Source organism: Deltaproteobacteria bacterium (assembly GCA_016709225.1).
In the GTDB taxonomy this organism is placed as follows: domain Bacteria; phylum Myxococcota_A; class Polyangia; order Nannocystales; family Nannocystaceae; genus Xiheibacterium; species Xiheibacterium phototrophicum.
This window is the reverse complement of the sequence record JADJEE010000001.1, coordinates 2,133,845-2,249,187: the sequence shown is the minus strand read 5'-3', so window position 1 is coordinate 2,249,187 and position 115,343 is coordinate 2,133,845. Positions and strand designations below refer to the sequence as shown.

The 115,343-nt window shown below is 71.8% G+C and carries 82 protein-coding genes and 1 tRNA gene (2 of these 83 running past the window's edge); 45 read left to right on the top strand and 38 right to left on the bottom strand.

All coding sequences use genetic code 11. The features are described from left to right. Positions 1-2,871: the 3' portion of a type IV pilin biogenesis protein gene (locus IPH07_09120; GenBank protein MBK6917547.1), read on the top strand. Its footprint begins 1,134 nt before the window's first position; 2,871 of the gene's 4,005 nt are visible here — the last part of the coding sequence; its start codon lies off the left edge, out of view; the stop codon is at positions 2,869-2,871. Positions 2,872-2,976: 105 nt separating this feature from the next. After that, entirely contained in the window at positions 2,977-3,627 is a 651-nt protein-coding gene (locus tag IPH07_09115; GenBank protein ID MBK6917546.1) for a DedA family protein, read from the top strand. A 184-nt stretch (positions 3,628-3,811) separates the two neighbouring features. Here the strand turns inward: IPH07_09115 and IPH07_09110 are convergent, their stop codons facing one another. Then, positions 3,812-4,591: a PASTA domain-containing protein gene (locus IPH07_09110; GenBank protein ID MBK6917545.1), complete on the bottom strand. Its 780-nt coding sequence runs from the start codon at positions 4,589-4,591 to the stop codon at positions 3,812-3,814. 133 nt (positions 4,592-4,724) lie between these two features. Further along, positions 4,725-7,382 carry an ATP-dependent chaperone ClpB gene (gene clpB, locus IPH07_09105; protein MBK6917544.1) on the bottom strand — a complete coding sequence of 886 codons (2,658 nt, stop codon included), beginning with the start codon at positions 7,380-7,382 and terminating at the stop codon, positions 4,725-4,727. Between the two features lie 334 nt (positions 7,383-7,716). Between clpB and IPH07_09100 the strand changes: the two genes are divergently transcribed. Further along, positions 7,717-8,478, top strand: a complete 762-nt coding sequence (locus IPH07_09100; GenBank protein MBK6917543.1) for a hypothetical protein — start codon at positions 7,717-7,719, stop codon at positions 8,476-8,478. Here the strand turns inward: IPH07_09100 and nhaC are convergent. Further along, positions 8,475-9,929: a Na+/H+ antiporter NhaC gene (gene nhaC, locus IPH07_09095; GenBank protein ID MBK6917542.1), complete on the bottom strand. Its 1,455-nt coding sequence runs from the start codon at positions 9,927-9,929 to the stop codon at positions 8,475-8,477. The genes IPH07_09100 and nhaC overlap by 4 nt on opposite strands. A 56-nt stretch (positions 9,930-9,985) precedes the next feature. Between nhaC and add the strand changes: the two genes are divergently transcribed. The 3 genes from add (at position 9,986) to IPH07_09080 (ending at position 14,079) form a co-directional block, all read left to right on the top strand. Then, positions 9,986-11,023, top strand: a complete 1,038-nt coding sequence (add, locus tag IPH07_09090) for an adenosine deaminase (protein ID MBK6917541.1) — start codon at positions 9,986-9,988, stop codon at positions 11,021-11,023. Positions 11,024-11,209: 186 nt separating this feature from the next. Next, positions 11,210-13,468 carry a nitrite/sulfite reductase gene (locus IPH07_09085; GenBank protein ID MBK6917540.1) on the top strand — a complete coding sequence of 753 codons (2,259 nt, stop codon included), beginning with the start codon at positions 11,210-11,212 and terminating at the stop codon, positions 13,466-13,468. 38 nt (positions 13,469-13,506) lie between these two features. Continuing rightward, complete coding sequence (locus IPH07_09080; GenBank protein ID MBK6917539.1) at positions 13,507-14,079, top strand: hypothetical protein; 573 nt, start codon at positions 13,507-13,509, stop codon at positions 14,077-14,079. Here IPH07_09080 and IPH07_09075 read toward each other — a convergent pair. From IPH07_09075 to IPH07_09055, 5 genes are all read right to left on the bottom strand, one after another. Beyond that, positions 14,066-14,533 (bottom strand): EVE domain-containing protein, encoded by a 468-nt coding sequence (locus tag IPH07_09075; GenBank protein ID MBK6917538.1) that lies wholly within the window; start codon positions 14,531-14,533, stop codon positions 14,066-14,068. The two genes, IPH07_09080 and IPH07_09075, sit on opposite strands and share 14 nt — an antisense overlap. A gap of 252 nt (positions 14,534-14,785) precedes the next feature. Beyond that, complete coding sequence (locus IPH07_09070) at positions 14,786-15,409, bottom strand: 4Fe-4S cluster-binding domain-containing protein (GenBank protein ID MBK6917537.1); 624 nt, start codon at positions 15,407-15,409, stop codon at positions 14,786-14,788. Then, positions 15,406-17,358, bottom strand: a complete 1,953-nt coding sequence (locus tag IPH07_09065) for a S9 family peptidase (protein ID MBK6917536.1) — start codon at positions 17,356-17,358, stop codon at positions 15,406-15,408. The genes IPH07_09070 and IPH07_09065 overlap by 4 nt, the downstream gene beginning before the upstream one ends. A 324-nt stretch (positions 17,359-17,682) precedes the next feature. Continuing rightward, positions 17,683-18,237, bottom strand: coding sequence for a hypothetical protein (locus tag IPH07_09060; protein ID MBK6917535.1), 555 nt, complete (start codon positions 18,235-18,237; stop codon positions 17,683-17,685). A 153-nt stretch (positions 18,238-18,390) separates the two neighbouring features. Further along, positions 18,391-19,149 (bottom strand): rRNA pseudouridine synthase, encoded by a 759-nt coding sequence (locus IPH07_09055; protein ID MBK6917534.1) that lies wholly within the window; start codon positions 19,147-19,149, stop codon positions 18,391-18,393. Positions 19,150-19,227: 78 nt separating this feature from the next. On the opposite strand from IPH07_09055, the gene IPH07_09050 reads away from it, so the two are divergent. The 5 genes from IPH07_09050 (at position 19,228) to IPH07_09030 (ending at position 22,137) form a co-directional block, all read left to right on the top strand. Continuing rightward, complete coding sequence (locus IPH07_09050) at positions 19,228-19,827, top strand: RNA polymerase sigma factor (protein ID MBK6917533.1); 600 nt, start codon at positions 19,228-19,230, stop codon at positions 19,825-19,827. A gap of 79 nt (positions 19,828-19,906) precedes the next feature. Then, positions 19,907-20,464, top strand: coding sequence for a hypothetical protein (locus IPH07_09045; protein MBK6917532.1), 558 nt, complete (start codon positions 19,907-19,909; stop codon positions 20,462-20,464). Next, entirely contained in the window at positions 20,461-20,991 is a 531-nt protein-coding gene (locus IPH07_09040; GenBank protein MBK6917531.1) for a hypothetical protein, read from the top strand. Before IPH07_09045 ends, IPH07_09040 begins: the two co-directional genes overlap by 4 nt. Beyond that, positions 20,988-21,539: a hypothetical protein gene (locus IPH07_09035; protein ID MBK6917530.1), complete on the top strand. Its 552-nt coding sequence runs from the start codon at positions 20,988-20,990 to the stop codon at positions 21,537-21,539. The genes IPH07_09040 and IPH07_09035 overlap by 4 nt, the downstream gene beginning before the upstream one ends. Then, positions 21,472-22,137 (top strand): hypothetical protein, encoded by a 666-nt coding sequence (locus tag IPH07_09030; GenBank protein MBK6917529.1) that lies wholly within the window; start codon positions 21,472-21,474, stop codon positions 22,135-22,137. The genes IPH07_09035 and IPH07_09030 overlap by 68 nt, the downstream gene beginning before the upstream one ends. Before the next feature lie 20 nt (positions 22,138-22,157). Here IPH07_09030 and IPH07_09025 read toward each other — a convergent pair whose 3' ends face one another. The 6 genes from IPH07_09025 to dacB form a co-directional block, all read right to left on the bottom strand. After that, positions 22,158-22,883 carry a hypothetical protein gene (locus IPH07_09025; protein MBK6917528.1) on the bottom strand — a complete coding sequence of 242 codons (726 nt, stop codon included), beginning with the start codon at positions 22,881-22,883 and terminating at the stop codon, positions 22,158-22,160. Positions 22,884-23,008: 125 nt separating this feature from the next. Then, the gene (locus tag IPH07_09020; GenBank protein ID MBK6917527.1) at positions 23,009-23,866 is read right to left on the bottom strand and encodes a hypothetical protein; all 858 of its coding nucleotides are present in this window, start codon (positions 23,864-23,866) and stop codon (positions 23,009-23,011) included. Positions 23,867-23,990: 124 nt separating this feature from the next. Continuing rightward, on the bottom strand, positions 23,991-24,890 hold the full coding sequence (locus tag IPH07_09015) for a GNAT family N-acetyltransferase (GenBank protein ID MBK6917526.1): 900 nt from the start codon (positions 24,888-24,890) through the stop codon (positions 23,991-23,993). Continuing rightward, entirely contained in the window at positions 24,887-25,885 is a 999-nt protein-coding gene (gene trpS / locus IPH07_09010) for a tryptophan--tRNA ligase (protein ID MBK6917525.1), read from the bottom strand. Before trpS ends, IPH07_09015 begins: the two co-directional genes overlap by 4 nt. 86 nt (positions 25,886-25,971) lie before the next feature. Then, the gene (locus IPH07_09005; GenBank protein MBK6917524.1) at positions 25,972-27,033 is read right to left on the bottom strand and encodes a D-alanine--D-alanine ligase; all 1,062 of its coding nucleotides are present in this window, start codon (positions 27,031-27,033) and stop codon (positions 25,972-25,974) included. Positions 27,034-27,047: 14 nt separating this feature from the next. Further along, positions 27,048-28,589, bottom strand: a complete 1,542-nt coding sequence (dacB, locus tag IPH07_09000) for a D-alanyl-D-alanine carboxypeptidase/D-alanyl-D-alanine-endopeptidase (GenBank protein ID MBK6917523.1) — start codon at positions 28,587-28,589, stop codon at positions 27,048-27,050. A 123-nt stretch (positions 28,590-28,712) separates the two neighbouring features. Between dacB and serS the strand changes: the two genes are divergently transcribed. Beyond that, complete coding sequence (gene serS / locus IPH07_08995; GenBank protein ID MBK6917522.1) at positions 28,713-30,101, top strand: serine--tRNA ligase; 1,389 nt, start codon at positions 28,713-28,715, stop codon at positions 30,099-30,101. Positions 30,102-30,111: 10 nt separating this feature from the next. Here the strand turns inward: serS and IPH07_08990 are convergent, their stop codons facing one another. Continuing rightward, on the bottom strand, positions 30,112-30,654 hold the full coding sequence (locus tag IPH07_08990; GenBank protein MBK6917521.1) for a hypothetical protein: 543 nt from the start codon (positions 30,652-30,654) through the stop codon (positions 30,112-30,114). Between the two features lie 321 nt (positions 30,655-30,975). On the opposite strand from IPH07_08990, the gene IPH07_08985 reads away from it, so the two are divergent. Further along, positions 30,976-32,358 carry a sigma-70 family RNA polymerase sigma factor gene (locus IPH07_08985; protein ID MBK6917520.1) on the top strand — a complete coding sequence of 461 codons (1,383 nt, stop codon included), beginning with the start codon at positions 30,976-30,978 and terminating at the stop codon, positions 32,356-32,358. A gap of 16 nt (positions 32,359-32,374) precedes the next feature. Then, positions 32,375-33,325: a hypothetical protein gene (locus IPH07_08980; protein MBK6917519.1), complete on the top strand. Its 951-nt coding sequence runs from the start codon at positions 32,375-32,377 to the stop codon at positions 33,323-33,325. 50 nt (positions 33,326-33,375) lie between these two features. On the opposite strand, the gene IPH07_08975 is transcribed toward IPH07_08980, so the two are convergent. Continuing rightward, positions 33,376-34,071: a hypothetical protein gene (locus tag IPH07_08975; protein ID MBK6917518.1), complete on the bottom strand. Its 696-nt coding sequence runs from the start codon at positions 34,069-34,071 to the stop codon at positions 33,376-33,378. A 128-nt stretch (positions 34,072-34,199) separates the two neighbouring features. Continuing rightward, the gene (gene cysC, locus IPH07_08970; protein ID MBK6917517.1) at positions 34,200-34,733 is read right to left on the bottom strand and encodes an adenylyl-sulfate kinase; all 534 of its coding nucleotides are present in this window, start codon (positions 34,731-34,733) and stop codon (positions 34,200-34,202) included. Between the two features lie 167 nt (positions 34,734-34,900). On the opposite strand from cysC, the gene IPH07_08965 reads away from it, so the two are divergent. Then, the gene (locus IPH07_08965) at positions 34,901-37,354 is read left to right on the top strand and encodes a DNA topoisomerase IV subunit A (GenBank protein ID MBK6917516.1); all 2,454 of its coding nucleotides are present in this window, start codon (positions 34,901-34,903) and stop codon (positions 37,352-37,354) included. A 12-nt stretch (positions 37,355-37,366) separates the two neighbouring features. Further along, positions 37,367-39,307, top strand: coding sequence for a type IIA DNA topoisomerase subunit B (locus IPH07_08960; GenBank protein ID MBK6917515.1), 1,941 nt, complete (start codon positions 37,367-37,369; stop codon positions 39,305-39,307). Positions 39,308-39,331: 24 nt separating this feature from the next. Here the strand turns inward: IPH07_08960 and IPH07_08955 are convergent, their stop codons facing one another. Then, positions 39,332-39,973, bottom strand: coding sequence for an RNA polymerase sigma factor (locus IPH07_08955; protein ID MBK6917514.1), 642 nt, complete (start codon positions 39,971-39,973; stop codon positions 39,332-39,334). A 131-nt stretch (positions 39,974-40,104) separates the two neighbouring features. On the opposite strand from IPH07_08955, the gene IPH07_08950 reads away from it, so the two are divergent. Continuing rightward, complete coding sequence (locus IPH07_08950; protein MBK6917513.1) at positions 40,105-41,313, top strand: class I SAM-dependent rRNA methyltransferase; 1,209 nt, start codon at positions 40,105-40,107, stop codon at positions 41,311-41,313. A 16-nt stretch (positions 41,314-41,329) separates the two neighbouring features. On the opposite strand, the gene IPH07_08945 is transcribed toward IPH07_08950, so the two are convergent. Beyond that, entirely contained in the window at positions 41,330-42,607 is a 1,278-nt protein-coding gene (locus tag IPH07_08945; GenBank protein MBK6917512.1) for a hypothetical protein, read from the bottom strand. Between the two features lie 68 nt (positions 42,608-42,675). Beyond that, entirely contained in the window at positions 42,676-45,510 is a 2,835-nt protein-coding gene (locus IPH07_08940) for a serine/threonine protein kinase (protein ID MBK6917511.1), read from the bottom strand. A gap of 91 nt (positions 45,511-45,601) precedes the next feature. Here IPH07_08940 and IPH07_08935 point away from each other — a divergent pair, with 91 nt between their 5' ends. Next, positions 45,602-46,219 carry a sigma-70 family RNA polymerase sigma factor gene (locus IPH07_08935; GenBank protein ID MBK6917510.1) on the top strand — a complete coding sequence of 206 codons (618 nt, stop codon included), beginning with the start codon at positions 45,602-45,604 and terminating at the stop codon, positions 46,217-46,219. Positions 46,220-46,238: 19 nt separating this feature from the next. Here the strand turns inward: IPH07_08935 and IPH07_08930 are convergent, their stop codons facing one another. Next, positions 46,239-47,774 carry a PilZ domain-containing protein gene (locus tag IPH07_08930; GenBank protein ID MBK6917509.1) on the bottom strand — a complete coding sequence of 512 codons (1,536 nt, stop codon included), beginning with the start codon at positions 47,772-47,774 and terminating at the stop codon, positions 46,239-46,241. A gap of 184 nt (positions 47,775-47,958) precedes the next feature. Next, positions 47,959-49,638, bottom strand: coding sequence for an IgGFc-binding protein (locus tag IPH07_08925; protein MBK6917508.1), 1,680 nt, complete (start codon positions 49,636-49,638; stop codon positions 47,959-47,961). A gap of 250 nt (positions 49,639-49,888) precedes the next feature. Here IPH07_08925 and IPH07_08920 point away from each other — a divergent pair, with 250 nt between their 5' ends. Beyond that, positions 49,889-50,602, top strand: a complete 714-nt coding sequence (locus IPH07_08920) for a hypothetical protein (protein MBK6917507.1) — start codon at positions 49,889-49,891, stop codon at positions 50,600-50,602. A 10-nt stretch (positions 50,603-50,612) separates the two neighbouring features. Here the strand turns inward: IPH07_08920 and IPH07_08915 are convergent, their stop codons facing one another. Beyond that, positions 50,613-52,406, bottom strand: coding sequence for a hypothetical protein (locus IPH07_08915; protein ID MBK6917506.1), 1,794 nt, complete (start codon positions 52,404-52,406; stop codon positions 50,613-50,615). A 216-nt stretch (positions 52,407-52,622) separates the two neighbouring features. Between IPH07_08915 and IPH07_08910 the strand changes: the two genes are divergently transcribed. Further along, the gene (locus tag IPH07_08910) at positions 52,623-53,267 is read left to right on the top strand and encodes a hypothetical protein (GenBank protein MBK6917505.1); all 645 of its coding nucleotides are present in this window, start codon (positions 52,623-52,625) and stop codon (positions 53,265-53,267) included. A 25-nt stretch (positions 53,268-53,292) separates the two neighbouring features. Here IPH07_08910 and IPH07_08905 read toward each other — a convergent pair whose 3' ends face one another. The 4 genes from IPH07_08905 to IPH07_08890 form a co-directional block, all read right to left on the bottom strand. Beyond that, positions 53,293-54,408, bottom strand: a complete 1,116-nt coding sequence (locus IPH07_08905; protein MBK6917504.1) for a hypothetical protein — start codon at positions 54,406-54,408, stop codon at positions 53,293-53,295. Between the two features lie 218 nt (positions 54,409-54,626). Next, a complete protein-coding gene (locus tag IPH07_08900; protein MBK6917503.1) occupies positions 54,627-60,683 on the bottom strand; it encodes a hypothetical protein in 6,057 nt (2,018 codons plus the stop codon). 67 nt (positions 60,684-60,750) lie between these two features. After that, entirely contained in the window at positions 60,751-62,493 is a 1,743-nt protein-coding gene (locus IPH07_08895) for an acyl-CoA dehydrogenase family protein (GenBank protein MBK6917502.1), read from the bottom strand. 120 nt (positions 62,494-62,613) lie between these two features. Then, positions 62,614-65,538, bottom strand: a complete 2,925-nt coding sequence (locus IPH07_08890) for a protein kinase (GenBank protein MBK6917501.1) — start codon at positions 65,536-65,538, stop codon at positions 62,614-62,616. Positions 65,539-65,589: 51 nt separating this feature from the next. On the opposite strand from IPH07_08890, the gene IPH07_08885 reads away from it, so the two are divergent. Together IPH07_08885 and IPH07_08880 are read left to right on the top strand one after the other, a co-directional pair. Next, complete coding sequence (locus IPH07_08885; protein ID MBK6917500.1) at positions 65,590-66,255, top strand: sigma-70 family RNA polymerase sigma factor; 666 nt, start codon at positions 65,590-65,592, stop codon at positions 66,253-66,255. A 211-nt stretch (positions 66,256-66,466) separates the two neighbouring features. After that, positions 66,467-66,543 (top strand) — tRNA-Pro (locus IPH07_08880). Here IPH07_08880 and IPH07_08875 read toward each other — a convergent pair. Next, a complete protein-coding gene (locus IPH07_08875; protein ID MBK6917499.1) occupies positions 66,522-68,240 on the bottom strand; it encodes an amidohydrolase family protein in 1,719 nt (572 codons plus the stop codon). The two genes, IPH07_08880 and IPH07_08875, sit on opposite strands and share 22 nt — an antisense overlap. Before the next feature lie 78 nt (positions 68,241-68,318). Between IPH07_08875 and IPH07_08870 the strand changes: the two genes are divergently transcribed. After that, complete coding sequence (locus IPH07_08870) at positions 68,319-68,711, top strand: hypothetical protein (protein ID MBK6917498.1); 393 nt, start codon at positions 68,319-68,321, stop codon at positions 68,709-68,711. A gap of 23 nt (positions 68,712-68,734) precedes the next feature. On the opposite strand, the gene IPH07_08865 is transcribed toward IPH07_08870, so the two are convergent. Continuing rightward, positions 68,735-69,394, bottom strand: a complete 660-nt coding sequence (locus IPH07_08865; protein ID MBK6917497.1) for a glutathione S-transferase family protein — start codon at positions 69,392-69,394, stop codon at positions 68,735-68,737. 52 nt (positions 69,395-69,446) lie between these two features. Here IPH07_08865 and IPH07_08860 point away from each other — a divergent pair, with 52 nt between their 5' ends. Beyond that, positions 69,447-70,067: a helix-turn-helix transcriptional regulator gene (locus IPH07_08860; GenBank protein MBK6917496.1), complete on the top strand. Its 621-nt coding sequence runs from the start codon at positions 69,447-69,449 to the stop codon at positions 70,065-70,067. Here IPH07_08860 and IPH07_08855 read toward each other — a convergent pair. Then, positions 70,048-71,412 (bottom strand): sigma-54-dependent Fis family transcriptional regulator, encoded by a 1,365-nt coding sequence (locus tag IPH07_08855; protein MBK6917495.1) that lies wholly within the window; start codon positions 71,410-71,412, stop codon positions 70,048-70,050. The two genes, IPH07_08860 and IPH07_08855, sit on opposite strands and share 20 nt — an antisense overlap. Positions 71,413-71,636: 224 nt before the next feature. Here IPH07_08855 and IPH07_08850 point away from each other — a divergent pair, with 224 nt between their 5' ends. From IPH07_08850 to IPH07_08835, 4 genes are all read left to right on the top strand, one after another. Continuing rightward, the gene (locus IPH07_08850) at positions 71,637-72,119 is read left to right on the top strand and encodes a hypothetical protein (GenBank protein MBK6917494.1); all 483 of its coding nucleotides are present in this window, start codon (positions 71,637-71,639) and stop codon (positions 72,117-72,119) included. Then, entirely contained in the window at positions 72,116-73,174 is a 1,059-nt protein-coding gene (locus IPH07_08845; protein ID MBK6917493.1) for a serine/threonine protein kinase, read from the top strand. Before IPH07_08850 ends, IPH07_08845 begins: the two co-directional genes overlap by 4 nt. Before the next feature lie 131 nt (positions 73,175-73,305). Further along, positions 73,306-74,769 carry an amidophosphoribosyltransferase gene (gene purF, locus IPH07_08840; GenBank protein ID MBK6917492.1) on the top strand — a complete coding sequence of 488 codons (1,464 nt, stop codon included), beginning with the start codon at positions 73,306-73,308 and terminating at the stop codon, positions 74,767-74,769. A gap of 176 nt (positions 74,770-74,945) precedes the next feature. Then, positions 74,946-77,744 carry a protein kinase gene (locus IPH07_08835; GenBank protein ID MBK6917491.1) on the top strand — a complete coding sequence of 933 codons (2,799 nt, stop codon included), beginning with the start codon at positions 74,946-74,948 and terminating at the stop codon, positions 77,742-77,744. Here the strand turns inward: IPH07_08835 and IPH07_08830 are convergent. Next, a complete protein-coding gene (locus IPH07_08830; protein MBK6917490.1) occupies positions 77,716-78,615 on the bottom strand; it encodes a hypothetical protein in 900 nt (299 codons plus the stop codon). The genes IPH07_08835 and IPH07_08830 overlap by 29 nt on opposite strands. Before the next feature lie 239 nt (positions 78,616-78,854). Here IPH07_08830 and IPH07_08825 point away from each other — a divergent pair, with 239 nt between their 5' ends. Genes IPH07_08825 through IPH07_08815 form a run of 3 tightly spaced genes read left to right on the top strand, consistent with a single transcriptional unit; the run spans position 78,855 to position 82,359 of the window. Then, on the top strand, positions 78,855-80,819 hold the full coding sequence (locus tag IPH07_08825) for a PD40 domain-containing protein (protein MBK6917489.1): 1,965 nt from the start codon (positions 78,855-78,857) through the stop codon (positions 80,817-80,819). 56 nt (positions 80,820-80,875) lie between these two features. Next, positions 80,876-81,508 carry a hypothetical protein gene (locus tag IPH07_08820; GenBank protein MBK6917488.1) on the top strand — a complete coding sequence of 211 codons (633 nt, stop codon included), beginning with the start codon at positions 80,876-80,878 and terminating at the stop codon, positions 81,506-81,508. Positions 81,509-81,519: 11 nt separating this feature from the next. Beyond that, positions 81,520-82,359, top strand: coding sequence for a hypothetical protein (locus tag IPH07_08815; GenBank protein MBK6917487.1), 840 nt, complete (start codon positions 81,520-81,522; stop codon positions 82,357-82,359). Between the two features lies 1 nt (position 82,360). Here IPH07_08815 and valS read toward each other — a convergent pair whose 3' ends face one another. The 3 genes from valS to IPH07_08800 form a co-directional block, all read right to left on the bottom strand. Then, the gene (gene valS, locus IPH07_08810; protein MBK6917486.1) at positions 82,361-84,916 is read right to left on the bottom strand and encodes a valine--tRNA ligase; all 2,556 of its coding nucleotides are present in this window, start codon (positions 84,914-84,916) and stop codon (positions 82,361-82,363) included. A gap of 79 nt (positions 84,917-84,995) precedes the next feature. Next, positions 84,996-88,853, bottom strand: coding sequence for a serine/threonine-protein kinase PknK (locus IPH07_08805; GenBank protein MBK6917485.1), 3,858 nt, complete (start codon positions 88,851-88,853; stop codon positions 84,996-84,998). A gap of 219 nt (positions 88,854-89,072) precedes the next feature. Continuing rightward, the gene (locus IPH07_08800; protein ID MBK6917484.1) at positions 89,073-90,644 is read right to left on the bottom strand and encodes a DUF4397 domain-containing protein; all 1,572 of its coding nucleotides are present in this window, start codon (positions 90,642-90,644) and stop codon (positions 89,073-89,075) included. Positions 90,645-90,837: 193 nt separating this feature from the next. Between IPH07_08800 and IPH07_08795 the strand changes: the two genes are divergently transcribed. Continuing rightward, positions 90,838-91,752: a MerR family transcriptional regulator gene (locus tag IPH07_08795; GenBank protein MBK6917483.1), complete on the top strand. Its 915-nt coding sequence runs from the start codon at positions 90,838-90,840 to the stop codon at positions 91,750-91,752. A 108-nt stretch (positions 91,753-91,860) separates the two neighbouring features. On the opposite strand, the gene IPH07_08790 is transcribed toward IPH07_08795, so the two are convergent. After that, entirely contained in the window at positions 91,861-93,060 is a 1,200-nt protein-coding gene (locus IPH07_08790) for a protein kinase (GenBank protein MBK6917482.1), read from the bottom strand. Positions 93,061-93,159: 99 nt separating this feature from the next. Here IPH07_08790 and IPH07_08785 point away from each other — a divergent pair, with 99 nt between their 5' ends. From IPH07_08785 to IPH07_08745, 9 genes are all read left to right on the top strand, one after another. Further along, entirely contained in the window at positions 93,160-93,924 is a 765-nt protein-coding gene (locus tag IPH07_08785; GenBank protein ID MBK6917481.1) for an HAD family phosphatase, read from the top strand. 212 nt (positions 93,925-94,136) lie between these two features. Beyond that, a complete protein-coding gene (gene ald, locus IPH07_08780; GenBank protein MBK6917480.1) occupies positions 94,137-95,249 on the top strand; it encodes an alanine dehydrogenase in 1,113 nt (370 codons plus the stop codon). A gap of 92 nt (positions 95,250-95,341) precedes the next feature. After that, positions 95,342-96,790, top strand: coding sequence for an AAA family ATPase (locus tag IPH07_08775; protein MBK6917479.1), 1,449 nt, complete (start codon positions 95,342-95,344; stop codon positions 96,788-96,790). Positions 96,791-96,801: 11 nt separating this feature from the next. Continuing rightward, a complete protein-coding gene (locus IPH07_08770) occupies positions 96,802-97,377 on the top strand; it encodes a hypothetical protein (protein ID MBK6917478.1) in 576 nt (191 codons plus the stop codon). A 235-nt stretch (positions 97,378-97,612) separates the two neighbouring features. Continuing rightward, a complete protein-coding gene (locus IPH07_08765) occupies positions 97,613-98,731 on the top strand; it encodes an efflux RND transporter periplasmic adaptor subunit (protein ID MBK6917477.1) in 1,119 nt (372 codons plus the stop codon). After that, entirely contained in the window at positions 98,728-102,303 is a 3,576-nt protein-coding gene (locus IPH07_08760) for an efflux RND transporter permease subunit (GenBank protein ID MBK6917476.1), read from the top strand. Before IPH07_08765 ends, IPH07_08760 begins: the two co-directional genes overlap by 4 nt. 23 nt (positions 102,304-102,326) lie before the next feature. Next, a complete protein-coding gene (locus tag IPH07_08755; protein MBK6917475.1) occupies positions 102,327-105,473 on the top strand; it encodes an efflux RND transporter permease subunit in 3,147 nt (1,048 codons plus the stop codon). Between the two features lie 241 nt (positions 105,474-105,714). After that, positions 105,715-106,098, top strand: coding sequence for a DUF2750 domain-containing protein (locus IPH07_08750; protein ID MBK6917474.1), 384 nt, complete (start codon positions 105,715-105,717; stop codon positions 106,096-106,098). 99 nt (positions 106,099-106,197) lie between these two features. Next, entirely contained in the window at positions 106,198-107,307 is a 1,110-nt protein-coding gene (locus tag IPH07_08745; GenBank protein MBK6917473.1) for a hypothetical protein, read from the top strand. A 21-nt stretch (positions 107,308-107,328) separates the two neighbouring features. Here the strand turns inward: IPH07_08745 and IPH07_08740 are convergent, their stop codons facing one another. Then, on the bottom strand, positions 107,329-107,475 hold the full coding sequence (locus IPH07_08740) for a hypothetical protein (GenBank protein MBK6917472.1): 147 nt from the start codon (positions 107,473-107,475) through the stop codon (positions 107,329-107,331). 73 nt (positions 107,476-107,548) lie between these two features. Here IPH07_08740 and IPH07_08735 point away from each other — a divergent pair, with 73 nt between their 5' ends. After that, positions 107,549-108,157, top strand: a complete 609-nt coding sequence (locus IPH07_08735) for an AbiEi antitoxin N-terminal domain-containing protein (protein ID MBK6917471.1) — start codon at positions 107,549-107,551, stop codon at positions 108,155-108,157. Next, on the top strand, positions 108,154-109,068 hold the full coding sequence (locus IPH07_08730; protein MBK6917470.1) for a nucleotidyl transferase AbiEii/AbiGii toxin family protein: 915 nt from the start codon (positions 108,154-108,156) through the stop codon (positions 109,066-109,068). Before IPH07_08735 ends, IPH07_08730 begins: the two co-directional genes overlap by 4 nt. A 559-nt stretch (positions 109,069-109,627) precedes the next feature. Here IPH07_08730 and IPH07_08725 read toward each other — a convergent pair. Further along, positions 109,628-112,315 (bottom strand): hypothetical protein, encoded by a 2,688-nt coding sequence (locus IPH07_08725; GenBank protein MBK6917469.1) that lies wholly within the window; start codon positions 112,313-112,315, stop codon positions 109,628-109,630. Positions 112,316-112,446: 131 nt separating this feature from the next. On the opposite strand from IPH07_08725, the gene IPH07_08720 reads away from it, so the two are divergent. Continuing rightward, entirely contained in the window at positions 112,447-113,262 is an 816-nt protein-coding gene (locus tag IPH07_08720; GenBank protein ID MBK6917468.1) for a hypothetical protein, read from the top strand. A 34-nt stretch (positions 113,263-113,296) separates the two neighbouring features. On the opposite strand, the gene IPH07_08715 is transcribed toward IPH07_08720, so the two are convergent. Continuing rightward, positions 113,297-114,658 (bottom strand): hypothetical protein, encoded by a 1,362-nt coding sequence (locus IPH07_08715; GenBank protein ID MBK6917467.1) that lies wholly within the window; start codon positions 114,656-114,658, stop codon positions 113,297-113,299. Positions 114,659-114,886: 228 nt separating this feature from the next. Here IPH07_08715 and IPH07_08710 point away from each other — a divergent pair, with 228 nt between their 5' ends. Then, positions 114,887-115,343 carry the 5' portion of a hypothetical protein gene (locus IPH07_08710; GenBank protein MBK6917466.1) on the top strand. 893 nt of this gene lie beyond the right edge of the window, so 457 of the gene's 1,350 nt are visible here — the first part of the coding sequence; the start codon lies at positions 114,887-114,889; its stop codon lies off the right edge, out of view.

The following is a 115,343-nucleotide window of genomic DNA, read 5'->3' as shown; positions in this document are numbered from 1 at the left end:
AACGCAGCCTTCAGCCACACCACCGTGGCCTCGTACCTCGAGTTCGTCACCGGCGTGGGCTCGGGTGACGTCTGCGCGCCGACCTCGGCGGTGCTGCTCACCGATGGTGATCCTTCGAGCGGCGAGGGTGGGGCGACGCTCTACCAGCGGCTCGCCGCGCTGCGCGACACGCTGTCGGTGAAGACCTACGTGGTCGGCTTCTTCCTCTCGAGCACGACGCTCAACAACATGGCGTGTGCGGCCGCCGGCGCCTGTGATGGCGGGACCTGCTCGTCGCCCTGCGACGACTCGCCGGCGGCGGAGTGGGACACCTGCGCCGACCCCAGCAACCCTTCGAGTGCCTGCGCGTTCCTGGCCGGCGACAGCGCGGAGCTCACCGCGATCCTCACGGGCATCGTCGCCGACGCGGTCGACATCGATCTGCAGACCGGCACGGGCTCGACCCTCAACGCGTTCGGCCTCGGCGCCGATGGTGAGCCGGGGCAGGGACAGATCCTGCAGACCAAGCTCAACGCGTTCACCGAGTTCCCCGGCTGGCGCGGGCACGTCGCGCGCGAGCTGTGCACCGACGTCGACGGCCTCGGCGATCCCCAGCCGTGGTGCGTGCTGCCGGCCCCCGAGTTCGCCACCGAAGAGCTCGAGGAGACCTTCGGCCCCTGTCCGCAGAGCCACGTGTGGGACGCCGGCGTGTGCCTGCAGAGCACCGACTGGACCGACCGTCGGCTGTACACGCTCGCCGACGATCACCGCACGCTGGTGCCGCTGGCGGATGCCAGCGGCGCGGCGACGGGGGCGTTCAAGGCCGTGCTCGAGGACCAGGGGCTGTTGACCTCGGGCGATCACGATGCCGAGGCCGACGCGTTCGTCGCGTTCGTCGCGGGCCAGAACGCCCCCGACGGCTGGAAGCTGCCGGGGGTCGCCAACTCGGCGCCGGTCGTGGTGCGGCGGGTGCCCACCTATCGCAGCACGCGGATTCCCGAGGTCGCGATCAACGACCCGCACTGTGCAGGCCGGCTCTACGGCGACATCGATGCCGGCGTGCTGCCGGACTCGCTCGAGGACTTCGCGCGCGACGCCAACGACGAAGCCAACGTGCTGCCCAACCCGTCGCCGCACAACCAGTACCAGGAGGCGGTGCTGATCGGCGACGACATGGGCGTCCTGCATGCGTTCCAGCTCGACAGTGGCAACGAGCTGTGGGGCTTCGTGCCGCCCGAGTTGCTGCCGACGCTCAACCAAGAGGTCGCGAATGGGGCTGCGGCGATGGGCCAGCCCGACGAGATCAGCGAGCACCTCTACGGCGTCGCCGGCACCGTCAACCACGGCTTCGCGTACGACGAGGCCAATACCCGCTGGGTCCACCTCGGCCTGTTCGGCTTCGGCGTCGGTGGGCAGGAGTACTACGCGCTCGATCTCTCGCACATGAGCCCGGAGTCCGCGGCAGGGCCGTTCGAGGTGCTGTGGAGCACCGCCGACGCGGCCGTCGCGGCCAGCTGGGACAACCTGCTCGGGCAGACCTGGGCGCGGCCGGCGTTGACGTACCAGCTGACCAACAACGAGCTGACCGAGATCCCGCAGGCCCGCGTGGTGCTCGGCTCGGGCTACGTCGCCAGCGAGACCCCTGCGACCGGCGAGGGCCGGACGTTGGTGTTCGCCGACGCGGTCACCGGCGAGATCCTCGACACCGCAGAGCTGCCCGACATCGCCGACCCGGTGTTCGAGTCGAACTTCGGCGCGCTGGTCGACCCCGCGGTGGGTACCCACTGCATCTCGCGGTTCTGGGGCGAGGCGCAGGAGACGTACATCGCCGATCCGGCCGGTCGTCTGTTCCGCTGGGACCTCGGCATGGTCGCGGGCACCATGCCCCACGAGGCCGACAGCAGCGCTGCGAGCAGCACCTGGGGTGGCAACGCCCAGGAGGTGTTCCGCTTCCCGGCGTGCGAGGGCACCGGCACCGAGTGCACCGTCGACGACGGCAACCGCGGCGATCCCTTCATCTACCCGCCCGCGGTCTCGGCCTCGGATCGTCTCGACGACTTCACCGCGATCGCGGCGGGTTCCGACGACGTGCAGCAGAACCTGTTCATGGTGGCGATGATCAGCGGCTCGCCCTACGACGACACCCTCGATGGTGGCGACGAGGACAATCCGTTCCACAGCAGCATCTACCTGCTCATCGACGACCACCGCAGCGGCGATCAACACCTCGGCTTCTCGATCCCCGCCGGTGCGCCCAAGTACGCCGGCAGCAACGCCACCGCCGGTACCACGTTCCCGGACAACGCCGGCTACCTGCGACTGGCGCTGTCGGACATCGAGCGCACGCGCATCTACACGCCCTACGACGGTGCCGGCCTGGTCACCGAGACGCGCGCGTTCTCCAAGCTCGCGCGTCCGATCCGAGCGCCGCGCATCTTCGTGACCGGCGTCGCCGACAGCACCAGCGGCTCACCGGTGGTGATCGAGGGTATCGAGGTCTACAACATCACGTTCACGATCTACGAGCCCAGCACCGGCGTGTGCGACTCGAACTTCTACGAGGCCGCGACCGGCACCTGGCACCCCGACCTGGGTGCGACGTACGAGCTGACGTTCCGGCTCACCGCCGACACCGCGGCCGGCTTCAACTTCACGACCGGCACCACCTCGACCGATGCCACGTTCGCGGGCGGCTTCACGCCGGGCCTGACCCTGGTCTCGGTGGCGCAGGTGAACACCGACGAGTGCGCCGACGGCAACTGCGCCCCCTCGCCCGGCAGCGGCGGCTCGATGCCGTGCGACAACAACTCCGCGACGCCGCAGGCACAGACCGGGGGCTTCGCGGTGCCCGTCAGCAGCGCCCAGATCAACGGCTTCACCGCGGTCGAGTAGGCCGGCCCGCGTCGGCGGGCGGTCGCCTCGGGTCCCAAGGCCCGCTTGGGGTGGTGCCCATGCGACGCGCGACCTGATAGAGATCCGGTCCGCGAGACCAAGCCGTTGCGCCAGCTGTTCGACATCGTCCTGCACCTCGATCGCTACCTCAACGGCTGGGCCGCCGACTTCGGCGGTTGGCTGTACGTGCTGCTGTTCGCGGTGGTGTTCGCCGAGACCGGGCTGGTCGTGACGCCGTTCTTGCCTGGCGACTCGCTGCTGTTCGCCGTCGGCGCGCTGTCGGCCACCGAGGGCTCGCCCATCAACGTGTGGCTCGTGGGTCTGGCGCTCACGGTGGCCGCGATCGCGGGCGACGCGGTGAACTACGCGGTCGGTCGCAAGCTCGGGCCCAGGGTGTTCTCGAGCCAGACCTCGCGGCTGCTCAACCGCCAGCACCTCATGCGCGCGCAGGCCTTCTACGCCCGCCACGGCGGCAAGACCATCATCCTCGCGCGCTTCATCCCGATCATCCGCACCTTCGCGCCGTTCGTGGCCGGCATCGGCGAGATGAGCTACGCACGCTTCGCGCTCTACAACGTCAGCGGCGCCATCGCGTGGGTGTGGTCGTTCCTGCTGCTCGGCAACCAGTTCGGCGAGTTGCCGTTCGTGAAGAAGAACTTCACGTACGTCATCTTCGCGATCATCATCGTCTCGGTGATCCCCGCCGTCGTCGAGTTCATCCGCGCCCGACGATCGCCCGAGCCCCCGCCGACGTGAGCGCTCGCCGTGTCGAGGTACTAGTACCTCGACACAGCGATAGTGACGGGCCATAACACCGCCCTGACCGCGCCTCGCTGCGTTGCCGCACCTTGAAATACGCCCGGTATTCCGGCGGCACGGCGCCTTGCGGAGTCGCGGCCATGACGGCGTTCTGACCCATCACTATCGCTGTGTCGAGGTACTAGTTCGGCGCGACGACCACGAGCTCGACCTCGGTGCCCGGTGGGACCTTCTCGCCCGCGACCGGGGTCTGCTTGAGCACGTAGTCCTGGCCCAGCTCGGCGTGCTCGACCCGGCGGATCGGCCCGATCACGAGGCCGGCGTCGGTGATCGCCTTCTTGGCCTTGCCCAGATAGAGGCCGGTGAACTTCGGCACCTCGATGCCGGCCGGCTCGGCGATCACCAGTCGCACGACCGAGCCCTTCTTCGCGCCCTCGCCCGCCGCCGGGGTCTGACGCAGCACGGTGTTGGCGGGCTTTTCGGAGGCCTCGGGCGACGGTGCGGGGACCTCGAAACCGGCCTCCTCGAGCTGCTTGCGCGCGTCGTCGACGGCCTTGCCGGTGACGTCCGGGACCTTGCTCGCCTCGCTCTTGCGCGCCACCACCACGCGGATCTCGCGGGTCGAGAGCTCGGCGCCGGGGGCGGGTCGCTGCTGCAGGATCGTGCCGGGCTCGGCGCCCGAGCCGTCTCGCTCGTCCTCCTCGATGATCTCGATGCCCTTGGCGCGCCAGCGATCGCGCGCCTCGTCGACGAGGATGCCCTCGAGGTTCGGTGCGGCCAGCTTGGCGCCCTCGACCCCGCCGCCGCTCGGCGCGGGCACGCTCTGCTCCACCATCGGCGCCACCGTGGTGGGCGTGATGGGCATGACCCCCTGCAGCTTGAGGATGTACGGGCCCAGCAGGAGCTGAGACGCGATCGTCGTCACCAGCGCGATGAGGAACATCTTCAGCGCGTCGTTCATCGCTCGAGCAGCCGAGATCGAATCTCGGCCCCGCAGTCTAGCAGCAATGACGCCCCCCGCGGTGCTCTGTACGGGCGCGCAGTGCGGGTGATGCGTGCCGAGGCGCCCGCATCACCCGCCCGTGGCGGTCGACTCAGGCCCCGCTGGCGAGCTCGCCGTGGCGGGGTGTCACCACGATGCCCGCGCGGCCCTCGTCGTAGCGGGCGTCGTGCTCGTCGACCGCCTCGACCACCACGGTGTCGTGGGGCTGCACCTTGCCCTCGAGCAGCGCGAGCGACAGCGGGTCGACGATCGCCTGCTGGATGAGCCGCTTGAGCGGGCGTGCGCCGAACTCGGCGTCGTAGCCCCGCTCGGCCAGGCGGTCGCTGGCGGCCGTCGTGACCTCGAGCGCCAGGTCGCGCTGGGCCAGCCGCGGGCGCAGGCGATCGAGCTGGATGTCGACGATGCCGCGCAGCTGATCGCGACCCAGCGGCGCAAAGGCGATGATGCCGTCGAGGCGGTTCAAGAACTCGGGCCGGAAGTGGGCCCGCAGTGCGGCCTCGCGCAGCCTCGCGGCCTCGCGGGGATCGTCGCCACCTTCGGCCCGCACGCGGTCGCTGCCGACGTTGCTGGTCATCAGCACGATGGTGTTGCGGAAGTCGACCGTGCGACCCTGGCTGTCGGTGAGGCGCCCGTCGTCGAGCACCTGCAGCAGCAGGTTGAACACATCGGCGTGGGCCTTCTCGATCTCGTCGAGCAGCACCACGGAGTACGGGCGGCGGCGCACGGCCTCGGTGAGCTGGCCACCCTCGTCGTAGCCGACGTAGCCGGGCGGGGCCCCGATGAGCCGCGAGACCGAGAACTTCTCCATGTACTCGCTCATGTCGATGCGCACCACGTGGCGCTCGTCGTCGAACAGGAACTCCGCGAGTGCCTTGGCCAGCTCGGTCTTGCCGACGCCGGTGGGCCCGAGAAAGAGGAATGACCCGACCGGGCGGTTGGGATCGCCCAGGCCCGCCCGCGACTGGCGCACGGCCGCCGCGACGCGCTTGACCGCCTCGTCCTGGCCGACCACGCGCTGGTGCAGCTTGGCCTCGATGCCGAGCAGCCGCGATTGCTCGCTCTCCAACATCCGCGACACCGGGATGCCGGTCCACTTGGCAACGATCGCCGCGATGTCCTCGTCGGTGACCTCCTCGCGCAGGAACGAGCCCTCGGCGAGTGCTTGCTTGAGCACCTCGCGGGCGTGCTCGCGGTTGCGCTCGAGCTCTCGCAGCGTGCCGTAGGTGAGCTCGGCGGCGCGGTTGAGATCGCCCGAGCGCTCGGCGCGGGTGGCCTCGGCGCGCACGTTCTCGATCTGCTCCGACATCTGCTTGATCTCGGCGATCTTCTCGCGCTCGGTCTGCCAGCGCGAGCGCATCGCGGCGACCTCCTCGCCCAGCGTCGCGAGCTCGGCCTCGACCGCGCCGAGTCGATCGGACACGGCCGGGGTCTGCTTCTCGCGCCGCAGCGCCGACTTCTCGATCTGCAGGCGGGTGATCCTGCGCTCACGCTCGTCGATCGGCGTCGGCGTGCTCTCGACCTCCATCTTCAGCTTGGCCGAGGCCTCGTCGACCAGGTCGATGGCCTTGTCGGGCAGGAAGCGGTTCTGGATGTAGCGGTGCGACAGCCGTGCGGCGGCCACCAGCGCGGCGTCCTGGATGCGCACGCCGTGGTGGGTCTCGAAGCGCGCCGAGAGCCCGCGCAGGATCGCGATGGTGTCCTCGACCGACGGCTCCTCGACGAGCACTGGCTGGAAGCGTCGCTCGAGCGCCTTGTCCTTCTCGATGTGCTTGCGGTACTCGTCGAGCGTCGTGGCCCCGATGCAGCGCAGCTCGCCGCGGGCCAGCGCCGGCTTGAGGATGTGGGCGGCGTCCTGCGCGCCCTCGCCCTTGCCGGCACCGACGAGCGTGTGGAGCTCGTCGATGAAGAGGATGATCTTGCCCTGGGCCTCGGCGACCTCGGTGAGCACGGCCTTGAGCCGCTCCTCGAACTCGCCGCGGTACTTCGCGCCGGCGACCAGCGCGGCCAGGTCGAGCTGCAGCAGTCGCTTGTCGCGGAGGCTCTCGGGCACGTCGCCGGCGGCGATGCGCTGGGCGATGCCCTCGGCGATCGCGGTCTTGCCGACGCCGGGGTCGCCGATCAGCACCGGGTTGTTCTTGGTGCGACGCGACAACACCTGCAGCGTGCGGCGGATCTCCGCGTCGCGGCCGATCACCGGATCGAGCTTCTCGCGGCGCGCCAGCGCGGTGAGATCGCGGGCGTACTTCTCGAGCGCCTCGTACTTGCCCTCGGGCTCCTCGGTGTCGACGCGCTGATTGCCCCGCACGTCGCGCAGCGCCGAGAGCACCAGCTCACGGCTGGCGCCGAGCTCCTCGAGCACCGCGGCCGCGCGGACCTTGCTGCGGGCGGCCTTCTCGGTGAGCGCGCCGAGCACGATGTGCTCGGTGCTCACGAACTTGTCGTGCAGCGCATCGGCCTCGGCGGCCGCGAGGTCGAGCAGTTCGCCGAGCTCCTTGCTCAGGCGGAGATCGGCGCCCTGGGTCTTGGGCAGCTTGCCGAGCTCGCGTGCCAGCACGCGCTGCAACGCCGAGGCGTGCACGCCGGCGCGCTCGAGCAGCGGCGCGACCAGGCCACCGTCTTGCTGCGCGCACGCGGTCAACAGATGGAGGCTGGTGAGCTCGGGGTGACCGAGCTCCTTCGCCATCGCCTGTGCGTGAGCGAGCGCATGACGGGTCTTGACGGTCGCGGTCTCGGGGCTGAACGCGGGCATGACGGCTCCCTTCGATTCGAGTCGACGCCGTCCACCAGCGGACATCGGCGCTTCGGCTCTGGCGCATCATGGGTCGTGCCAAACCCGGCGCAACCCGAGCGGAGCCGGCCGCGCGTGGGCCCGCGCTCGATCACCGGCGCGAAGGCGGCGATGGTCGCGATCCGGTACGCTTGCCGCGATGCGACCGCAGCATGCGGCCTTTGGGCACGACGACGTCGCACGCCACGACGACGTCGCATGCCTGCACGCGCGTGCGCGAGGCAGGTGCGCAGTCGTTGCGGGCGCCCGATCGTGGTCGGCTCGCGCGGGGCTGTGCGTGCTGCTCGGCACCACCGTGGCGAGCACGGCCGTGCCACAGCCGGCGTGGGCACGCACGCTGGTGGCTGCGCCCACGCGCACGGCTGCGGCGAAGCCCTCGCCGAGCGCCGACGCCGAGGCGATCGATGCGCCCGTCGACGACGCACCCCGCGAAGGCGCACCGCAGGACGACGCGTCGGACCCAGACGTCGTGCGCGACGATGCGTCGAGCGACGACGCCGCGCCGGACGACGTCGAGCCCGAGCCGGAGCCGCCGGCGCCCAGTCGCGGCCGCTTCCGCGAGTCGCCGCCGCCACCGTCGCTCGACGCCGCCACGCAGGGTGGGCCAGCGCCCTCGGTGGAGCCGCCCGGCGGAGTCGTCGGCGGCTACTGGGACCTGCGCAAGACCGCCGGCCGCGAGCCCCCCGACGGCGACGACGAGATCATCGCCGGCTCGATCCTCGTGCCGCTCGGTACGCTCTCGGTCGCCTCGGCCGCCAGCATGGTGTGGTTGAGCGCGCCGGGGCACTGCAGCGAGCGCTGGCAATCGATCGGCGCCACGCCGACCCGTGATCAGTGCAAGGGCCTGCTCGCGCTCTCGATCGTGCGGGTCAGCTACGGATCGCTCATGCTCATCACCGGCGCGGTGTTGCTCGCGGTCGGTGTCACCCGACGCAACAAGCACCGCATCTGGGAACGCGGCGGCTCGGTCGGGGCCTGGCTCGACGGCGATCGCCGTGGGCGACCCACCGCCGGTGGGCTCACCTGGACCTGGCGCTTCGGTGCCGCGCGCGGCTAGCCGGAGCCCGCGGCACCTGGCGCGCGGGCGATCGAGATGCCCAGCGTCGCGAGCACGATCGCGACCACCGGGTTGATGTAGTTCAGCACCGCGTAGGGCAGGTAGTCGACGGTCGGGACCAGCAGGGTCGCGGCCATGAATGCGCCGCAGGTGTTCCACGGCACGATCGCGGAGGTCAGCGTGCCGCCGTCCTCGAGCGCGCGCGAGAGGTTCTTGGGATCGAGCCCGCGCTCGCGGAACGCCGGTGCGAACATCCGGCCGGGCACCACGATCGAGATGTACTGGTCGGCTGCGACGACGTTCATGCCGCAGGCGGTCAGCACCGTGACGGCGATGAGCGAGCCGGCCGAGTGGGCCAGCCGCAGCAGCCAGCTGGCGAGCACCGCGAGCATGCCCGACGACTCCATCACGCCGCCGAAGCTCATCGCGCACAGGATCAGCAGCACGGTGTTGGCCATCGAGAACAGCCCGCCGCGGCTGAGCAGCTCGTCGACCGCGGCGTCGCCGGTGGCGGACTTGTAGCCGCGCAGCGCCGCGTCGAGCACCTCGGGCAGGGTGCTCGACTCGAACGCGACCGCGATCAGGCCGCCGATGACCACGCCGAGCAGGAGGGTCGGCAGCGCGGGCATGCGCCGCGCCACCAGCACGATCACGACCACCGGTGGCATCAGGTGCAGCAACCCCGGTGAGAAGCGGCCCTCGATCGCGGACTGGATCGCCGCCACCGAGCCGGCGTTCGGATCGACGTCGACCGTCAGGCTGAGCACCACGTAGGCGAGCATCGCGATGCTCCACGACGGCACCGTGGTCCACAGCATGTGCCGCACGTGGGAGAACAGGTCGGTGCCGGCCATCGCCGGCGCCAGGTTGGTGGTGTCCGACATCGGCGAGAGCTTGTCGCCGAAGTACGCGCCGCTCACGACCGCGCCTGCGGTCATGGCCGGATCGATGCCGAGCGCGGTGCCGACCCCGACCAACGCCAGCCCGACCGTGCCCGCGGTCGACCATGACGATCCGCTCACCAGGCTGACGACCGAGCAGACCGCACAGGCGGTCGGTAGGAAGTAGCTCGGCGCCAGCAGATCGAGCCCCCAGTGGATGAGCGCCGGCACCACACCGGCGGCGATCCACGTGCCCATCAGCATGCCGATCACGCACAGGATCAGCATGGCGCCCATCGACAGCTTGATCGCCTCGACGATGCCAGACTCGATCGCGTCCCAGCGGTGGCCGTGGGCCCGTGCGACGATCGCCGCCACCGCCGCGGCTGCGACCAGCGGCAGGTGCCCGGTGCCCTCGAACCCCGGCTGGAGCTTCGGCAACACCAGGATCACCAGCGACAAGAGGCCGATGAGGGCGAGGATCGGCAGCGCCGCGGCCCACAGCGGGATCGGTCGCGGCAGCGGCGTGGCGGCGGAGTCCGACACGGGGGGCGGCAGCGACCATAGCATCAACGCGCGGGCGCTTGGGCGCATCGATCTGTTCTACGCTCTCGCCCTAGCCGGGCATGGACGACGACGACCTCCGTTCCTTCGTCACAGCGCTGCCCAAGGCGGAGCTACACGTGCACCTCGAGGGCTCGATCGACGCCGCGCTGGCGCTGCGGCTCGCGGCGCGCCACGGCGTGCGCCTGCCCGGCGACGAGGGTGGTATCGAAGGCGTGCGGGCGGCCTATCGCTTTGCCGACTTCGCGGCGTTCATCCGCGTGTACCTGGCGCTGTCGCGGTGTCTGCAGACGCCCGAGGATCTGTGCGAGGCGGTCGCGTCGCTGGCGCTGCGGCTGCGCGACGGTGGGGTCGTGCACGCGGAGGTGACGTTCACGCCGATGACCCACGCGGCGCGGGGCGTGCCGCTCGAGGTGATGCGCGAGGGGCTGCTGGCCGGTCGCGCGGCCGCGGCGGCGATCGGGGTCTCGATCGCCTACGTGTTCGACATCGTGCGCGGCTTCGACGACCAGGCCGCGCCGACCCTGGCGTTCGCGCTCGCGCTCGCCGAGCGTGAGCGGGCCGCGGTCGCCGGGCTGGGACTCGCGGGGCCCGAGGCGCCGGATCATCCGCTGGATGCGGTGGTGCCGGTGTTCGAGCGCGCACGCGCGGCCGGACTCGCCGCATTGCCGCACGCCGGCGAGTTCCTCGGTCCCGCCAGTGTGCGTGCGGCGATCGATCGCCTCGGGGCCACGCGCATCGGCCACGGCGTGCGTGCGATCGAAGACGCAGCCCTCGTCCGCGAGCTCGCCGATCGCGGCGTGGTGCTCGAGGTGTGCCCGAGCAGCAACGTCGCGCTGGGTGTGCATGCCGACCTCGCGTCGCATCCACTGCCCGCGCTGCTCGATGCTGGCGTCGCGGCCGTGCTCGCGACCGACGATCCGGCGCTGTTCGGCGTGGAGCTGGTCGACGAGTACCTGCGCTGCGCGGCCGCGTTCGGCTGGGACCGCGCGACGATCGAGCGGCTCACCCGTCGCTCGCTCGACGCCGCGGTGATGGACGCGGACACCCGCGCCGCCTGGCTGGGACCCCGCGACGGCGCCGGCGGCGACCCAAATTAGCGGCCGGATACCGTATAAAACAATCTACCAAAGGCCCATGAATTGCGGGGCGTTCGGCGCCCTTCGAGGGGGGTGAGATTGACTTTACGGTCAGGTTTGGGACAACTCCCCCACGGGTGACCGGCCAACCTTCGGCCGGACGGGCGCGCTTCGTCGCCCGGTGGCGTGACGACGAGAAGACGACCCATGGACGACGTGCGTTGGAAAGAACGGCTGGCCGGTGCTGCGACGCCGCAGCTCGAGCAGGAGATCGATGTCTTCGAGCGGCAGCTCGAGCTGCGCAAGGAAGGCAAGATCGAGGACAAGCTGTTCGCGGAGACGCGACTGCGTCGCGGTGCCTACGGACAGCGCTACGACAACGGCAAGCGCTGGGACGGCGAGAAGGATCAGACGCTGTCGTTCCCCTGCGGTGATCTGACCAAGGGCCCCGAGACGGTGTGGGACGCACCCGGCATGGTGCGGCTCAAGATCCCGTTCGGCGCCCTCACGGCCGCGCAGCTCGACGTGCTGGCCGACGTCGCCGAGGAGTACTCGGACGACATCCTGCACGTGACGACGCGCCAGGACATCCAGCTGCACTTCGTGAACATCGACGACACCCCGGACCTGTTCCGTCGCCTGGCCGCGGTCGGGATCACCACCCGTGAGGCCTGCGGCAACTCGGTGCGCAACGTGACCGGCTGCCCGATCGCCGGCGTGTGCAAGACCGAGGCGTTCGACATCACGCCCTACGCCAAGGCGTTGGCCGACTACCTGCTCGGCCACCCCGACACCCAGGACTTCGGCCGCAAGTTCAAGATTGCATTCTCGGGCTGTGCGACCGAGGCGTGCGGGCTGGCGCTCATGCACGACATCGGCCTGGTCGCGCTCACGCGCGAGGTCGACGGCAAGGAGCAGCGCGGCTTCGCATTCTACGTCGGCGGTGGTCTGGGCGCGGTGCCGCACCAGGCGCTGGCACTCGACGAGTTCGTACCCGAGGCCGAGATGTTGCCGCTGGCGCAGGCGGTGTGCCGCGTGTTCGCGCGCCACGGCGAGAAGCAGAACCGCGCCCGTGCGCGGCTCAAGTTCGTCGTGAAGAAGATGGGCCTCGAGGAGTTCCGGCGCGTGGTGCTCGAGGAGCGCGACCGCATTCCCGTCGATGCCCGCTGGACCGCGTGGATCGGTGACGTCGCGGCCCACGATCAGCCCAAGAAGCCGCCGGCGCCGGCGCTGCGCGTGCGCAAGCCTGGCGACCCGATGGACGCGTGGTGGGCGACCAACGTGCGACCGCAGCGGCAGAGCGGCTACGCCGTGGTGTCGGTGACGATGCCGCTCGGCGACTTCACCCCGGATCAGGCCCGCGGGCTCGCCGATCTCGCGCGCGAGTTCACCGGCGATGCGGTGCGGCTCACGGTCGAGCAGAACTTGGTGTTGCGCTGGGTGCCCGAGGCCGACGTGCCGGCGGTCTACCAGCGCCTGGCGGCGCTCGGTCTGGCCGCGCCCGGTGCCGAGACCATCGTCGACGTCACCGCGTGCCCCGGCACCGACACCTGCAAGCTCGGCATCTCGGCCAGCCGCGGCCTGGCCGGTGAGCTGCGGCAGCGGCTGGCGGCCCGCAGCGCCGGACACGACGAGGCCATCGGCGGCCTGCGCATCAAGGTCAGCGGTTGCTTCAACTCGTGCGGGCAGCACCACGTCGCCGACCTCGGCTTCCTCGGCGTGCAGCGCAACGTCGACGGCCGTCGCGTGCCGCACTTCCAGGTCGTGCTCGGCGGGCAGTGGACCCACAACGCCGGGCAGTTCGGCCTGGCGATCGGCGCGGTGCCGAGCAAGCGCATCCCCGAGGTCGTCGATCGCATCACCGCCCGCTTCGTCGAGGAGCGCACGGTCGGCGAGGGCTTCCAGGCCTTCGTGAAGCGCATCGGCAAGTCCAAGGTCCGCGAGATGTTGTCGGACCTGATGGACGTGCCGAGCTACGAGCAGGCCCGCGACCTCTACCACGACTGGGCCGACCCTCGGGAGTACGGCATCGGCGACATCGGCGTCGGCGAGTGTGCCGGCGAGATCGTGTCGGTCGCGAAGTTCGGCCTCTCCGATGGCGAGCGCGTGGCCTTCGAGGCCTCCGAGAAGCTCGAGCGCGGCGATGCGGTCGGCGCCGCCAAGGATGCCCTGTCGGCGATGTTGCTGGCCGCCAAGGCCCTGGTGCGCGCGCAGACCTTCGACATCGACGACGACCCGGCGCGCATCGTCGAGCAGTTCCGCGCCCGCTACTACGACACCAAGCTGTTCTTCGATCCGTACGCGGGCGGCAAGTTCGCGCACTACTTCTTCGCGCTGGCGGGCCGCGATCTCGATCAGTCCTCGCACGACGACGCCCACCACTACGTCGAGGAGGCCCAGCTCTTCATCGAGGCCGCGTACGCCTGCGAGGCCAAGCTGTCGGCCCAGTCCGCGCCGCTCCCCTAGCGGAGACACGACCCCCGCGAGAAACGCCCCACTACGCCATGCACGTGCTCAACTACGGCTTCAAGCTCGCGATCGTCGGCCCGCAGACCCCCGCGCTCGACGACTACATCCCGGTCTTCCACGACTGGATCCGCACCGGTGCGCTCACCGACGACGTCATGATCGACGTCGCCGACTACGCCCACGTCGGCGAGGGACCCGGCGTGCTGCTGGTGTGCCACGAGGGGCACTACGTGATCGATCGCAGCCGCGGCGGTGTCGGCCTGGCCTACCACCGCAAGCGCGGTCAGCCGGCCGCCGACGCGGCCGCCACCGCCGGCGTCGCGCTCGCGCGGGTCATCCGCGCGGCGCGGCTGCTGCAGGCGCACGCGAGCCTCGCGGGGCGGCTGTCGTTCGACACCGGCGGCCTCGAGGTACGCGTGCTCGATCGCCTGCGCGCGCCCAACGACGACGCCGGCTGGGAGCGGGTGCGTGGCCCGCTGCACGACGCGATCGCGGCGGCGTGGGGCGAGCCCCCCGTGCTCGAGCGCGCGGCGGTCGATCCCCGCGCCACGCTGACCGTGCGCGCGCGCATGGCCGCGCGCCCGCTCGCGCAGCTCACGATCGCGTGAGTTCGCGGGCGTCGCTCGAGCCGCCGCCCATCGCGACGATGCGCTCGAAGTGCGCCCGCGTGATGGGCTGCACCGAAAGCCGACCGGCGCGCACCAAGACCATGTCCGACAGCTCCGGCGTGTCACGGATGGTCTCGAGCGTGACCATCTGCGGCAGCTTGGCGACGAACGCGACCTCGACCATGCGCCAACGCGGCTGGTCGCGGCTCGAGCCCGGGTCGTAGTACTTGCTGGCGGGGTCGAACGCGGTCGGGTCGGGGTGGCTCTCGCGGCTCACCGCGGCGATGCCGACCACGCCGGGCGGGTTGCAGCTCGAGTGATAGAACAGCACCCGGTCGCCGAGCTTCATGGTGTCCATGTGATTGCGGGCCATGAAGTTGCGCACGCCGTCCCACGGCGAGCGACCCATCGCGGCCAGCTGATCGATCGAGAACGCATCGGGTTCCGACTTCATCAGCCAGTGCCGAGGCGACTCGCCCTCACCGGTCGCAGGCGGCGGCAGCGTGGGCTTCGCGGCGGGCTTCGCCTTGGACGCGGCCGTGGGCTTCGCGGCGGGCTTCGCCTTGGACGCGGCCTTGGGCTTCGCGGCGGGCTTCGCCTTGGACACGGGCGTGGGCTTCGCCTTGGGCTTCGCCTTCGCGGTCGCCTTGGTCTTTGCGGTGGGCCTCGCCTTCGCCATGGGTGCCGCGGAGCATCGCGCAGTCGCTCACGCGTCCGCAAGCCGCAGGGCGCGCGGGCCTGCGAGCGCACGCGCGAGCGCGAGACCGGTCGACGGCGCACCGACGAGGCGAACCCGGCCGTCGGGCTCGACCACCAGCTCGGCCATCGGCGGGCCCTGCCACAGCGCGTCGGCGGCGTAGCGCGTGGTGCGATGCAGCAGCGTCTGATTGCGCGAGCCCACGAACGCCGGCGCGCCGTCGCGGCGACGCGCGTCGAAGCGCCCGGCGACCAGCGTGTCGCAGCACTGCCACAGCGCGTCGAAGCCGGGTAGCGCACGGGCCTCGTCGGGCTCGTAGCCGGTGAACACCAGCACGCCGAGCCCGCTCGCCGCCACGCCGGCCAGCAGTCGCGTGAGCGCGGGCAGCTGCTGCAGCGGCTCGCCACCGACCACGGTCACGCCTTCGACACCGCCGGGCGCCGCGGTGATCTCGGTGAGCAGCTCCGACACGTTGCGCCGTCGCCCCGCGTCGGCGTCGAACAACTCCGGGTTGCAGCAGCCCGGACACGCCAGCGTGCAGCCCTGCAGCCACAGCGCGAAGCGTCGGTGTGGCCCCTCGGCGCAGGTGCCCGGATCGACGCCCGCGACGACGAGGCTGTCGTCGCGCGTCACTTCGTGCCCGCGGCGGTGTGATCGGCCAGCCACGCCAGCACGGTGTCGTGCCACTGGATGCTGTTGGCCGGTCGCAGCACCCAGTGGTTCTCCTCGGGGAACCGCAGGTAGCGGCTCTCGATGCCGCGGCGCTGCAGCGCCGTGAAGGTCGAGAGTCCCTGGGCCTCGGGCACGCGGAAGTCGAGCGCGCCGTGGATGACCAGCATCGGCGTCTTCCACCGCGCGACCAGGTTGACCGGGTTCCACAGCTCGTAGCGCTTGGGCACGAGGTACTGCGGGCCGCGGTGCTCCCACTCGGGGAACCACAGTTCCTCGGTCGCGTAGTACATCGAGCGCATGTCGAACAGCCCGTCATGGTTGACCAGGCAGCGGAAGCGATCGGGCAGCTTGCCGGCGATCCAGTTGATCATGTAGCCGCCGTACGAGGCCCCGAGCGCGCACACGCGGGTGCCGTCGAGCCAGGGGTACTTGGCGAGCGCGGCCTCGAGGCCCTTGTCGAGGTCGGTGAGCGGCTTGCCGCCCCAGTCGTCGTTGATCGCGTCGGTGAAGGCCTGGCCGTAGCCGGTCGAGCCGTGGAAGTCGATCATCACCGCACCGAAGCCCGCGCCCGCGTAGGCCTGCGGGTTCCAGCGGTAGTGGAAGTGATCGCCGAAGCTGCCCTGGGGACCGCCGTGGATCAGCAGCGCGACCGGGTAGGTCTTGGCGGCGTCGAGTCCGACCGGCTCGACCACCCAGCCGTGTACGGTGTCACCGCCGGCACCGACGAACTCGAACGGCTCGGCCTTGCCCATCTGCGCGGCGGCGACCTTGGTGGTGTTGATGGTCGTGATCGCGGTCGGCTCGCCGCCGCCCTTGGCCAGGCGGAACAGCTCGGCGGGTGCGCGCAGGTCGTCGCGCAGGAACACCAGCTGGGTCGCGTCGGCCAGCACCGACGCCACCGAGCCGTTCTCGCTGCGCGGTGTCACCGTGCCGGTCGCGAGGTCGACCGCGAAGACCTTCTTGCGGCCGAGCTCGTCGGCGGTGACCCACGCGGTGTTGCCGTCGGGGTCGATGCTCAGCTCGTCGATCGATCGATCCCACGCGTCGGTGACGGCGCGGGGCGTGCCGTCGGGCCACGACATCGCGACCAGGTGGAAGCGGTCGGCCTCGTAGCCGGGCCGCTTCATCGCCTTGTAGTAGAGCGTCTGCCCATCCGGCGAGAAGCGCGGGTGGCTGTCCCACGCGGGGTTCCCGGCGGTGAGCTTCTTGCGCTCACCGTTGCCGTCGCTCGCGACCGCGAAGAGATCGAAGTTGGTCGACCACGGCTCGTCCGCCACGCGGTCGCGGGCGCCGAACACGATCGTGCGGCCGTCGGGGGAGAACGTGAACTCCTCGGCACCGCCGAAGGGCTTGCTGGGCACGTCGGCGTCGAGGCCCTTGGTCACGTCGATCGGTGTGCCGCCGGCGACGGGCATCACGAAGAGGTGGTTGCGGCGACCGTCGGCCCAGCTGTCCCAGTGCCGCACGAACATGTGGTCGTACAGCACGCCGCTGGCCTTCTGCGCGGCCGCAGCGTCGAGCCGCGCCTTGGTGCACGCGAGGTCCTCGCAATCGACGAACACCTCCATCGAGAACGCCAGCTGATCGCCGGCCGGCGACAGCGCGAGCGCGGCGATCGGCAGCGGCAGGTCGGTGACCTTCACCGCATCGGTGGTGCCGGGCGGCAGCTTCCACACCCCCGGCTGACCGCCGCGTCCGGACGAGAAGTAGATGGTGCCGTCGGGCGCGACGCGGGGGCTGTCGTCGGACTCGGGGTGCGTCGTCAGCCGCGTGGGTGCGCCGCCGGCGATGGCGACCTTCCACAGGTCGGTGCGCCCGCGGTTGCCCGCGAGATCGGTCTGTCGCAGCACGAAGATGACGTTGCCCTTGCCGTCGAGCACCGGGTCGCCGAGGCGATCCATCGCCAGCATGTCGCGCACGCCGAAGGGGTGCGGCGCGGTGACGGCGATGGCGGCCAGCTCGATCGGCGCGTCGGGATCCTTCGCGCCCGCTGCGGGCTCGGCGACGGCGGGCTTGCCCGGGTCCGGTTTGACGGCGCCCGCCTTGCCGCCGTCAGGCTCGGCGGCGCCTGCCTTGCCCGCATCGGGGGCCTTGCGCACGCCCGCATCGGGCGTGGGCTCGCGGTCGCACGAGGTCGCGAGGGTCAGCAGCACGAGGAGGGGGAGCAGCGGAGTGACGCGCATGGCGGGCGCGTAGCCTACCGCGGGCGTCCCGCGCCGGGCGAGCGCCAAAGGCTACGGCAGCTGGGCGTGGCCCGCGTGCGCCCACGCCCGCGGCTCGAAGCGCCATCCGCTGGCGTTGCCGCTCAGCGATTCGGCGACGTCGAAGCGCAGCTCGAGCCGCGTGTCCGCGTCGAGATCGAGGTCCAGCTCGAGCTCGAGCTCGTCGGCGACGAGCTCGGCGCGCTTCCACTTGCCGTGGCTCGCGACCCGTGGCGTATCGAGCACGATGCGCACGCGATCGTAGTGATCGGCGAGCAAGGGCACGACCGCCTGGGCGTCGGTGCCACCGAGGGACAGCTCGACGTTCTCGGCGTCGCCGGCGATCCATACCCACGCGTCGTCGCTCTCGCGGTGCAGCGACACCTCGACCAGCTCGAGGTCGACGGCGGCGACGTCCTGGGCCGGCATCGCGTCGGCCTGCACCACGACCTCGAGTCGCGGCGTGACGACGCCGTCGTAGCTCGCGGCCTCCGGCATCAGCTGCACGTCACAGCCGATCGCCGCGAGGGTCGCCGCCACCAGTGCCGCCGCGCCCCACTTCGTCCCGAGGTTTGCCGTCGTCGTCATGCGTAAGCGTCATCGCTGCGACGGCGTCCGAGCTTGAGCCGCGACCGCACGAATGTGTCCGATCGTCCCGATTCTGGGCCGGTGCCGGGCCTCGAGCGGCTCGCCGGGGGCCACCCGAGAGCGCGGGTGCGCGCGCAGCTCGAAGCCAACGAACTAAGACGCCGGGTCGTCGTCGGCGACGTCGAGGTCCCGCGGTGTGAGCCCGCGGAAGTGCGCGCGAAGATCGATCGGCTGCCACTGCGCGGGCGCGAGCGTCGGCGGCAGCGTCACGCCACCGAAGCGCACGCGGCACAGCGACAGCACGTGCGAGCCCAGCGCGGCGAAGATGCGTCGCACCTCGTGGAAGCGCCCGCCGGTGATCGTGATCGAGGCGTGCGCGACCGCGTCGGGCTCGGGTCGCAGCGCGGGATGGCACTGCTCGGGGCCGATCGCAGTGAGCTCGACGATGTCGGGTCGGTGGCCGTCGTCGAGGGCGAGCTCGTCGGGCAGCGGCTGCCACGGCGCCGACAGGGCCGCGTGGTAGCAGCGCTCGACGCCCCAGCGCGGGTGGGTCAGCCGATGCAGCAGGGTGCCGTCGGTGGTCCACAGCAACAGGCCGCTGGTGTCGAGGTCGAGCCGCCCCACCGATCGCAGCTCGCGGAACAACGGCGCGTCGGCCAGCAGTGCGTAGGCGGTCGGGTGGCGATCGTCGCGCTGGGCGGTGACGACACCGAGCGGCTTGTGCTGCAAGACCTCGAAGCGCGCGTGCAGCTGTCGCGTCACGCCGTCGACCTCGATGGGCCAGGGCAGGGTGCTGGGCTCGACCTGCAGGCGGCCGTCGTCGAGCCGCCCGCCGTCCGGGGCCCGCACCGCGCCGGCGCGCAGCAGCCGGGTCACGGCGCTGCGCGAGATCCCGAAGTTGCGCGCGATCAAGATGTCGAGGCGAGGCAAGGGGACGTCGCCGCGGATGGTAGCAACCGCCGCCGGTCGCGGGGTACCCTTGCGCCCGCGGTGACTCGGCGCCCCGACGCCCTCGACGACGAGCGTGCGTTGGTCCAACGCGCGGCCAAGGGCGATCGTCGCGCCTTCGAGCAGATCTATCGCGCGTACGCGCGCGCGATCTATGCCCACGTCTTGGTGCCGATGCTCGGCGACAAGGACGACGCCGAGGACTGCCTGCGCGAGACCTTCCTCGCCGCGTTCGGGGCGCTGCCCAACTACGCGTGGAAGGAGCCCGGCCTCTACCCGTGGCTCAAGGTGCTGGCCAAGAACAAGGCCCGCGACCTGCTGCGATCCTCGGGGCGGCGCCAGCGACTGCGGGGGGCCTTCGCCGAGCACGTCGACACCATGGTGGCGCCGGGCCGCGATCCCACCGAGGACGAGCTCGAGCGCGAGCACCTGCGGGTGAAGATCGAGGCGGTGCTGGCGGGCATGAACGAGCGCTACGCCGCAGTCCTGCGCCTGCGACTGCTGCAGGGCCGCTCGCGCGAGGACTGCGCCGCCACCATGGACGTGAAGCTGGGCACGCTCGACGTGCTCTTGTTCCGGGCCTGTCGGGCCTTCAAGCAGGCCTGCGAGAAGCAAGGCGTCAGCCTTCGAGGTGAACCATGAACACACGCGCGAGCGCAGCATCGACCCGGGCGCGGGGCGCGAACGGCGGCCCCGCGAACTCCGGCGTAAGGACCCCGCGGTGGCGGGCGTTCCGGGGGGCGACACCGTCATGACCCGCGACCACGAACCCCGCTCCGCCCTCGATCCCGCCGCGCTCGGCTGGGAAGACGAGCTGCGCGCGGGCGCGGCCCAGGACGCCGGCGACACCGAGGCGCAGGGTGGCTCGGCCCATGTCGGCAGCGTCGAGCCCGAGCTCGCGGTGGTGCGGCTGCTGCTGCACGCGCGGGCGCCCTCGGAGCTGAGCGCCGCCCGCGAGGATGCGCTGTGGTCCGAGATCTCGCGGGCGATCACGCCGGTGCCGTGGTGGCGACGTCGCGCGCTGCTGTGGGCGGCGCCGGCGATCGCGGCCGCGGCGATCGTGGTGTTCGTGATGCCCCGGGGTCCGCAGGCGCCGACGCGGACGGCGGGCTCGGCCGAGCTGCTCGAGCAGCAGTTCTCGCTGCTGGCCCCTGCGGCGCGCGCGGAGCAGGCCCACGCGGTCGACGACGCGCGCGGCAGCGTGCGCGCGCGACTGCTCACCGAGGCCTTGGCGACGCCCACGGCCGTGGGCGCGTCGTCGGTCGGAGGTGCGCCGTGAAGCGCCTGCCCACGTTGCTGCTCGGGGTGTTGCTCGGCGCCGGGACCATGCTGGTGGGGTTGGCCCAGGCCGGGCGCCTCGCGCCCGCGCGCCCCGATGCCCTGGTCGCGCTCGCGCAGGAGGTCTCGGTCGCGCATCGCCGCGTCGATCTGTTGCTCGAGCAGGGCGATCCGGCCGCCGCGATTGCGACCCTCGAGTCGCTGCGCAAGCAGTCGTGGCCGTCGCACGCCGACGGTGGCGACCTCGCGATCGAGCTACGCCACGACGTGTACGGTCGACTCGTGCGGCTGCGGCTCGACTTCCCCGACGTCGATCCGATCGCCGACGAGGCCCTGCTCGCCGTGATCGACGAGGGCCTCGTCGAAGGTGCCGACGCCGTGGTGCCCAACCCGTTCACCGCCCGCGTGGTCGCGCTGCGCGGCGAGGTGTTCGAGTCGCTCGGTCGCGACGACGACGCGCTGGGGGCCTACCAGCAGGCGCTCGACATGAACCAGTCGCTGCTCGAACGCGAGCTCGAGGGGCTGTGAGCGCGCGCCCTCGCTGCCGCGCGCTGGTCTGGCTGCTGGTGCTCGGGGCGTGCGCGGCCAAGCGGGGCGCCGCCCTGCGAGACGCCGCACCGCAGGCCGATGCGGCCACTGCCGCCGTGGCGTCGCCCGCCGAGCCGCAGCGCCCCGCCGCCGAAGCCGAGGCCACCACCGTCGCACCGGTCGATCGAGCGCCGGTCGAGGCCACGCTGGCCGAGTTGCTCGTGCAGCTCGACAGCCACGAGGCGGCGCTGCGTGACGCCGGTGTGCGGCTCGGGAGCTATCGCAAGGTCGGTGTCAGCGACCATCCACGGCGTACGCCGTCACGCGCCCCCGCGGGCAAGCCCAGCAAACCGGCGGCCGACACCGATGCGCGGGAGCAGGCGTGCAGCAACGTCTGCGATCTCGCGGAGACGATGTGCGGGCTCTCGGAGCGCATCTGTGCACTCGCACGTGACCACGTCGACGAAAAGGAGTATGGCGATGCCTGTGAGCGAGCCCAACGCGACTGCGAACGCGCCGAAGAAGCGTGCGAAGGTTGCGAGGGTTGACCACCATCGCCGGAGCGGCCAGCTGGTCCTCGTCGCGCTGACGTTGCTGGTGAGCTGCGCGAAGAAGGCCTCGCGGGAGCCCGGTGCGGGCGACCCGCTGGCGGCGTCGCGCGCCGAGCTCGACGAGACGGTGGCCGCGTTGCGGGCGCTCGGCGTCGGCGGTGAGGTCGCGGGTGCCGTGGGCAGCAGCACGTCGGCGCCCGAGGTGCGCGAGGCCAACCGCCCTGCGAAGTCCAAGCGGATCAAGCAGGAGCCGCGGCGTGATGACGCCGCGGCGTCGAAGCCGGTCACGCCGGAGTCGCCGCCCGTGCCCACCGGCGACGCGGTGACCACGGACGATCCGAGCGCGAAGAAGGCCGCCGACGAGGAGGCCCCGAACCTCGCCACCGACTTCGACGACGCCGGCGCACGATGCCGCCGCATCTGCGAGCTCGCGGGGGTCGCGTGTCGGCTCGAGCAACGCATCTGTCGCCTGGCGGAGCAGCACGCCGGCGAGCGCGAGTACGATGACGCCTGCTTCTACGCCCGCGATCAGTGCGAGCTCGCCAGCGATGCGTGCGATGACTGCGGGGGTAGCTGCCGCGCCGCCTCGCCGTGAGCGGCGCGGGCGCGTGCGGCTCAGCTCGCCGCGCGCAGGCCGTCCTCGAACGGCTTGGCCCACAGCTCGACGGTCTTGCCCGGCCCGAGCAGCTTGAAGAAGAACGGGTCGCCGGAGCCTTCCACGATCGCGGCCATCATCCGATAGTCCGACTCGTCGACCATCGTGGTGCTGCCGGGGCGCTCGGGCGCGTTGTAGCGGCCGGTGATGTCGACCATCGTCACCGCGAGCTTGCCGACCTCGAACTTCGAGGTCTTCGTGATGTCGTCGATGGTCTTGCCTTCGGGGGCCTTGAACTGGCCCTTCCAGCGCTCGACGTTGGCATCGATGCCGCCGGCACCACCGGCGAATCGGAACACCACCATCTCCGCGTCACCGCCGGGGCCCGGCACCACGAACTGCGTCACGCGCATCGAACTCGTCGGCGGCTGGGTCTCCCACTCGCTCGGCACCTTGAAGCTCAGCTCGGCGGCCTTCTCGTCGCGCGACTCGCCGCTCGGGGTGATGTCGCGCGGCGGACCCTTGGGCTGACTCGGCGCCGGCATCATGCCGGCCGCGCCTCCGTGGGGTGAGGGCGCCTTGGCCTCGGGGCCGCCGTGGGGCGAGGCCTTCGCGTCGGCCTTGTCGCCGACGGGTGTCTTCGCGTCGGCCTTGCCGGCCTTGGCGTCGGTGGGGGCGGGCGCGGCTTGGTTGCCGCACGCGAGCGCGAGCAGCAGCGACGGGAGGAGCGCGGTGGTCGGTCGCATCGCGGCGGATGCTAGCAGGCCGCGCGCGGGGACGACGAGGCGATTCTCGTCGCCGGCGCCATCGCTGGGCGGCGAAACACCCGCGGCGGTGGTGTGCCGCCGCGGGAGCGTTCGCCACCGCCGGGCTAGCCGCAGGTCGGGCCCTGCAGCCCGCCCATGCCGGCCTGTGCGGGCATGCAGGTCAGGCCGTCGGCGCAGTCGCTGTCGAGGCTGCACTCGCCACACACGCCGAGCTGCACGAAGCCCATGAACACGTCGGCGATGCCGCAGTGGCCCGAGCTGCACACCGCGCCGTCGCCCATGCCCTCGACGATCGGGCAGCCGCCGCCGTCGGGCACCGACGCCGGGTCGGCGCAGCCCATGTAGCCCGCGAGCGCCTGCGCGTCGTAGTTCGGGGTGCAGATCTGCTCGCCGGGGCAGGGCGCCTGCGGGCCGCACTCGGAGCAGAAGCTGGCGTTGAAGAAGCCACCGGTGTCGATGAGCTGCGTGCACACGAGCTCGCCCATGCAGCCCTCGTCGGAGTCGCACTGCTTGCCGAGCGAGCCGTCGGTGCACACCGCGTAGCCCGCGGCGGCATCGAGGCCGCAGGTGCCGGTCGGGCAGTCGGCGTCCATCAGGCACTCGGAGCACACGCCACCGAGCATCGGCACCGTGTAGCAGAAGCCCGACTCGCAGCCTTCGGCGTTGGCACACTGCGCGCCGTTGGGCTGCGGTGTGCCGCCATCGGAGCCGGTGTCGACCGGGTTCACGAAGCCGGCGCTGTCGGCCGCGGTGTCGGCCGCGGTGTCGGTCGCGGTGGTCGTGGTCGAGGTGCCGGTGCTCGCCGCCGAGGTCGAGCTCATGCCCGCCGTCGCGCTCGCGGCACCCGAGGTCTCGGCGCCGCTGCTCGAGCCGCTGTCGCCCTGGCCCGCACCGCCGTCGTCGCTGCACGCCAGTGGCGTGACCACCGCGGCGGCCCACCACGCGAGTCGCAGCGTCCGCACGCACCGAACCAAGGAATGCTCGAGGATCATGATCGACTCCGTCGCGCGCGGGCGTTGGCCATCGACCGCAGCGTCGATGGGATGCTCGCGACCGTCGCATCATCGACGTCGGCGCGCGCCCTTGTCAAAGCCTGCGCTGCAGGATCGCGCCGCGCTGGGCATCGAGCCATCCGAGCCGGCGCAGGCGCGCCACGGTCGGGGCAGTGATCGAACTCACCGCTGCCGCATCCTCCTGCTCGTCCTCCTGCTCCGACGACGACGCAGTGGCGTGCGCGGGTGATGCGTCGGGTTCCGCGAGTGCGACGGCGACCACCGGCGCATCGGTCGGCAGACGCGTGAGCACGGCATCGAGGACCCGCGCGGCGTCACGCAGATCGGCGAGCCAGACCCCGTGCACCGCGAACGCCCGCGCCTCGCGGGCCACGTGCACGCGGGCGAGCGGCGATGTCAGTGACCACGTGGCGCGCTCGTGGGCGGGCGTGCGCTCCCACGCCTCGGGTAGGAATCCGTGCGGCAACAACTGCAGCGCCGGCTCGTCCGGCGGTCGCCACGGCAGCGGCCCCGGCCATGGCGCCGCGGGCCCGCGCGCGAACGCCAGCATGGTCGAGAACCGCATCTGCAGCTCGAAGCCACGGGCGCAGTAGAACGACTCGCGTGCCTGCTCGGCCCACAGCTGCAGCGACCGCAGCCCGGCATCGGCGCACGTGCGCGCGGCCGCCTCGAGCAGCGCCGTGGCGACGCCACGCCCACGTGCCGGCGCGATCACGGCGGTGCCGGCGGTGCGCGCCGCGGGGGCGCACGACGGCGGCCGACCGACGAGCACGTAGCCGAGCCACGCGCGGGGATCGTCGAGGTCGTCGCCGTCGACCGCGACCATGCTGAGCGTGTCATCGACGAGCTCGCGGTGGAGCTTGCGCGCGAACCACTGCGCGTCGCGGTGTTGCGCGCCGAAGACCTGCTCGGCCAGGCTCTGCAGGCGCAGCGCGCCGCCGATCGCGTGGGCCGCGACGATGCGCAAGGTCATCGCAGGCCGCAGGCATGACGCGCCCGCGCGAGCGTGTCGGCCGCCAGCTGGCGGGCTCGACCGGCGCAGCGGGCCAGCACGTCTTCGATCTGCTGGGGATCGGCGAGCAAGGCCTCGCGTCGCGCTCGCGCGTCCGCGAAGTGGTTCTCGATGTGCTCGACCAGCAGCTGCTTGGCGTGGCCGTACCCGAACGGCGCGCCATCGCGGGCGCCCGCGCGGTAGTAGCCGCGCACGCGCTCGCGGCCCTCCTCGTCGAGGAAGAGATCGAGCAGCGGCAGCACGCGGTCGCCCTCGATCGTCAGTGGCGCCCCGAGCGGCGTCGAGTCGGTGACGATGTTGCCGACCACCTTCTTGAGCGCCTTGCCGCTGCAGAAGAGCGGGATGGTATTGCCGTAGCTCTTGCTCATCTTGGCGCCGTCGGTGCCCGGCACGTAGGGCGCCTTCGACAGCCGCCACTCGGGGCGCCGCAGCACCGGCTGCCCGAAGGCCTCGTTGAAGTGCGTGGCCATGTCCTGCGCCATCTCGACGTGCTGCACCTGGTCCTTGCCGACCGGCACCATCGAGCTGTCGTAGACGAGGATGTCGGCCGCCATCAGCACCGGGTAGCAGAACAGCCCCATCGAGGGCTTGATGCCGTGGGCGACCTTGTCCTTGTAGGTGTGGGCACGCTCGAGCAGGCCCATGCCGGTCACGCTCGACAGCAGCCACGTGAGCTCGCAGACCTCAGGCACGTCGCTCTGGCGAAAGAGCGTGGCGCGCTCGAGGTCCAGCCCCAGCGCCAGGTACGTCGCCGCGATCTCGCGCACGCCGGCCCGCAGCGCCGCGGCGTCGTGCACGGTCGTGAGCGCGTGGTAGTCGGCGATGAAGAAGAAACACTCGCCGGGGTACTCGTTGGGCAGCGCCAGGTGCTGCGTGATCGCACCGAAGTAGTTGCCGATGTGCATCTCGCCGGTCGGCTGGATGCCCGAGAGCACCCACGAGGACAGCGTGGTCATGGTGCTCGCGAGCGTGGCACGGACGCGGCCGCGACCACACCCGTCCTCGCGCGGCTGCGGGCCGCGCGGCGGCCGTCGACGCGGGGCTACGCGCGCTCGACCGAGAGCTGCCCGCGCGCCGCGAAGCGACGCTGCGCGAGCAGACACAGCCGATCGATGAGCTCGGCGTAGCCGACCCCGGCGTGGGCCATCAGCTTGGGATACATGCTGATCGACGTGAAGCCCGGCATCGTGTTGAGCTCGTTGAGGTAGGCGGTGCCGCTGGCGCGATCGAGCAAGAAGTCGACGCGGGCCAGCCCGTGGCAGCCGGCCGCGCGGAACGCCTCGATCGCGTGGGCCGAGATGGCGCGCGCGCTCGCCTCGGACAGCACCGCGGGGATCGACAGGGTCGCGACGTCCTTGAGGTACTTGGTCTCGTAGTCGTACCAGACCCCCTCGGGCAGCACGATCTCGCCGGGCGCCGAGGCCACGGTGTCGGGGCCGCCGTCGCCGAGCACCGCGACCTCAATCTCGCGGGCATCGACGCCGCGCTCGATCACGACCACGTGATCGAAGCGCGCAGCGCGGTGGAGCGCGGGCAAGAGCTCGTCGGCGCGGCTGACCTTCTCGACGCCGACCGACGAGCCGAGGTTCGCCGGCTTCACGAAGCACGGCAGCGCGATGCTCTCGATCACCTCGTCCTGCAGCCGCGCGACGAAGGCGGCATCTCGCAGACGTGCGGCCGCGACCGCGCGCCACGGCACCAGCGGGATGCCCGGGGCCGCGCTCGCGACGAGGTGCTTCTGCGCGACCTTGTCCATGCACAGCGCCGAGGCCAGCACGCCGGAGCCGACGTAGGCGAGCCCGAGGATCTCGAGCAGACCCTGCATGGTGCCGTCCTCGCCGTGGGGGCCGTGCAGCACCGGGAACACCACGTCGGGTCGCAGTGCCCGCACGTCGGCGACCTCGTCGCCGTGGGCGACCAGATCGGCGAGCTCGCGATCGACGTCGCCGGTGTGCCAGCGACCCGCACGATCGATGCCGCACGCGACCGGCTCCCAGCGCCCGCGGTCGATCGCCGCCAGCACGCTCGCGGCGCTGCGCAGCGAAATCTCGTGCTCCGAGGAGACCCCACCAAAGAGAACGACGACGCGCGGACGAACGGTCATGGGCGGCGCGCAGTCTAGCGCGACGCGACCGCGTGGGGCAGCAGCGCGCGCACCAGTCGGTCCTGCAGTGCGTGCGCGGTGTGCCCGGTGACGGGGCCGTTCAAGAGCACCGAGAACGCCAGCCGCGGCGTACCGGCCTCGTCGGCGACCAGGCCCGACAACGCGTTGGCGCCGCTCAGCGTGCCGGTCTTCGCAAACACGCGGCCCGGCGCCTCGCGCAGGCGATCGCGCAGTGTGCCGTCGACCCCGGCCACGGCCATCGCAGCCGCGACCGCGCCGCTGCGGCTGCCCGGTCGCTGGGACCACGCCAGCAGGTCGGCCAGCGCGCGCGCACTGACGCGGCCGACACTGCTGTATCCCGACGCGTTCTCGAAGACGATCTCGGCGGGATCCCGCCCCAGCGCGGCCCAGAAGGTGCGCAGCACCGCGGTGCCGTTGTGCCAGTCGCCCGGCCGGCCGCTCGCGAGGTGGCCCAACGTGCGCAGCAGCTGCTCGGTGGTGACGTTGTTCGAGAACTTCAGCGCCGAGTGCAGCACTTCGGCGAGCGGCGGCGAGTGGTGCTCGCCCAGCGGCAGCGCGTCGGCCTCGAGGCGGCCACGCGCGATCGGTAGCTCGGGGCGGCCGAGTGCAGCGGCGAACACCGCGGCCGCGAAGCGACCGGGGTCGGCGACCCGTCGACGGATCGTGCGCACCGATCCGCGTCGCAGCTGGCCGTCGACGCGCACGCGCGTGTGACCACCGTCGGCCTGCGTGGTCACGTCGGGCTCGCCGCGTCCGATGCGGGCGTGGTTCTCCACCACCACATGGGCGCACGGCGGATCGACGAAGACCTCGACGGCGCCGTGGTGGGCAGCGAGCGTCACCTCGACGGTGTTCCACTGCAGCGACAGCGCGCCCGAGGGTGCGAGGTAGCTGAAGCCGGGGCCGCCGGGGTCGTAGCCGGGGCCGAAGCGCTCGTCGCTGAACATGCCGTCGTCGACGACGATGCGACGCACGACCGCGAGATCGATCTGCGCGGCGACGGCCTCGGCGAGTCGCTGCAGATCCTCGGTCTGCAGCGACGGGTCGCCGCTGCCCTGCAGCACCAGTGCGTCACCGTCGAGCGCAACGCGGGTCTCGAAGCGATACGCGGGGCCGAGCAGCTCGAGCGCCGCGATGGCCGTCAGCAGCTTGTGGTTGCTCGCGGGGTTGAGCGCGAGCTCGCCGCCGTCGTCGAGCAGCGTGGTGTTCGAGCCCAGCTCGCGCACGTGCACGCCGAGCTGGGCGGCCGGGCCGAGGCCCGCACGCGCCTCGGCGACCGCGGCCGCCAGCGCTGCGCTCGGCCCGGCGACCGCCGACGGCGGCATCGCCTCGAGCTCACCGAGTCGCTGCGAGATCCGCTCGGCCGCCGACGGGAGGGGACGGGCGGACTGGGCGATTTCGCGCCCCGCCGCGGCCGCGAGGGTGCTCCGGGTGCCCGGGCGGGAGGCGCCCTGGGCGGCCTCTACGGGGGCGCCACGCCCGATCAGCGCGACGCCGAGGAGTCCGAGGGTGGCTGCTGCGAGTCGGGTGCCCATGTAGGATAACCTCGCCTATCTTCCCACTAACAGCCCGCCGTCCTGTGCCCAAGAAAGCGGCGCAGGCGGTGGGTGCGGCCAGGCGGCGTTGCGCGCGGCCGCGCTTTGGTAGCGTTCGCCGCCATGCTCGACATCAAGCTGCTGCGCGAGACCCCGGAGACGTTGGTGCAGAACCTCGTCGATCGAAGGGTCGTGGTGTTCGACGACCTCACGCCCGACGTCGACGGGTGGGCCCAACGCACGATCGAGCGACTGCGTGAGCTCGATGGTGCGTGGCGCAGCTCGCAGGCGGCGGTCGAGGACGTGCGACGGCGGCAGAACGCGAACGCCGAGGCGATGAAGGCGGTCGCCAAGCAGCCCAAGGACGCGCAGGCGAGCCTGCGCGCGCCGCTGCTCGAGGAGGGTCGTTCGCTGCGCGACGCGGAGCGCGAGCACACTGCGGCGGCCGAGCAGGCCGCGGCCGCGCGCGACGAGGCGTGGGTCCGCCTGCCGAACCTCACCCACGCCGAGGTCCCGCGTGGCTACACCGACGACGATCACCGCGAGATCAAGCAGGTCGGCACACGCCGCGACTTCGCGGCCGAGGGCTTCGAGCCACGCGACCACGTCGAGCTGTGCGAGCAGCTCGAGCTGTGCGACTTCGCGGCCGGAGGCAAGGTCGCGGGCCAGAAGTTCTACTACTTGAAGAACGACGCGGTGCTGCTCGACCTCGCGCTGCAACACTACGCGCTGTCGGTCGCGAGCCGGCACGGCTTCGTGCTGCACACCACGCCCGATCTGGCACGCCACGAGATCCTCGCCGGGCTCGGCTTCAATCCCCGCGGCGCGGGCACGCAGGTCTACAGCGTCGCCGACACCGATCTGTGCCTGGTGGGCACCGCCGAGATCACGCTCGGCGGGATGTTGGCCGACGAGATCCTCGACGAGTCACGGCTGCCGCTGCTGCTCGCGGGGCTCTCGCACTGCTTTCGCACCGAGGCGGGTGCGGCCGGCCGCGACACCCGCGGGCTCTACCGCGTGCACCAGTTCACCAAGGTCGAGCTGTTCGCGTTCTGCGTCGGTGAGCTCGACGTGAGCGAGGCGATGCACGCACGCTTTCTCGCGATCGAAGAGGAGATCTTCACCGGCCTGGGCTTGCCGTACCGCGTGCTCGACATCGCCTCGGGCGATCTCGGCGGGCCAGCGCTGCGCAAGTTCGACATCGAGGCGTGGATGCCCGGGCGCGCCGCCGCCGATGGCGGTCGCGGCAACTGGGGCGAGGTCACCAGCACCAGCAACTGCACCGACTACCAGGCGCGGCGACTGCGGATCCGCTACCGCCCCGACGACGAAGAGGGTGGCAAGAACCGCAAGCCCCGCTTCGTGCACATGCTGAACGGCACCGCCATCGCCAACTCGCGGGCGATCGTCGCGGTGCTCGAGAACTACCAGCAGGCCGACGGCAGCGTGGTGGTGCCCGAGGTGCTGCGTCCATGGGTCGGCAAGGACCGCATCACCGCGCGCGCACGCTGACGACGCGCGCTCACCGGCGCGCCGCCACGCGGCCCCACACGATCCACGCCACGCCGACCAGCACCAGCAGGTCGCCGAAGGCGACGCGCGTGTCGCCGACCACGAACTCGGTGAACGCGACGCCGGGTCCGAACAGGATCGGTGCCGCGCCGCACAGCAGCCCCGCGAAGGTCACGGCGATCGCGAGCAGGTCGGCCCGCTGCGCGGTGCGTGCCCGCAGCGTGACGATGGTGAGCACGGTGATCGCCGCGAGTCCGCCGAGCGCGAGCAGCTGCCGCAGCAGCGGATCCGCGATGCCGATGCCGAGCAGACCCTCGCGCACGGCCGGCAGCGCGCCAGGACCGTCGTCGCCGTCGCCGAGCAGGGCGACCCGGACGCAGCGCACCGGCTCGCTCCAGGGACTGTCGTCGTCGCCGTCGCAGGCGCCGCGACGCGCGGCGAACTTGACCCACGCGTCGAGCGCCAAGAGCCACGCCGCGAGCGCGAGCGCCGACACCGGTCCCGCGCGTCCGGGCGGCACGCCGCCGCCGGCGTTGTCGTCGCGACGCTCCATGCTCGCGTCCACGTTACCCCAAAGACGCGACCACCCGGGCCCTCGCGGTGGGCCAGTTGCCGAGCCGCCACCACGCCGTCGTCCACCCGTGAAGCGAGAGGGGCTCGCGCCGGATCGCGCGCGGCTGCCCCGCGGGCGCCCCCCTCGTTGCGCGCTCTTGGAAGCGCAGCACCACCGCACGCCGCGGATCGAACCACCGTGCGAGCTCGGCCCGCCTGGCGTGGCAGGTGGCATGGCTGCCGTCGGTGACGCCCACCGCATGGGGGCGGGCCTGGGGGCTTGTCGAGTGTGCCTCGGATCGGACACACTCTCGGGCCTATCGTGGGCGTCCGTACGCACGAGCGACCCGACGACGAGGATGGAGGTCCCCGTTCGGAGCGCGCGCGCGAGCACGAGGACGAGTTCGCCGGGCAGCACGTCCGCGAGCAGGCGCTGCGCGGCTCGCCGCGCGAGCTCGACGAGCCACCGCCATTCCCCGAGCCCGAGAAGCTCGAGGCCGGATCCGACGGGCTCGATCACTCGCCGCTGGGCATCTACTTCCGCGAGATGGCGGCCGCCCAGCTCATGTCGCCGGCCGAAGAGCTGAGCGCGGCGCAGGGCATCCTCTCGCGGCGACAGAACTACTGGCGCGCGATCGTCAGCTATCCGCCGTTCGTGCCCGCGATCGTCGAGGTCGTCGAGCGCACGTTCCACGCGCCCGACTGCCCGCGCGAGGCCATCGACGCGCTGCAGAGCTCGTCGCGCAATCTCCGGGATCGCCAGACCCGCGCCCACGAGGAGAAGTTCAACCTCGACGCCGACCAGATGGCGAAGATCATGGCGCGGCTCGACACCGACGGAGAAGCGACCGAGCCGATCGTCGCCGACCTCAAGGCCATCGCCGCCGGGCGCGGGGCCGACGTGCGCATGGCCGTGACGCTGCCGCGCACCGACTCGGCGCCGTTTCGCCGCTACGTGCAGATGGTCGAGGAGGCCGCGGCCTCGCTGTGGGCGGCCAAGCACGCGTTCGTGCGCGCGAACCTCCGACTGGTCGTGACGATGGCGCGCCGCTATGCCCACGGCCGCATGGCGCTGCCCGACCTGATCCAGGAGGGCAACATCGGGCTGCTCAAGGCGGTCGATCGCTTCGACCCCGATCGCGGCTATCGCTTCTCGACCTACGCGAGCTGGTGGATTCGCCACGCCATCAGCCGTGCGGTCGCCGACAAGGCCCGCGAGGTCCGCGTGCCGGTGCACATGCTGGACGTGCATCACAAGCTGCGCCGCACCAAGCAGCGCTTCGAGATCACGCAGGGCCGCGAGCCCGGCGACGAGGAACTCGCCGCCAGCGCCGAGGTGCCGGTGGAGCGCGTGCGACGGCTGCGGATGTGCCTGCTCGATCAGGCGCCCAGCCTCGACAGCCCGATCTCCGGCAACGACGCCCGCACCGCCGGCGAGCTGCTCGAGGACGAGACCATCCCGCAGCCCGTCGAGGGCATCGCCTCGCGCGTCATGGACGCGAAGATCCGCGAGCTGGTCGAGCGCCTCCCCACCATCGAAGCCGACGTCCTGCGCAAGCGCTTCGGCCTCGACGAGGCCGAGCCCATGACGCTGCGCGAGATCGGCGAGCAGTACTCGCTCTCGCGCGAGCGCATCCGTCAGCTGCAGGAACAGGCGCTCAGCAAGATCCGTCGCGAGCTGCGGCGGCAGAGCTTGATCCCGTAGGCGGACGGCTCACGGGATGCAGCGTCAGCCCATTCGCCGCGTTGCCTTCGCGGCCTTGCTCGCGCTGCTCGCATGCAGCGACCGCATCGTCGATGGCGCGGGCGTGGGATCCAGCGGCGCCGCGACTGGCACCACCACTGGATCGCCGACCACGACTGGAACACAGACCTCGCTCGGTGGGGTCGCGACGACCGCTCCGCCGGATCCCACCACCGACGGTTCGGCGGGCGACAGCTTCGGCTCGAGCACGTCGCACGATGACGATCCTCCGGCCGATCCGCAGCTCGAGTGCGATCTCTGGGCCCAAGACTGCAAGCCGGGTTTCAAGTGCGCGGGGTGGGCGAACGACGGCGGGGACCAGTGGAACGCCATGCGCTGCGTACCGATCGCGCGGCCATCCGTCGCCGTCGGCGAGCCGTGCACGGTGAGCGAGTGGATCGCCAGTGGTGCAGACGACTGCGAGATCGGTGCGATGTGTTGGCACATCGATCCCGTGACCCTGCACGGCACGTGCGTGCCGTTGTGCCAAGGCAGTGAGATGAACTGGTCGTGCCCGGGTCTGTGCACGCCGTGCGACATCGCGAACGAAGGCGCGCTGCTCTTGTGCGTCCCGCCGTGCAACCCGCTCGCGCCGAACTGTGGCCTCGGGGAGCGTTGCCTGGGCGAATCCAGCGGTTGGTTCGCGAGCATCGCGTGCCACCCCGCGCCGCCGGGTACGTCGGGGATCGGCGAGCTGTGCCACGACAGCTGGGACTGCGTCGACGGCCTGCTGTGCGTGGACGACGACGCGTACCCGGGGTGCGCGGTGTCGCCCGGCTGCTGCACGCCCTACTGCGATCGCGCCGCGGCGGATCCCTGCGACGCACTGGCCCCGGGCACCCGCTGCGAACCGTTCTTTCCCGGCGACTCGGCGCCAGCCGGCTGTGGCGTCGACGACCTCGGGCTGTGTCGCTCGTCGCGACCGTAGCCGCCCGTCGCGAGCTGCGGCGGCAGAGCTTGATCCCGTAGGCGGACGGCTCACTTCGCGTGGGCCATGCACGCGGTGGTGCCACCGCCGCCGCCGTTGGGGTGCTCGTGGGCGCCGATGTAGAGCGTCTGCCCGACGTAGGGCGAGAGGTCGATCGCCAGCGTCTTCTGCTCGGCGTCGCAGGTGAGCGGGCCGCCGACGTAGTCGAGGTAGTCCCACGCGTTCTGGCCGTTGAGTTCCCAGCCGCTGCAGCGCGCGGCGCCGTCGGTGGGATCGATGGCGGTGTTGGTCGAGATGTAGATCTGACCGCCGGTGGCCTCGAGGCAGACCAGCACGTTGGCGGCGTCGGCCTCGACGGTGAAGCCGGTGTCGTCGCAGACCTCGCTGCCGTTGCGCGGCGTGTCGACCAGGCAGTCGTCGATCACGTAGGGCGTCGCGACGCCGCCGTCGCTCGAGCTGTCGGCGAGGGTCGGATCGGTCGAGCTGCCGGCGCCGGACGACTCGCCCGTGCCGCCACCGCTCGAGCCCTCGCTGGTACCCGAGCTGCCTTCGCTGCCGCCGGCGCAGCCCATGCAGGCCCCGAACGCGTCACCCGTGGGGGCGCAGACCTGCACGCCGTCGGGGGCCCCGCCCGCGCACGGGCACGACTGCTGCACACCGGGCGTGCAGCTGGTGCCGGCCGACTCGGCGAAGCCAGTCGTGCCACCGTCTCCGTTGCTGCAGGCCACGCCGAGCAGGGCAAGCATCACAGTGCATGTACGCATGGTGCGATGGTAGCGAACCACGCCGCGGTTTCGACGTGGTCGCCGGCGTGAGCACGCGAGCCCCGACGCGACCTCAGAATCGGCAGTTCTGCCGATGGTGCGCCGCTGCGTCAGCCGCTGGTGCGCGCCATGATCTCGTCGACCAGCGTGGCCGCGAGCGCGTTCGCGTCGGCCTCGGTCGTGCGCAGCGCGATGTCGGGCTTGAGCGGTGACTCGTAGGGGGAGTCGATGCCGGTGAAGTCCTGCAGCAGACCCTTGCGCGCCATCTTGTAGAGGCCCTTGGGATCGCGGGCCTCGCAGACGTCGAGCGGCGTGTCGACGAAGGCCTCGAGGAAGCGACCGCGCGGCGCCCGGGCGCGCACGCGATCGCGATCGACCCGGAACGGCGCGATCACGGCGGCGAGCACGACCACGCCGGCGTCGGCCATGAGTAGCCCGGCCTCGGCGATGCGACGCACGTTCTCGGCGCGGTCCTCCCGCGAGAACCCGAGGTCGGAGCAGAGGCCCTTGCGCACGCGGTCGCCGTCGAGGACGTAGGCCAGCCGCCCCCGCGCCTGCAGCAGTGCGAGCGCGGTCTCGGCGATCGTCGACTTGCCCGCACCCGAGTACCCCGTGAGCCAGACGAGCACGCCCTGTGGCTGCATGCCGCGATTGTCGCAGAAGCGGAGGCACAACCGGCCGCGTCTGCGCAAGATTTTGACGGGGATCGCCCAGGCGGTATGGTGGCGGCCGCTCGCCCGTTGGAGCCCAGGGCTCGAACGTTCCCGCCCCAGCGTCTGCAGGGGCCCCGGGCGACCGGAGCACCGCCTTCATGTCCCAGCTCGAGCTCTTGCCGCCCGCGTTCCACGCCGGCTCGCCGACCGATGCGGTCGGCACCGCGATCCCCTCCGCCCGCGCCAGCAAGGCAGCCGCCGGCGCCGGCGGGGGTGACGACGACGACGGCCTCCACGAGGGCGACCTCGCCGACGAGACCCGCCGCAAGTACCTCAACTACGCCATCAGCGTGATCACGGCCCGCGCGATCCCCGACGTCCGCGACGGCCTCAAGCCGGTCGCGCGCCGGATCCTCTACACGATGGATCACGAGCTGCACCTGCGGCACGACGGCCGCCACCGCAAGAGCGCGACGGTGGTCGGTGCGGTCATCGGCAAGTACCACCCCCACGGTGACAGCGCGGTCTACGACGCGATGGTCCGGCTCGCGCAGGACTTCGTCATGCGTGCGCCGCTGGTCGACGGCCAGGGCAACTTCGGCTCGATCGACGGCGACGCCCCGGCCGCGTATCGCTACACCGAGGCCAAGCTCACCGCGACCGCCGACCAACTGCTCACCGAGCTGGGCTCGGAGACGGTCGACTACCGCGAGAACTTCGACGGCACCGCCAAGGAGCCGATCGTGCTGCCGGCCCGGTTCCCGCAGCTGCTGGTCAACGGCGGCACCGGCATCGCGGTCGGCATGGCGACCAGCATCCCACCGCACAACCTGGTCGAGGTCATCAAGGCCACCGTCGCGTTGATCGACGAGCCCGACCTCACCGTCCGCAAGCTGCTCAAGCACATCAAGGGCCCCGACTTCCCCACCGGCGGCGACCTGGTGGCGACCAAGGGCGAGCTCGCCGAGATCTACGAGAGCGGCCGCGGCTCGGTGAAGCTGCGCGCGCGCTGGAAGCTCGAGGATGGCAAGCGTGGCCAGCGGTTGGTCATCACCGCGGTGCCCCACGGCGTCGAGAAGGGCGCCATCGTCGAGGAGATCGGGCAGATCATCCTCAACCGCAAGCTGCCGCCGCTCATCGGCATCCAGGATCTCAGCACCACCGACATCCGCGTCGAGCTCGAGCTCGACAAGAAGGCCACCGTCGACCCCGAGCTGGTCATGGCCTACCTGTTCAAGCACACGCGGCTGCAGGTGTCGGTGAAGGTCGATCTGACCGTGCTGGTGCCGACCAGCAACGTCGAGGTCGGTGCGCCCGCACGGCTCGATCTCAAGCAGATCCTCCAGCACTTCATCGACTTCCGCTTCGCGACCGTGCGGCGGCGGCTCGAGTACGACCTGCGGCAGCTGCGGGCGCGCATCCACATCCTCGAGGGCTTCGAGAAGATCTTCGACGACCTCGATCGCGCCATCAAGATCATCCGCGCCAGCGACGGCAAGGCCGACGCCAGCGCCAAGCTGTGCAAGGCCTTCGGGCTCGACGACGTGCAGGCCGACGCGATCCTCGAGACCAAGCTGTATCGCCTGGCCAAGCTCGAGATCCAGAAGATCCGCGAGGAGCTGGCGCAGAAGCGGGCCGAGGCCGCGCGCATCGAGGGCATCCTCAAGAGCAAGGCCAAGTTCCAGGCGCTGGTGAAGGCCGAGCTCGAGGCGGTCGCGGAGCAGTTCGGTGACCCCCGGCGCACCCGCATCAGCGACGACGACGTCACCGAGGAGTTCAGCGCCGAGAGCTTCATCGTCGAGGAGGACGCGGTCGTGCTCGTGACGCGTGACGGCTGGCTGAAGCGCCAGCGCACCATCAACCTCGAGACCACGCGCATGCGCGAGGGCGACGAGCCGCTGGCGCTGGTCGGCGGCTCGACGCGAGAGTGCATCATCTTGCTGACCAACCTCGGCTCGGCCTACGTCACGCGCATCAACGACGTCCCGGCCAGCTCGGGCCACGGCGTGCCGGTGCAGAAGCTGTTCAAGTTCAAGGACGGCGAGCGGGTGATCGCGGCGATGGGCACCGACGCCCGCGTGATGCCGGAGTTCGCCCATCCCAAGCCCGATCTCGGCGACGAGTACGAGGAGCCGTATCCGCACGTGTTGGCGGTCACCAAGCGCGGCATGAGCCTGCGCTTCGCGCTGTGGGGCCACAAGGATCCCAGCACCAGCCGCGGCCGCATGTTCGGCAAGCTCGGCAGCGGCGAGGACGGCAGCGACGAGTTCGTGTCGGCGTTCAAGGTCTACGCCGAGGACGACGTGTGCGCGCTGACCCACGAGGGCCGCGTGCTGTGCTGCAACGCGCAGGACGTCAACCTGCTCTCGGGCGCCGGCAAGGGCGTCATCTTCATGAAGGTCGACAAGGACGACCACGTGGTCGCCGCGTTCCCGTCCAGCACACAGGTCGTGATCGAGAAGTCGTCGGGCGGCAGCCAGAAGCTGAGCGCCGACGACCGCGAGCGGGTCGCACGCGGCGGCAAGGGCCGCCCCGCGTTCAAGCGCGGCACCGTCAAGAAGCTCAAGTTCGATCCACCGAGCGTGCCCAACCTCGGCGGCGAGGGGCAGTAGGGGAGCATCGCCATGGCCAGCAGCGACAAGCACGGCAAGAACGGCACCGGCAAGAAGGGTGGCTACGACGCCTCTTCGATCCAGGTGCTCGAGGGCGTCGATCACGTCCGCAAGCGCCCCGGCATGTACATCGGCGGCGTCAACAAGGAAGGCCTGCACCACCTGGTGTGGGAGATCCTCGACAACGCGGTCGACGAGGTCATCAACGGCCACGCCACCGAGATCACGGTGACGCTCGATGCCGATCACAAGGGCATCACCGTGACCGACAACGGTCGCGGTATCCCGGTGGATCTGCACCCGACGCTCAAGATCCCCGCGATCATCGCGGTCTACACCAAGCTGGGCGCGGGCGGGAAGTTCGACGGTGAGAGCTACAAGCACTCCGGCGGCCTGCACGGCGTCGGTGCGGCGGTCGCCAACGCGCTGTCGGAGAAGCTCACCGCCACGGTGTGGCGCGACGGTGGGCGCTGGCAGGCGGTGTTCGAGCGCGGCGTGCCGCAGGGCAAGCTCGCGAAGCTCGGCGCGTCGCGGGGCTCGGGCACGACCGTGCACCTGCGACCCGATGCGACGATGTTCGACAAGGTGCAGTTCGATCCCGCGATGCTGCGCGATCGACTCGAGGCCAAGAGCTACCTGCACAAGGGCCTCAAGATCATCTTCGTCGATCCCAAGGCCCAAGGCCCCGAGACCTTCCACCACGCCCAGGGCATCGTCGAGTACCTCGGCAAGCTGGTGCAGGTGCGCGGCAAGCCGGCGGTGCACCCCGGGCTGTTCTCGCTCGAGCGCGCCGACGACCCCAAGATCGAGCTCGCGCTGGCGTGGACGGAGTCGACCGAGGACGCGATCTACTCGTTCGTCAACGGCGTGCCGACCCCCGACGGCGGCACCCACGAGCAGGGCCTGCGCAACGCGCTGAACAAGGCCCTGCGCAACTACATGACGACCCACAACCTCGAGCCCAAGGGGCTGACGATCGCGCTCGAGGACATCCGCGAGGGCATGGTCGCGATCCTCTCGACCTACGTGCTCGAGCCACAGTTCCAGAGCCAGACCAAGAACCGCCTCAACAACCCCGAGGTCACCGCGCAGATCGAGACCGCGATCCGTCCGGCGCTCGAGCTGTGGCTGAACGAGAACCGCAGCCGCGCCGAGGGCATCGTCGCGCGCGTGATCGCGTCGGCGCGCGCGCGCGCGGCCTCGCGTGCGGCCAGCCAGAAGGTCTCGCGCAAGACCGCCGGCGGTGTGCGCCTCAACCTGCCGGGCAAACTCGCCGACTGCGGCAGCGACGACCCCCGCAGGAGCGAGCTGTTCATCGTCGAGGGCGACTCCGCCGGTGGCTCGGCCAAGATGGGCCGCGACCGCGAGCACCAGGCGATCCTGCCGCTGCGCGGCAAGGTCCTGAACGCCGAGCAGGCCAGCCTGTCCAAGGTGCTCGAGAACGAAGAGCTCGGCAACGTGGTCAAGGCGCTCGGCTGCGGCATCGGCAAGGAGTTCGAGCTGGAGCGGCTGCGCTACCACAAGATCATCTTGCTGATGGACGCCGACAGCGACGGCCACCACATCGCCACGCTGCTGCTGACCTTCTTCTATCGCTACATGCCGGAGCTCATCCGGCGCGGCCACGTGTTCCTGGCCCAGCCGCCGCTCTACCGCGTCGACATCGGCAAGGACAGCCACTGGGTCTCCGACGATGCTGCGCTGGCGGCGTTGCTGGCCCAGCCCAAGCGCGGCAAGCCCGAGATCCAGCGCTTCAAGGGCCTCGGCGAGATGATGCCGCAGCAGCTCAAGGACACCACGCTCGATCCGCGCAAGCGGCAGCTGGTGCGGGTCGGCATCCGCGACGAGCTCGCCACCGATCGCACCATCAGCGAGCTGATGGGCAAGGACACCCAGGCGCGCTACCAGTTCATCATGGAGCGCGCCGCCGAGGCCGAGGCGCTCGACGTGTGAGGGCGGCCCGTCGGCCGCGCGTCGTCAGACCACGTCGTCGCGCAGCCGCTGGGCCCAGGCGTCGAAGCCGGTGAGGGTGTTCTGCGCCAGGGTGGCGTTCTCGGCCAGCTGCTCGATGTGCTCGCGCAGCATCGCGCGTGCGCGGCCGAGGCGGCTCTTCACGGTGCCGACGGCGATCTCGAGCACGACCGCGATGTCGGCGATCGGCAGCTCCTCCCAGTAGAACAGCTCGACGGTGATCTGGAAGTCGATCGGTAGCCGTCGCAGCGCCAGCAGCAGCAGGCGCTCCGACTCGCGCTGCGCGAGCACGCCGGTCGGCGAGGGCATCGCGGCATCGTCGACGTCGTGCAGCGACAGCTGATCGGGGTCGAAGACCTTGGCCGCGCGGTGCTTCTTGCGCAGGGCCAGCATCAGCTGCTTGCGCGCAATCGCGAGCAGGAAGCCGCGAAACGAGCTCTCACCGCGGAAGCGGTCGGCCGCCTCGACGCAGGCCAGGAACGTGCGCTGGGTGACCTCGTCCACCTCGTCCGGCAGCTTGTTGCGGAAGAAGCGGTAGATCGGCGCGAAGTGTCGCGTCATCAGCGTCTCGGCGGCATCATCGTCGCCGGCCCGCCACGCGCGCAGCAGCTCTTCGTCGCTGGGATCGCCGATGGGCGCGCTACTCACGGCCACGGCAGCTTTTCACGGGCGCGCCGGAACTGCAAACGCCTGCTACCTTTGCCGCGGCTGCAACGCCGCGCGCACCCGCGGGCGTGCTCTCCACGACCACGAACGCTGCGGAACGAGTGCGCGAAACCATGCCCCGACGACCCCACGCGCCCCACCGCGGCGAGCCCACGCTGGTGCTGCGCAAGCCGCTGCGGCGCGCGGTGGCAGCCGGGCATCCGTGGCTGTTCCGCGACGCGCTGCAGGCGTTCGAGGCCGCGCCGGGCGAGCTGGTCACGGTCGTCGACGCTCGCGGTGAGTTCGTCGCACGGGGCTGGGCCGAAGAAGGTCCGATCGCAGTCCGTGTGCTGACGCCCAGCGACGAGCCGGTCGACGACGCGCTGCTGCGGCGCCGCATCGACGACGCCTTGGCGCTGCGGCAGCAGGTGGTCCCGCCCGACACCGATGCGTATCGCCTGCTGCACGGCGAGGGCGATCGCTTGCCGGGCTTCGTGTGTGATCGCTACGGTGCGGTCGCCAGCGTGCAGCTCGACGGCGCCGCGGCGCGCCGTCAGGGCGAGCGGGTGCTGGCGCTGCTGCGGCCCGCGCTCGAGCGGGTGGGCGTGCACGCCTGCATCGTGCGCGAGGGTCGACGCGGCGAGCGAACCACGACGCTGGCGTGGGGCGAGGCACCGCCGTCGCCGATGCGCGTACGCGAGTGCGGCATGGCGCTCGCGGTCGATCTGTTTGCAGGTCAGAAGACCGGCCTGTTCCTCGATCACCGACAGGCGCGCGCCCGCGTGCGCAGCCTTGCGCAGGGCCTACGGGTGCTCGATCTCTACGCCTACGTCGGTGGCTTCTCGGCCGCGGCGGGGCTGGGCGGTGCGGCGGCGGTCGACACCGTCGACGTCGCGCCGGCCGCGATCGCACTGTCGGCGCAGACCTGGTCGGCCAATGATCTGCCGCCCGAGCGCCGCAGCGGGCACGCCCGCGACGTGCCCGAGTTCCTCGCCGAGGCCCGTGCCGCGCGGCGCCGCTGGCAGCTGGTGGTCGCCGACCCGCCGAGCTTCGCGCCACGCGAGTCGAGCAAGGAGGTCGCGCTCACGGCCTACGCCCAGCTGTTCGCCGCGTCGATGGGCGTGCTCGAGCCGGGGGGACTCTTGCTCGCGGCGTCGTGCTCGAGCCACGTGCGCATGTCCGACTTCGAGGCGACCCTCGTCGCGGCGGCGTCGAAGGCTCGGCGCGTGGTGCAGGTGCTCGAGCGCTGGGGCGCGCCGGCCGATCATCCGCGGCTGCTGGCGTTCCCCGAGGGCGACTACCTCAAGGTCGTGCTCGCGCGCGTGTTCGTCGACGCGCGTTAGCAGGCTTCGTCGGTCGTCACGGGCACTGCCCGGGGCCGTAGACGTGGCACACGCCGCCGCCGCAGGTGTTGCACTCACCGCCGCAGTCGGTGCCCGCGGGATCCGAGGCATTGCAGCTGTCGCTGGCCTCGTTGCAGCTCTCGCTGCAGTCGGGGTCGCCATCGGGGCCGGGGCACGGTGAGCCGGTGCCGACGCAGATCCCCGCGGCGTTGCAGCGATCGGTCGCGGTGCAGAACGCGGCGTCGTTGCAGGGCGAGTTCACCGGGTCGTGGGCGTTGCAGCTGTCGGTAGCCTCGTTGCACGACTCGTTGCAGTTGTTGTCGCCGTCGGCCCCCGGGCACGGGGAGCCGGTGCCCCCGCAGCTGCCAGCGCCGTTGCAGGCATCGACCAGCGTGCAGTAGAGGCCGTCGTTGCAGGTGGTGCCGGCATCGGCGGGGCTGAATCCACAGACGTGATCGACGCATGTCGCGACCATGCATGCCGCTGCGGCCGGGCACTGCGTCGCAACGTTGCACGCCACGCAGGCCCCGTCGCCGTCGCACACGCCACCGTCGCACGGTGTGTCGGCGGCACGCGGCACCACGCCGCAGACGCCCGCCACACAGGTGAGCTCGAGGCAGGGGGCGTCACTCGTCCCGCAGTCCGCGGCGACCGAGCAGCCCACGCATGCGCCGGCGCCATCGCAGCTGCCGGCGGCGCAGGGCTCGTCGGCGGCGACCGGAGGATTCGCGCCGACGCCGGCCTCGCAGCGGTCGTCGGTGCACTCGAGGCCGTCGATGGGCACGTCGGCATCATCGAACTCGGCGACGCTCTGCCCGAGTCCATCGCACACGACGCGCTGGCAGTCGCCGGCGGTCTGCTGCGAAGGGGGCACCGGCTCACCGGCGTCGGCGAGCTCGAACAGGCACGTCCCGTCGGCGCAGCGCCGCGTCCCGCAGTCGCCCGACGGCGGCAGGGCTTCGCAGTCGGTGACATCGTCGCAGGCGCAGCCCGGCGCGTCGGCGGGGGCGTGGGTGCAGCTGCCGGCCTCGCAGCGGTCCTCGGAGCACGGGCTCTGATCGTCGCAGTCGGTGTCGACGGTGCAACCCCGCGGATCCGGGCCGCCGCCGCCGCTACTCGACGTGCTCGGGTCGACGCCGCCGCTCGACGTGCCCCCGTCGCCGCTGCTCGACGTGCTGGCTTCGCCGCCGCCCGACGATGCCGCGTCGAGCGAGGTCGTGCTGCCCGTCGACGTGCCGCCGGTGCCACTCGCGTTGATCTTTGCGAGGTCCGGACGCTGGTAGCAGGCGAGCACCGTCGCGACGAATAGCGATGACGACAGGTGGCGAAGGGGACGCAGCGACGACGATGTCACGCCTCGAACTACGGCGCCCGGCCGCGAAGGATCACTCCTGGCCCGTCGATTTCCCCGTCGGTCAGGACGTCGCAGGTGGCCGCGACCTGTTGCGACGCCGGCAGCTCGCGGCAACGCGCGCGACCGAGCTCGAGCGTCATGGCCGCGTCGTCGTCGCGTCCGCGTCGGCGCAGCGCGTCGGCGAGTTCGCGGTGCGCACGGACGCCGCTGCGTCCGATCGGCGCGCGGCTGCCCGCCTCGAGGCCTGCGCGCAACGTGTCGATGCCGTCGTCGATGCGGTCGACGCCCACGAACGCGCTGCCGAGCACCTGCAGGTAGGCGACATCCTGCCGGCTGGCGGTGGGGGAGGCGCGCTTCCAGGTGGCCCATCCGCGCTGCGCGGCCAGCAAGGCCGCGTCGTGGCGTCCGACGCGGCCCAGGTGCACCGCGAGGTTCTTCTGCAGCATCGCGACATCGGGGTGGTCGCTGCCGTAGCCCGCCTCGGCGACCTCGAGGGCGATCTGGGCCATGCGGGCGGCGCCCTGCAGATCGCCGACGGCGGCGGCGACCGACGCCCGCTCACCCAGCGCGAGTACTTCGTACGACCACAGGTCGATGTGCCGCGCGTCGTCGATGACGCGGTCGAGGGCCGCCGCCGCGCGGGCGGGATCGCCGGCGGCGCGCCACGCCTGCGCGAGGGCGAAGCGCGTCGCGACGATCGTCGGACTGGTCGACGCCGCGGTCATCGAGCGCACGTGCAGCAGATCCTCGAGCACGGCGACGCCGCGCTCGACGTCGCCGTGCTCGAGCAGGAGGCGGCCCATGAGGTAGGCCACGTCGCCGCTGGCGGGGTGCCAGCGTCCGAGCCCGGCGCGCGCGATACCGTCGGCGCGCCGCGTGAGCGCCAGCGCGGCGTCGATCTCGTCGCGCTGCCAGTCGATGCGGGCGAGGTCGAGCAGCGCGGCGACGGTGTCGGCGCAGCCGTCCGGACAGCGCCGCTCGGCGTCGGCGAGCGCTGCGGCGGCGAAACCCTGCGCGCGCGAGAGATCGTTGCGTCCGAACGCGATCGCGAAGCCGATTCCGAATCGCGGGTCGGCGTGGTCGCGGTGGTCGTCGTGATCGCGGCTGTCGGCCTCGCGCAGCCATCGCTCGGCCTGCTCGAGCTCGAGGGTCTGCGTGGCGTGGAACAGCGCGAGATCCAGCGCGGTGCGGGTTGCCAGCGCGTCGAGTCCGTGGGTGATCGCCAGCGCGTGGGCGTGCTCGAGCAGCGCGGCACCGCTGCCGTCGTCGACGACCGTGGCGGCCCGGCCGAGCTCGGCCTCGACGGTGGCCAGCAGGGGGCCATCGCCGATGGCCGCCGCGCGGTCGCGCAGTCGCATCAGCGGCTCGACGCCGGTGCGCCCGAGCTCGAGCTCGACGCGCGCGATGTCGAGTTCGGCTTCGATGGCGTCGACCGCGGTGGCGTCGTCGGGTGATCGTGTCACCGTCTCGTCGAGGTCGTCGCAGTTCCCGATGTCAGGCCACTGCAGCACCCACGCGCGCGCGGCCGCGGCCTCGCGGGCACCGGCGTCCCGCAGCGCCGCGACAGTGGCGGCGAAGCGCCGCCGCTGGGATCGCGCGCAGCGCTCCTGGCCGAGGTCGGCGTCGATCGGGGTGGCCTCGCACCGTTGCCGCGCGCCGTCGACCCACGCGGTGGCGTGCCGGTCGAGCCGTTCGAGCACGGCGTCGGCATCGGCCGCGAGCTCGGATGACACCGCAGTCATCGCAGTGCGGATCGCAGCGGCATCCTCGGGACCCCATGGAAGATCGTCGACGCCGATGCGAGCACAGGGATCGTCGCCACGGGTGGCCACGAGCAGCGCCGTCGCGAGCACGCCGACGCCGGCGATTCGCCAGGGGTGTCGACCCTGTGGGCGGGTGAGCGCGCGCGCGAGCGCGTCGAGATCGTCGTGGCGTCGGCGCGGGTCGGTGTCGAGCCCCCGCGCGAGCGCGGCGGCGACCGAACGCGGCAGCGTGTCGGGTGAGTGGGGCGGCTGGCCCCACGCCGACGGCGCGTGAAACGGCAGCTGCCCCACCAGCGCCTCGTACAGCGACGCGCACAACGCCCACTGATCGCTGCGGGCATCCGGCGGCGCGCCGAAGAACAGCTCGGGGGCCATGTAGGCCGGCGTCCCGGCGATGCCCCGCGGCGTGGTCTCGGCCGGGGTCGTGTCGCCCTCGACATCGAGCATCGGCAGCGTGTCGCGTCCCATCACGCGCGCAAGCCCGAAGTCGAGCACGCGCACGTGACCACGCCCGTCGATCATCGCGTTGTCGGCCTTGAAGTCGCCGTGCACGATCCCTGCGCGGTGGGCCGCCGCGAGCCCACGGGCCGCCTGCGCGTAGGCAGCCACGACCTCGGCGGTGCGTGGGGCTCGGGTCGCGACCCACGTGCGAAGGTTGCAGCCGTCCAGCAGCTCCATCGCGATGAAGGCCCGGCGTGCGCCGGCGCTGCCGATCGCGTGGCCGACCTCGAAGATCCGCACGATGTGATCGTGCGCGACGGCGGCCGCGGCCCGAGCCTCGTCGAGGATGCGCTGTCGACGGTGGGGGTCCTCGGCGCCGTCGAAGGTCAGCAGCTTGAGCGCCACGCGACGTCGGAGTCGGACGTCGCGCGCGACGAACACGGTGGCCATGCCACCGCGTCCGAGCGGCCGCTCGACCACGTAGTGGCCGAATGTTGGTGGCTGCACCGGATCGCCGAACAGCGTCCCGCGGATGCGCGAGCGCATCAGCGCCCCCTCGAGCGCGTCGCACACCACCGCCGGCGTCGCGCCGGCGGTGGTCTCGCGGGTGGCCGCCTCGGCGAGCACGCGCTCGAGCATGGGAACGGGGCCGGGCATGCGCAGGCTCTGTGCGCATGCTACGGCGCCGGGCGGGATTCGATCACTGCAGGAGCCTGATAAGCTGTCGCCGGTGGCGAGTGACGGCGAGCTGCTCGAGGCCTGGCGCGCCGGCGATCGCGGCGCCGGCAGCGAACTCTTCGATCGCCACTTCGAGGCCGTGCGCCGCTTCTTCGCCAGCAAGATCGACGACGATCACGAGGAGCTGGTCCAGCAGACCTTCGTCGCCTGCGTCGGCGCCAAGGACCGAGTGGACCCGTCGCAGGGATTCCGCGGCTATCTCTTCGCGGTCGCGCGCAGCAAGCTGATCGATCGGCTGCGCGTGCGCCAGCGCCGGGGCGCAGCCCTCGATCCGGAGGTCGATTCGGTGGCCGCCGCCGGGCTCAGCCCCAGCGCGGCCCTGGGCCGCACGCGCGAGCACGAGCTCCTCCTGCAGGCGCTACGGCGGATCCCCCTCGATCTGCAGATCGCCCTCGAGCTGTACTACTTCGAGGGGTTGCACGCGCCCGAACTCGCCGCCGCCCTCGCGATCCCCCTCGGCACCGTGCGCAGCCGCTTGCGTCGGGGGCTGGAGCAGGTGCGCCTGCAGCTGGACCACCTCGCGAGCACGCCCGAGCTGCGCCGCTCGACCTCGATGCAGCTCGACGAGTGGGCCGAGCAGGTCCAGGCGATGTTCGCCGACGAGCGCTGACGTCCGCGCGCGTCGGGCACTACTCGTCGCGGTTGACGTCGCGCAGCGCGTCGTCGTAGAGCCGCTTGAGGCCGGTGTCGGCGTCGGCGACCGGCAACGTCCGCAGCACACGGCGCTTGCCAGTGTCGCGCTTGCTCGCGTTGGCGTCGGCGTCGGCGTCGGACGCCGTGTTGACCGGGCGCCGCTTCACCGACTTGAGCAGCTCTTCGACGCGTCGACGCTTCATGTCGAGCAACGACTCGCCCGGCGGTGGCGGTGGCTCGATCGGCAGCGACGCGGCGATGGTTCCCGGTCCGGCGGCGGGGGCCACGGGCGCGGCGATCTCGTCGGGCCCGCGCGGCGCGGCCACGGGGACACCGACGCTCGCAGGGCCCAGCAGCGCGGTCGGATCGAAGGCGCCGGCGTCGAGCTCGAGCGCGTCGTCGTCGGGCGGCATCGGCAGATTGGGCACCGCATCGACCGTCGCCACCGCCGCGACGAACGGCGCGTCGGAGACGCCCTCGTCGGGATCGATGCCCGCTGCGGGTCCGCCGAACACCGGCGCCGACATCAGGTGGGCGGGCGCCGGCGTCGGTCGACGCGGTGGCACGACCGCCTGCGGCGCCATGACCTCGACCGCAGGCTTGGACACCGCGCGGGCGAGGAACGGGTCCTCGGCGATCGCGTCGACGGGCAGCGCGGCGGCGCCCGCCAACGTGAACGCGCCGATCGTCAGTGGGGCACCACAGGGCTCGCGCGCGATCGACTCCACCTCGAGCGGCTCGAGGTGCACCGGGAAGCGCGGCCACGCATCGGCCTCGACCCGATTGGCGCGATCGTCCTGCACGTAGTGTTGGTAGGGGTCCTCGAGCTCGCCGCCCTGCGCCGGGTCGAAGGGCGCGTGGGCGTGGGTGGGGAACTCGACGGCCGCGTTCGCGAGCGCGTCGCTGGTGACCCCGGCGGCCCGTGCCGCCGCGAAGATCTCGTCCATGTGCACGCGCACGGTGTCGCCGTGGGGCTCCTTGGCGTCGACCAGCGTGGCGCCCATGTCCATCTCGGCGGTCGCGTCGCTGCGATCGGGCGGCTGCGGCTCGAGCGGGAACGTGGCCGCGGCCTGGGCCGCGAGCTCGGGGCCGAAGATCTGCGTCGGCACGTCGTCGAGCTCGCCGAACTGTGCGACGGCGCCGAGTCGCGACAGGTCGGGCACGGGACGATCGCGCTGCTGCGCCGCCTCGTAGAGCGCGTCGAGCATGTCGACCGCGAGGCAGCGATCGACGAAGGATGCCAGGCGCTGCTGCGACTGGGGCTCGAGCTCGACGAAGCGCAGGCCCCAGGTCCAGCGCTCGTCGTTGCCCGCCGTCCACGCGACCTCGGCCCAGGTTCCGAGCGGCTCGCCATCGAGGTGGAGCACCAGGCCCAGCCGCTCGCCGAGCTGCGCCTGCCAGTTCGTCTCGACCGCGACGCCGCCGATGCTGAGGTCGAGCGCGCGCAGCCGCAGCTCGTGACCCGACCATGCTGCGACCGCGTCACCGGCCCAGTCGATCCGCGGCTGTTGTCGACGGTCGAAGCTCGTCATCCAAGTCCGAAAGCGCCCCCGCGCTCCACCCCTGCTCCGAAAGGGTAACCACTTCGTCCAGCGACCGACACGCCCCCCAACGTACCCGCCGTTCCCACGCTCGCGCGCCGCATTCTCGCGGATCGCTCCAACCTGGGGGATCGGCACCACGGGTCCCCGACCGACGACCCGCGGGGGCTCGACGTCAGCCAGCCGCCGGCGGCACCGAGAGGATCCGAACCCCCGAGCCGCCCGCGAACGCGTAGCCCACCGCCTCGTCGATGCCGTACACCGTCACGTCGGCGGGGGCCTCGGCCTCGAGGGTGTGGGCGCCCGCGGACAACGGCAGCTGCGCGTAGCGATGCTGCACGCCATCGACGATGCCGAGCGCGGCGAACGACGCGGCCTCGATGGGCTCGCCGTCGAGGCGCACCGCGCCCTCGCCCGGCACCACGACGGTGATGAAGTTGGCCGCGTAGCCCTCGGGCACCACGAACAGCGAGCGCGGCTCGTGTTGCCCGAGCGGCGTCACGATCACCATCGCAGGGTCGCCGGCACCGCCGTCCCCGAGCGCGCTGTTGCTGAGGGTGAAGCGCGTGATCTCGAAGGCGTCGTCGCGATCGTCGGCGAACACCGTGAAGGGCACGGCGGTGGTGAACGCGAAGGTCTCACCGGGCGCGAGCTCGTCGGGCGCACCGTCGGGGCGCGCGGGGCAGTACGACAGCGTGCTGCCGCGCTCGCCCGCCGCGAAGCGGTAGACCGCCGGCGCGTCGCCAGAACCCTCGGGGTGCGGCGGTGGTGCGACCGCGTAGCGGCTGCCCCACGCGGTCGCGGGGAGCAGCTGGTGCTCGAGGTGGTCGGCGCAGCAGCCGTCGATCTCGGCCGGGATCGCGGTCGCGACGTTGCCGGCGAACACCGCCACCGGTGCGCTGGCGTGCACGGTCGTGCCGGAGAGGTTGCCGCCACCGCCGGTGCCCACGTCGGACACGATGGTCGCGACCTGGCCGCGGTCGAGCACCAGCGGTGAGACCAGGTTGCCGACCAAAGCCGCACTGGCGTCGATCTCGATCTCGGTGTCGTCGACGATCGCGACCACCGTGACGAACGCGCCTGCATTGACCGGCGCGGGATCGGTGGCACTCATCCCCAGCAGCACGCCGTCGGCCGTGGTCGCGACGTAGTCGGTGCCGAGCGCCTGCTCCGGCAGCAGCAGCGACGCGTCGTTCGAGTACACCTCGAGCACGTTGCCGGCGGGGTTGAACTGATAGGCGGCGATCGGCACGTCGCTCTCGATGCGCAGCGCCGCGAGCCCCGCGCTCGAGCTACCCGCGGGGATGTTGTGGCTGCCGAGCGCGAGCGTGGTGGTCTCGGTCGGTGCGACGGTGGCGCTCGCGAGCACCTCGGTGTCGTCGCCGAGGAAGATCTCGACGTGGGCGTCCTCGAGCGCAGAGACGTTGGCGATCACGACCGCGAAGGGCTGATCGGCCGCTGGCGGCGACATCGGGGTGCCGCGCTCGTCGTTGGGGAGATCCACCGCCCAGAAGCGACAGCCCAGGTTCGACGGCGCGTGCTCGACGTCGTCGCACGACAGTCCGAAGCCGATGTTGCCGTCGGGGCCGCCGACGTCGAACTTGAAGCCGCCATCGCCGTCGGACGCGCCCGCGGTCGTGTCCGCGCCATCGCCGGGCACGGCGACCGCGCATGGATCGGGCGCGGGGTCGATGCTCGCGCCCGTGCTCGAGCCGCTGCCGCCGGTCGCTGCACCGAGGCTGTCGATCGGCGGCGGTCCGAAGCCGGGCTCCGGCGTGCATGCGCAGCAGCATGCACAGGCGACCACCGCGTGCACGCGCGCCGCCCGACGGCCGAGCCGAGTCGAACCACGCACCACATCCGATCGGTAACACGCGCGCGCGTCGGCGGCCACCGCCCGACGCGGCCCGCATCGGAGCGCAGCCGCATGGGGGTGCAGCGGGGGCGGGGCAGCGCAGGGCAGGGCAGCGCGGCGCGACGCGGCGACTTCTGGCTCCGCGCGGGCGTGCGAGCCAAAGTCCCCTCGCCGTTACCCTCGCCCGCACCGCGAGGGGCCTGGCGACGGCCCCCGCGAGCGGGCTCCGCTTGGCGTATGCTGGACTGCGATGGCCGCCCGCCAAGCCCTGCTCGAAGCTGCGACATCCTATCTCCGCTCGCACCCCGAAGAGGTCGTCCGCGTGATGCGAAACGCGATCGGCCTGCGCTTCGGCATGCCCATCGCGGGGCTGCGCTTCCTGGCCGGCCGCGGCGGTGACGGCGGCCCCAAGGACGTCGAGATCGATCCCGATCCGCCGGGCATCCGCGTGGCGGCGACGCTCGACCTCATGGGCACGACCGTGCGCGCATCGACCTCGATCTTCATCGAGCGCATCCGGCTCTCCGCCGAGGAGCTGCGACTCGAGGTCCGCCTCGAGGGCACCACGCTGCGCGTGCTCGGCGACGCGCAGTCGCCGGTCGCGGCGCTCATCAAGTCGGGCGCGCTCGATCTGACCAAGAGCGGCAACCTGGCAGCGCACCTGCCCAAGCTCAACCGCCTGCTCGGCGAGTCGACCGGCAACCGCCTGGTGATCGACCTGATGAAGCACCCGAAGATCGGCAAGAACAAGGCGATCCGCCGCGCGCTCGGGTTGGTGTCCTCGTTCGTGACCGTGCACGGCGTGGAGTCCGACGACGGTCACCTCGACGTGCTGCTGCGAGCGTTCCCCAACGGCTTCGGTGGTGCGGTGCGGGCGGTCCGCGACCACCTCTTCACCGATGGCCCGCCGTGGATCCGCGGCATGCTGCCGGGGCGCCGCAGCGAGGCCCGCGCGGGCTACTGACGCACCGCGCCTACTTCGGCAGCTTGGCGACGCTGGGCCCGTAGACGCCGGTCTTGGGCAGGCACAGCACCGGCAGCCGCATCGACGAGCTGAGGAAGCCGCCGGGGTTGGCGTAGCAACCGGTGCGGAAGCTGCCGTCGGCGAGGCGCTCGAGGTACGAGCCCTGCGACGCGGGGCAGTCGCGGCCCTGGTCGTCGTACCACGCGGCCCGATCGCTGCCGAGCACGCCCTCGGCGCTGACCGGCGCCGCGACCTCGGGGTTGCGCTCGATCGCAAACCACAACCGATTGGCCTCGGTCGCGTTCGGCACCCGCCAGCCTGCGGGGCACGCCGCCGCGGCGTCGCCGAACTTCACCGCGTCGCTCGACTGCGCGTAGAAGACCGGCCGCACGCGGGCCTGCGCGTACTCGGCGATGCGTGCGAGCACCTGGGCGCCGCCGTCGGTCTGCGCCGGCGTGACCGCGCAGTCCGAGAAGTCGGTGAACTCGGCGCGGGTCCAGCACGGCTGCACCGCGGCCGCGAGCGCGCGCGTGACCTCGCCGCCGCTGGGCTCGAAGACGTCGGCCCAGTCGCTGGCATGCACCACGAACTCGTCGTAGGTGAAATCGTCACGCAGGCTGGCGCTCACGTCGTAGATGCCGAAGTCGAACGGCCGCTCCGACTCGACCAGCGCGCCGACCTCGTCGGCATGGATCGCGACGGCGGCATCGTAGAGCGCGGCGTACTGCTCGAGCGTCGCGTTGGCCCCGTCGGCCGCGCGCGACACCGCCACCATCTGGTCGACGATGGCGGGCTCGCTGGGGAAGTTGCCGGTGCGCTGGAACTGCTGGCGAAGGATGCCCATCGGCACCGCCGCGCGGGCACCGTTGGCGAGGTAGCCGCGGGCCTTCTCGCCGCCGCAGGTGCCGGGGCCGAAGCTGCCCTGGTCGTGGCACTCGTCCTGCGCGACCGAGGCGCGCAGCTGCTTGCCGGCCTCGGCCGCGACCGCGAAGGCGTCGCCATCGAGCTTCGACAGCGCCGACAGATCGACCTGCGGCACGAAGCCGCGGGTGTCGACCGAGACCCGCACCTGCGCCGACTCGTCGGCCAGCGCGCTGGCAAACTTGCCCCCGAGGTTGGCGTCGATCGCCGCAGGCCCGGCCTTGATGCCGGTGGCTTCGAGCTTGGTCTGCAGCTCGAGCTTCTTCTCCAGCGAGTCGGCCTCGATCTGGATCAGCATCACCAGCTCGGCGCCGTGGGCGACGCCGGCGATGTAGTCGGTGCCGCACTCGCGGTGGAAGCGGGCCGGATCGCTGCGCAGGGTCGCGAGCGCGGCGTCGGTCAGGACGTGGTTCTGCTGGTTGATGACGGTGTACACGTGTCGCGAGCGCAGCAGGATCGACACCGTGCGATCCGACGCGCGGTAGCTGCGATGCACGCCGAGCTCGCCACCGCCGCTCAAGGGCCCCAGCTTGAGCTTGGCCTGCGCGTCGATGTCGAGGGTCTGCTCGAGCTGCTTGCGGCTGGTGATGTACTGCAGCTCGGTGGTGATGAGGTCCCCGCCGGCGCGGAAGTCCGCGAACGCCAGACCGCCGTCCTCGGGCACCACGCAGTTGCGGCGGATCGCGGCGTCGACCACATGGTTGTAGCCGTCGAAGACCTGCGCGCTGGGATCCCGCGTGGCCGTGAGGCTCACACCGATCTCGTCGCGCTTGCTGCCCCAGTCGGGGAATTCGATGTCGCCCATCTCGCGGCCGCCGTCGTCGTCGACGCAGGCGGGCAGGAGCAGGGTGGTGGCGAGCGCGGTGACGAGGTGGCGTTGCATGGTTCGGGTCGCGGGGGCCGGGCGACGCAGTTGCACGAAGGCGCCGAGACCATCGCGTCTGCGCGATCCCTCGACGACGTCGTCACCGCCCGGCCACGAGGTTGTGACGCGGGCTCGCGAGGTTCCGCGCGGTCGGCGACCGCTACAGCGTTCGATGCATCGGCGCGGGCTGCCGCGGGAACCTGCGCGCCGCGACGTGGCTGGTACACTGCCGGCGTGCTGCTGTTCAAACGGCCGTTCTGGCAGGGGCTGCAGGACGGCAGCGTGACCTTGACGTTCCGTCGCTGGGCCAGTGCGCGGGTGCGCGTGGGCGGCCGCTACCGCTGTCACCCGATCGGCGTGCTCGAGGTCGACGACGTGCGACGGGTCACGGTGGCGTCGATCTCCGAGGAGGACGCGCGCAAGGCCGGCTTCGACGACCGCGCGGGCCTGGTCGCGTACCTGGGCGAGCTCGGGCCGCTCGAGGCGCAGACCGAGGTGTGGCGCGTCGCGTTGCACCACGGCGGCGATGGGGATCGGGTCGAGCTCGCGCTCGAGGATCAGCTCGGGCCCGACGACGTCGCGGCGATCACCGCCAAGCTCGCCCGCATGGATCGCGACGGCGCGTGGACGGCCGCGACGCTGGCGATCATCGGCGCGCATCCGCAGGTGGCGGCCAGTCGGTTGGCCGCGAAGCTCGGCCGCGAGACGGCGCCGTTCAAGGTCGACGTCCGCAAGCTGAAGAAGCTCGGCCTCACCCAGAGCTTCGAGGTGGGCTACGAGATCTCACCGCGCGGTCGGGCCTACCTCGCCGCGACCGCGACCGCGGCGACGACGACCGCGCCCGCCGCGAAGCGACGCGGCGCGGGGCGGCGATCGTAGTCGCCGGTCGTCGACGTCGCGCCGATCAGCTCGGGATGCCGCAGACCCCGACGTCCTCGTAGCCGGGCGGGGCCTGGCCCTCCTCGAAGAACGCCAGACACTCGGCCTCGATGCCGATGGCGTTGGCGCAGTCCATGCTCGCGCCCGCGTCGGTGACGTCGCAGAACGGCGTGCAACACCCGATCGAGCCGTTGCAGTTGGGCACCAGCGCCGCGTCCGCGCACATCAGGCCGGGGTCGCAGACGTTGATGTACTCGCACGCATCGCCCGCGCCGCCGAAGTCGTCGCTCGAGTCGACCACGCACACGAAGGTGTCGTTGCTCGGGATGCACTCGTCGCCCTCCGCGCAGTCCTGCAGCAGCGGATCGCACGAGGGCAGGCACAGGATCAGCACGCCGCCGTTCTCGATCGTGCACTGCGTGGTCGGGTCGGCGCACACCGGCATGTCGGGGCTGCCGGTGCAGAAGGCGACGCAGGTGCCCTGGTTCGTCTCGGGATCGACGGCCCAGCACATCGCGCCCACATCGCAGTCGTCGATGCCCGACACGCCCGAGCCCTCGACGGTGCACGCATCACCGACCGCGGCGGGGGTCGGATCCAGCGGTGTGCAGGTCAGCGCGTTCCAGCTGTTGCCGCCATCGTTGGCCCACGGCATGCACTTCTCGCCGTCCGGGCAGTCTTGCTCCCACGGGCTGCACTCGAACTGCAACGGCACGTCCGGATCTTCGATGAAGCCGATGCTGGGGTCGGTGCCGCTACTCGACTCGGCGGCCACGCCCGACGACGAGCCGCCACTCGAGCCCGAGCCGCTGCTCGATGCCTCGGCGCCGCCCGAGCTCGAGCCCGAGCCGCTCTCCGAGCCGCTGCCGGTGCCCGTGCTCGACTCGGAGCTGTCGCCCGAGCTGCTCGAGCTGCCGCCGGTCGAACCACTCGACGAGCTCGAGCCACTGTCGGTCACCGTGGTGCTCGGGTCGGGATCGGTCGAGCTGCCCGAGCTGCTCGCCGTCTCGGTGGGGTCGGTCTCGCTGGCGGTGGCCTGCACCCCGCCGTCGTCACCGCCACAGCCACCCATCATCGCGCCGCTCGCCATCACCGCGAGCCATGCCCGTGTCACACCGCGTTTCACGTCTGCACTTCCCATGTCCATCCACCTTCCATCGGTTGCGGCCGTCGATCGCCATCCGTCGCGAGCCTCGCGACACCATCGTTCGACGAACTGTCATGAGCATGTCGCGGCGATCCGCCCGCGGTCAACCCACGAGGGACGAACTCGCGCGATCGATCGAAGGGCCAGCCGTCGCGCGCACGACGGCGGACCACGTGGCCGCTCGACGGCAGTGCCGCCGAACGCAGGCCGCTTCACTCGATGATCACGCGGTCACCTGCGCCACGGCCGAAGACCTCGGGGTGATACATCTCCTCGGCCTTGGCCGGCGGCACCACGAAGCGACCCGGTGTGGTCGCCCGCGCGACGTAGTCGTAGTCGTGCACGCCCTCCCACAGCAGCGAGCTGAAGGCCTCGGCCCGCTCGTCGCGGAGGTTCTGGTGCTCGTACCAGGTCCGTGCCCACCACCACCAGCCGCCGCCGCCCTCGTCCTTCGGATCGGTCGGCAGCGCGCCGGATGCCGCGAACGCCGGGTTGACGATCTCGAAGCCGGCCGGCATCGGATCGACCAGCGCGACGTGATAGCGGCGGGCCTCGTTGACCATCGTCACGCGCACGCGGACCCGGGCGCCGGCCTTGATGTGCCAGCTGCCGTCGGCGTCGCGGCGCACGTCGCCGGGATCGTCGACCGCCTCGTAGACCCGCTGCACCGCGAAGCCGGCGTCGAACGGCGGCAACGTCAGGTCGCGCGGGGCGTAGCGCATGCCGACGCGGTAGTAGAGCCGACCGGGGCCGGACTTCTGTAGCGTGAGGTCGGCGCTGGCGTGCTTGGGATCCTGCAGCCACGCCATCGGCACGTCGATCTGGCTGGTCTCGGTGCTGCGGCCGTGGAACGCGTGCTGGCCCGCGAAGCGGGGGCCCAGCCACGCCTTCGCCACGAAGTCCGGGGTCGCGGACTCGAAGGTGTCGAAGTAGCGATCGAGGGCGACCAGCACGAAGCCGTTCTCCTGCGTGCTCGACCAGCGGCCGGCCACGCGATGATCGAGCAGGCCACGCACCAGCTTGGGGATGAGGTCGTGCTTCGGCGCGGTGCGGATCAGTGCCTCGAGCACGAGCGCGTCGACCCGGCGATCGGAGTGCAGCAGCAGGTGATCGCCGTCGGTGTAGTGGGTCGTGAAGTGGGCGTCGGCGGCGGTCTCGCTGACCGCGTTCTCGAGCGCGCGCATCATCGCCGCCACGGTCTTGCTGCGCCCGGGATCGCCCGCGACGGTCGGCAGCAGCCACGCGATCGCCTCGAGCGGCAACTTGTCGGCGCCGACCTCGTCGACCAGCTTCATGGCCTTGCCGACGTCGGGCTTGCCGCCGAGTTCGAGCACGTAGAGCGCATAGGCGCGGATCGTGCGACGCACCTCCACCGGGTAGTCGCTGGGTAGGTGGCGCTCGATGTCGGCGACGTACTCGCGGGCGGCGGTGAGCATCTTCGACGGCACGGTGAAGCCGCCCAGGCGCGCGCGCTCGAGGGTGTGCGTGACGTGCACGCTGAGGAACGGCCACGACGGCCAGCCGCGGCCCCAGAACGAGAAACCGCCGTCGTCGGTCTGCAGCTGCGCGAGCCGGGTGAGGTCCTGCTTCACCGCGGCGACCAGGGTCGTGGCGTCGGGCAGGCCCTCGGCGTGGAACGCCGACAGCACGTCCTTCAGCGATGCGATCGCGAGCACGCGGGTGGCGATCTGCTCCGAACACTCGAAGGGATACGTCACCAGGTAGAGCACCGCGTCGGTCAACGCCGCGACCGCGGTCGACGTGGTGCTGATCTCGAGCCCGCCGAATTGCGGGAACACGCCGGGCGGCGCCGCCACCGGCTGCAGCACCGCACCCGCGTCGAGCTCGCCGTAGGTGGCGAAGGCCTCGGTGGTCGCGGGCGTCCACACCGGCAGCGCCAGCTCGGCGGCGTCGGCGAAGCCCTCGCCCTTGCCCCGCGGGGTCGCGGCGGCGAACTGGAACCGCGCGGTGCCGGCGAACGCGGCCTTGGTCGGGAATCGCACCTCGACGCGGTCGTTGGCGGGCACCTCGATGCGTCGGCCCTGGCCCTTGGTGAGCTCGGCGTTGCGGGCTCGCACCGCGACGTCGACCTGCAGCGGTGCATCGGTCTGGTTCTGTACCACCACCGGCAGCTCGAGTTCGTCGCCGAAGTTGAGGAAGCGCGGCGCCGACGGTCGCACCATCAAGGGCAGGCGCGCCGTGATGCTCGACTCGCCGGCGCCGAAGTGACGATCACCGGCGACCGCGACCGCCATGATGCGGTAGCGCGTGAGGTTGTCGGGCAGCGTCAGCGGCACGTTCGCGCGGCCCTGGGTGTCGGTCGCGACCGACGCCGAGAACAGCGCGAGCGCGTCGAAGTTGCTGCGCATCGCGATCGCCGGACCTGGGGCGGGCGACTGCTTCGACACCACCGCCGTGGTCGTCGGCGAGGGCTCGGCCGGTGGCGCCGCAGGCATCGCAGCATCGGCGCCCTCGGCCATGCGAGAGGCGCCGCGACTGGCACCGCCCACGGCACCGCCGCCACCGGGGGCGCCGTTGCCCTGGACCCTCACGTCGGCGGTCGACGCCAGTAGCACCTGCGCGCGCAGGTAGTGATCGCGCACGCCCGGATCGCGGGCGGGATAGAAGCTCGCGAGCGGATCGTCGAGGCGGTAGCCGCCGAGCGCGAGCACCGACTCGTCGACCACGACCAGCGCGACCTCGGCATCTGCCACCGGCTTGCCGGCGCTGTCTTGCACCTCGACGCGGACCTCGGTCTTGCCGCCGGGGGCCAGCTTCGGGGTCGCAGGGGCGACGGCCACCGCCAGCGTGCGCTGCCGCGGCGGGATCGACAGCGACACGTTGCCGCTGGCAAAGGCCACGCGCTTGGCCAGCTTCGGACTGGGCTTGCCGTCGTCGCCGCGGCGCACCGCAGCGCCCACGAGGTCGACCTGCACGGTCACACCCGGTGCCCATGCAGCGTCGATCGGAACCTCGATCACCGTCGCGGTGCCGTCGAGCGTGACCCGGCGGGCCTCGAGCAGGCCCGCGCGCCGCAGCGTCACCAGGCCCTGCGCGCCGGGCCACGGTGCCGACACGGCGATCTTCGCGGTGTCGCCGGCGGCGTACTGCTCGCGATCGGGGATGAGCAGCACCTGCTCCTGGCTGACATCGCGTGGCGCCGGCAGATCACCGCCGGCGACCCACAGCTCGATCTGCGTGCGATTGCTGCGGCCCTTGGCGTCCTTGGTGGTGGCGACCAATCGCCAGCTGCCGCCCTTGGCGACTGGGATGCTGCAGCGCACCGCGGTGGCCTCGGCCTTGCGGCTGCAGGTCTGCGGATCGACCTCGACCTCGACCGACTCGCCGCGCCGCTGCTGCCAGTCGAGCCGCGCCGCGTGCACGTCGATCGGCACACCGACCACCGGCTTGCCGTCGATGTCGACCGCGATCAGATCGAGCTCGATCGACTCGCCCTGCTGCACGAAGGCGCGATCGGTGCGCACGCCGACGTAGACCTGCGACGGGTGCACGACCGTGCTGGTGCTGCCGCTCCAGGCCTGGCGGTTGACGTCGGTGACGGTCGCCTCGGCGGTGAGCTGCATCGGTCGCGCCGGTGTGATCGCATCGAAGTCCATGCGCAGGCGGTGCTCGCCGCCGCCGTTGGTCTGCGCCGCAAACGCGACGGTCTTGGGCTGCTCGGCGGGATCGGGCCGCCACCCGCCCCAGCCGCGCCAGAAGCACCACCACGGGATCACGGTGCCGAACGTGAAGCCGTCGTGGCCCGGCGGTTGGTAGTGGCCGGGGCTGCTGGTGACGTTCCACTGCACCTGCGCGCCGGGCAGCGGCCCGCCGGCGTAGTACTTCGCGGCCACCGTCGCGACCGTGTGGGTGCCGACCACGTGCGGCCCCTCGTCGAGCCGCGCCGTGACCTCGTACTCGGGGCGACGGAACTCCTGCACGTCGAAGCCGTGCCAGTACTCGCGCGACTCGAGCTTGCCGCTGGCGACCAGGCGCAGGCTCGCGCCGCCGGTGTTCATGGTCTTGGGCAGCTCGAACGCGGTGTCGAAGGCGCCGTGGGCGTTGAGCTTCAGCGTGCCCTTGCGGACCTCGTTGCCGACCGCGTCGGTGAGTGTGAACGACACCTCGCGCACGCTGCCGTCGACGCCGCGCAGATCGCCCTGCTTGCCGGGGTCGAGCACGCGCAGCCAGCCCTTGACGTGCACCGTCTCGCCCGGGCGGTACAGGTGGCGGTCGTCGAACACGTACCAGTGCAGCTGCGGCTCGCGACGCTGCTGCTTCCAGCTGCCGTCGGTCTGCCACCACCAGATGTTCTCCGGCAGCAGCGCGACATCGTCACCCCGGCGCGCGACGATCATCGGGGTCGCGGTGGTCGGTAGCGGTAGCGTGGCGAGGCCGTCCTTGCCGGTGGCCGCGGTGAGCTTGGTCGACTGCAGCTCGATGGCGACATCGGCCAGCGGCGCGCCGTCTTGCAGCGCGCTGGCCCACACCAGCATCGACGCGTCGTCGACGTGGGCCGACAACCCGATGCGCGTCGACTGCACCCACGCGACCACGCGCTGCTGCATCCACGGCTCCTTGGGCGCCTTGGTCGGCTCGATCACCACCACCACGTGGCCGAGGCCACCGCGCAGCGCGGGCGACAGGTCGACCGCGGTCTCGACGATCGCGTCGGGGTCGCGCGTGGGCCTGAGCTCGGTGTCGATGACCTTCTTGCCAGGTGCCTTCAGGTCGCGGCTGTCGCGGCCGAGGGACTCGATCATCTTCCAGTAGGCCGGCAGATCCGCGGGCGTCACCGCGAACGCACGCACCCGCAGCTCGCGCTGGTTGACCGAGAACACCGAGAAGCGCGGGCCCGCGGCGGGGTCGAGCACGACCATGCCGTTGCCCTGCGCCCACAACGACTCGGGCGCGTCGGTGACGCGGAAGTCGAGCGTCGCGGGCTTGGCCAGGCGCTGGCCGAAGCGATCGGCGACGCGATCGCCCACCGTCAGCGTGTACTTGGTGCGGCCCTTGGTGGCGCCCGACACCTGCATGCTGTCGCCCCACACCTCGATGTGCAGGTTGTCGATCGCGGGCTCGACGGTGACCATCGCGGGGTCGAAGTGCTCGACGTCGATGGGGTTGCTGAAGCGCACCGACCACGGCGTGCCCGGCGGACACTGGCCGTTCCACCCGCACTCGTGGGCCACGACCTTCATCGCCCCGAAGGTGCGGAACTCCTGGGTGTGCACCGCCTTGGTGGTGCGCGGGCCCTCGGCCGAGGGCGTGCCGGGGCCGATGCTCAGGCGCACGCGGCTATCGCCGGGCAGCGCGACGTTCGGCACCACCGCGACCCAGCGGCCTTCGTGGGCCTGCTGCGACAGCGCGCGCACGGTCTCGTCGGCGGCGATCTCGTCGGCACGGGCGACGCGCACGCCGATGTCGCGGGCGCGGCCCGACGTCAACGAAATGTGCTTCGCGACCGCGGCGGGTGAGACCGCCTGATCGAACTCGACGAAGATCACCGGCTGGCGCGGCACCGCGTCGTGCTGCGGCCACACGTTCTTCACCACCGGGGCCGGCGTCGCGAAGGCGAACCGGCTGCCCTTGGCGAGCGTGCCGCCGGTGGCCGAGCGAATGCCCTTGGGGATCGCGACCTCGTAGGTGGTCGCCATCGGCAGGCGCTCGGCGTCGGGCTCGAACACCAAGGTCTTGGCGCCGACCCAGCGCCACTTGCCGGGGGGCTGCGGTGTGAGCGTGACCGGCACGTCGCGGGCGGCGAGCGCATCGATCGAGGTGATCGGCACCATCGGCTGATCGAAGCTCACCGACACCTGCGGCACGATCGGCACCTCGCCGTCGGGGGCGTGGCGCAGCACGGTCGGGGCCGCAGCGACCTTGGGCTTGGGCGCCGCCGTGGTGGGCTTGGGCGGGAAGCTGGCGAGCACGGTGGCGCCGGTCTTCGGCGGCGGCTTGCTGCCCTCGCGCAGCGCGAAATCCTGCTCGTCGCCCGGGCTCGCCGGCAGCTTGGGCAGCCGCGCGAGCACGGCGTCGGTGGTGGCGGTGTCGAGCACGGTCGCGGCCGCCAGCGGTGGCCGCGTCGCGCCGCCGCGATCGGCGTCGGCGTTCGAGAGCCGCAGCTCGAGTCCGACCGACGGCGGTGGCGTCACGGTTGGCGTCGATGGATCGCTCATGCCCAGCGGACCCTGCTTGGGGTTGCGGCACGCGACCGCGGTGAAGACGGTGAAGACGACCAGGACCAGGGCACGGGAACGCAGCACGGACATGGACAGGCCTCTCGCCGATGGCGGCGGCCGAAGCTACCACCTTTCGCGGGCCGGCCCGCCCACGACGCTAGAGGTTGTCCCAGGGGAACTTCTCCTGCTCGACCACGAAGTCGGCGAGCGACTTGATGGTCTCGTCGTCGTTGTCGTCGACCCGTGCCAGTGCGTCGTCGATGCGGCGGCGGGCCTGGTGCATGAAGGCGTGCAGGATCTCCAGCTCGCGCGCGGACCCGGCGGCGCCCTTGGCCAGCACCGAGGCGTTGACGCGGCTCATCACCGATGCCAGCACGAAGAGATCGATCATGATGTTGGCCAGCCGGCTCGAGGCGAACTGCTTGCCGATGATGTGCTTGCCGTGCTTGCGCAGGATCCGATCGGTCGCGGTCGCGAGCGCGCGGGTGCACTGCTCGAAGATGGCCGCGGCGTCGCCGAGCGGCGCCTCGAGCTTGGTGAAGCTGCGCTTGCCGCCGCCCAGGCCGGTCGCGAGCGCGGCGCGACGCAGTGCGTAGGCCGACATCACGCCGAAGCCCTTGATGGGATCGTCGAACACGCCGCGCAGGCTGCTCGAGAGCTCGCGCAGCTGGGTGCCGACGTCGTTCATCGCCGACAGCGCGATGAACAGTCGCAGCACCTCGTTGGTGCCCTCGAAGATGCGGTTGATGCGGGCGTCGCGGACCACCCGCTCGTAGGGGTACTCGCGCATGAAGCCGTTGCCGCCGGCGACCTGCAGCGCCTCGTCGGCGGTGCGCCACAGCGCCTCGCTGGCGAACACCTTGGAGATCGCAGCCTCGATTGCATACTCCTCGTAGCCCTGATCGATGATGCCGGCGACCAGGTTCACCACCGACTCGGCGGCGTAGGTATCGATCGCCATCTGGCCCAGCTTCTGCTTGACCAGGCCGAACTCGGCGATCGGTCGCCCGAACTGCTGGCGGGTCTTGGCCTGCTTGGCCGCGAGCTCGATGAGTCGCTTGCTGGCCCCGACCGCGCCGCCGCCCAGGCCGGTGCGACCGTTGTTGAGGATGTGCATCGCGACCTTGAAGCCGCCGTGCTCGGGGCCGAGCAGGTGATCGGGGGTGACGCGCACGTTGTCGAAGTACACGCTGGTCGTCGAGCTCGCGCGCAGGCCCATCTTGTCCTCGTGCGGGCCGACGCTGACGCCCGGCATGTCGCGCGTGACGATGAAGCCCGACAGCTTGCCGCGCTCGTCGACGCCGCCGGTCTTGGCGAACACCGTGAAGAAGCTGGCGATGCCGCCGTTGGTGATCCAGAGCTTGCTGCCGTTCAGGATCCAGTCGTCGCCGTCCTTGACCGCGGTGGTCTTGATCGAGGCGGCATCCGAGCCGGCGCCGGGCTCGGTCAGGCAGAACGCGGCGATCATCTCGCCCGAGGCCAGCGCGGGCATCCAGCGGGCCTTCTGCGCGTCGGTGCCGTAGAGCAGCAGGCCGCGCATGCCGATCGAGCTGTGCGCGCCGATCGTCACCGCCACCGATGCGTCGTGGCGTGCGACCTGCTGCAGCGTGCGCGAGTAGGCGGCGGCGTGCATGCCCATGCCACCGTGCTGCTCGGGGATCACGAGCCCGAACAGCCCGAAGCTGCGCAGCTCGTCGACGAATGAGGGCGGCAGCTCGCCGGCGTGGTCCCAGCTGCGGAAGTCGGCCTCGTGGGGCGCGAGCAGCTGGTCGACCGAGTCGACCACCGCGCGCAGCGTCTCGCGCTCCTCGTCGGCGAGCGCGGGGTAGGGGAGGATCACGTCCTGCTCGATCTCACCCAGACACAATGCGCGTACGAAGCTGATGCTGCGGTCGACCATGCGTCGACAAGCCTAGCAGCCCGCGGTGAGGCGCCGCGACGCCGACACCGCGGGCGACCGAGGGCCGCGGTGGTCGGGTGCGGGCGGGGTTTGCGACGCCGCTTCGCCGGTGACGGCCCGCTACGGGCCACCGTGGGCGGCGAGCCAGCGCTCGACCGCACGTGCGTCGTCGCGGTTGGTGTCGTCGTCGCGGAAGGCCTCGCGGGCCCGCACCGCGGCGGCGACGGCTGCGTCGGCGTGCCCGTGCAGCGCGTGCAGCTGCGCCAGCACGAACTCGGCGCGACCGCGATCACGCGGACCGACGGCGGGGTCGGCCGCGGCGAGCGCGATCACCTCGGACGCGTGGGTCGACGCGTCGTCGGTGCGGCCGGCCTCGAGGTCGACCCGCGCGAGCGCGGCGACATACTCGGCGCGCGCCGACGGCGGCACCGCGGGCTGGCGATCGGCGAGGGCGATGGCCTCGCGCAGGCTCGCGGTGGCGGGCTCGAGCATGCCGGACGCGCGCTCGGCCTCGCCGAGTTGGGCGAGCGTCACGGCCAGCTCGGGGTGATCCGCCGGCAGGGCGGTGCGCTGCTTTGCGAGCGCCTCGCGGTGCAGCGCGGCGGCGGTCGCGAATCGACCGCGTCGCAGCTCGACCCAGCCCAGCGCGTTCAGGGCGAGCGCCTCGTCGGCGCCGGCGTCGGGGGTCGCCACGTAGATGTCGCGCGCCCGCTCGAGCGGCGGGATGGCCTCGTCGAGTCGGCCGGCAGCTGCGAACGCCAGCCCCAGGTTCAGCTGCGGCGCGGCGGCCTCGTAGCCGCGCACGGTGTCGCCGGCGAACGTGATCGCCGTTTGGAGATCGGTGATCGCGGCATCGAAGCGATGCAGCAGGTAGTGGCACAGCCCGCGGTTGTTGTAGGCCTGCGCGAGCTGGGGGTGCCCCGCGCCGTAGATGCGCTCGAGTCGGGCGATGATCTCGTCGTACTCGGCGAGCGCCTCGGCGTGGCGTCCGCTGGCGTCGAGCGCCGCGGCCAGCTCGATGTGCAGCTGCGTGCCCTGGAAGCTCTCCAACGGGGCCTCGTGGCCGCGCTCGAGCGCCGTGCGCATGACCGTCACGGCCTCGTCGTTGGCGCCGGCGCGCTGCAGTACCTGCGAGCGGGTGGTCGCCACCGAGTCCGCCAGCTCGGGCGCCGCCGCGCCGCGCTCGATGTCGGCGGCCGCGTGGTCGAGCCAGATCTCGGCGGCGGCGCGATCGCTGTGCATCACGCCCGCGAGGTAGCCGAGCATGCTCGCGAGCGGCGCGGCGTGCTCGTCGTCGCCGACCGCCCGCGACGCGAAGTAGGCCCGGTGCAGTCGCGTCTGCGCGCGCGCGTGATCACCGTGCTCGAAGTCGATGCGCGCGCGCTGCTGCTCGAGCCGCGCCAGCAGCGGCGCCCAGCCGATGGCTTCGGCCTCGCGCGCGACGACCTCGAGGCGGGCGCTGGCGTCGTCGCGTCGGCCGATGTCGATCTCGAGTGACGCGGTGTCGATTGCGGCGCCGAGCGCCTCGAGCGTGCGCCGCACCTCGGGATCGGCCGGCGGCGGCACGCGGGCGAGCAGGTACTCGGCGTCGGAGCAGGCCTCGAAGCTGGGCACGTCGTCGACGAGCCGCGCCAGTCGGCCGCGGGCCTCGGCGTTGTCGGCGAGGAATTCGAGGGTCGTCTGCAGGCTGCCGATGCGCGCATCGAAGCAGGCGCGCGAGCGATCGAGCAGCGCCTCGCTCTGCGAGCCGTGCACGCGGGTGGCCTCGCACGAGGCCCGTCGCGCAGCGACCCAGCCGTCGAACCACGCGTCGATCTCGCCCCGCACGCGCAGCCAGCCCTCGTGGGCCGACACGCCGTCGCCGGCGAACGCCTGCTCGACGCGTTCGCGCAGCTGCCCGTCCCACACCTGTGCGGCGCGAACCTTGGCGTCGCCGCAGGGATCCGGGCGCGAGGTCAGGCCCACGCCGATGCCGACCGCGGCGGTGAGGCCGACCACCGCGACGCCGCCGACGACCCAGCCCCGTCGACCGGTGCGACGCACGCCGCGCTCCATGGTCGCGACCACGGCGTCCATGTCGGGCAGTCGCGCGCGCGGATCGATCGCGAGCATGTGACGGACGAGGCGTCGCAACCATCGCGGTGTGCCGCGCAGGTCGGTGGGTGTCACGAGGTCGGCGTCGCTGGCGAGCCAGTTGGGCATGTCGCCGAACGGCCGCTGGCCCCACAGCGCCTCGTGCAACGCGACGCCGAACGCGAACTGATCGACCGCGGGGGTCACGGAGCCGCGGCCGTGCTGCTCCGGGGCCATGTACGCGGGCGTGCCGAGCACGGCATCGGTGCGGGTGAGCACCGCGAGCTCGGGCCGCCGCGGGCGCGACGACGATGTGTCGCTGGAGATGTCCGCGCTCGACACGGTGTCGTGGTGCGCGCGCGCGAGCCCGAAGTCCGCCACGCGCACGCGACCGTCGCGACCCACCAGCACGTTGTCGGGCTTGAAGTCGCGGTGGACGAGCCCGGCGTGGTGGGCGGCCGCGAGCCCGCGGGCGGCCTGCAGATAGACCTCGAGCAGGGCCTGCCAGGTGCGCGCGCGTTGCTCCTGCCACGCGCGCAGGGTCGGGCCATCGACGAACTCCATCGCGATGTACACCGAGCCGGCGTGCTCGCCGACCTCGTGCACGACCAGCACGTTGGGATGGCTGAGCTGCGCCATCGCCTGGGCCTCGCGCGCCAGCCGGGCGGTCGCGCGATCGCTGCGACGGCCGACCAGCTTGATCGCGACCTCGCGATCGAGCCTGTCGTCGCGCGCCAGGTAGACCACGCCCATGCCGCCCTCACCGAGGCGCGCGCGCACCTCGAAGTGGACGCCGATGCGCTGGCCGGGCGTCAACGCGGTCGGCGGGATCGCGAGCGGTCCGAGCCCCTCGGGCACGAGATCGCGGACCCACTCGCCGATGTCGCTGTCGACGTCCGAGAAGCTGTCGGGCGGGAGTGACCGGGTCGCGCCGGGCAGCGTCGAGGGCAGACCCGGGTCGTCGGCGCTCACGTTCGACAGGGTACCGGAGCCCGACGGGCTTCGTTATGATCCCAGGCTGCGATGGCACGAGACCCCCAAGCCGAGGCCGCGCGCACGGCCGCGCTGGCGGACCTCGAGCGGGAGATCCAGGCACTCGTCCAGGCCGGTAGCGTCGCGGCCGCGGCGACCCGCGCGGTCGAGGGCTACGGCCCCGAGCTGCTGGGCTACCTCTTCGCGGTGGCGAAGAACCACGACGATGCCGAGGAGATGTTCAGCGAGCTGTGCGAGAAGCTGTGGCGCAACCTCGCCGCGTTCCGCTGGGACTCGAGCTTCCGCACCTGGGCCTACGCGATCGCCCGCAACCTCGTGCGCGAGGGCTGGCGGCAGGGCCAGCGACAGGGTCGGGTGGTCGCGCTCTCGAGTGCCCCCGAGGTCGCGCAGAAGGTCCAGGCGATCCGCACCACGACGGTCGCGTACATGCGCACCGAGACCAAGAAGCGCCTCGAGCTGCTGCGCGCCATGCTCGACGAAGACGACCGCACGCTGTTGGTGCTCCGCGTCGACCGCCGCATGTCGTGGCGCGACATTGCAGCCGTGATGGCCGACGCCCGCGAACTCGCGCTCGGTGGTGGCGACCTCGACAAGTTCGCCGCCAAGCTGCGCAAGCGTTTCGAGCGGGTCAAGGAACGCCTGCGCGCCAAGCTGGCCCCCGAGGCACTGGACGACGACGAGCCCAGCGCGCCGTGACTGCGGGCAGCGGCTGACGCGACCGTCGCCACAAGAGGGCAGCCCGGTCGTCCGTCGTCGCGGACGCGCTCTTCGGACCGGCCCGCCCGCCCGGGGTCCCGCAGGCATCCGCCCGCCAGCGGCAAACGCGCGCGTTGACGGCCGCCCCGGGCGTCGGTACAAAGCCGGCCCGCTGGCCCATTCGTGGGGCAGCGGCAAGAAAAGAAGAGTTCGGGGCGTAGCGCAGTCTGGTAGCGCGTTCGGTTCGGGACCGAAAGGTCGGAGGTTCAAATCCTCTCGCCCCGACCAACTCTTCTCCGCCCACGCGGTTCGCTCGCTGCCCACGCGCCGTGGACGACGCGACCGTCGACGAGCGTTGCGAGCACGCGCGTGTCGGCGATCTCGGTCGCGGGGATCGTCAGCAGGTTCCGGTCGAGCACTGCGAGGTCGGCTCGCTTGCCGACCTCGATCGTGCCGCTGTCGTGGTCGAGGCGCAGCGCCCACGCGCCGGTCGTCGTGTACGCGCGCAGGATCGTGGCGACGTCGATGGTCTCCTGCGGGATCCATGCGGCACCGACGTCGACGTCGGGATCGCGGCGGGTGACGGCGACCTCCATGGCGCGCAGCGGGTTCATCGACGACACCGACCAGTCGCTGCCGGCGACGAGGCGCGCACCGTGCTCGGCGAGGCTGCGGAAGGGATACAGCCACCGCGCGCGCGTGGGTCCGAGCACGGGCTCGGTGAGATCGGTGATGTACGCGTCGGGGTAGGCCCACAGCGGCTGCAGGTTGGCGATGACGCCGAGCGCGGCGAAGCGCGGCAGGTCGGCGGGGTCGACCAGCTGCACGTGGGCGATCATGTCGCGGCGCTCGCGGGCGGGGTTGCTCGCGCGGGCCTGCGCGAGGGCATCGAGGCTTTCGCGGATCGCTCGATCGCCGATCGCGTGCACGTGGAGGTCGAAACCCAGTCGATCGGCCTCGAGCACGATGGCGCTCAGGCGAAGGGCGGGCAGCGCGAGCGCGCCAGCATCGGCGCCACCTTCGTAGGGCTCGAGCAGCGCGGCGGTGTGCGACTCGATCACGCCGTCGGCGAAGATCTTGATCGCGCTCGCACGCAGCCACGCGGGATCGGCGGTGAGGGCATCACGGGTGGCCCGCAGCGCCGCGAGCTGCTCGGGGCCGCGGCTCGGATCGATGTGCAGCGCGACGACGACCCGGGCGGTCAGCTCGCCGCGCTGCGCCAGCGCGACGTAGGCGGCGAGCACCTCGGGGGTCGCGTTGGCCTCGTGCAGCGCGGTGATGCCGTAACCATGCGCCAACGCGAGCGCGCGACGCAGCCCCGCCTCGCGCTCGGCTGCCGTCGTCGCCGGGAGCTCGCGCTCGACCAGCGCCATCGCGGCCTCGCGCAGCGTGCCGGTGGGTGCACCGTCGGGGCCACGCTCGATGCGTCCGCCGGGCGGATCGGGGGTCGTGGCGTCGATGCCCGCGGCACGCAGCGCGGCGGTGTTCACCCACGCCGAGTGGCTGTCGGCGGCGCCGAGGTACGCCGGCCGATCGCCCACCAGCGCGTCGAGATCCGTCGCACGCGGGTGGGCGTCGTCGAACAGCGTGAGGTCCCAGCCACCGCCGCGCAGCCACGCGCCCGCCTGGGTCTCGTCGCAGCGGCGGATGGTCGCCGCGAGGGCCTCGCGCGTGCGCGCCTCGTTGAGGTCGCACTGTCCGAGCTCGACCCCGCCGGTCACGGGATGCACGTGCGCGTCGACCAAGCCCGGCACGATCATCGCGCCATGCAGCGACACCACCTCGGTGTCGGGCCCGACGTGGCGCAGTGCATCGTCGTTGCTGCCGACCGCGACGATGCCCCCGCCGCGCACGGCGATTGCCTGTGCGAGCCCGTCGTCGACGCCGGTATGGACGGTCGCGTCGACCAGCACGAGCTCGGCCGGCGTGCTCGCGCAGGCGCTCGCGAGCCACGCGAGCAGCGTCGCAGACCGGGCACGGTTCAAGGTTCGCGCAGCATACCCAGAAAACCCGCGCGGTCGAGTGTCGGCGAGCTTCGGCTTCGCGGTACGCTCGCGCCGACGATGGACGCCCTCGCGATCGCCCGCTTCGTCCACCTCGTCGCTGCTGCGACCTGGACCGGCGGTCTCATCGTGCTCGCGGTCGCCGTGATCGCGCTGCGGCGCGCCGGCGCCGATCGAGCGCTGCTGCAGGCGGTCGCGCGCGCGTTCGGCCGCGCGTCGTGGGTCGCGATGGCGCTGGCGGTCGTCACCGGCCTCGCGCAGGTGTCGTGGATGCAGCTGCCGTGGAGCTACGGCCGTCTGCACGGCAAGCTCGCCGCGGTCACCGTGACGATCGCGTTGGCGGCCTATCACCAGCTGACCGCCCGCACCGCGAGCCCACGTGCGCGAGGCATGATCCAGGCTGCGATCCTGGCGTCGAGTCTGGTGGTGTACGCGGCCGCGGTCGCGCTCTGATCGGCGGCTTGAAGTCCTGCGGGTCAGTCGCGGTCCGGCGCGCCGAGCGGGAACAGCGGGCGGTACGGTCGCGCCGCCTCGACCGCGCGGGCGAACGACGGCCGCGCGAGCAGCCGCTGGCGATACGCCCGCAGGTTCGGGTAGCCCTCGCCGATGGGGTGCACCCAGTCGGCGTAGAAGAGCGACGGCGCGGCGGCGCAGTCGGCCAGCGTGAAGTCGTCGCCCACCGCCCACGCGTGGCCGGCGAGGCGACGTTCGAGCCAGGCGTAGGCGCGCTCGAGTCGCTCGCGCGCAATCGCGTGGCCCTCCTCGCGCTGGGTCGGCAGCCGGCCGAGTGAGCTGTCGACCGCGACCTGCATCGCCTCCATCACGTGCAGGTCGAAGAAGCGATCCATGAAGCGCACCTCGAGCGCGGCCATCGGCTCGGCCGGCAGCAGCTGCATCGGCCCGGGATGCGCGAGCTGCAGGTACTCGATGATGATGGTGGTCTCGACCACGTCGCGATCGCCGTCGACCAGCAGCGGGAACCGTCGCAGCGGCCATCGCTCCAGCCACTGCGCGGTGTACTCGGGGTGCTGCTCGCCGAAGGCGCGGTACTCGAAGGGCGTGCGGTTTTCGTAGAGCGCGACCAGGGCCTTCTGCGTGTACGAGGAGAAGGGGTGGCCGTAGAGCGCGAGCGGCATGGTGGACCTGTGGTGGAGCGTAGCACTTGCGAAATGCAAGTGGTTGAACCGTATGCCGACTCATTGCATCTTGCAAGTGGAAGCGAGCGCTGTGCCCCCGACCCGTCGATCTGGCTGCCCCATCAACCTCACCCTCGAGCAGCTCGGCGATCGGTGGAGCCTGATCGTCATCCGCGACCTCATGTTCGGCAACCGCCGCAGCTACGGCGAGCTGCTCGACCGCAGCGAGGAGGGCATCGCCTCCAACATCCTTGCCGACCGGCTCAAGCGCCTGGTCGGGGCGAAGTTGCTCTCGCGGCGCACCGATCCCGCGCACGCGCAGCGAGGCATCTACAGTCTCACCGAGGCTGCGATCGAGCTGCTGCCGCTGCTCGTTCACATGGGCGCATGGGGCGTGCGGCACACCCGACCCAGCCGTGCGCTCTCGGTGCGCGCGCAGATCCTCGCGCAGGGCGGGCCGCCGCTGTGGGCGGCGTTCATGGACGAGCTCCGCCACCTCCACCTCGGCGCACGGCCGCCCGCGCACTCGGTGTTTGCCGAGCTGCAGGCCGCGTACGAGGCGGCGATGGCGGGACGTCGGTCGTCCGCCGCGACGGCAGCGCGCGCAGGTCCGAGGGCGGCGTACCCCCGGCGCGAGGCGGCGCCGCGGCCGGCTAGGACACGCCGGGCGTGAGTCGGTAGGTGCGGATCTTCCGGTCCAGCGTCGGCCGCGAGATCCCCAGCAGCGCGCATGCGCGTCGCTTGTGCCAGCCGGTGTCGGCCAGCACGCGCTGGATGTGCTCGCGCTCGAGCTGCGCGAGCGTCGGCGGGCCGTCGCGCCGGGGATCGAGCGCGACCCGCCCTGCGTCGTCGTCCGGGGGCGGCGCGAACTCGATGCGGTCGAGCGCACGCTCGTCGACCACGCCGCTGCCCGACAGCACCAGCGCGCGCTGCAGCACGTTGCGGAGCTCGCGGACGTTGCCGGGCCAGGTGTGCGCGCGCAGCCGGGGCAGTGCCGCGGGGTCGAGGGTCGGATTCGCGATGCCGAGCTCGTGACCGATGCGCAGCAACAGGTCCGCACACAGCGGCGCCAGGTCCTCGCCGCGCTCGCGCAGGGGCGGCAGCTGCAGCGACACCGCGTCGAGGCGGTGGAACAGGTCGGCGCGGAAGCTGCCGCCGGCGATCTCGTCGCCGAGGTCGCGATTGGTCGCCGCGACCACGCGCACGTCGAAGGTCCGCGCACGCGTCTCGCCCACGCGCTCGAAGCAGCGCTCCTGCAGCACGCGCAGCAGCTTCGGCTGCAGCGCGAGGTCGAGCTCACCGATCTCGTCGAGGAACAGCGTGCCGCCGTCGGCGGCCTCGATGCGACCGGGGCGATCCTGCAGCGCGCCGGTGAAGGCCCCCCGCGACGCACCAAACAGCTCGGCCTCGAGCAGGCCGCTCGACAGCGCGGCACAGTTCACGGCCACGAACGGTCGCTCGCGCCGTGCACTCCACTCGTGCAGCGCGCGTGCGACCAGCTCCTTGCCGGTGCCGGTCTCGCCGGTGATCATCACGCTCACGTCGGTGCGCGCGACCCGGGCGATGTCCTTGTAGAGGCTGCGCATGCGCGGGCTGGTGCCGACCAGGCTCGGTGGGGCCAACACCGGCGACGACTCGGCGGGCTGCGACGCGGCCCCGCGGCCGGCCAGCGCCTGCTCGAGTGCGTCGATGAGCTCGTCGTGATCGAACGGCTTGAGCAGGAACTCGCACGCGCCGTACTGGATCGCGCGGGCGGTGTGATCGAATGCCGACTCACCGCTCAGCATCACCACCGCCGGCGGGTGCGTGCGCTGGCCCAGGCTGGTCAGCAGATCGGTGCCGTAGCCGTCGCCGAGGTGGAGATCGAGCAGCACGATGTCGAAGTTCTGCTGCGTCAGTGCACGCATGGCCGACGCGAGGCCGTCGGCGAGGGTGACGGCGTAGCCCTGGCCCCGCACCGAGCGTTCGAGCCCGCGTCGCATGAGCGGGTCGTCATCGACGATCAGCAGCTGTGCCACCTTGGGTCGGTCATAGCGTCGACGGCCGCGCTGTCCAGGGCTGTCGCGCGCGGCGGCCCGCATCGGTCCACCTCGGTGGGGCGCCCGTGCACGTGTCACCCGTCGTGACCATCGGGCGATCCGTCGAGGTCACGCATCGTGGTCGCCAGGGGCGCTCGCGGATCGGTCCGTCGTCGCCCTCACTCGACAATTGCGGCGGCGCCGCGGTTGCACGGCATCCGCGCATGGACTCCCGCGGCAGCGCCCCACCACCGCCGTTCGATCCGATGTCGAGCTGGGATCGCGCGGGCTTCCTGCAGACGCTGCGCAGCATCACGCTCGGCTTCGGCGAGCTCTCGACCCGCCATGCTCGCGGGCGGCCGGCGCCCGGCGAGGGCTTCGCTGCGGCCGAGCACGGCCCACGGCTGCACTGGCCGGCGACGCTGCGCACCGGCACGCGCCCCCATGTCGGCACGCTGGTCGGGTTCACCACGCGCATGGCGACGTGGGTGCCCGAACAGCCGCTCGACGCCCTCGACGTCGGTGACATCGCCCGCCTCGAGCTGCGCCCCCCCGAGGACTCCGTCGTGGTCGAGCTCAACGTCGCGCTGCTGCGGGCGTGGATGCCCATGGTGTTCACCTACGTCGCCGCGCCGATCCTGTTGCGGCTCGGCACCGCCCGTCACGCGCGGTCGGACCCCTTCGCCAAGACGCGGGTGGAACCGTGAGCACCACCGCGAGCACCTCCGCCGCCGAGACCAACGTCGGCGGTCGCTATGTCCTGGGTCGACGCATCGGTGAGGGCGGCCTCGGCATCGTGTTCGAGGCGGTCGACCTCACCACCCGCCGCGAGGTGGCGATCAAGTTGATGCGTGCCCGCGATGGGCGCGAGCCGCCCGCGCTGCGCAGCGATCGCGAGGCGTGGATGACTGCCGCGGTGCAACACCCCCACGTCGTCGAGGTGATCGACGCGGGCCCGCTGTCCGGCGGCGGCAGCTTCATCGCGATGGAGCTGCTGCGCGGCCGTACCCTGCGGGAGGAGCTGAATGCCCACGGCCCCCTGCCGGGCCGGTGGGTCGCTGCGGTCATGGCGGGCGTGATCGATGCGCTCGCGAGCGCGCACGAGGCCGGCATCGTGCACCGCGACCTCAAGCCCGACAACGTCATGCTCACCACGCGCGGCGGGCTCCTGCACGCCAAGCTGCTCGACTTCGGGTTGGCGGCGCCGGTCACCGACCCGGTCGCGATGCCGCGGCTCACCGCGGTCGGCACCATGCTCGGCACCATCGCGTACATGGCCCCGGAGCAGGTGGTCGGGCTGCCGCCGACCGCCGCGCTCGATGTGTACGCGCTCGGCGTGGTGCTGCACGAGCTGCTCACGGGGGTCCTGCCCTACGACGACCGCGGTGACGCCAGCCTGCTGTACGACAAGACCCTCGGCGTGGTGCGCCTCGATGCGCTCGACGCCGTCGTCGAAGGTGCGGCGTGGCGGGCGTTGATCGAGCCGATGCTGGCGCTCGATCCATTGCTGCGCCCGGCAGTCGGGACCATCGCGGCGGCGATCGAGGTGCTCGCCGGGGCCGACGCCGCGCAGCAGCCCAGCGCCGTGCCCACGTGCTCGCCGCGCGAGCGTCGAGCCACCGCGCCGCGCTCGCATGGCCCCGTGCGCCGCAGGCTCGCGATCGTGACGCTCGCGCGGGCGTGGCTGGGCGGGCTCACTGCCCTGGGGCGGAGCAAGCTGGGCGCGACCGCACGCGCGATCCCCAGCGACGACGGTGCCTGACGCGCGGCCGAAGGTGATCGTGCACGGCCGCTGCCCGCCGACATCGCGACCGCCGCGGCCGGGGGCGGCCACGGCCTGCGCGCGCGTCGGTTCCCCACGCGCGCGCGCAGCCGTGCTAGGAGAGCCCTCGCATGTGTGGCTTCGTCGGCATCGTTTCGTCGTCTGCGGTCGCGCCCGAGATCCACATCGCGTTGCAGGCGCTGCAGCACCGCGGGCAGGACTGCGCCGGCATCGCGACCATGCGCGGCGACGGTCACGAGTTCTTCGCCCATCGCGGGCTCGGTCAGGTCTCGTACGCGTTCCCGCCCGAGGCCCTCGCGACGCTGGAGGGCCCGGTGGGCTTGGGCCACGTGCGCTACCCGACCATCGGTCGCGGGCTGCTGCGCGACGCGCAGCCGTTCTTCTTTCGCCAGCCCGGCGTGCTGATGGCGCACAACGGCAACATCACGAACTTCCGCGAGCTCAAGGACTCGCTGCGCGAGCGCTCGATCCACCTGCTCTCGCAGTGCGACGTCGAGCCGGTGATGTGCGAGTTCGCCGACGCGCTGAACCTCGCGCGGCGCTCGGGCCACACCATCGACGACGCGATGGCCGCGCTCGGCGAGGTCCGCAAGCGCGTCCGCGGCAGCTACTCGATCGTCGCGGCACTGATGCTCGACGGCAAGCCGACGCTGCTGGTGTTCCGCGATCCCAATGGCATCCGGCCGGCGGTGCTCGGACGGCGCGGCGCCGGGCCCGAGACCGCCTGGATCTGCGCCAGCGAGACCGTCGCGCTGGACGTGCTGGGCTTCGAGCGACAGGAGGAGCCCAGCCCCGGCGAGGCGTTGTTCCTGCGCGCCGGTGAGCCGGTGATCCGCCGCGCGCTGCCGCAGGCCGAGCGGACCCCGTGCGTGTTCGAGCACATCTACTTCGCGCGACCCGACTCGATCATCGACGAGCGCGGGGTGTACCAGTCGCGCCTGGCCCTCGGCCGCGCGCTCGCGGAGCGCATCACCGCCAAGGGTATCGTCGCCGACGTGGTGGTGCCGGTGCCCGACACCGCGCGACCTGCCGCCGCGGCGATGGCCGAGGCGCTGGGCTGGCCCCTGCGCGAGGGCTTCATCAAGAATCGCTACAGCGGTCGGACCTTCATCATGCCCGACGCGCTCACGCGGATCTCGGCGCTGCGGCTCAAGCTCAACCCGCTGCGGTCGGAGATCGAGGGGCGCCGCGTGCTGTTGGTCGACGACTCCATCGTTCGCGGCACCACGCTCAAGCGCGTCAACGCGCTGCTGCGGGAGGCCGGCGCGGCCTCGGTGCACCTCGCCATCCACGCGCCGCCGGTGCTGCACCCGTGCTTCTTCGGCATCGACATGTCGACCGAGGAGGAGCTGTTCGCCCGGCGCTTCGCCGGCGACCTCGCGGCGCTCGAGCGCGACGCCGCGGCGGCGCTCGAGGTCGAGTCGCTGACGTACCTGCCGATCGAGGCCATGGACGCCGCGCTGCCCGGTCCGCGCTGCGCCGCCTGCTTCGACGGCAAGTACCCGCAGCGGGTCGATCTCGGCGATCGCAGCAGCATCGTCGCCGATCGACGCGGGCGCGACGGCGCTGCCTGACGCCCGCGCGTTCACGCCCGTGCGTCGGGGCCGGCGCCACCGACCTCGGGCCGTGCGCGCGGCAGGGGCGCGACCCCCATCGTCGCGCGCTTTCCCCCGTCATCCCGGTGGCTTTGCGGTGACGACCGGGGCATCGTGCGAGCGTGGGCGCGCGCGCGTGCGTCTTGGGTGATCGGGTGAGCGCAATCCAATCGTCCGCGAGCATCGAGGTCGGGTGTCCTGGGGTCGATACGATCCTCGCGTACGTCGACCGCGTGCTCGATGCGGCGAGCTGCGAGCGCATCGAGCTGCACGTCGACGGCTGCCCGGCGTGCGCGGCGGTGATCGCCCACGCCGTGCGGGAGCAGAGCTCTGGCGCCCGGGTTGCCGTCGTGGCCTCGACCCGTGGCGGACCCGAGTCGTCGTCGTCGTGGTCACAGCAGCCGCTGCCGCTGCGGGTCGGTCGCTACGTGGTGCTGCAGTGCATCGGCCGCGGCGGCATGGGGGTGGTGTGCGCCGCGTTCGATCCGCGGCTGCAGCGAAGCGTCGCCGTGAAGCTGCTGCGGCCCGATCGCGACGACCCAGGCGCGGCTGCACGGCTGCGCCGCGAGGCGCGGGCACTGGCGGCGCTGGCCCACCCCAACGTGGTGGCGGTGTTCGAGTGCGGTGCGCTCGAGGACCGCGATGGCGAGTACCTGGTGATGGAGCTCATCCACGGCGAGACGCTGCGCAGCTGGTGCGCGCGCACGAGGCCCCGCGTCGCCGCGGTGATCGAGGCCTACGTCGCGGCGGCGCGCGGGCTCGGGGCGTCCCACGCCGCCGGCCTCGTGCATCGCGACTTCAAGCCCGACAACGTGCTCGTCGGTCGCGACGGGCGCGTGTGCGTGACCGACTTCGGCCTCGCGCGCACCATCGCAGCGCCGACGGTCGCCGGTGCCTCGAAGCCGGGCAGCAGCGATGCCGACGCGTCGACGCTCGCCGGCACGCCGACGTACATGGCGCCCGAGCAGCGCGACGGCGGCGTCGTCGGACCCGCGAGTGATCAATACGCGTTGTGCGTGTCGTTGTGGGAGGCGATCGCCGGCGCCGGTCCGAGCCCGGGCCACGCCCGCCGGCTGCCCAAGCGCCTGCGCACGGTGCTCGAGCGCGGGCTCGAGCCCGACCCCGCGCAACGGTGGCCCGACATGGCGGCGTTGGTGGCCGCCCTGCAGCGTGCGCGTCGTCTGCCGCGCGCGCTCGTCGTCACCGCGGTGCTCGGCGTGGCCGCGCTGGCGCTCGGCGTGCGAGCGGAGGCCACCGCACCTGCGCCGTCGATGGTCGCGGTCGATTGCGCGGCGGCGGGTCATCACCTCGATGCAGTCTGGAGCGTCGATCGTCGCGCCACGATCGCCGCCATGGTGGCGCGTGCCGAGGCGCCCGCGGTGCTCGAGGGGCTCGACGCGTGGGTCGATCGCTGGCGACGCCGGGCCGCGACCGCCTGCGCCGACACGCCGGCGCTGCTGGCCGCCGACGGCTGCCTCGCGACCGCGGTGGTCCAGCTCGACACCATGCTCGGCGTGCTCGAGCGCGCCGAGAGCCTCGATCACCACCTGCGCGCGGCGGTCCGCGATCTGCCGGCACCGGAGGCCTGCAGCGAGCACCCAACCGCGACGGTTGCGGTCGCCGACGCGGCCGCCGTGCGCGAGGCGATCGCCCAGGCGGCCGCGCTCGTGCAGGTGCACCGCTTCGACGGCGCGCGTTCGGTCGCGGCGCAGGCGGTGGCGCTCGCGGAGGCCAGCGACGAGGGCCTGTGGGCGGAGGCGCTGGCCGAACAGGCGCTGGTGCTGCATGCCGCGGGCGACTTCGTCGGCGAGGGGGTCGCGGCACAGCAGGCCTACCTGCACGCCGAGGCGGTCGGTCTCGATGCGCTCGCGGCCGCGGTCGCGACCCATCGGGTCTTCACCTGCGCCCAGGTCGAGAACCGCTACGACGACGCCGAGGCGTGGTCGCGGCACGCCGAGTCCGCGATCGCGCGGATGCCCGCTGCCTTGCGCCCGCTGCCGACCGCCCGACTCGCGCTCGCGCAGGCCCACATCGCGGCGGGGGCCGGGCGCATCGACGACGCGCTGGCCGCGGTGTCGCTGGCGATCGAACGCCTGGAGCCGCGCGGCGACGTGCCGGCCTCGGAACTCGCGGGCGCCTACAACGATCGCGGCACCTTGCTGGTCGAGCGCGATCCGGGTGCTGCGCTCGCCGCCTTCGAACAGGCGCTCGACCTCGTGCGATCGCACTACGGCGAGGACCACCCCCGCGTCGCGATGCTGATGAGCAACGTCGCGGGCGTGCACTACTACAGCGGCGAGGTGGCGCTCGCCGTCGAGGGCTTCGACGCGGCCGTCCATCGACTCGAGGCGGTGCTCGGTCAGGGGCACCACGATGTCGCCGGCGCCTACATCAACCTCTCGCTGGCCCAGGACAGCCTGGGTGACCACGTGGCCGCGGCGAGCTCGATGGCGCGGGGCCTCGAGATCCTCACGCGCACGCTCGGCGCCGAGCATCCCGACGTCGCGCTCGCGCAGATCGACCTGGGCGCGTTCGACCTCCGGGCAGGCGACATCGACACCGCCGAGCGGCGCTTCCGCGACGCGCTCGGCACCCTCGAGCGCACCGTGGGCCCGCACCACCTCTACTGCACCAACGCGCTCGAGGGCCTCGCGCGTGTCGCCGAGCTGCGCGGGTGGCCGGCGCAGGCGGTGCCGCTGCGCGAGCGCGCGCTGGCGATCGCGCTGCGCGAACAGCTCGGCCCGCCAGAGCTGACCGCCGCGCGGGTGTCGTTGGCGGATGCGCAGCTCGCCGCGGGCGACGGCGCGGGCGCGCGCCGGAGCATCGAACTCGCCCGTGCCGCGCTCGCCGAGGCCGCCGACACCCTCGACGACGCCACACGAGACGAACTCGAGGCGGTGCTGCGCGCGTGGCCCGACGACGAAGTCAACGCCCCGCGCGGAGGATCCGACTGAGCGTGATCGCCATCGCGCTCTCGATGCCGGCCAGCTCGCGCTCGAGCCCCTCGGCGTCGACCTGCAGTAGCTCACGCATGCGCGTGCGCACGGCGGTGACGAGCTCCGCACGCACCGCCGCGAGCTGGCGCCGCGCGGTCGAGCTGCTCACGCGGTAGATGCCGGCGATCTCGTCGATGCCGAGCTGGTGGACGAAGGCGTAGCGGAGCATGTTGCGCTCGCGGGGGCGCAGCGCGGCGGCGGCCGCCTCCAACGCGGTGCGGAACGCGTCGCGCGGGCCCTGGCGCAGCGCCGCCAGCTCGGGGTCGCCGTAGGCCGCGGCGATGCCCGCGTCATCGCCCTCGCCGGCGTCGCCGGTGGCCGCATCGGCGTCGGCATGCCGGTGGTGATCGAGGGCGATGCGGCGGGCAACCACGCTGATCCAACGCCCCAGCGGCCCGCGACCGGCGTAGTCGGCCAGTCGCGGCGGGCGATCGCCCTGCGCCACCAGCAGGTGTCGCAGGACCGCCTGCTCGAGCTCGTCGGCAGTGGCGGCGTCGGCGATGCGACCGAGACCGCGTCGGATGTCACCGCGGTGACGCTCGCGCAGGCGCGCGGGCGCGTGCGGGGCTCCGTTTACGCACGCGCACGCGAGCGCGAGGTCGTCGACCGCGATGCGCTCGATGAGCGCCCGCTCGGCATCGGTGGGCAAGCGCCGACCGACGTAGCTTGCGAAGCTCGCGGGGTCGAGCGCCGCCGGTGGCATCGCGGCGAGCGCCTCGCGGCAGCGCGCGAGCAGCTGCTCGCACAGCGCAGGATCGTCGCGCAGGGCCGCCGCGGCGGCCGGTGGCGCCGCGTCGACGAGCAGCTCTGCGCGCAGTGTCGCGTCCATCGCGTTCGAACCATCGTACCCGTGCGTGCCGGCGGCGGTGATGCCCTGCGTCGCGATCGCATGCGGCAGCTGCGCTTGGTCGCGGACGGAGTCACAGGGCGGTTCTGGAGCCCGTCTGCGACAGATTGCGCGATCGCGATGGGAGCCATCGCCGGTGCGCGCGTCGAGGGGACGAGGGCAGCTCGTCGGCCCGTGGATGTTGGATGACACCGTCGAAGTTCGGTCGAATCGCGCGCGCCATGCTCACGACCTCGCTCGCCGCCTGCGGGGTCGAAGCGCCGGGTGCGATCGCGAGCCTCGGGGGGGAGGCCGATGCTGGCATCGTGCCGGGCGACACCGACGGATCCGACACGAAGGGCAGCGGCGACGACGGCGAGGTCGAGGTGGTGTCGATCGAGATCGAGCCCGCCAACGCGGTGATCGAGATCGTGCAAGGCGTGCTGCCGCCGGCGCTGCCGTTCGCCGCCCATGGCGTCACCGCCGAGGGCGAGCGCGTGCCGCTGTCGGGCACGTGGGGGTTCGATCGCCCCGACCTCGCGACCTTCGACGGCGCGGGGTTGGCCGCGACGGGTCTGGCCGGCGGCACCGGCACCGTGCGCTTCGCGGCGTCCGCGGGTGAGGCCGAGACCCTCGCGAGCATCCGGCTGGTGCTGGTCGACGACCCCGAGGGCGTGGGCCCCGGCGTCGCGCAGGCGTTCGACGACGCGGTGCTGCCCGATCCCGCACTCGAGCTGGCGTATCCCTACGATCGCACCGTGTTCCCGCGGGGTCTCGCAGCCCCGCAGCTGATGTGGAACGGCGGCGGTGCGGGCGACGTGTACCGCGTGCGCCTGGTCGCCAATACCTTCGACTTCACCGGCTACGCCACCTCGCCGCCGCCGTCGCGCTACACCATGCCGAGCGTGCCGCAGGACGTATGGCGCACGCTGACCGACTCGGTGGTCGGCGACGTGACGCTCGAGCTGCAGCGGCACGACGGCACCCAGGCCTATCTGCCACGCGCGCAGACCTGGACGCTGTCGACCGCCAACCTCCGCGGCTCGATCTACTACTGGGCCGTCAACCTCGGCGACGTCGTGCGCATCCGACCCGGCGAGTCGGCGCCCAGCACCTTCCTGGAGAAGCAGCCGGGCCAGTGCGTCGCCTGCCACAGCGTCTCGCGCGACGGCAGCACCATCGTCGCGTCGCGTGACGGCGGCGCCAGCCCGTGGTCGGTGTTCGACGCGACCACCGGCCTGTCGCTGATGGGATCGTCGCAATCGTCGGGCTTCCAGGCGATCTCGCCCGAAGGCGACTACGTGCTGTGGCGACAGTGGCAGGACGAGACCTTCACGCCGACCTCGATGCTGCTGAGCTGGGCGGGCGACGACGTGCCGCTGGCAACGCTCGAGGCCCCCGGCGGCACGCCGGTGCACCCGGCGTGGGCCCCCGACGGCCACACCGTCGCGTTCGGCGTGCGCAGCGACGGCAACGGCCTCGACTTCACCCACTCGTCGCTGTGGCTGGCCGACGTCGACGTCGACACCCCGCAGTTCTCCAACCTGCGGCAGGTCGTCAGCGAGGACGCGACGCGGCCGACGATCACGTATCCGACGTTCTCGCCCGACTCGCAGTGGATCGCATTCGGTCGTGCGACCGCGTCGCGCACCCGCGGTGCCGACGGTGAGCTGTGGCTGGTCGACACCGCGGGCGAGACGGCGCTGTTGCTGGCGGCTGCCAACGGCGGCGACGCGGTGCCGGCCTCACAGCGTCACGCCAGCTACGAGCCAACCTTCTCGCCGGTCGCCGCGGGCGGTTACTTCTGGCTGGTGTTCGTCTCGGAGCGGGCCTACGGCAACCTGTTGGTCGACGAAGATCCGACCACCCGGCGCAAGCAGCTGTGGGTCACCGCGATCGATGCGAGCCCGACCGCCGGCGGTGACCCCAGCCACCCGGCGTTCTGGCTGCCCGGGCAATCGCCCGACGATCACAACATGCGCGGTAGCTGGGCGCTCAGCCCCTGCAAGGCGCTCGGCGCCTCGTGCGAGGCGGGCTACGAGTGCTGCGAGGGCTTCTGCATCTACGACGAGGCTTCGGGCGGCAACGTCTGCGGCGAGCCGCAGTCGTGCGCGCAGCAGGACGACGCGTGCGAGAGCGCGGCCGATTGCTGCGACGACGACGCGGTGTGTATCGGCGGCTTCTGCTCGCAGCCGTTCATCCCATGAGCCGCGGACGCGCCGCGATCTCCTCGATCCCCATCGTCCCCGAAGAGGGTTCATCCATGTCACCGTCGATCCTCCGTCGATCCTCCGCATGCATCGCGCTGGCGGCCGCGGCCCTGGCCCTGGCGCCGGCGCAGCTGTCGGCTGCGAAGGCCAAGCTGTTCGTGGTCTACGAGGCCGAGCACGATTGCGTGGTCTATCCCAACTATCCCAAGCCCGGCGTGAAGGGCCAGAAGCTGGGCTGGACCATCCCCAAGGGTGACACCGTCATCTGGCGCTACAACGTCAACGACACCTGGGCGGTGGTCAGCGATCCCTCGCGGTCGCGCAAGCGCTTTCCGTGGTGGGGCTTCACCCGCAAGAGCTGCATCGGCAGGTCGAAGACGCAGAAGGACTACCCCGCCGGCATCCCGGTACCGAGCCGCGTGCGGCAGGGACGGAGCCACGTCGCGTCGTCGGGGTGGCGCGAGGTCGACTACGATCAGGGGCCCACCGCGATCGTGCAGCACGGCGTGCGCCTGCGGAAGAACGGCACCCTGCGCGACCGTGCGAACTTCGTGGTCGGCAACGTGTTCGCCGAGTGGCACGTCGACGTCACCGGCATCACGCGCTCGGGCGGGCACTGGGTCTACGTGTACTCGCCGGCGGCGCGCAAGTGGGGCTACGTCGAGGCGGAGAAGCTCGATCGATGAAGGGGAACGGCATGACGATGCGATGCTCACTCGCTCTGCTCACGGCGCTGGTGGCCTGTCGCGCGAGCCCGGGCGCCAGCGAGGACGCCGCGTGCGGCGGCCTGCAGCCACTGTGCGTGCAGGACTGCGCCGACGCCACGATCGTCGACGCGGTGTGCGGCGTCGACGGGGCCTGGAGCTGCGGCGCCGCCCTGGTTGCGGACGACTGCGAGGTCGCGTGTCTCGACGCACCGACGGTGTGCGTGACCAGCTGCGACGAGGCCTATGGTCCCGATGGCGCACCGGCGGCCGGCTACGACGCCGAATGCGTCGACGGGGTCTGGAGCTGCGACGAGGGCACTGCGCGCGACGCCTGCGGCGTCTGCCCCGGCGTCGCGCCCGAGTGCGTGGTCGACTGCGAGGGTGGCCTCGCCGGCGGGCTCGCGCGCTGCGACGGCGCGTCGTGGGTCTGCGACGTCGGCGTGCTGGGCTCGAGCTGTGCGCCGTGCGAGGGTGCCGAGCCGCTCGAGTGCGTGGTCGCGTGTGACGAGGGTGAGATCTATCCCGCGACCTGCGTCGACGATGGCTGGGACTGCGGCGACGGCGTGCTGCTCGATGCCTGCAGTGGTGCCTGCGAGGGGGGCTCGATGGCCTGCGTCGAGGCCTGCGGCGGCGCGGCGATCGGTGAGGCCACCTGCGAGCAGGCGGTGTGGCACTGCGACGCCGGCATCGTGCACATCGATTGCGACCAGCCCTGCGGGCCCGACCCCGCGCCGTGCGTCGACACCTGCGAGAGCTTCGAGCTCTACGACGCGACCTGCGTGGGGCAGGCGTGGGACTGCGGCGACGGGGTCTTCGCGGCCGATTGCTAGCTCAGCCGTCGGCGACGAGCACGACGGTGACCTTCTGCGCACCGACTTCGTAGTCGATGCGCTGCACCTTTCCGGCGTCGCACACGTCGCGTGCAACTGCGGTGACGATCGCAATGCGATCGGCAGCGTCCGACACCGTGACGCTCGCGACCTCGGTCGCGAGCGCGCGCTTGGCCTCGGTCTTGGCGCGGCGGACCTCGCCGAGCACACCACCGGCCAGCTCGAGTGCGAGCGGGTCGCCGTCGCCGGCCGCTTCGCGCAGCGATGCCGCACTCGGCCACGCGGCGCGATGGATCGAGCCCTCGCGCCACCAGCTCCACACCTCCTCGGTGACGTAGGGCAGCACCGGCGCGAACAGCCGCAGCAGGGTGTCGAGCGCCAGCCGCAGCGTGAGCTTGGCGGAGTCGGCCGCGGCCTCGCCGTGGCCGCCGTAGGCGCGGTGCTTGACGAGCTCGAGATAGTCGTCGGTGAACGACCAGAACAGCGACTCGGTGCGCTCGAGGCTGCGTGCGTAGTCGAAGGCCTCGAACGCGGCCGTGGCCTCGTCGACCAGCGCCGCCAGCCGGGCCAGCAGTGCGGCGTCGAGCGGCTCGCAGACCTTCGCGCCCGCGGCCGGCTCGCCCAAGCCCAGCGCGAAGCGGCTGGCGTTCAGCAGCTTGATCGCGAGCTTGCGGCCGATCTTCATCTGGCCCTCGTCGAACGCGGTGTCGGTGCCGGGCCGCCCGCTCGCCGACCAGTAGCGCACCGCGTCGGATCCGTACTGCTCGAGCAGGTGCATCGGCGTGACGACGTTGCCCTTGCTCTTCGACATCTTCTTGCGATCGGGGTCGAGGATCCAACCCGACAGCGCGGCGTGCTTCCACGGCGGCGTGCCGTGCTCGTGGTGGCTGCGGACCATCGTCGCGAACAGCCACGTGCGGATGATGTCGTGGGCCTGCGGTCGCATGTCCATCGGGAACACGCGGCCGAAGAGGTCGTCGTCGGTGCCCCACTTGCCGGCGATCTGCGGCGTGAGCGAGGAGGTCGCCCAGGTGTCCATCACGTCGGGATCGCCGATGAAGCCGCCCGGCGCCCCGCGCTGCGCCTCGGTGAAGCCCGCGGGGCAATCGGTCGAGGGATCGATGGGCAGCCGCGACGCCTCGGGCACCAGCACCTGGTCGTGCAGCGTGTTGCCGGCGTCGTCGATGCGGTACCACACCGGGATCGGCACGCCGAAGTAGCGCTGGCGACTGATGAGCCAGTCGCCCGACAGCCCGCCGACCCAGTTGTCGTAGCGGTGCTGCATGTACGCCGGGTGCCACGTGAGCTCGCCGCCGCGCGCGACCAGGCGCTCGCGCAGCTGCTCGTCGCGGCCGCCGTTGCGGATGTACCACTGGCGGGTCGCGACGATCTCGAGCGGTCGCGACCCACGCTCGTAGAACTTCACCGGATGGCTGATCGGGCGCGGGTCACCGACCATCTCGCCCGACGCCTGCAGCAGCTCGACCACCTTCTTGGCGGCGGCCTTGGCCGCGAGTCCGGCCTGCTGGGCGTATGCGGCACGGCCGGCCTCGGACTCGATCCATGCCGGCGGCTCGGCGAGGAAGCGTCCGTCGAAGCCGATGAGTGCACGGGAGGGCAGCGCCAGCTCGCGCCACCAGGTGACGTCGGTCATGTCGCCGAAGGTGCAGATCATCGCGATGCCGGTGCCCTTCTCGGGGTCGGCCAGGCGGTGGGCGAGCACCGGCACCTGCACGCCGAACAGCGGCGTACGCACGGTCTTGCCGAACAGCGGCTGGTAGCGGGGATCGTCGGGGTGGGCGACGAGCGCCACGCACGATGGCAGCAGCTCGGGTCGGGTGGTGTCGATGCGGAGATCGCCGGCGCCGTCGTCACGGTGGAAGAGCAGCGTGTGATAGGCGCCTGGGACCTCGCGGTCCTCCATCTCGGCCTGTGCGACCGCGGTGCGCTCGTCGACGTCGTACAGCGTGGGCGCGTCCTGCTGATAGGCCTCGCCGCGGGCGAGGTTGCCCAGGAACGCGCGCTGGCTGACGCGTCGCGCGTCGGCGCCGATGGTGGTGTAGAGCAGGCCCCAGTCGAACGAGAGGCCCAGCTTGCGGAACAGCGCCTCGAAGGCCTGCTCGTCGAGCGCGGTGACCTCGAAGCACAGCTCGACGAAGTCGGGCCGGCTCACCGCGATCGCGCGGTGGTCCTTGGGCACGTCACCGCGAAACGGTGCCGTGAAGCTGGGGTCCTTCGGCAGCCGCGGATCGCAGCGCACACCGGTGAAGTTCTGCACGCGCCGCTCGGTCGCGAGGCCGTTGTCGTCCCAGCCGATGGGATAGAACACCGCCTTGCCGCGCATCCGCCAGTAGCGGGCGATGGTATCGGTGTGCGTGTAGCTGAAGACGTGGCCGACGTGCAGCGACCCCGACACGGTCGGCGGCGGGGTGTCGATCGCGAACACCTCGTCGCGGCTGTGCGCGCGATCGAAGCGATAGGTCGCGTCGGTCTCCCAGGTCTTGGCCCACTTGTCCTCGAGCCCGTCGAGGCTCGGCTTGTCGGGAACACGGCTCATGCGGGGGCGAAGCTACCTTGTGTCGGCCCGCCGCGGCCACTGCCCCGTGGTGTCGTGGGCTTTTTGGGGCCGTCCGCGGCTACCAGCCGACCACCGGCGGCAGCAGGTGCCGCGCGAACGCGACCGGTCGCGCGACGCCGTGGCCGGCGAGCGCGGCGTCGGCGGTCGCGATGATGTCGACGCCGAGCGCACCGCCCTCCAGCTCGCCGCGGCGGCGCAGCGCGGACGCGGCGTGCAGCGGCATGCCCTGCTCGACGAAGGCTCGCTCGGCCTGCGTGGTGGTCTGCAGCGCGCGGGCCGGCTCGCCGTCGGCCGCGTGCAGCGACGCGAACAGCGGCAGCGCCATCGCGCGGGCCCAGCGGGTCGACTCGTCCCACAGCCGCCGCGCGTCGGCGCGCGCGCGGTCCAGCGCGTCGCTGCGCGCCTTGCCGGTGCACGCCTGCGCGGCGGCCAGCGCCGCGCAGCCGCGGTCGTGCAGCATGAAGATCCGCAGCGGCTGCTTGGTGAGCATGAACGAGCGCTCGATCGCTCGCCAGCGCTCGTCGATGGCGACCAGCGCGGCCACGCCGTCGCCGGCGTAGCGCAGCAGTCGCGAGCGCGCGAGTGCGACCACGAAGGCGTAGGTCGCGGTCGACAGCGACACCGCCCAGTGCTGCGCCAGGCGCTCGATCTCCACCAAGCCCTCGTCGACGCGGTCGTCGGCGAGTCGCACCATGGTCTCGTTGGCGATGCGAAGCATCAAGAGCGCGTGCATGTCGTCGCGTTCGTCGGCGTCGCGCACCGCGTGTTCGACCACCTGCCGCAGTCGCGCCAGCTCGCCGGTGTAGAAAAGCGAGGTCGCGAGGAACGTGCGGACCATGCCGAGCTCCCAGTGCACGTTCACGCAGCGCTCGCGCAGGATCGTCTCGGCCTCCGAGAGTCGATCGCGGCCGGCCGCGAAGCGCCCGCGGTAGACCTCGGCGACGCCGGTCGCCATGCCGACCACGCCCTGGGCCTGCGGGTCGCCGACGCGACGGCACAGTCCCTCGACGCGCTCTCGCAGGGCGTCGTAGTGGGCCCCCGCGGCGGTCCCCGAGGTGCCGACGTAGAGCGTCTCGAGCCCGAGCGCGCGCGCGACTCGGCGTGGCTCACCACCCTGCAGCGCGAGTAGCAGGTGGCGCGACTGGAAGTACTGCCCGAGCAGCACCGACGACTGCAGCAAGCCGGTCGCGGCCGCCCAGGTGGCGTCGATGCGCAGCAGTTGCTCGCGATCGACCCGCGGCTCTGCGCGCTCCTCGAACTCGAGCCCGCGCAGGCGCAGCTGCGTCCGCGCGGCGACGAGGGCCGCGAGTGCGCGCTTGGGGCCGCGTGGCATCGCGACGCCGATGGTGGTGAGCAGCTCGCCGAGCAGCACGAGCCCGTCGTCGAGCCGGCCGCTGCGCAGCAGCTGCTCGGCGGCGGCGCGGCGCAGCTCCGGCACGTCCTGCGGTGGTGCGCTGGCGGCCGCGGTGACGTAGGCCGCGGCGGCCTCGGTGCCGCGACCGTCGCGGGCCAGCGTGTCGGCCAGCGCCCGCTCGACGCCGTGGCGCGCGGGGTCGTCGGTCGACAGCAGCGCCAGCGCGCGCCGGTACAGCCGCGTTGCGCGGTGGAACGCGAGCGTGGCGTCGGCGAGCGCTGCGGCGCGTCGCAGGTGGACGCACGCGCGCGCCGGCTCGCCGGCGGCCTCGAGGTGGAACGCGATGTCCTCGGGGTCGGCCGCGCAGCGCTCGAGCTGCAGCGCGAGCGCTGCATGACGCGCACGCGCGGTCGCGTCCGTCATCATGCCGCGGATGCCGGCGACGATGCGGTCGTGGTAGCACTCGAGCAGCGGCTCCTCGCGCTCGCCGGGCTCGGGCCCCGCCGGCTCGCGCGAGCCGTCGGCGGCACGGGCGTCGCCGCGGAGGAGCGAGGTGCTGGGGCGCGATCCGTCGCCGCGCGGCAGGCCATCGCCGCGCGGCAGGCCATCGCCGCGCGGCAGGCCATCGCCGCGCGGCAGGCCGCGGCTGCGCACGAAGCCCTGGCTGCGCAGCAGCGCCAGCGTCTCGAGGCCCTGCTCGTGGGCATCGGCGGCCGCCAGGAGCAGCGGGGGTGCCAGCGGTCTCGCGGCCACCGCGAGGGTCTCGAGCACGCGACGCGCGGGCGCCGGGAGGGTGGCCGCGCGGGCTCGGATCACCGCGTCGAGCTGTGGTCGCGGCGCACCCTCGCGGGGCCACGCGCTGTGACGCACGAGCTCCGCCACGAACAGCGGCGAGCCCTGGCACTCCTGCGCGATGCTGCGGGCCAGGCGTTCGCGCTCGGAGCTCGCGGGCAGCATCGCCAGCGCGACCGCGGTCGCGTCCTCGGGCGACATCGGCCCCAGCTGGACCTGCGCCAGACCGAGCACCTGGGCCATCGACTGCAAGCCCGTGACGAGCGACAGCATGGCGCCGGGCTGGGTCGCGTCGGAGCGGATGCACGCGACCACCAGCGCGGGCGGACGATGCCGCGGTCGCAGCAGCTCGAGCAGCATCGCGGCGGTGTCGTCGTCGCACCACTGCAGGTCGTCGAGCGCGAGCACCAGCGTGCGCGCGGTCGCGACCCGCAGCAGCAGCTCGCGCAGGCCGTCGATGGCCTGTCGCCGCAGCTCGAGGGGATCTTCGACGCGGGGCGTGGGGGCGTCGGCGATGCCGGGCACGTCGGCGAGCACGGGGAACAGCCGCCCGAGCGCACCAGCGCCGACGAACGGTGTGACGCCGCCGCGCGACAACAGGTGCTCTCGCAGCCCGTCGATCAGCTCGTCGAGTCCGTTGTAGGCCACCGACTCGCGCTCGTAGCAGCGGCCGCTCAGCACCACCACATCGGGCCCCGCGACGTCGGCGGTGAAGCGTCGCAGCAACGCGCTCTTGCCGGTGCCGGAGTCACCTTCGATGACCACCACCGTGGCGCTGGCAGTCTGCCGCACGCGACGCAGCGCGCGCTCGAGCGTGGCCAGCTCGTGCTCGCGCCCGACGAACACGTCGGGGCGGGCGCAGGGCAGCGCGCGCGCGTCGGCGGCGATGCGGGTCGGTCGGTCGAGGCGATCGAGCACCTCGGCGCCGGTCGGCCGCGCGGCCGCGTCGCGCGACAGCAACGCCTCGCACAGGCGATCGAGATCCGCGGGCACGGCACACACCGCCGACGGCGGTCCGGGATGACCGACCTGCTTGGCCATCAGCAGCTCGACCCCCCGCAGGCCGCGGTGCGGTCGCACGCCGGTGAGGGCCTCGTAGAGCATCACGCCCACGCCGTACCAGTCGCTGGCGGCGGTGAGCTCGAGGTTCGCGGCCTGCTCGGGGGACATGTACGCCGGCGTGCCGGCGACGCCGCTGTCGTCATCGCTGGCGATCGCCCGCGCGAGCCCGAAGTCTGCGACGCGCACCTGCCCATCGGCGCGCACCAACACGTTGGAGGGCTTGAGGTCGCGGTGCAGGATGCCGTGGGCGTGCAGCGCGACCAGGGCGCGCGCGAGCTGCAGCAGCGCGTCGCGCAGGCGCAGCTCGTCGACCCCGCCGCCGGGCTGATCGTCGTCGCGCACCCACGAGAGGAAGTCGATGCCGTCGACGAGCTCCATGGTGAGCCAGGCCTGGCCGGCCTCCACGAACAGCTCGTGCAGGGTGACGAGGTTGGGGTGGACCACACCGCCGACGATGCGGAACTCTCGCTTGAATCGCACCAGCTCCTCGGGGTCGACCCGCAGCAGGCTCTTGAGCGCGAGCACGCGGGCGTGACCGTGGTCGAAGACCTCCCACACCGCACCGTGGGCGCCGGTGCCGAGCAGGCGACGCACCGCGAAGCGATCGCCCAGCTGCGGTGGCAGCAGCTCACCGTCGACGTGGAGGTCGTCGTCGGCGTCGGCTCCGCCCACGGTGGTGGGCTCGTCGTCGCGCTGCGTCGTGCTCATGTCGATCCGTCGCGGGGAGGGCGTAGCGTCGAGGGATGTTCGCACGGGCGCGCGCGGGCTCGCCAGATGCGGCGCTGCGCCAGATGCGGCCGTGCGCCGGCGCGGTGGCCATGCGCGCGCAGGTGATCCGGTCCGGAGCGACGCACGCGACCGGACCGGACCACCTGTGTCGTCCGTTGGGGGGCACGAACATGGCCATCGCCGTGGCCATCGCCGGACTCACGGGTTGGGGAGGATCGAGCCGATCTGCCAAGGCGAGCTCGAGGTGTCGACGACCAGCAGGCGGAAGCCGGCCTCGGTCGACTCCGGCAGCAGATCACCGGCGGCCACCACGAACGCGCGCGCACCGGAGCCGGCCGGCACGTGGAAGTCGACCAGCGGATGGATCGGCGTGGGCGTGCCAGCGGCGGCGAAGCCGATCTGGTAGGTCAGCGGCTGCACCATCAGCTCTGCGCTGGTCGCCGGCCACTTGAGATCGGGCGAGATGAGGTTGCCGTTCTCGATCACCTCGCCGGTCACGATGCCGACGTCGACCTCGGGCGCCGAGGCGGCGTGGACCAGCTGCAGCGCCGCCATCGCTGGCTGGTCGAGCGCGAAGCGATCGGCGTACGCCTGCAGCTGCAGCGGCGGCTCGCCCATCACCGGCGCGAGCTCACCGGTTGCGACCACGAGGTAGCGCTCGCCGGCCACGAGCCCCTCGACCACGTCGCTCATCGCCGGGGTCCCGGCGCAGCCGCTCGGCGCGACGAAGGCGTCGATGGTGTAGTCGCCCGGCGGCACCTGGGCGGCCTGCATCTCGCCGAACTCGAGGTGCGTCGCGATGGCGTCGTTGCCGACGCACAGGTCGACCTCCGGGGCGTCGGGGCCGGCGTGCAGCGCGTAGACGGTCGGGTTCTGCTTGATGAACCCGATGGTGCCGGTGTCGTTGATCGCCAGCAGCCCGAAGCCCTGGGTCTCGCGGGGCAGCCGACCGAGCAGGCCGGTGGCGACGACCAGCACGTTGCCGCCGTCGGCGAGCGCGGGCAGCTCGAACGCGGTCACGCGTTCGCCATCGGCGGTGATGCCGAGCGACAGCGCGTCGCCGGCCGGCAGCAGCACTCCGGCCGCGCCGGTGTCACCGAAGCGTGCGAGGCCGTCGACCTCGATCACGCCGTCGTTGCCGACGTCGAGCCCGACCTCGGGCGCATCGCTGCCGGCGTGCACGACCCGCACGCGGGCCTTGCCCGGGTTGGCGGCGTCGAACGCCTCGACGATCGGGATCACGCGGAAGGCCGAGCCCGACGGCACCGGCGCGTCGGGTCCCGCCGGTAGCACGCCGGCCGCGAGTGCCGACACCATCGCGCCCTCGGGCAGCTCGAGATTGCCGGTGCTGTACGCCGGCGCATCGCTGGGCGCGGCCGCGGCCGCGCGGATGTCGAACGCGTAGGTCCCGGCGGGCACCTCGAGCCAGCTCGAGGTCTCGGTGTAGTCGAGCCCCGCGATCACCGGCGAGGCCTCGCCGGCGATGTACACGTCGACCGCGGGCGCGCCGGGCGAGCCGTGGATGACGCGGATCTTCACCATGCCGGGGGCCGGCGGGTCGACGTCGCCGTCGCTGGTGCTGCCGTCGTCGCTGCCGCCGTCGTCGCCGGCGCCGTCGTCGGTCTCGGTCGGCGCGCCACCGTCGTCGCTGCTCGAGCCGTCGTCGTCCATCAGACGCGAGCCGTCGTTCTGGTAGCAGCCGCTCGCCAGCGCCGCGCAGGTGCCGAGGATGAACCGGAGGGAGTAGGGGAGGTGGTGGGTCGTCGTCATGGCCTGTCTCGCTTTCTTGGGGGCCGGTCGCCGGCCGCTTCGAGACCTGATACGGACCTTGCGTAGGGTTGGATCGGGCGTGCGCAATGTTTCTGCGGAAAGTTTTTAAATATATGTAATTTAACAGTTTTGATGTATGCGCGTGGGTCGCCATGGACTTTGCACAACCCTGCGAGTAGACTTTGCGGAGGCCATGACCGACGATTCCACCTCCGTGCTGGCGCGCAGCGGTCGCTACCGCATCCAGACCGTCGCAGAGCTCACCGGTGTCCCTGCCTCGACGCTGCGCGCGTGGGAGCACCGCTATGGCTTCCCGGCGCCCGAGCGCACCGCGTCGGCCTATCGTCTCTACAGTGATGCCGATGTGGCCCGCATCGTGCGGGTGCGTGCGCTGTGCGATGGCGGTGTCGCTGCGGCGGAGGCGGTCGCGGCAGTGCTGGCCGAGGCCGACGACGCGGTGGCGAGCGCAGCGTCGGTGCGCCCGCCTGGGATCGCACCGCCGTCGGCGACCGCGCTCGCGACCGTGCGGGGCGAGAGCTTCGACGCGCTCGAGCGCTTCGAGCAGCGCCTGCGCGGTGCGCTGATGGTCGGCAGTCCCGCGGAGGCGATGGCGGCGGTCATCGAGCCGGCCTGGGCGCAGCTGCGCAACGACTGGATCGCGGGCGCCCGCGATCGCGGTGAGCACCGCATGTTCGGCGAGCTGCTCGCCCACGCGGTGCGCGACGTCGTGCGCATGGGCCAGCCGGCGCGCGCCGAGGCCCATGCGCTGGTCGGTGCGTTCGACGGCGACGACGAGCTGGTGCCGGTCGGCCAGCTCGCGCTCGCGGCCCAGGCTGCGGGCCTGCGCGTGGTATGGCTCGGCGCCAGGGTGGCGCCGGGCGTGCTGCACGATGCCTGCACGCGTCACCCCGGCGTGGTGATCGGGCTCGGCTGCACGGAGTCGCTGGCGACCGTGCGTGCGCGCGAGCTGGTGGCGGCCTACGCCGAGGCCGTCGCGCCCCATCGCTGGATCGCGTTCGGTCCCGGCGCGCTGACGATCGCCGGGCTGCTGGCGCGAGCGGGGGCCGAGGTCGCGACCGATGCTGCGAAGCTGCGCGGCCTCTTCTGAAGCCCCGCGCGCGCGAACCCAGCGCGACCAAGCGAGCCGGGACGCGCGGCCCCCATCGCTGCGCTCCTTGCCGTCGTCGTGGGTGAACGCTTCGCGTTCGTCGACGACTCAGATCACCACGGCCATGCGGGTCTGACCCACGCTGAACTCGTCGTTCTCGCCGAGCTCGACCGGGTGCGAGATGGGGTGGTCGTTGACCCGCACGAGGCCGCCCTCGCCCAGCGGGCGCAGGTGCGGTCGGTTGGGCACGCCGCTCCACTCGAGCACGGCGTGGATGTGCGGCACGCGATCGTCGCGCAGCTTGATCTCGCAGCGCGCGCCCGAGCCGATGCGATACGAGCCCGGCAGGAACAGCCGGTCGTCGAGGCTGTCGTCGGGGTGCAGCACCCGCAGCGTGGCCGCGACCGGGATGCCCATGTCGCGGTGAAGGACCAGGCCGAGGATGTTGGCCAGCGCACCGGCGTTGGGCGGGCGGCGGTGGGGATCCTTGTCGAGCGCGCGCTCGATGCCGCGGACCAGCGCCTCGGGCAGGTCCTCGCAGCCGGGCTGGCGATCGAGCGGCACGGCTTGGGTGCCCATGTGCGCCCGCAGCCACGCGGCGGGCTCGTTGCGCAGGTCGTGCTTGACCTCGGCGAGGCTGCGATCGTCCCAGAACGGCGCGCGCGCGCTGAGCAGCTCGTAGAGGATCATCGCCAGGCTGTACACATCGGACGCGGGGCTGAGCACACGGGTGCGAAGCTGCTCCGGCTGGCTGTAGTGCGGCGTGCCGACCACCAGGTGCGCCTCGCTGGCGTTGACCCCGACCACCGGCGTGCCGTCGAACGAGCGCGCGAGCCCGAAGTCCAGCATCTTGATCTGGCCGTCCCGCTCGACGAACACGTTCTCCGGCTTCACGTCGCGGTGCACGATGCCCATCGCGTGCGCCTCCGCGAGGCCGAGGCAGGCCTGGTGGACGATGGTCACCGCCTGCGCCGGATGCAGCGGCGCCTTGAAGTCGTGCCACACGTCGAGGCTCGAGCCCTCGAGCAGATCCATCAGCAGGTAGATGTGGCCGTCGGGGCGCAGGCCGCAGTCGAACGTCCGCACCACGTGCGGGTTGGTCAGCGTGCGCAGGATCGTGATCTCCCGCAGCGCGCGCTGGGCCTGATCACCGGCGGTCACGGGCTCGCGCGTCAGCTTGAGCGCGAGGCGTTGGTCGTGGCCCGGGACCTCGACCTCGTACACCCGCGCAAACGAGCCCACGCCGATCACCCGGACGATGCGAATGGTGCCCGCGTAGACATCACCGGGCTCGAGGTCGAGCGGCATGGCGCTATCGCACAAACTATCACGGTCGCGCCGTCACCGGGGTACCGATGGATCGTGCTATGGGCTTGCCACCTCGTGGACGACGCGGCTGCCCCGACGATGAGCGACCCCGAACCCTTGCGCAGCCTCGACGCGGACGCGCGGCGGCGGATCCTGGGTGGAGTCACGCTGCTGGCCACCGACGTCGACGGCACCCTGACCAAGGGTGACGGGCTCGATCCCGAGGTCGTCGCCGCGATTGCGCGCCTGGTGCAGGCCGGCATCGAGGTGATGCCCGTGAGCGGGCGGCCCAGCGGCGAGGTCCTCGGCCTGGTTCGCTACCTGCCGGGGGTGCGGCGCGGCATCGCCGAGAACGGCATGGTCGAGATCGTCCCCGACACGCCGCCCGTGCTGCTGGTGCCGGCGGTCGATCGCGACCGACTGCGCGCCCAGGCGCTGGATCTCGGCCGCGCGTCGGGGCTCACGCTGCGCTCGACCGCCGATGATCCGTTTCGCGTGGTCGACGTGGCCTTCGAACGCGAGCACCGCGAGGCCGAGGTGCTCGCCGAGCTCGCCGCGCGCGTCGCGGACGCAGGGCTGTTCGCGACCTGGTCGAGCGTGCACGTCCACGTCACCCACGTGCGACCCGACAAGGGCGCGGCGCTGCTGCGTGCCGCTGGTGTGCCGGGCGCTGCGATCGCGACCATCGGCGATGCACCCAACGACGCCGGCTTGTTCGTCGCCGGTCGCTTCGGTGTCACGGTCGGCACCGCCGACGTGTTGCGGCAGGCCGCGTTCATGCCGGCGATGCCGCGCTGGGTGTGCGCGCAGGCCGAGTCCGCGGGTTTCCTCGAGCTCGCGGGCGCGCTGCTGGCCGCGCGCTGACGCGCTGGGGCGTGCGCAGCGGCGGTGCCACCCGTCCGTGCGCAGGCTCAAGGCGACCGACGCCGCGGGCGACCCGCGGTGCCCTGCCGCGCGGTGGGCCGAAGCGGTATCGTCCGCGCGTCGAACCGACGCCCTCACTGCCGAGGTCGTCGGCCACGAGCTCCACCGCACCTCGAACCGTGCGGCCCCAACCAACAGCGAGTCGTCCCACCATGCGCATCGGCGTTCCCAAGGAGATCAAGACCCACGAGTACCGCGTCGGCTGCAGCCCCGCCGGTGCGCAAGCCTTCACGGCCGGTGGTCACACCGTGCTGGTCGAGCAGGGTGCAGGCCTGTCGTCGGGCTTCACCGACGAGATGTACAACAACGCCGGCGCGACCATCGTGCCCGCCGCGGCCGACGTCTGGGCCAGCGCCGACATGGTCATCAAGGTGAAGGAGCCGCTGCCGAGCGAGTTCGCGTACTTCCGCGAGAACCTCACCCTCTACACGTACCTCCACCTGGCCGCGTTCCCCGAGCTCACCCGCGAGCTGTTGGCCAAGAAGGTCACCGGCGTCGCCTACGAGACCATCACCGACGATCACGGCGGGCTGCCGCTGCTGCGTCCGATGAGCGAGATCGCCGGCCGCATGGCCTCGCAGGTCGGCGCGTCGTGCCTCGAGCGCGAGAAGGGCGGCAAGGGCCTGCTGCTCGGCGGCATCCCGGGCACCCGTCGCGGCCAGGTCGTCATCCTCGGCGGTGGTGTGGTCGGCACCGCGGCCGCGCGCATCGCCATCGGCCTCGGCGCGCGCGTGACCGTGCTCGACGTCAACGCCGAGCGCATGCTGTACCTCGAGGACGTCTTCGGCAACGCGATCGAGACCCTCTACAGCAACCCCGAGAACATCATGCGCGAGGTGACGCAGGCCGACATGGTCGTCGGCGCGGTGCTGTTGCCCGGCGGCGCTGCGCCGACGCTGGTGACCCGCGAGCACCTGCGCGCGATGGAGGACGGCAGCGTGGTCGTCGACGTCGCCGTCGATCAGGGTGGCTGCATCGAGACCTGCCGCCCGACCACCCACGAGAACCCGACCTTCATCGAGGAGGGCATCGTGCACTACTGCGTGGCCAACATGCCGGGCGCCGTGCCGCGCACCTCGACCATCGCGCTCACCAACGCGACCCTGCAGCACGCGCTGCTGATCGCGAAGGAGGGTGTCGCGGGTGCGATCAAGAAGAGCCGCCACGTCGCCGCCGGACTCAACACGGTGGGTGGCAAGTGCGTCTACGAGGCGGTCGCGAAGGCCCACCGCCTCGAGTACACGCCGCTCGATCAGGCGATGTGATGGGGCGGGTCGGGGCGGCTCGCGCCAGGCGTGGGCCGCCCTCGCCGAGAAGGTGGTCCACGGCCGCGCGGGCGCCGTGCTAGGCTTCGTGCGTGTCGTCCTACCGGCGTACGAAGATCACTCGGCTGCGCGTCGCTGGGCTGCGCAGTCTGAGGGACGTCGAGCTGGTCGATCTGCCGGACCTCGTGGTCCTGCACGGGCCGAACGGCTCGGGTAAGTCGACGCTGGGGCGCGCGGTGGGCTTGGCGCTGAAGTGGTTGGCGGCCGTCGGCGACGGCGCGCCGTTGCGCCAACCGTACGCGCGGGCGCGCGAGCGATTCGATCTGGAACCCGACGACTTCACGCGAGGAGGGCCGGGCCGCATCGAGATCGCGGTGACGCTGTCCGTCGGCGAGTCGGCTGCTGAGTTGTTACGCATCCCTGGCCTCCGTGGTGCGAGGGTGACTCTCGGTGCGACTGCGGTCGACCTCGGCAGCGATCACGGCATCGAGATCGAACTTGCCCATGGAACGCTCGACCGCTTGGACCTGACCGCCGAGATCGAGGCGGCACAACAGGCCGTGGAGCGAGCCAAGGCGGCCCAGCAGGTCGAGTCGAAGCCATCGGCGTCTGCGGATCAGGCGGAAGTCCTCGTCAAGCTCCGCGAAGTCGCGCTCGAGAAGCTGCAGGCCGACGCGACACGTGATTTGCGGTCGAGCCCGACCGGACTTCATCTGACCGAGCTGTTCGAGTCGGTCGATGCGTTTCGACGCGTGCTTCGCGAAGTGATCCTCGGCCGGGGCGCCGCGGTCGAGCCCGAGATGCTCCAGACGCTGCTGCGTCGTGCCGCGCTGTCGAGCAATCCGCGGGAGTTCGCCTTCTTCGAGTCACTCCCGCGCTTGCTCGCGGATGCGGGCCTCTTCGCGGGCGAAGCCACGAGAGTCCGACCCAGCGAGCACGAGCTCTTCGGCGAGACGCGTTTCCTCGTCAGCACGCCGCACCACAAGGACATCCCGCTCACGCAGCTCGGCACCGGCGAGCAGCAGATCGTCGCGCTCATCACCCGGATGTGCCTGCGGGGCGCACCCATCGTGATGCTGCAGGAACCGGAAGCCCACCTGCACAGCTCGACCCAACTCGAGCTCGCACGCTTCCTCGAGCGCAGCGTCGAGGATGGTTCGGGCTCCGAGGGCCGTGCGCGTTTCGATCAACTCTGGATCGAGACCCACCAGCACAGCTTCGCGATCGCGCCAGAGTACTTCGACGTCTCCCTCGACGCCGAGGGCTACACGCGCATCGAGAAGAGGCCGAGGAGCCTCGCGCAGACGCACTTCTACGAGCCGGGCCCCGTGTTCGACGCACTGCGCCAGCTGGTCGACGAGACCCACGAGATCGGCCCCGAGCAGGTCGTGTTCCACGACGCGGACGGCAATCCGGTGTCGGCCGCCCAGCTTCGTGCCTCGCTCGACGGCGACCAGGCGCTCGCCCAGCAGTACGTCGCCCAAGTCACGCGCACGGTCGTGAACATGCTGGAGAAGGCGACTCGCAGGCCGAAGCCGTGACTGGCGACTTCGTGCTCGTGACGCTGGTCGGCGACGACGCGACCGAGGCCGCTGCACGCTTGGCCGAGCGACTTGCGGAGCGCGCACCGCCTCGCGTTCGTCTCACCAAAGATGATGTCACCTCGTTCGAGGATGGCATCGGGCGGACCGCGGTCATCTTCGGGCATGGCGGTCCGATGGGTCTGGGGCCTACGCGGGGTAGCGCACTACTCACCGCGGAATGGCTCGCGCAACGGTTCACCGGCGGGCGCGTGTTCGCGTTTGCCTGTGCGACGTTGCCGGTCGAGGACCGCCCGCAGAGCCTGGGCCAGCGCGCCGTCGACGGGTGCGTGCAGGAATTCGTCGGCTTCGACGGTACTGTGGCGTCGCCGAACGTTGCAGCGCTGAGCCCGGCGCAGCGCGAGGCGGTACACGATGCAGCGCTTGCGATGGTCGAGGCGTTCCTCACAGGCGAGGGGGACGAGAGGAGCCTCGAGAAGGTCGGGCGCGATGCGGTCGACAGCATCGAGGACTCGCTCCGGAACCTCTTCGAGCTCGGCACACTCCTGGACCGACTGCACCTTCGGGTCGCGGTCACCCGCAAGTGAGCGGCCGACCTGTGCGCGAGCGGTCGTGCGCTCGCGCCAGCTGCGCGAGCGTGCAGTGGAACTTCACGAAACTTCATCGAACGGCCGCAACCTCGGCGCGGGCGGCGGGGTCTAGTGCGGGGCGGCGCGGTACCATCTGGCCTCGAGCCGGCCTTCGGCGGAATCGGTGCTAGACGCTTCCGCGATTGCTCCGACAGGCCGGCTTCCCCCCTTGGTCCTCGTCATGCGCCCCTTCGTGTCCCCGCTCGCGATCTCCACGTTCGCGCTGTCCCTGCTGGTTGCCGGCTGCGGTGGCCCACCGGGCTCGCTCGCCGGTGATGCGAAGGCGGCCGACGCCGAGCCCGGCGAGCGCGCGGCCGCGGTGGTCGTGACCAAGGTCGTCGCCGGCCCGATCGACGCCGAGCTGACCGCGGCCTCGACGATCGAGGCCGAGCGCATGGTCACGGTGCACGCAGAGTCGACCGGGCGTCTGGTCGATCTCGCCTTCGAGGAGGGCGACGTCGTCACGGTCGGCAAGCTGCTCGGCCGCATCCGCTCGGACCTGCAGGCCAGCGGCCTCGATCGCGCCTCGACCTCGCTCGACAAGGCCAAGGCCGACCTCGAGACCGTCGAGGCCCTGTTCGCGCAGAAGGTGGCGAGCAAGCAGGAGCTCGATGCTGCCAAGCTGGCCTACCGCACCGCGCTCATCGACGTGTCCGATCGCAAGCGCGACGTTCGCAACACCAAGATCCTCGCGCCGCTCGGCGGCACCGTCACCCAGCGCAGCGTCAGCGAGGGTGGCTTCGTCACCTCGGGCGCCCAGATCGCGACCATCGTCGATTTCGACTCCTTGGTCGCGAGGGTCTACGTGCCCGAGCGCGAGCTCGACCGCATCGACGTGGGCCAGCCCGCGCAGATCGTCGGCAAGGCCGCGGTCGGTCGCCAGGGCCTGGGCAAGGTCGCCCGCATCGCGCCGGTGGTCGACGCGACCACCGGCACGGTCAAGGTGACCGTCGCGTTGCCGCGCGAGCTCGCCGGCAGCAAGGGCTTCTTGCCCGGCATGTACGCCGAGGTGAAGCTGACCACCGAGTCCAAGTCGCACGCGACGCTGGTGCCCAAGCAAGCGCTGGTGCGTGACGACGACGAGACCTACGTGTTCGTGATCGACGACGCCGACGACGGGCTCCGGGCCCGACGCACGCGCGTGGAGCTGGGCCTGGTCGACGGCCTGCGGGCCGAGATCACCCGTGGCGTCGAGGTCGGGGCCGAAATCGTGCTCAGCGGCCACGCCGGCCTCAAGGACGGCGCGCTGGTGCAGCGCGATGCCACCGAGGCCGCGAGGCCGGCGGCCACCGACGGCGGAAAGCTGCCATGAGCGAGCGGGCGCGCGAGGGCGCCACCTCGCCCACGCCCGCCGCCGGTGCCGAGCTGGCCGAGCTCGCGCGCAAGATGGACTTCTACCGCGTGACCACCTCGCGCCCGGTCGCGGTGCTGATGGTGTTCCTCGCGGTCATCGTGTTCGGTGGCTTCAGCGCGCGACTGCTGCCGCTGAACCTGATGCCGGACATCAGCTACCCCAAGCTGACCGTGCGCACCGAGTACCCCGGCGCCGCGCCGGCCGAGGTCGAAGACAACGTCTCGCGGCCGCTCGAGGAGCTGCTCGGCGTGGTCACGGGCTTGACCCGCATCGAGAGCATCTCGCGCGCGGGCACCAGCGACGTCGTGCTCGAGTTCGCGTGGAACACGGACATGGACGAGGCCTCGCAGGACGTGCTCGAGAAGCTCGACGTCGTGCGGCCGAATCTGCCCGACGGCGTCGAGCAGCCGCTCATCCTGCGCTACGACCCGACCCTCGATCCGGTCCTGACGCTGTCGCTCGCCGGCGAGGGCGACCGCTTCGAGGCCAACACCGGCGGTCGCCCGGAGGCCGCGCTCAAGCTGCTGCGGCGACTGGCCGATCGCGAGGTCCGGCGCCTGCTCGAGCCGGTCGAGGGCGTCGCGGCGGTCAAGATCAAGGGCGGCCTCGAGGAGCAGATCCACGTCGAACTCGACGAGGGCCAGCTGCGGCGCACCGGCATCGGTGTGAAGGCCATCACCGACCGCCTCGCCGCCGAGAACGTCAACCTCGCCGGCGGCACCATGCGCGACGGCCGGACGCGCTACCTGGTGCGTACGGTCAACGAGTTCCGCGACGAGCAGGACATCGGCGACATCGTGATCGTCCGACGCAACGACCGCGACGTGCGGCTGCGCGACCTCGCGACCATCCGCGCCGGCTTTCGCGACCGCGACGTCGTCACGCGGGTCGACGGCCGCGAGGCGGTCGAGATCGAGGTCTACAAGGAGGCCGAGGCCAACATCGTCGACATGGCCGCGCGCGTGCGCGAGCGCATCGACACCAAGCTGAAGCCGCGGCTGCTCGACGACTATGGCGTCGACATTGCGCTGGCGGCCGACCGCTCGCAGTTCATCGAGTCGAGCATCGACGAGGTCCGCAGCACCGCGGTGACCGGCGGCGCGCTCGCGGTGCTCATCCTCTTCCTGTTCCTGCGGGACCTGCGGAGCACCGTCATCGTCGGCATCTCGATCCCGGTGTCGGTGCTGGTCACGTTCGCGCCGCTGCAGCTGTTCGGGGTCTCGCTGAACATCATGTCGCTCGGCGGGCTGGCGCTCGGGATCGGCATGCTGGTCGACAACTCGATCGTGGTGCTCGAGTCGATCGATCGCTGCCGGCAGGAGGGCGACGATCTGGTCCGCTCGACCGTGCGCGGCACCGCCGAGGTCGGCGGTGCAGTGGTGGCCTCGACGCTCACCACGGTGGCGGTGTTCTTCCCGATGGTGTTCGTCGAGGGCATCGCCGGGCAGATGTTTGGCGACCTCGGGCTCGCGGTGGTGTTCAGCCTGCTGGCGTCGCTGGCGGTGGCGCTGTGCTTGATCCCGATGCTGGCGTCGCGGCGGCGGATCACCGAGCTGGGCGCGGGCCTGCGCGAGCAGGGCGGGGTTGCGGCGGGCCTGCGACAGATCGCCGTGCGATGGAGCAGCTTCACCGAGTTGGTCGCGTCGCTGGTCGCGATTCGGCGCGGCGTCTGGCGACTGCTGCTGCTGCCGTACACGCTGCTGCGCTTCGTGCTGCAGCTGGTGTTCGAGCTGATCGGCAAGCTGTTGCTGCTCGCGATGGTGCTGGTGGGCCTGGTGCTGGCCGCGGTCGTGTGGGTGGCCGGGCGGGTGTTCATGCTGCTCGCGCGGCCGATCCTGGCGCTGTTCGGCGCCTTCATCTCGCTGTTCGAGCGCGGCTATCCCCACGTCATCCGCGCGTGTCTACGCAACCGCGTGATGGTCTACGTCGGCCTGGTCGGCGCGATGGGCTTCATGGCCTGGGGCCTGCAGCGACTCGACACCGAGCTGGTGCCGGAGCTGCACCAAGGCGAGTTCACCGTCGAGCTCGCGCGCCCGGTCGGCACGCCGCTGGCGCAGACCGACGAGGACATCTCGCCCATCGAGTCGCAGCTGCTGGCCGAGGTGCCGCACCTGCGACAGCTGACCGCGACCATCGGCAGCGAGCGCGATGCCACCGACGCCGGCGAGCGCGGCGAACACACCGCGCGGCTTCGCCTCGATCTCGAGCGGCCGGCCGCGCCCTCGCTGGTCGAGGCGCTGCGGGGCGGCAGCGCGACCGCCCAGGCTGCGCGGCTCGAGGCCGAGGCGCGCGAGGCCGTGCGTCGCGCGACCGACGACGTGCCCGACCTGCGGGTGAACCTCACGCGCCCGGCGTTGTTCTCCTTCAAGGCGCCGGTCGAGGTCGAGGTCCGCGGCCTCGAGCTCGACGATCTGGCGCGCGCAACCGAGGCGGTCGCCGAGCGCATGCGCGGCATCGAGGGCCTGCACGACGTCGAGGCCTCGATCCACCCCGGCAGCCCCGAGGTCCACATCATCTACGACCGCGACAAACTCGCGCGCGCCGGGCTCGACATCCGCACCGTCGCCGAACTCGTGCGCGACAAGGTCCAGGGCAACGACGCCAGCTCGCTGCGCCGCCGCGATCGCAAGGTGCCGATCTTCGTGCGCCTGGCGGGGATCCGCGACGCCTCGGTGGAGGAGCTGCGCACGCTGGTGGTGAACCCCGGCGGTGCCCACCCGATCCCACTGTCGGCGGTCGCGGAGATCGAGCTCGGCCGTGGCCCCAACGAGATCCGTCGCGTCGGACAGCAGCGGGTCGGGCTCGTCACGGCCAACGTCGAGGGCGTCGGGCTGGGTTCCATCGCCGCACGCATCGGTGCCAGCGTCGACGCGCTCGCGCTGCCGGCGGGGGTCACCACCGCGATCACGGGGCAGAGCGAGGAGTGGGAGACCTCGCAGGACTCGCTGTGGCTGGCGCTGGGCCTGTCGGTGTTCCTGGTCTACGTGATCATGGCCGCGCAGTTCGAGAGCCTGATCTACCCGTTCATCATCCTCTTCACGATCCCGCTGGCGCTGGTCGGCGTCGTCGGGGCGCTGCTGCTGCTGCACATGCCGCTGTCGATCGTGGTGTTCCTCGGCGCGATCCTGCTGGCGGGCATCGTGGTCAACAACGCGATCGTGCTGGTGGACTACGTCGGGCAGCTCAAGGCCCGCGGCATGCCCACCGACGAGGCGCTCGCGGTCGCGGGGCAGGTGCGCCTGCGGCCGATCCTGATGACCACGCTGACCACCGTGCTGGGGCTGGTGCCGATGGCGATGGGCCTGGGCGACGGCGCGGAGATCCGCATGCCGATGGCGATCACCGTGATCGCCGGGCTGTCGCTGTCGACCCTGCTCACGCTGATCGTGATCCCGACGCTGTACGCCGGCGTCGATGGCCTCGCCAGCCGCCTGCGCCCGCGTAGTCCGGCGCTGCGACTGCGCGACGAACTCGCTGCGCTGCGACCCGAACAACTGCGCCCCGAGGACGACGACGACGCGACGCCCTGAGGGTGCTGCGCAGGACGATCACCATGCTGCCCGGGTTCGCCGACAACCACCTCGTACGCACCGCCCTGCGGCGACCGATCGCGGTCGTCATGGTCTTGCTGTCGGCGCTGGTGCTCGGCGTCATCGCGCTCGGCCGCATGCCGCTCGAGCTGATCCCCTCGGGCTTCTCCGCGCCGTTCTTGTCGGTGTCGGTGACGTATCCCGACGCCACCGCGCGCGACGTCGAGGAGAAGATCACCAAGCCGCTCGAGGGCGCGGTCGCGACCACACCGGGCATCGACCGCATCATCAGCAACTCCAACTCGGGCTCCTCGCAGATCATGATCGTGTTTGCGGGTGAGGTCGACATGGACGTCGCCTACCGGCAGGTCCGCGATCGCATCAATCGCGTGCGCGGCGACCTGCCGACCGAGGTCAAGGAGATCCGCATCCGCAAGGAGTCGGGCGAGTCGCTGCCGGTCGCGTTCTACGGCGTGGTGTGGGACGAAGAACTCGCCGACCCGATGACGGTGATCGACGAGCACCTGGTGCGGCCGATCGAGCGCATCGACGGCGTCGGCCTGGTCAACATGTGGGGCCGCGTCGATCCCCAGGTGCAGATCGACGTCGATCGGCCGGCGTCGGAGGCCGCCGGCATCAACATGGTGAACCTGGTCGGCGCGCTGGTGCGGGCCAACTTCACCCTCGCCAGCGGCCAGATCCGCGAGGGCGGTGACACGCTGCTGCTGCGATCGCAGGCCGCGTTCACCTCGCCCGAGGAAATCGGCGAGATCATGATTCGCGCCGACGGACTGCGGCTGCGCGACGTCGCGACCGTCACGCTCGGGCCGCCGCCGGTGACGCGATACGACCGCTACAACGGCAAGCCCGCGACGGTCATGTTCGTGATCAAGGAGTCGCAGGCGAACACCGTCGAGATCTGCGATCGCGTGAAGGCGGCGGTCGCCGAGGCGGTCGCCCACCCCGATCTGCAGGGTGTGCAGGTCGACGCCGTGTTCGTGCAGGGCGACATGATCCGCTACAGCCTCGACCAGGTGGTCGGCTCGGGCGTGCAGGGCGGCTGGCTGGCGCTGGCGGTGCTGCTGTTCTTCCTGCGGCGACTGCTCATCACGATCGTGATTGCGCTGTCGATCCCGCTGTCGCTGTTCCTGGCGCTGCCGGTCATGTACTTCACCGGCCAGAGCATCAACATGGTCTCGCTGGTGGGCCTGATGATCTGCGTGGGCCTAGTGGTCGACAACGCCGTGGTCGTGGCCGAGAACGTCGCGCGCTATCGCCGGCGCGGGCTGGGCCCCTACGCCGCCGCGCTGCAAGGCGCCGGCGAGGTCGCGCTGGCGATGACGTTGGCGACGCTCACCACGGTGATCGTGTTCCTGCCGGCGGCGCTGCTGTCGGAGGGGCCGACGCAGTTCTTCATGGTCCGCATGGTCACGCCGGTGTGCATCTCGCTGCTGGCGAGCCTCTTCGTCGCGCTGGTGCTGGTGCCGCTGGCGTCGGCCACGATGCTGGCCGACGACGGGGTCGCGACGCCCCGGGGCGGCACGTTCGCGCGGGTCGTCGCGACCATCGATCGCGGACTCGAGCGCGTGCTCGGGCGCATCTACGACGCCACGCTCGCGCCGCTCAACGACGCCTACGGCCGCCTGCTGCGGGTGGTGCTGCGACGGCGCATGGACGTCATCGCGGTCTCGTTGCTCGCACTCGCCTCGACCGCGATCCCGTTCATGAACGTGCAGTGTGCCTCGGGCCAGCAGTTCGGCTCGCGGCGCATCACGATCAACTACTCGATGCCCGCCGAGGTGACGCTCGACGAGGCCAACGCCTTCTTCCTCGGCATCGAGGAGCAGCTGCGCACCGAGGGTCGCGAGCTCCGCGTCGCCGGGCAGTACATCGGCTTCGACGAGAACACCGGCACCGTGCAGGTGTTCTTCGATCCGCCGAGCCCGGACGAGCCGCCGTTCGAGGAGTTCGCCAAGGCGCTGGCCGACACGCTGCCGACCAAGCCAGGCTGGCGCAAGACCTCGCAGTTCGGCGAGAGCGATGGCGCGCGCGACGACGCCTTCCGCGTCTCGATCTATGGCGACGACCACGACTTGCTGGCCGACACCCGTGACGCGCTGCAGGAGCGCCTGCTGCAGGTCGAGGGCGTGCTCGGCGTGCGCGGCAGCGAGGACACCCGTCGGCGTGACGAGCTGGCGTTGTCGGTCGACCGCGGCATGTCGGAGCGCTTCGGGGTCTCGGCCGACGCGCTCGCCAACACCGTGGCCTATGCGATCCGCGGCGCGCCGCTGCCCCGCTTCCACACCCCCGCCAAGGAACTCGAGGTGCGCGTGCGCTACCGCGAGGACGATCGCAAGAGCGTCGACGCGATCCTCGGCTGGGAGGTCCCGACCCGCGAGGGCGGCAGTGTGCCGATCTCGGTGCTGGCGGAGAAGACCACGGCGCGCGGCGAGGCCTCGCTGCAGCGGGTCAACAAGCGCGTGGGCACGGCGATCCGCCTCGAGCTCGCCAACGACGATCGCGCCGAGACCATCGCGCGGATCCGCCAGGTCATCGCCGAGTACCGCCTGCCCGAGGGCCTGAGCTTCGAGGCCGACGGCGAGGCGACGGCGATCAACGACATGGCCCGCGACCTCATCGGTGCGATGGGCCTGGGCACCATCTTCATCTTCCTGGTGATGGGCTTCCTGTTCGAGTCATTCGTGCTGCCGCTGGCGGTGCTGCCGGCGATTCCGCTGTCGTTCGTGGGCGTGTGGTGGTTCCTCTACGCCACCGGCGCGCACATCGATCCGCTGGCCGGCATCGGCATCGTGCTGCTGCTCGGCGTGGTGGTGAACAACGCGATCGTGCTGATCGACTTCGTCAACGTCGCGCGGAAGCAGGGCCTGTCGCGCGAGGAGGCGATCGTGCAGGCTGGGCGCCTGCGCTTCCGACCGATTCTCATGACCTCGCTGACGACGATCGGTGGCCTCTTGCCGCTGGCACTCACCGAGCCGACCGGCGAGGGCATCGCGTACCAGGCCTTCGGGCAGGCGCTGCTCGGCGGCATGACGACTGCCACGGTACTGACATTGGTGGTGGTGCCGGTGACGTACTGCTATTTGGATGACCTGCGCGATACGATGGCGCTGTGGTGGCGGCGGATCGTGGCGCTCGGGCGTCGGCGCTGATGCGGGCGTCGTTGCGGGCAAGATGGAGCGGGTGGCGGACGCGACGGGCAGAGTATCAGTAGCCGCGCCGTCGCGTTCGCTCGTCAGGCATCCACCTGTACCTTTGGGACAGGTTGTGGTGGGGCCGAGCGAGTGGTACGGCGAACCTGCAGGATCGCGACCTTCATCGGTTGCAGCATAAGTACGATGATTTTGGACGCTCCAATACTGAGAGGCCATTTGAATAGGAGGGGGTGCCTGAGTGAAGATTGGTTCAAAACAAATGGATGCCGTTCTGGCGCTTTCCGGTGCAATGCGCTTTCAGCACTTTGTCAAGGTCGTCGCAGATCAGGAGGAGGCTTGGGGGTTATACGACGGTGGCTGGGCTCTTGCGGCCACCGACGACGGCACGCCAGTATTTCCACTTTGGCCAGCAAAAGAGTATGCGGAGATCTGCGCCGGGAAGGAGTGGACTGGCTATGTTCCGCGCTCGATAACTCTAGTTGACCTCGTGGAGCTGCTGCTGCCTCGTCTAAGAGCCGATGGGGTGCTTCCTGGGGTCTTCTATACACCGTCGAGCAAGGGGGTCACGCCCTCGTGTGATGAGCTGCGGGCTGCGCTCGACGCGGAACTGGAGAAGTACTGACGCAGCGAAGGTGTTGCCCTGAAGCCACCGTTCCTCTGAACCCTCCTCGACCCTCCCGGCCGAGCCAATCCTGCCTCCGGCCTCGAATCCGAGAACCCCATGTCACGACCAACGCACGCCTTCCCCCTCGCCCTCCTGCTCGTCGCCGCATGTCGAGACCCTGCGGCCGCATCCGGCGACGCGTCCACGGGCGACGTCGCGCCGGAGTTCTTCGGCGACTGCGAAGAGCCGTACGATCTCGATGCGGTCTACATGCTTGCGATGCCGGCGAAGAGCCACCACCTCACGATGCTCTGGGATGTCGAGCGGCCCGAGGCGCCGTGTCTGTTCTACGACATGGCGGCGGACTATGGTGGGCCGGAGGCCCGGCGCGATGTGGCGATTCGGCTCGAGGACGGGGCGCTGCTGTTCTCCGACGAGTCGCGCGATGACGTGCTGCTGTACCGCGTGGCGACCGACGGCGTCGAGATCCGGGAGGATCGGTGGTGGCCCGGCGACGGTCAGGAAGACGAGTTCCTGCTCGAGCTCAGTCCGAAGGCGAGTGGACTGCTGCCGTGGCCCGCGACCGGTGAGATGTATGCATTCGGGAATGGCGTCTACCAGATCGAGCCCGAGTTGACGCTGGTCAACTACGTCTTGCCGGAGCAGTTCTTCGACGCGGACGACGACAATCGGAAGCGGAGCGCACGACGCGACGGCACCGTGCTCGTGACCGGGGGCCGTACGTATGGTGCGTTCGTGATCGAGTTCATCGCGCCGTACCCGGGTAATGTGTATCCGGATCCCGAGGTCACCCGGATCGAGCCGCCAGCGGAGGGCAGCTGGATTGTCGAGATGCGGGAGATCGATGACGTGACCGTCGTGGTGGTGGCCCAGCCGGTCGATCCGGCGGATACCCCGGGGCTGGGCGACGTGGTCTACCAGCGCTGGCGGCTGGAGGGGCTGACGCTCACGCAGGAGGGGGACTTCGCGTTCCAGCCGGGACCGCCCGCGACGTGGGCGTTGCTCGATGGTATCGGACGTCTGGTGCTGCAACGCGTGACGAGTGAAGAGATACCGCGGCGGATCGTGCAGCGAGCGAATGAGCAGACCGTCGAGGTTCTGTTCGACCGCCCGTACATCGACGACGAGTTCGACCTGCCCGCGAGCGGCGACGATGTGATGCTCGAGCGAGTTCTCAGTGGTCACACGTCGCAGCGGGCGCGGTAGTCGACGCTGACGTCGCTCCGCTCACTCGCCCGCTCGCGCGGCCGCGTCGAGCCAGCCGCGATCGCGGATCCGCGGGTCCGCCCGCGCGCGCTCGATCGCCAGCGGCCCGCTGGCGATCATCGCCGCGATCGCGGCCTCACGCGGGAACGGCTGAATCTCATGCGGCAACAACCTTGACATCTACCGACATGAGGTGATACAGAACGTCTGTCCTAAGAGTCCGCGGACGCCGTTGCGTATCATGCCACCCGCCGCCCCGACCAAGACCACCACGCTCCTCCGGCTCGCCCGGAAGGGCCCGGTGCGCGCCCGGGACCTGGATGAGGCTGGCATTCCGCGGGCCTACCTCAAGCGGCTCTGCGACCGTGGGCTGCTCGAGCAGATCGACCGCGGCCTCTACCGCCTCGTCGACGCACCGGTGACCGAGCTGAGCACCCTCGCAGAGGTGAGCAAGCGCATCCCGCACGCGGTCATCTGCCTGCTCAGCGCGCTGCAGGTCCACGGCATGACGACGGAGGCTCCGCACGCGGTGTGGGTACTTATCGACCGGCACGCGCGCATGCCGAAGATCACCACGCCGACGCTCGAGGTCGTCCGCGCGAGCGGTGGAGCCCTCGGGCATGGCGTCGAGACACGCGTCATCGACGGTGTGAAGGTGCGGCTCACCTCGCCCGCGAAGACCGTCGCCGACTGCTTCCGGTTCCGTCGGCACCTCGGGCTCGAGGTCGCGCTCGCGGCGCTGAAGGACTATCTGGGAAAGCGCAAGGGCAGCATCGACGCGCTCGTCGAGGCCTCCCGCGCCGATCGCATCTACGCATTCATGCGGCCGTACCTGGAAGCGCTCGCATGACGAAAGCGCCGCCCAAGGACATCGGCGCCTCGTTTCGCGCACGCCTGCTCCGCGTTGCCCGCGAGCGGGGCGAGGACTTTCAGCTCGTGCTCACGCGCTACGCGAACGAGCGTCTGCTCTTCCGGCTCGCGTCGTCGCAGCACGCGCAGCGGTTCGTGCTGAAGGGCGCGACGTTGTTCACGCTCTGGACCGGCAAGCCGCACCGAGCGACCCGCGACCTCGACCTGCTCGGCTTCGGCGACCCGGGCGTCGACCACGTGCGCGAGGTCTTCGCCGAGCTGCTCGCGCTCGACGTGACCGACGACGGCGTGCGGTTCGACCTCGGCTCACTCGCGGTCGGCCTCATCCGCGAGGAGCAGGAGTACGGCGGCGTGCGCATCGAGCTCGTCGCGCGCATCACGAACGCGCAGGTGCGGCTCCAGGTCGACGTCGGCTTCGGCGACGCGATCACGCCGGAGGCGAGCGTCGTCGAGTTCCCGCCGCTGCTCGACTTCCCGGCACCAAGGCTGCGGGCGTACCCGCGCGAGACCGTCGTCGCGGAGAAGCTCGAGGCGATGTTGCAGCTCGGCATGGCCAACAGCCGGATGAAGGACTTCTACGACATCGCCGTGCTGGCGCGGGACTTCGACTTCGACGGTGCGCTGCTCGCCCGCGCAATACTCGCGACTTTCGAGCGCCGGAAGACAGCGCTGCCGACGACCACGCCGGTCGCGCTCACCGAAGCATTCGCCGAGGACCCGATGAAGAAGACGCAGTGGTCCGGATTCGTGCGCAAGGCGGGCGTCGACGATGCCGGCACCCTCGCCGAGACGATCACGGCGGTACGAACCTTCGTCGAAGCGCCGCTCGCAGCTGCCGCGAATGGCACCCCCGCGCCTGGACCGTGGCGAGCGGGCGGGGCGTGGGGGTGACGGCGTCATGTGCCGACCGCACGCTCGGGGAATGTCGCGACGATCTGCTTCAGGTCGGAGTGGGCCGCTGGCAGGAACGAGCGGTCGGACTCGAAAGCGAAGGACAAGTCGGCCCCGAGTTCTCCCAGTTCGCGGGGCCTTCTGGTCACGGTAGCCCGACCTGCGCGATTGACTTCTACCCGGAAGTCGAGAGCTTCCTCCAACCCCCTCGAACACGTGCGGGTCGGCGTTGGATGCTGCCGAGGAGCTGCCTACGCTCGTGGCCAGGGAGTCGAATCTTGCCAAGGAGTTCCGTGACGCCCTGGTCGGGATGACGGAGCTGTTCCCCGAGCTTGCGTTGGCCCTCTAGCAGCCCGTGGTGAAACTCCGTGGCGCGAGAACGCCGTCATCGGACCCCGTGGCAAGACGCGAGGACGAAGGAATACCGGGCGTATTTCGAGCTCCGAGCAACGCCGCCAAGGGGTCCGAGGGCGGTGTTATCGCGTCGCGGAGTTTCACCACGGGCTGCTAGGCAATGACGGGCCGCGTCCGCGAACACTCCGGAGCAAGAGGGCTTCGCTCACTCGCCCGCTCGCGCGGCCGCGTCGAGCCAACCCCGATCGCGGATCCGCAGGTCCGCCCGCGCGCGCTCGATCGCCAGCGGCCCGCTGGCGATGATCGCCGCGATCGCGGTCTCACGCGGGAACGGCTCGTCGGGCGCGGGGCGCTGCTCGTTGGTGGCGGTGACGCGGCCGAGCACGGGCTCGGCCTGGCGATCGTCGCCGGCGCCGAGGTGGCGCTCCCACTCGACCCATGCGTCGACGAGACGCTGCACGCGGATGCGTACCGGCATCAGCTCGAGGAAGGACCAGCCGCGCTGGTTGGTCCACCGCCGGACCTCGCCGCGGGCATCGACGTAGGCGGTGTAGCCGAACAGCGGCAGCTCGGCGAGCAGGGCGGTGCAGCGCGGCTCGGGCAGCAGCGCGAGCGCACTGGCGAGCGCGCGCACGTAGGTCGAGGCCGGCGGTTGATCGAGGGCCAGCAGCGCATCCACGCCGGCGTCGGGCTCGACACCGCGTGCATGGGCGTCGCGCAGCAGCAGGTGCGCGGCGACCAATGAGCGGATCGCGTCGCGTCGGCGACCCTTCGCGAGCTGCGTTCGCAGCTCGGCCTGCGCCCACTGCAGCGCCGGCGCGGTGTCGCCGACGAGGCGCACCGCGAGGGCGATCGCGGCCGAGGTGTAGTGGTAGTAGTCGCTGTCGTCGCGATCGTAGTCGTAGGGTCGACGGCGTCGCGCGAGCTGGTAAGGGCCCGACAGGAAGTCGTCGAGCAACGCCACGCGCTCGTCGGCGTCGAAGCGCTGCATCGCCGCCAGCACCACGTCCAGCTCGAGGCGGCCGAGCGGGGCCTCGTGCAGCGCCCACCAGCAGGGCCGGGTGTCTTCGCCGATCGTCACGGTCGCGTCGAGCGGGCCGCGGGCCCGGCCGAGCAGGCGCGCGAGTCCGTCGGCGCGGCTCGGGAGCCCGGCGTCGAGCAGCGCCTCCCACAGCGGCAACAGACCCTGCGGCGGCGCGGTGTCGACGATGCACGCGAGGATCTCTCGCTGGCGATCGCCCAGCTCATGCGGCTGCCACAGGTGATCGATGTCGTGCACGCCGTCGCGCAGCGCCATGAAGAACGCGCGGCCGCTGTGTTGCGCGACGGCCTCGGCGTCGTCGCGCGCTCGGGCGTCGCGCAGCTCCGCGAGCACCTCGTCGAGGGTCTTGTTGGCCATGCGGATCCGCTCCGCGAAGCCGACCACGTCGCCGTGGTGCCACGGCCAGAAGCCATGCACCGCGCGGGCCTCGTCGCGTGCGCGCAGCAGCACCTCGCCGGCCTGGGGTGGCGCGGCGGGTCCCGCCTGGAGCACCAGCGCGATCGCGGCGCACGTGCGCAGCAGCGGCGCCGGAGCGTCGAGCCAGGGGCGCAGCACGTCGACGTACGCGTCGGTCTCGGCGTAGCGCGAGAGATAGCCCAGCGCCAGCAAGAGGCTCGCACGCGCGCGGCGATTGGGCTCGACCTCGAGCGCACGCCGCACCGCCGCGAGCGCGTCGGCGGGGCTGGGCTCGATGAACGACAGCACGAACGCCGCGGCGCTGCGCACCCGTGGGTCGCCGTCGCGCAGGCACGCCACGAAGCTCGGGCCACCGGCCAGCACCGCATCGAAAGCCTCGGAGCGCCAGCGCCGTGCACCGTGTACGACGCAGCCTGCAGGGTCGTGGACCGCGAGGCCACACAGCAGCTCGAGGATGCGATGGCGATCGCCCACGCGCGCGTCGGCGACGAGCGCGACCAGGAACGGCACCGCGGTCGTGCTCGCCGAGTACACCGAGCCCTGGTGATGGATCGACGCATCGAGTGCCTCGAGCCCCCACGCGCGATCGGCAGCATCCTCCGACGCGAGCGCCTCGATCATGCCCGGCACACCGTCGGCGCTGCCGTAGGCGTGCTCGAGCTCGCCCCATGCGACCTCGTGCAGGCCCGGCAGCACCACCTGCGGCGGCGCGCGGTGGCGTCGCTGCTGCGTGTACGGATCGGCGACCGGCGCATCGCCGATGTCGGTCGCGACCGGCGGATCGTCGCTCGCGGGCGCTGTGACTTCGGCATTGCGCACGACCACCGTTCGCCGCAGCGCGGCCGTGAGCCGCTGCAGGTCGCCTGTGCCCCACGGCCCCACCGCGGTGCCCCGCGGCACGTCGTCGAGGGCACCGGCGAGCTCGGCCGTCACCATGCGGGGGAAGTCGGGCAGGCGCCACACCTTTGCGATCGCGATCGCGGCGCGGGTGAGCGGCGCGGCGCCGCGGGCATCGGGGTCGAGCGGCAGACCCTGCATCGGTGGGCGCGTGGGTGGCTCGATGGACGCCCGCAGTCGTGCGGCCGCCAGCCGCATCGCCAGCTGCTCGATGCCTTCGGTCGCGTCGACGCGGGCCTGCAGCGACGGCAGCGAGCTCGCCGCGGTCTCGACGAGCATCGCGAGCAGGTACGAGGCATGGATGCGGACCTCGAGCGCGTCGTGGTCGAGCAGGGCGATGATGCTCGGTGCGGCGTCGCGCACCAGCTCGTAGGCATCGGTGCCGATGCCGTCGCCACCCTCGGCCTCGAGCTCGGTGCGCGCGGCCGCATCGCCGAGCCCGAGATCGATCAGCTCCTGCAGCACCGCGGCGCTGGCGGAGTGTGCGAGGGTGGCGAGGACGATGCGGGTACGATCGATGCGCGTGGTGGGGTCCATGGCGGCTCGTCGATGTTCGCGCACGCGCGCGTGGGGGGGGCCGTGCGCGAGGGGCTTGCGATGGAGGGAGGCGGGCGCCCTGCAGTTGTGACCGGCGGGAACCGATGCGCGGTCGCGGTGTCTCCCCGAGCATGCGCGTCGCGGCCGGCTTGCTGCTGTCGTGGGTGGCCTGCGGTGGCGCCGCGCCGCCCCGCGCCCCGGCGGCGACCCGCGAGCCCGAGCCCGCGGCGGGGATGCCCGCACCGGTCCGCGCCCCACCTGCGTGCGAGGGCGCGCAGGGCTTGGTGGTGGTGCAGTCGCGGCCGATCGAGGCGCGCTGGAACCGGCACCTGGTGGTGGGCGGCGAGGGCGATATCGAGGTCCACTGGTGCGGCGACGGGGCGATCGAGCTCCGCGAGCTCTCGCTCGAGTCCTCCCGCGGCGCGCGATGGATCCGCGCGTACGACCCGGGAATGATGCCAGTGCGCAGCGGCGGTGCGGTGACGCTGCGCGCCCGCGGCCTGCCGGGCGCCGGCGGTCAACCTGCGACGCTGGTGGCGATCGACGATGACGGACGCGAGCTGCGGGTCGAGTTCACGGTCGTCTCGATCGATGATCCCGCGCGTACCGCCGCGATCGCGGCGTGCGATGCCTGCCACGGCACCTGGGGCACCGTCGGCATGGCCGCCACCGAGACCTGCGATTGCCCGACCTCCGACGCCGGCCGCCGCTGCTCCGCCGCCGCCGACTGCGAGAGCTTCTGCATCGCGACCGGCTGGGAGCCGTCGGCGAGCGCCGACGATCCCGGCCGCTGCGCACCGGGGGAGCGCCGCGAACGACTCGTGGGCCGCTGCCACGGTCGCCAGCACGCGTTCGGCTGTCGTGCGCGGCTGACCGAGGTCCGTGAGCGCTGCGTCGGCGAAGGCGTGGCGCCGGCCGATCGCCTGCCGGTGGTCTGCGCGGACTGACGGGAGCCTGCGGTGGTGCCGAGCCCGCCCTCGATCAGCCCGTGGGCGCGCCGACCGAGCTGAGCGCGAAGCCGGTCATGTCGCTGTACGTGTACGCGCCGACCAGGCCGCCGACGGTGTCGACGGTGCCGGTCGCCGGGTCCACGCGGTACGCGTTGCTGCCCGCGAAGGCCACGCCCCACACGTAGCCCTCGAAGTCGATGCTCACGCCGTGCACGTACTCGGGGATCGGAATCTGCTGCACGATCTGTACGGTGGCGGTGTCGATGCCGACCAGCGACGCGTTGGGGTAGGGGCTGGTCCAGAGGATGCCGTTGGCGTCCTCCATGCAGCCACCCAGCGCGCTGCCGCCGTTGATCGGCGGCAGGTGCGTCCACGTCTGCGGCACCGGGTCGAAGCGCGAGGCGCCGCCCGATCCGCACAGCCACGCGCGGCCCATCTTGTCGACCGTGAGCCCGTAGTGGACCTGTCCGGTGACCGGCCAGGTGTCGTAGCTCATGTCGGCACGGTTCACGCGGATGAGCGTGCTGGCGCCGTCCCAGTTGTGATCGACGGTCCAGAAGTCGCCCTGGGGATCGACCGCACCGCCGTACAGCTGCGCCCAGCCGATCACGCCGGGGATCGTGACCATGTCCTCGACCACGCCGGTCTCACCGTCGAGCAACAGCACGTCGGCGCTGCCCTGGTTCATGCCGCCGGCGGTCCACAGCTTCTCGTTCTGGTAGGTGCAGAGCTGATCGTTCCACTCGCCCGCACCCCACGCGACCGGACGCTGCGTCGCGTAGTTGAAGGGCGTGTACCAGGCCACGCACTCCTCGACGCCCCACGCGAGGATGTCACCGGCGCCGCTCGAGGTCTGGATGCCGGGCATGCCGTTGCTCTCGGCGCACTCGTCGGTGTTCGCGTAGATCTTCACCACGCCGCCGGCACGGTTGGCGACCGCGACGTTGCCCGTCAGCGACACCGAGGTGCGCGAGGGGTTGCCCGCGGAATCCGGGCGCACGATGTAGCGACCCTCCTCGACGAGGGTCTGCGTGTTGATCTTCGACACCGTGCCCTGGCCGCTGTTGGCGATCCAGATGAACGAGTGCTCGACCGGTCCGCCGTCGCCGGTCGGACACGAGCTGCTCGCATCGGGCACGAGGATGTCGAACTTCATGCCGTCGGTCGCCGAGCCCACGGTCTCGTCGACGCCGCCCGAGCCGTCACCCGTGCTGCCGGTGCCCTGGCTCGCACTGCCCACGGTCGCGCTCGCACTGACGCTGTCGGTCGCGGTGCCCAGCGTCACCGAGATGCCGCTGCCGTCCTCGCCCGCCTCGCGCCCACTGCCCGAGCTGTCGCCGCCGCAGCTGCTCGCCAGCACCAACGTCACCACCATCGAACCCTTGCGTCGCATCGCGTCGACCCCCTTCGAAAAACCGTACTCGCCCCCCGGCCATCCCCGCCACGACCCATGGGGTGCGAGCCCGCAGGATCGCACGGGGATGCACGCCGCGGCAAATGGCAAGCGCGGCGGCAGATCTGCGCAAAGCAGCTGCGATATCCTGCGCGCCGTCGTCCTTCGTGGTGTCGGCGGGTCCGTGCACGTACGAGGGCTTCCCCCAACGAGAGCAGCTTGGCGCCGATGTCGTCCACGGATCGTGACCCCATCGCCGTGCCGTCCGCGGCCGCGGCCGCCGCCGGTGGTGGTGGTGGTGGTGGGCGATCCGGCGGGCCCGCGACGCCGACGGCGATCGATCGTCCCCGCGATCAGCTCGCGCTCGGCTCGGCCTACCTCGCCCAAGGGCTCGTGTACGGCTGGGGCGGCTATCTGTTGCTGCCGCGACTGGCCGAGGCCGAGAGCCTGGGGGCCCAGGCCGCGATCATGTCGCTCGCGGGGGTGCCGTGGGTGTTCAAGCTGCTGTGGGGGCCGTGGGTGGATGGCCCGCGCGCGCGCCGACGCGGGCCGCTGTGGCTGGTCGCGATCGCCAGCTTCGCGATCGCTGGCGCGCTGGCGGTGCTGGCATGGCGCGGCGAGCCGAGCGCGGTGAGCGGGCCGGTCGCCGTGGCGTGGCTGGCGGTCAACCTCGCGATGTCGCTGC

What these genes read in the sequence shown, in the direction of transcription:
- add (MBK6917541.1), top strand. Translation starts at nt 9,986, where the DNA reads ATGGACGACGACGACCTCCGTTCCTTCGTCACAGCGCTGCCCAAGGCG.
- IPH07_08885 (MBK6917500.1), top strand. Translation starts at nt 65,590, where the DNA reads ATGGCACGAGACCCCCAAGCCGAGGCCGCGCGCACGGCCGCGCTGGCG.
- IPH07_08865 (MBK6917497.1), bottom strand. Translation starts at nt 69,394, where the DNA reads ATGCCGCTCGCGCTCTACGGCCACCCCTTCTCCTCGTACACGCAGAAG.
- IPH07_09015 (MBK6917526.1), bottom strand. Translation starts at nt 24,890, where the DNA reads ATGACCTTGCGCATCGTCGCGGCCCACGCGATCGGCGGCGCGCTGCGC.
- IPH07_08755 (MBK6917475.1), top strand. Translation starts at nt 102,327, where the DNA reads ATGCTGCCCGGGTTCGCCGACAACCACCTCGTACGCACCGCCCTGCGG.
- IPH07_08720 (MBK6917468.1), top strand. Translation starts at nt 112,447, where the DNA reads ATGCGCGTCGCGGCCGGCTTGCTGCTGTCGTGGGTGGCCTGCGGTGGC.
- IPH07_08815 (MBK6917487.1), top strand. Translation starts at nt 81,520, where the DNA reads ATGACGATGCGATGCTCACTCGCTCTGCTCACGGCGCTGGTGGCCTGT.
- IPH07_09085 (MBK6917540.1), top strand. Translation starts at nt 11,210, where the DNA reads ATGGACGACGTGCGTTGGAAAGAACGGCTGGCCGGTGCTGCGACGCCG.
- IPH07_08905 (MBK6917504.1), bottom strand. Translation starts at nt 54,408, where the DNA reads ATGGGAAGTGCAGACGTGAAACGCGGTGTGACACGGGCATGGCTCGCG.
- dacB (MBK6917523.1), bottom strand. Translation starts at nt 28,589, where the DNA reads ATGGGCACCCGACTCGCAGCAGCCACCCTCGGACTCCTCGGCGTCGCG.
- IPH07_08870 (MBK6917498.1), top strand. Translation starts at nt 68,319, where the DNA reads ATGGACGCCCTCGCGATCGCCCGCTTCGTCCACCTCGTCGCTGCTGCG.
- IPH07_08965 (MBK6917516.1), top strand. Translation starts at nt 34,901, where the DNA reads ATGTCCCAGCTCGAGCTCTTGCCGCCCGCGTTCCACGCCGGCTCGCCG.
- clpB (MBK6917544.1), bottom strand. Translation starts at nt 7,382, where the DNA reads ATGCCCGCGTTCAGCCCCGAGACCGCGACCGTCAAGACCCGTCATGCG.
- IPH07_08920 (MBK6917507.1), top strand. Translation starts at nt 49,889, where the DNA reads ATGGCCGCCCGCCAAGCCCTGCTCGAAGCTGCGACATCCTATCTCCGC.
- IPH07_08795 (MBK6917483.1), top strand. Translation starts at nt 90,838, where the DNA reads ATGACCGACGATTCCACCTCCGTGCTGGCGCGCAGCGGTCGCTACCGC.
- serS (MBK6917522.1), top strand. Translation starts at nt 28,713, where the DNA reads ATGCTCGACATCAAGCTGCTGCGCGAGACCCCGGAGACGTTGGTGCAG.
- ald (MBK6917480.1), top strand. Translation starts at nt 94,137, where the DNA reads ATGCGCATCGGCGTTCCCAAGGAGATCAAGACCCACGAGTACCGCGTC.
- IPH07_08895 (MBK6917502.1), bottom strand. Translation starts at nt 62,493, where the DNA reads ATGGTCGACCGCAGCATCAGCTTCGTACGCGCATTGTGTCTGGGTGAG.
- IPH07_09110 (MBK6917545.1), bottom strand. Translation starts at nt 4,591, where the DNA reads ATGAACGACGCGCTGAAGATGTTCCTCATCGCGCTGGTGACGACGATC.
- IPH07_08735 (MBK6917471.1), top strand. Translation starts at nt 107,549, where the DNA reads ATGCCACCCGCCGCCCCGACCAAGACCACCACGCTCCTCCGGCTCGCC.
- IPH07_08760 (MBK6917476.1), top strand. Translation starts at nt 98,728, where the DNA reads ATGAGCGAGCGGGCGCGCGAGGGCGCCACCTCGCCCACGCCCGCCGCC.
- IPH07_08960 (MBK6917515.1), top strand. Translation starts at nt 37,367, where the DNA reads ATGGCCAGCAGCGACAAGCACGGCAAGAACGGCACCGGCAAGAAGGGT.
- IPH07_09060 (MBK6917535.1), bottom strand. Translation starts at nt 18,237, where the DNA reads ATGACGACGACGGCAAACCTCGGGACGAAGTGGGGCGCGGCGGCACTG.
- IPH07_08860 (MBK6917496.1), top strand. Translation starts at nt 69,447, where the DNA reads ATGCCGACTCATTGCATCTTGCAAGTGGAAGCGAGCGCTGTGCCCCCG.
- cysC (MBK6917517.1), bottom strand. Translation starts at nt 34,733, where the DNA reads ATGCAGCCACAGGGCGTGCTCGTCTGGCTCACGGGGTACTCGGGTGCG.
- IPH07_08990 (MBK6917521.1), bottom strand. Translation starts at nt 30,654, where the DNA reads ATGGAGCGTCGCGACGACAACGCCGGCGGCGGCGTGCCGCCCGGACGC.
- IPH07_08900 (MBK6917503.1), bottom strand. Translation starts at nt 60,683, where the DNA reads ATGTCCGTGCTGCGTTCCCGTGCCCTGGTCCTGGTCGTCTTCACCGTC.
- IPH07_08850 (MBK6917494.1), top strand. Translation starts at nt 71,637, where the DNA reads ATGGACTCCCGCGGCAGCGCCCCACCACCGCCGTTCGATCCGATGTCG.
- IPH07_08805 (MBK6917485.1), bottom strand. Translation starts at nt 88,853, where the DNA reads ATGAGCACGACGCAGCGCGACGACGAGCCCACCACCGTGGGCGGAGCC.
- IPH07_08830 (MBK6917490.1), bottom strand. Translation starts at nt 78,615, where the DNA reads ATGGACGCGACACTGCGCGCAGAGCTGCTCGTCGACGCGGCGCCACCG.
- nhaC (MBK6917542.1), bottom strand. Translation starts at nt 9,929, where the DNA reads ATGCTATGGTCGCTGCCGCCCCCCGTGTCGGACTCCGCCGCCACGCCG.
- IPH07_08730 (MBK6917470.1), top strand. Translation starts at nt 108,154, where the DNA reads ATGACGAAAGCGCCGCCCAAGGACATCGGCGCCTCGTTTCGCGCACGC.
- trpS (MBK6917525.1), bottom strand. Translation starts at nt 25,885, where the DNA reads ATGACCACGCTGTCCTCGTGGGTGCTCTCGGGCATCCAGCCGACCGGC.
- IPH07_09030 (MBK6917529.1), top strand. Translation starts at nt 21,472, where the DNA reads ATGCCTGTGAGCGAGCCCAACGCGACTGCGAACGCGCCGAAGAAGCGT.
- IPH07_09075 (MBK6917538.1), bottom strand. Translation starts at nt 14,533, where the DNA reads ATGAAGTCGGAACCCGATGCGTTCTCGATCGATCAGCTGGCCGCGATG.
- IPH07_08790 (MBK6917482.1), bottom strand. Translation starts at nt 93,060, where the DNA reads ATGCCGCTCGACCTCGAGCCCGGTGATGTCTACGCGGGCACCATTCGC.
- IPH07_09080 (MBK6917539.1), top strand. Translation starts at nt 13,507, where the DNA reads ATGCACGTGCTCAACTACGGCTTCAAGCTCGCGATCGTCGGCCCGCAG.
- IPH07_08715 (MBK6917467.1), bottom strand. Translation starts at nt 114,658, where the DNA reads ATGCGACGCAAGGGTTCGATGGTGGTGACGTTGGTGCTGGCGAGCAGC.
- IPH07_08825 (MBK6917489.1), top strand. Translation starts at nt 78,855, where the DNA reads ATGCTCACGACCTCGCTCGCCGCCTGCGGGGTCGAAGCGCCGGGTGCG.
- IPH07_08980 (MBK6917519.1), top strand. Translation starts at nt 32,375, where the DNA reads ATGCAGCGTCAGCCCATTCGCCGCGTTGCCTTCGCGGCCTTGCTCGCG.
- IPH07_08800 (MBK6917484.1), bottom strand. Translation starts at nt 90,644, where the DNA reads ATGACGACGACCCACCACCTCCCCTACTCCCTCCGGTTCATCCTCGGC.
- IPH07_08820 (MBK6917488.1), top strand. Translation starts at nt 80,876, where the DNA reads ATGTCACCGTCGATCCTCCGTCGATCCTCCGCATGCATCGCGCTGGCG.
- IPH07_08915 (MBK6917506.1), bottom strand. Translation starts at nt 52,406, where the DNA reads ATGCAACGCCACCTCGTCACCGCGCTCGCCACCACCCTGCTCCTGCCC.
- IPH07_08785 (MBK6917481.1), top strand. Translation starts at nt 93,160, where the DNA reads ATGAGCGACCCCGAACCCTTGCGCAGCCTCGACGCGGACGCGCGGCGG.
- IPH07_09065 (MBK6917536.1), bottom strand. Translation starts at nt 17,358, where the DNA reads ATGCTGGCGATGGATCGCCTCGGCGACCCGGTGCTCGACGGCAAGGGC.
- IPH07_08940 (MBK6917511.1), bottom strand. Translation starts at nt 45,510, where the DNA reads ATGCTCGAGCGCGTGCTCGCCGAGGCGGCCACCCGCGAGACCACCGCC.
- IPH07_08930 (MBK6917509.1), bottom strand. Translation starts at nt 47,774, where the DNA reads ATGACGAGCTTCGACCGTCGACAACAGCCGCGGATCGACTGGGCCGGT.
- valS (MBK6917486.1), bottom strand. Translation starts at nt 84,916, where the DNA reads ATGAGCCGTGTTCCCGACAAGCCGAGCCTCGACGGGCTCGAGGACAAG.
- purF (MBK6917492.1), top strand. Translation starts at nt 73,306, where the DNA reads ATGTGTGGCTTCGTCGGCATCGTTTCGTCGTCTGCGGTCGCGCCCGAG.
- IPH07_09025 (MBK6917528.1), bottom strand. Translation starts at nt 22,883, where the DNA reads ATGCGACCGACCACCGCGCTCCTCCCGTCGCTGCTGCTCGCGCTCGCG.
- IPH07_08725 (MBK6917469.1), bottom strand. Translation starts at nt 112,315, where the DNA reads ATGGACCCCACCACGCGCATCGATCGTACCCGCATCGTCCTCGCCACC.
- IPH07_08975 (MBK6917518.1), bottom strand. Translation starts at nt 34,071, where the DNA reads ATGCTTGCCCTGCTCGGCGTGGCCTGCAGCAACGGAGACGGTGGCACG.
- IPH07_08950 (MBK6917513.1), top strand. Translation starts at nt 40,105, where the DNA reads ATGCCCCGACGACCCCACGCGCCCCACCGCGGCGAGCCCACGCTGGTG.
- IPH07_08745 (MBK6917473.1), top strand. Translation starts at nt 106,198, where the DNA reads ATGTCACGACCAACGCACGCCTTCCCCCTCGCCCTCCTGCTCGTCGCC.
- IPH07_09005 (MBK6917524.1), bottom strand. Translation starts at nt 27,033, where the DNA reads ATGACCGTTCGTCCGCGCGTCGTCGTTCTCTTTGGTGGGGTCTCCTCG.